We start from the raw sequence: 109,591 nt of genomic DNA, 5'->3' as shown, positions 1-109,591 counted from the left end.
CGCGGCTGCAGTTCGGCGAGGAAGGTCTCGGCATCCCGCTCACCACGCAGGAACTCGACCGCCAGTTCGCCCCGTGAGTGAAGCCCTTGGGCCTGATGCGGGTCGCGGATATTGGTCAGGGCGGCGAAGCGGCCCTTGCGATTCACCCCCAGCCAGGTGCCGCCGGCCTGCAGATCGCGGCCGGCGAACAGGCCGGGCATGTCCGACCATTCGCCGAGTGGCAGGCTGCTGCGGGCATAGAATTCGTCGCGGTTGGCGGCCAGTACCAGCGGCAGGGCGTGGTCAGGGCGCCAGGCGAAGACGATCAGGCACATGGGGGCTCCAGATCCGGCGGGCGTGAGCGCAGTCTAGCAACAAAGCTCCGACAGCCCGCGTCTGGCTGGAGGGCGGCCGGGGCATCCGCTACCATGCCGCTTCGCATTGGGAGACTGCATGGAATTCCTGCTCTACTTGCTGTTGGGCGCCGCGGCCGGCGTGTTGGCCGGGCTGTTCGGCGTCGGCGGCGGCATCATCATCGTGCCGGTGCTGGTGTTCAGCTTCACCGCCCAGGGTATCGACCCGGCGGTGCTGACCCATCTGGCCGTGGGCACCTCGTTGGCGACCATCGTCTTCACCTCGATCAATTCGGTGCTGGAGCACCAGCGCAAGGGCGCGGTGCTGTGGCCGATATTCGCCTGGATGACTCTCGGTATTCTCCTCGGCGCGGGCCTCGGTTCGCTCACCGCTGCGGCGATCAACGGCCCGTTGCTGCAGAAGATCATCGGCGTGTTCGCCATCGTCATCGCCATCCAGATGGGCCTGGAGCTGAAACCCAGGGCCAGCCGCGCTGTCCCAGGCAGGCTGGGGCTGACGGCCGCTGGCGGGCTGATCGGCTGGGCCTCGGCGATCTTCGGTATCGGCGGCGGCTCGCTGACCGTGCCGTTCCTGACCTGGCGCAGTGTGTCGATGCAGCAGGCGGTGGCCACGTCATCGGCCTGCGGCCTGCCCATCGCCGTGGCCAGCGCCCTGAGTTTCATGGTGATCGGTTGGCAGGAGCCTGGGTTGCCGTCGTGGAGCGTCGGTTTCGTCTACCTGCCGGCCATGGCCGGTATTGCCATCACCAGTATGTTCTTCGCCCGTTTCGGCGCGCGTCTGGCGCACAAACTGTCGCCACGCCTGCTCAAGCGCCTGTTTGCCCTGCTACTGCTGGTAGTGGGCGTGAATTTCCTGATCTGAGGAGTTTTGAATGCTGCCTTATCCGCAGATAAACCCGGTCGCGTTGGACCTTGGCGTGATCCAGATTCATTGGTATGGCCTGATGTACCTGGTGGGCATCGGTGGCGCCTGGTGGCTGGCCTCGCGGCGTCTGGCCCAGTTCGATGCCAGTTGGAGCAAGGAGAAGCTCTCCGACCTGGTGTTCTGGGTGGCGATGGGCGTGATCCTCGGCGGGCGCCTGGGCTATGTGCTGTTCTACGATCTCTCCGCCTATATCGCCGAGCCGCTGAAGATCCTGCGGGTGTGGGAAGGCGGCATGTCCTTCCACGGCGGCTTGATCGGCGTGATGCTGGCCACCTGGTGGTTCGGCCGGCGCAACGGCAAGCGCTTCTTCGAGCTGATGGACTTTATCGCGCCGCTGGTGCCGATCGGCCTGGGCGCCGGGCGCATCGGCAACTTCATCAACGCCGAGCTGTGGGGCAAGGCTACCGATGTGCCTTGGGCCATGGTCTTCCCCACCGACCCGCAGCAGCTGGCTCGCCACCCTTCGCAGCTGTACCAGTTCGCCCTGGAAGGCGTGGCCCTGTTCCTGATCCTCTGGGCCTACTCGCGCAAGCCGCGCCCGACCATGGCGGTGTCCGGCCTGTTCGCCGCCTGCTACGGGGTGTTCCGCTTTATCGTCGAGTTCGTCCGCGTGCCGGATGCCCAGCTCGGTTACCTGGCCTTCGGCTGGCTAACCATGGGCCAGGTGCTGTGCGTGCCGATGATCCTCGGCGGCATTGGCCTGATGGTCTGGGCCTACCGCCGCCAGGCGGCGGCCTGAAACCGGCCCGACTTGGTTAGAATTCGCGTTTTGCCCGGGCGCCACGGCGCCCGTGACCCTTCAGCGGAGCTGAGATGAAACAGTACCTCGACCTGATGCGCCTGGTGCGCGAGACCGGCACCTTCAAGAGCGACCGCACCGGCACCGGCACCTACTCGGTGTTCGGCCACCAGATGCGCTTCAACCTGGCCGACGGCTTCCCGCTGGTGACCACCAAGAAGTGCCACCTGAAGTCGATCATTCACGAGCTGCTGTGGTTCCTCCAGGGCGACACCAACATCAAGTACCTGAAGGACAACGGTGTGCGCATCTGGGACGAGTGGGCCGACGAGAACGGCGACCTCGGCCCGGTGTACGGCTACCAGTGGCGCAGCTGGCCGGCGCCGAACGGCGAGTCGATCGACCAGATCAGCAAGCTGATCGCGATGATCAAGACCAACCCGGACTCGCGCCGCCTGATCGTCTCCGCCTGGAACCCGGCGCTGGTCGACCAGATGGCCCTGCCGCCGTGCCACACCCTGTTCCAGTTCTACGTCGCCGAGGGCCGCCTGAGCTGCCAGCTGTACCAGCGCTCGGCCGACATCTTCCTCGGCGTGCCGTTCAACATCGCCAGCTACGCCCTGCTGACCCTGATGATCGCCCAGGTCTGCGACCTCGAACCGGGCGACTTCGTCTGGACCGGCGGCGACTGCCATCTGTACGCCAACCACATCGAGCAGGCCGACCTGCAGTTGACCCGCGAGCCGCTGCCGCTGCCGACCATGCGCCTCAACCCGGAAGTGAAGGACCTGTTCGCCTTCACGTTCGAGGACTTCGAGCTGCAAAACTACCAGGCCCACCCGCACATTCCTGCGCCGGTCGCGGTGTAGGCCTCAGCGGCGGCGTCTGGCCGCCGGCTAACCGGCCAGCCCGGCCGCCAGGTGGTCGATCAGCACCCGCAGCTTCGGTGGCAGGTGGCGGTTGGACGGGTACAGTGCCCAGGCCGTGCCGTGGTAGGCGCCGGTGTAGCGCCAGTCGCCGAGCACCTGCAGCAGCCGGCCATCGGCCAGCGCCTCGGCGGCGGTGAAGCTGGGCAGGCAGGCGATGCCCAGGTGATTGAGCGCGCCGTTGAGGCGCACTTCGCTGTGGTTGCTGGCGAAGCGGCCGCGCACGGCCACCGTGCATTGTTCGCCGGCCTTGGCGAAGTGCCAGCGTTGGTCGTCGGCGCGCTCGTCCAGGTACAGGCAGGCATGCCGCACCAGCTCCTGCGGGTGTTGCGGCGTACCCTGGTCGGCCAGGTATTGCGGCGTGGCGCACAGCACATGCTCGACCTGGCACAAGGGCCGGCCGGCCATCAGCTCCGGCGGCTGCTCGGTGATGCGGATGATCAGGTCGAAGCCCTCGGCGACCGGGTCTGGGCTGCGGTCGCTGAGGTTCAGGCTGACATCCACTTCCGGATATTTCGCCAAAAAATCCGCCATCAGCGGCGCGACCAGGTACTTGCCGAAGGCCTTGGGCACCGACAGGCGCACCTGGCCACGGGCCGCGCTCATCAGTCGTTCGCCCACCGCCACAGCCGCCTCGGCGGCGCCGAGCATCTCCCGGCAGCGCTCGAACACCTCGCTACCGGCTTCGGTCAGGCGCAGGCGGCGGGTCGTGCGCTCCAGCAGGCGCAGGCCCAGCGCCGCCTCCAGTTGAGCGAGCTGGCGACTCAGCGCCGAGCCGCTGGTGTTTAGCTGGCGCGCCGCGGCGGAGAAACTGCCGCACTCCACCACGCGGACGAAGCTGGCCATCAGTGGCAGCAGGTTATTCATGCTCATAGGGAACGAGTCTCGTGCTGGATGAGCTGATTATCGCGATGAGGTTGGCAATGGACAATCGCCGCATTCCCATCGCGAGCCGCCGCCATGACCAGCCTGATCGCCACCCATCGTTCCCGCCTGCTGCATGGCAGCGACCTGCTCCTGCTGCTGGTGGCGCTGGTGTGGGGCACCAGCTACGGCGTGGCCAAGCAGGCGCTGCTGTTTTACCCGGTGCTGGGCTTCCTCGCCGTGCGCTTCTGCATCACCTTCCTGCTGCTGGCGCCGCAGCTGCGCGGCGAAGGCCGTCGCGCCTGGGCGCCCGGCCTGCCGTTGGGCGTGGCGCTGCTGGCGATCTTCCTCTGCGAGACCTACGGCGTGCAGCTGACCACCGCGAGCAATGCCGCCTTCCTGATCAGCCTGTGCGTGGTGCTGACGCCCTTCGTTGAGTGGCTGATGCTCGGCCAGCGCCCGGATGCACGCCTGCTGCCGGCGGTGGCGCTGTCGCTGCTCGGCACCTGGCTGCTCAGCGGCGGCGTCGACCTCGATTTCGGCCTGGGTGACGGCCTGATGCTGGCTGCGGCGCTGCTGCGCGCCTTCCAGGTGTGCCTGACCCGCCGCCTCACCGCCGACCGCGAGGTGCCGCCGCTGGCGCTGACCGCCGTGCAGTCCGCGGTGATCGGCTTCGGTTGCCTGCTGCTCGGCGCGCTGCTGTTGCCCGATGGTCTGCCGCCGCTGCCCAGCGCTCCGGCATTCTGGGTCGGCAGCCTGTACCTGGTGTTGTTCGCCACCCTGTTCGCCTTCTACGTGCAGAACTGGGCACTGAGCCGCAGCAGCCCGACCCGGGTCAGCCTGCTGATGGGCAGCGAGCCATTGTTCGGCGCGCTGTTCGCGGTGCTCTGGCTGAGCGAGGAGCTGAGCCTGCAGGCCTGGGTCGGCGGGCTGCTGATCGTCGCCGCCACGCTGTGGACCAGCCTGTCACGGCGCTGACAACTCGCGGCCCAGTGCCGCGACCTGTTCGCGCCGCTCCGCCTGCTCCAGCCTGGCGCCCGGATTGAGCGACGACCACTCGGGATGGGCGCGGGCTTTGCGTAGGGCTTCGGGCAGCTTGGCCTCATGCCAGCTGTCGTCATGCGGTGCGGCGAGCTGGATGGCACTGGTCGCGGCATGGCCACGTGCAGCCAGTGCCACCAGCAACTGGCGCTGGCGCAGGGCGAGCAGGCGCAGCACATTGTCGTCCACCGTCAGCTCGCGTTGACCCTTGAGCTTGCCGAGCAGGCGATGGCCATAGTTGCGTGCGGTCTGCAGACCGCCGCCGGCCAGTGCGCCAACCAGCGCGGCGGCGCCGAGGGTGATGCCGCCGACCAGCAGGTCGATGCCGACCCCGGTGGCAGCGCCGGCGGCCATGCCACCGCCGACCTTCACGCCCAGTTGGCGCAGGGTTTCCGGGTTGAACAGATCGTCGCCCCAGCGCCCGTCAGTAAGTGGCAGATCGTTGGTGCGGGCGTCGTCCGCGCGGAAGGCGTACAGGCGCAGCAGGGCCTCGACGCACCGTTGTTCGCGCTGGCGTACGGCCTGGTGCAGGGCGGCGATCTCGCTCTGTTCGATCTGCGGCTGGCTGGCCACGCTGCGGCGGCAGGCGGCGCAGTCGATCAGCAGTTCGGCGATCAGCCGCGCGCCGGTCTGGCGGCGGGCCTCGGCCTGGCTCTCGTGGTCGGCGATCAGGCGGTTCAGTTGCGGACGCGCCGCCTCGATCAACAGCGCCAGGCTCTCGTACAGGCGCCGTTCGCCGTCCAGCGGCGGCGCCACGGTGTCGAAGGCCACCCGTGCGTGCAGGCCGAGGCGGGCCAGGGCGTCGCGCCACTCGGCCTCGCGGCGCTGTTCGCTGGCGCTGAAGTTGAGCACCGGCAGTAGCGGCTTGCCGCAGCCGGCGAGTACCGCCAGTTCATCCTTGTACTTGGCCAGCACCGGTTCGCGGGCGTCGATCACGTAGAGGCCGGCATCACTGGCCAGCAGCTGGCGCAGCACCTTGGCCTCCTGCTCGAAACGTTGGCGCGCTTCGGCGCCGTCGAGGAAGCGTGCGGTGCGCGCCGGGCCGTCGAGGCGCTCGCCGGGGCGCTCCAGCTGCTCCAGATGGTCGAGCAGGGCGATGGCGTCCTCCAGGCCGGGGGTGTCGTACAGCTCCAGTAGCGGTTCGCCGGCCACCAGCAGACGGGCGCCCTCGACATGCCGGGTGGTGCTGGGCCGGTGCGATACCTCGCCGAAGCTGACATCGCGCAGCAGGGTGCGTAGCAGCGAGGTTTTGCCGACATTGGTGTGGCCGACCACGGCCAGCTTGAGGGGCTTAGTCATGGCCGCTCTCCAGCCAGGCCAGTGGGGAGCTGTCGCTGCAGGCTAGCTCAAGGCGCTGCAACGCCTCGTGCCAGTCGCCCAGGCGCTGGCCATCGAGCGCCTCACCTGGTGGCGGCGGCAACAGCCAGATGCGCGTGGCGGCGGCCGTACGCGACAGCTCGCCGAGTAGGGCCAGGGTGCCGCGGTCCGGCGAGCGGCGCGGGTCGACGGCCACCGCCAGGCGCGCCGGCGGGAAGCGGGTCAGCTGGTCGAGCAGGTGGCGGCGCTGTTCGCGGCTGTCGAGCACGCCGGCATCGGCCACGGCCTTGGGCAGGGCGGGCGGCCAGGGGCGGCTGTCGTCCAGCTCCACCGCGACCAGCAAGGCGCCGTCGGTAGCCAGGTCGGTGCTGCCTGCCTGGGACTGGTGCAACGCTCCCGGTGCCCTATCGACGATCCCCAGGTGTTCGCTGGGCGGCTGCAGCCGTTCGGCCAGCAGCCGATAGCTGCTCTGCTGTAGATCCAGTTCCAGACGTGCCACCCCGTGGCGCCAGCAACCCAGGCACAGCAGCAGAAGCAGGGCGCGCGGCAGCAGGCCGAATACCAGCAGCACGCCGAGCAGCCAGCCGGCCCAGGCGTGGCGAGCGGCCTCGTCGCTCAGTGCCGCCGCGCCGCTGGCACGAATGGTCTCGACATCGGGCAGCGGGAAGCCGAGCAGGCTGGGCAGTGTGCCGAGCAGGTGGGTGAGGGCGACGAAGGTGTCGGCCGAGAGCAGGGTGGTTTCCCAGACGAAGCCATAGCGCTGGGTACTGAGCAGCAGGATCAGCATCAGTAGCGCGGCCAGCAGGATGACCAGCCACAGACCATGGACCAGGGCACCGAACAGCCAGCGGTTGAGGCGCCGGCGCTGCAGCAGCAGGATCAATGCCGGCCCGAGCTGGGCGGCTGCGGCGTCGCGCGCCAGCGTCTCGCTGAGCCACAGCCACAGGCGACCGAGCGCGGCCTGGTGCTCGCCGCTGAACGCCAGGCCGAGCAGCCAGGCGCCGAGGGTCAGCAGGTGCAGGCCGAGCAGGCTGCCTAGGGCCCAGTACAGGTTCACCGGGCGGCTGCCGTCGCCCAGCGCCGCCAGGGCCAGGCCGGCGCCGCTGAGCAGGGCCGCCACCAGCAGCGCGAGCAGCGCCAGGCGCGCGCCCTGCAGCCAGTGCTGCAGGGCCTGGTGCTGACCGTCGCGCTCGGCGAGGAACAGGGCGCGGGCTTCGATGCGCTTGCCCAGGTCGCGGTCGGCCTGGCGTGCCAGGCGGTTGGCCTCGGCGTCTTCCAGGGGGCCGGCGTGCTCTTCGCGCAGGCGGATGGCTTCGCACAGCCAGAGCCGTTGCAGGTGCGTGCGGGGATGCTCAGGTCGGTCGGTCACGCGGCATTCCGTTTGCGGGCTGAAGGGCAAGCATAACCGCTCCCTCAAGCATCGGAAAAATCCCGGTTGTGAGCGGGTATTGGCTGCGGCTAGGCTGCAGCAAAGCAATAACAAGAGTGTTGCCATGAAGCTGCCCTCCATTGTCTGGGCCAATCAGGATTCGCCGTATCTGCTGCAGTACCGCGACGGTTTTCGCCTGTTGCGTTTCAGCGATGGCCTGGAGCCGAGTTTTCGCCGCTATCACGGCGAGGTGTTCCTGGGGCGCATGCGCTGGGGGCTGCTGATCGCAGCGCTGCTATTCCTGCTGTTTGCCGGCCTGGACGCGCTCAGCCTGCCGGAGTCGGTACGCCGGCAAACCCTGTTCATCCGCCTCGGGCTGATCGTGCCGATGCTGCTACTGGCCTGGCTGGCAACCTTCAGCCGGCTGTTGCGCGGCTCGCTGCAACTGATCAGTGGGGCCTGCTCGCTGTCCTGCGGCCTGGGTATCGTCGGCATCATCTGGGTGGCGCGGGTGCATGAGTTCCCGTTGCCCTATGAGGGCATCATCCTGGCCACGGTGTTCTTCTACTTTCTCACCGGTTTGCGCCTGCTGGCGGCTGCGCTGTGCGGCTGGCTGACCTTCCTCGGCTATCTGCTGGTCGAAGTGAGCACCGGTTTGCCCGGCGCTGTGCTGCTGTACAACCTGTTCTTTCTGGCGACGGCGAACGTGATCGGTTCGGTCGGCGGCTACTTCCTCGAATACGCCGCGCGGCAGAACTTCCTGGCCCAGGGCTTGCTGCAGGAGGTGGCAGAGAAGGACGCGTTGACGGGCCTGTTCAATCGCCGGGCGTTTGCCGAACGGGCCGAGGCGGCCTGGCGCCAGGCCCAGCGCGATCAACAACCGGTGGCGGTGGCGATGCTCGATGTGGATTTCTTCAAACGCTTCAACGACCTCTACGGCCATGCTGCCGGCGACGAGGCGTTGCGCGCGGTGGCGCAGGTGCTCGGCCGCTATGCCCGTCGCCCGCTGGACGTGGTGGCACGCTACGGCGGCGAAGAGTTCGTCGGCTTCTGGTACGGGCTGGGCGAGGCCGACATCCAGCAGATCCTGGAGGAGGCGCGTGGCGAGGTGGAGCGGCTCGGCGTGGCTCATGCCCGGTCTGACGTGGCGCAGGTTCTGACCCTCAGCATCGGCCTGGCCTGGCAGCTACCGCAGGCGCACCAGAGCCTGGCCGACGCCCTGCGCCTGGCGGATGTGGCGCTGTACCTGGCCAAGGAGCAGGGGCGCAACCGGCTGGTCGGCAAGCGGCCGGGCAGTAGCCAAGTGGCCTGAAGGCTGGCCAGCCGGTATCCTCGCTGCCATGGAAACGACACTGCCCCTCTGCCTGATCGCCGCCCTCGCCGAAAACCGCGTGATTGGCCGCGACAACCAACTGCCCTGGCACCTGCCGGCGGATCTCAAGCACTTCAAGGCCAAGACCCTCGGCAAGCCGATCATCATGGGCCGCAAGACCTGGGACTCGCTCGGCCGGCCTCTGCCGGGTCGGCTCAACCTGGTTGTCAGCCGCCAGGCCGGGTTGCAACTGGAAGGCGCCGAGGTCTTCCCGAGCCTGGATGCCGCCATCGCCCGCGCCGATGAGTGGGCGCGGGCAGAGGGTGTCGACGAGCTAATGCTGATCGGCGGCGCCCAGCTCTACCAGCAAGGCCTGGCTCAGGCGAAACGCCTGTACCTGACCCGCGTGGCGCTGCAGCCGGAAGGCGATGCCTGGTTCCCGGCCTTCGCCGAGGACGACTGGCTGCGCAGCGAGCGTGAAGAGCACGCCGCCGTCGAGAACAGCCCCGCCTATTGCTTCGAGACCTGGCAGCGTCGCTAGGGCTTTCTCCAGCGTTATTGATCGAGGTCGCCTTCGTTCGAAGGCGACGCTCTATGCTTGCGTCTTCTCCCGACAGGTTTCGCCCATGACTGACAACACCGCCGAGCCCGCGCAGACGGAAACGGTCGCCGCCATCTTCGTTCGCCACCCGCTGTGGGAGGATGCCCTGGCGCTGCTGTTCGGCACTGCGTTGGTGGCTCTCGGGATCGCCTTCTACAGCCACGCCGGGCTGCTCACCGGCGGCACCGTGGGCATCGCCTTTCTGGCCAAGTACCTGGCCGGTTGGTCCTTCGGCCTGGTGTTCTGCCTGGTCAACCTGCCGTTCTACCTGCTCGGTATCTGGCGCCTGGGCTGGGGCTTCACCCTGCGCACCGGCTGCGCGGTGCTGCTGGTGTCGCTGCTGGCCGAACTAACGCCGGGCTGGGTGGCCTTCACCCACCTCAACGTGCTCTACGCCGCGCTGTTCGGCGGCGCGGCTATGGGCCTCGGGCTGCTCATGCTGTTCCGCCACAAGGCCAGCCTGGGCGGGGTGAACATCCTCGCCCTGTTCCTCCAGGAGCGCTTCGGCTTGCGTGCTGGCGCAGTGCAGATGGGCATCGATGCCGTCATCGTCCTCGGCGCGATCTTCGTGGTCACGCCGGACAAGGTGGTCCTGTCGGTGCTTGGTGCGGTGGTGCTCAACCTGGTGCTGGCGCTCAATCACCGCAGTGATCGCTACGTCGGGGTGAGCTGACCCGGCTGGGGCTGCAGCTCGACCAGCTCGGCGCGCGGCTCGCCGTCCTCGATATGCAGCAGGCCGACGCAGATCGGCAACTTGAAGCGCCGCGGCCCGGCGCTGCCAGGGTTAACCCACAGGCGCCCGTCGCGCTGCTCGATCAGCGGCTTGTGCGAATGCCCGGTGATCACCACCCGCACGCTCTCTGGTAGCTGCGCCGGTACATGCGCCAGCTCATGCACCAGATACAGGCCGAAACCACCCAGCTGTAGCTCTACCTGCTGCGGCAGTCCGGCGGCCCAATCCAGCCCCTCGTCGTTGTTGCCGCGCACCACGCATAGCGGGGCGATCTGGCGCAATGCGTCGAGAATCTCCGGCTTGCCGATATCACCGGCATGCAGGATGTGCGCGCAACCGGCCAGCGCCGCCAACGCTTCGGGGCGCAGCAGACCGTGGGTATCGCTGATCAGGCCGATGCGCATAGCGTCCTCCACAAATGAGAAAGCCCGGCACTGGGCCGGGCTTTCTAGGCTAACGCAGGGCTCAGCCGAGCAGCGACTTGTCGCGCACCGCACCCTTGTCGGCGCTGGTGGCCAGCAGGGCGTAGGCCTTGAGGGCGGTGGTCACCTTGCGCGCACGCGGGGCGACCGGCTTCCAGCCTTTCTTGTCCTGCTCGGCGCGGCGCACAGCCAGCTCTTCATCGCTCACCAGCAGGTTGATGCTGCGGTTGGGGATGTCGATCAGCACCTTGTCGCCGTCGCGTACCAGGCCGATGGCGCCGCCGGCGGCGGCTTCCGGCGAGGCGTGGCCGATGGACAGGCCCGAGGTGCCGCCGGAGAAGCGGCCGTCGGTGAGCAGGGCGCACTGCTTGCCCAGGCCCTTGGACTTCAGGTAACTGGTCGGGTAGAGCATTTCCTGCATGCCCGGACCGCCTTTCGGGCCTTCGTAGCGAATGATCACGATATCGCCAGGCTTCACTTCGTCGGCGAGGATGCCCTTCACGGCGCTGTCCTGGCTTTCGAAGATCTTGGCGTTGCCTTCGAACACGTGGATCGACTCGTCGACGCCGGCAGTCTTCACCACGCAGCCGTCGAGGGCGATGTTGCCGTACAGCACGGCCAGGCCGCCCTCCTGCGAGTAGGCGTGCTCGACCGAGCGAATGCAGCCGTTTTCACGGTCGTCGTCCAGGGTGTCCCAGCGGGTGCTCTGGCTGAAGGCGGTCTGGGTCGGGATGCCGGCCGGGCCTGCCTTGAAGAAGGTGTGCACCTTCTCGTCTTTGGTCTGGGTGATGTCCCACTCGGCGATGGCGTCGGCCATGCTCGGGCTGTGCACGGTCGGCACGTCGGTGTGCAGCAGGCCGCCACGGGCCAGCTCGCCGAGGATGGAGAAGATGCCGCCGGCGCGGTGCACGTCTTCCATGTGGTACTTCTGGATGTTCGGCGCGACCTTGCACAGCTGCGGCACCTTGCGCGACAGGCGGTCGATGTCGCGCAGGTCGAAGGCCAGCTCGGCCTCCTGGGCGGCGGCCAGCAGGTGCAGGATGGTGTTGGTCGAGCCGCCCATGGCGATGTCCAGGGTCATGGCGTTCTCGAACGCCTTGAAGCTGGCGACATTGCGCGGCAGTACCGACTCGTCGCCCTCGCCGTAGTAGCGCTGGCACAGCTCGACGGCCAGGCGGCCGGCGCGCAGGAACAGCTGCTCGCGGTCGCTGTGGGTGGCCAGGGTCGAACCGTTGCCCGGCAGGGACAGGCCGAGGGCTTCGGTCAGGCAGTTCATCGAGTTGGCGGTGAACATGCCGGAGCAGCTGCCGCAGGTCGGGCAGGCGCTGCGCTCGTACTCGGCGACTTTCTCGTCGGAGCAGGAGTCGTCGGCGGCGACGACCATGGCGTCGACCAGGTCCAGGCCGTGGTTGGCCAGCTTGGTCTTGCCGGCTTCCATCGGCCCGCCGGAGACGAACACCACTGGGATGTTCAGGCGCAGGGCGGCCATCAGCATGCCGGGGGTGATTTTGTCGCAGTTGGAGATGCAGACGATGGCGTCGGCGCAGTGGGCGTTGACCATGTACTCCACGGAGTCGGCGATGATCTCGCGGCTCGGCAGCGAATAGAGCATGCCGTCGTGGCCCATGGCGATGCCGTCGTCGACGGCGATGGTGTTGAACTCCTTGGCCACGCCGCCGTGCTTCTCGATCTCGCGGGCGACCAGCTGGCCGAGGTCCTTCAGGTGCACGTGGCCGGGCACGAATTGGGTGAAGGAGTTGGCGATGGCGATGATCGGTTTCTTGAAGTCTTCGTCCTTCATCCCGGTGGCGCGCCACAGGGCGCGGGCGCCGGCCATGTTGCGGCCGTGGGTGGAGGTCTTCGAGCGATAGTCAGGCATGACGGTTCCTGCGGCTGAATCAGGTGATGTGCGTATGGTGAGCGTCGACTGGACCGGATGCAAACGGCAGATGGCCGTACGTTCGGATGGGGCCGCAGGACGAAACGGGGTCGCCGCTCGTTCGGCCCGGGCTCACGGGCCCGCCGGGGGATGGTTGGCGAGGAATGGCTCGATTCTACGCCGCCCGCCGCTGTCTGGGAAAGGCTGGCGCTGCGCGGGCGGTCAGGTGATATGCCTTCAGTCAGCCTCCAGGGCTCGTGCTTTGGTGCGGTACCGCCGGTCGGCTTTCACCATTCGGGCGATTGTTGGGGTGACTGGATGGTCACGTAGGGTGCATGCCGGCGTGCCAGGGTGGGCGCGCCGAACGCCAGCGTGTTTCAGGGATGAGTGCAGTGCAGCCTAGTCCGATGACGTGGGTCGGGAGGGCCGTGGCGACTCCTGATCAACAACAAGAACAATGAGGACACCCTGCAATGCTCAACCGCAAATTTGGCCTCGCGGCCGCCCTTGCCTTCGCGTCCAGCTCTGCTATCGCAGCGCTGCCGGATACGCCCGGTACGCCGTTCCCGGCGGTTTCCAGCTTCGACAACAGTGGCCCCTATGCCACGACCAACCAGAGCGAAGGCCCCGGCTGTCGCATCTATCGTCCCAGCAACCTGGGGCAGAATGGTGTGCGCCATCCGATCATCCTGTGGGGTAACGGCACCGGTGCCACGCCTGCGACCTACGGGGCTTTGCTGACGCACTGGGCCAGCCATGGTTTTGTGGTGGCGGCTGCAGATACTTCCGATGCCGGTACCGGCCAGGAAATGCTCGCCTGCCTGACCTACCTGGTGCAGGCCAACAGCAGCAGCTACGGCACCTATGCCGGCAAGCTCAACGCCGGTCGTGTCGGTACTTCGGGTCACTCCCAAGGTGGCGGCGGTTCGATCATGGCGGGCCAGGACGACCGCGTGCGTACCACGGCACCGATTCAGCCCTACACCTTGGGTCTGGGCCACAACAGTGCCTCGCAGAGCAGGCAGAAAGGGCCGATGTTCCTTATGTCGGGAGGTGGCGATACGCTGGCCATTCCCTACCTGAATGCCCAGCCGGTATACAACCGCATCAATCAGCCGATCTTCTGGGGTGAGCGCCGCTACGTCAGCCACTTCGAGCCGGTGGGTGACGGTGGCGCCTACCGTGGGCCTTCCACGGCCTGGTTCCGCTACCAGCTGATGAATGACGCGAACGCCAGCAGCACCTTCAACGGCACTTTCTGTCGCCTGTGTACCAGCACGCTCTGGTCCGTGAAGCGCAAGGGCTTCTGACGGGGTTATGCCTGGGCCCCGTCCGCTGGTGCGAGCGGGGCTTTTCATTATCATCGGGAGATCACGTAGGCGCGGCTTTAGCCGCGATGGGGCATTGCAAAAGCATCGCGGCTAAAGCCGCTCCCACGGATCAGTGCCTGGACTCAGCTGTTGGGCAGCAGGCGCACAGTCAGGCTCTTGATGTAGCGGGTCTCGGCGATGGCCGGGTGCACCGGGTGGTCCGGGCCCTGGGCGCCACGCTCGAGCAGCTGGATATTGCGGTCGAGGTGTCGGGCGCTGGTCAGCAGAATGTTCTGCAGGTGGTCTTCTTCCAGGTGCATGGAGCAGCTGGCACTGACCAGGATGCCGTCCTTGTTGAGCATGCGCATGGCGGTTTCGTTGAGGCGGCGGTAGGCGGCCTCGCCGTTCTTGATGTCCTTCTTGCGTTTGATGAAGGCGGGCGGGTCAGCCACGATCACGTCGAAGCGCTCCTCGGCGCCTTTCAGTTCTCTCAGCGCGGCGAATACGTCGCCTTCCACACAGGTGACTTTCTCGGCAACACCGTTAAGGGTGGCGTTGCGCTCGACACCATCGAGGGCGAAGCCGGAGGCATCCACGCAGAACACTTCGCTGGCGCCAAAGGCCGCGGCCTGTACGCCCCAGCCGCCGATGTAGCTGAACAGGTCGAGCACGCGCTTGCCCTTCACATAGGGCGCCAGGCGCGCGCGGTTCATGCGGTGATCGTAGAACCAGCCGGTCTTCTGGCCTTCCAGTACCGGGGCCTGGAATTGCACGCCATTCTCTTCCAGGTCCACCCACTCCGGCACCACGCCGAAGGCGGTATCGACGTAGCGCTCCAGGCCTTCGGCGTCACGGGCGCTGGAGTCGTTCTTGAACAGGATGCCGCGTGGCTTGAGCACCTGCACCAGGGCCTCGATCACGGCGTCCTTGGCGCGCTCCATGGCAGCGGAAGCCAGTTGCACCACCAGGTGATCGCCGAAGCGGTCGACCACCAGGCCCGGCAGCAGGTCGGAATCGCCGTACACCAGGCGGTAGAAGGGCTTGTCGAACAGGCGTTCGCGCAGGCTCAGGGCGACGTTGAGGCGGTGTACCAGCAGGGACTTGTCCAGCACGTGCTTGGTGTCGCGCGACAGCAGGCGGGCGCAGATCAGGTTGTTCGGGCTCATCGCCACGATGCCCAGCGACTTGCCGCCAGCGGCTTCGAGAATGGCCTGGTCGCCCGGCTGGAACAGGTTCAGCGGGGTGGCGGCGACATCGATCTCGTTGCTGTAGACCCAAAGGTGACCCGCGCGCAGGCGGCGATCGGCGTTGGCTTTGAGGCGCAGGCTGGGCAGGGACATGGGGCTACTCCGGCAAAAAGAGCGGAAGTATAGCCGTTCACGAGAGGGCGCGGCGTTTACAAAAGTTGGCTGCAGAGTCGAGATTGCTTTGGCTAAACTGTGACCCATCTCCTATTCCTCTCTCGTTGCCGCAGTCATGGCTCAAGAACTCTCCGCCGAACAGATCCGCCAGGTGCTGCAGGGCATCAGCGTGCCGCCTCAACCGCAGATCATGGTCGACCTGCAGATGGAGCAGTTCCTGCCCAACCCGGACCTGAAGACCATCGCCAAGCTGATCAGCCAGGACCCCGGTCTGTCCGGCGCGTTGCTGAAGATCGTCAACTCGCCGCACTTCGGCCTGGCCAACCGCATCGCCTCGATCCAGCAGGCGGTCAACCTGCTCGGTTGCGACACGGTGATCAACCTGATCAATGCCCAGTCGATCAAGGGTGAGCTGACCGACGAAGCCATCGTCACCCTCAACCGCTTCTGGGATACCGCCCAGGACGTGGCCAACACCTGCCTGACCCTAGCCAAGCGCATCGGCTACCAGTCGCCGGACGAGGCCTACACCCTGGGCCTGTTCCACAACTGCGGCATCCCGCTGATGCTCAAGCGCTTCCCCAACTACATGACGGTGCTGGAAGAGGCCTACTACAACGCCGGCAGCGAGCGCCGCGTGGTGGACACCGAGAACCGCCTGCTCAATACCAACCACGCGGTGGTCGGCTACTTCACCGCCAAGTCGTGGAACCTGCCGCTGCACCTGTGCGAGGCGATTGCCAACCACCACAACGCGTTGTCCTTCTTCGAGGAAGAAGGCGGCCGCGACGCCCAGCTGAAGACGCTGATGGCCATCCTCAAGATGGCTGAGCACATCTGCTCCAGCTACAAAGTGCTGGGCAACCAGGAAGACGATCACGAGTGGGCCAGCATCCAGCAGCTGGTGCTGGAGTACGTGGGGCTGTCCGAGTACGACTTCGAGAACCTGCGCGAAAGCATCCGCGAGCTGGGCGTGGCCTGATTTCCTGCTCGCCAGCTTCCTGCTAGGGTGGCGGCTGCTCCGTAGTGCCCCGAGTTTTCCATGCCTGAACTACCCGAAGTCGAAACCACCCGTCGTGGCATCGCTCCTCATCTTGAAGGCCAGCGCGTCAGCCGTGTGCTGGTGCGCGAGCGCCGCCTGCGCTGGCCGATTCCCGAAGACCTCGACGTGCGCCTGTCCGGCCAGCGCATCGAGTGTGTTGAGCGGCGCGCCAAGTACCTGCTGATCAAGGCCGAAAGCGGCACGCTGATCGGCCATCTGGGCATGTCCGGCAACCTGCGCCTGGTGCCGGTGGGTACACCCGCGGCCAAGCATGAGCATGTCGATATCGAACTGGAGTCGGGGCTGGCGCTGCGCTACACCGACCCGCGGCGCTTCGGTGCGCTGTTGTGGAGCGATGATCCGCTCAACCATGAACTGCTGCTCAAGCTGGGCCCGGAGCCACTCACCGACCTGTTCGATGGCGAGCGCCTGTACCAGCTGTCACGCGGTCGCAGCATGGCGGTTAAGCCGTTCATCATGGATAACGCGGTGGTCGTGGGTGTGGGCAACATCTACGCCACGGAAGCCCTGTTCTCCGCCGGTATCGACCCGCGGCGCGCCGCCGGCTCCATTTCCCGTGCGCGTTATATGGCGCTGGCGCTGGAGATCAAGCGCATCCTGGCTCATGCCATCGAGCGTGGCGGCACGACCCTTCGCGATTTCATCGGCGGCGACGGCCAGCCCGGCTATTTCCAGCAGGAGCTGTTCGCCTACGGTCGTGGCGGCCAGTTCTGCAAGGTGTGCGGCAGCACGCTACGTGAGGTGAAGCTGGGCCAGCGCGCCAGCGTGTACTGCCCGAAATGCCAGCGTTGAACGCAGTCAGAATAACGGCCGAGAACAATAACAAGAGGTAATAGATGTCCGGCAACTACCTGCCGCCCAATCCGTTCGCTGCGTGGTTGGGGCGAACCGTACTGCGCCTTCTGGGGTGGCGCATCGAAGGTGAACTGCCCAGGCTCGACAAGTTCGTTGCCATCGGTGCTCACCACACCTCCAACTGGGACTTCGTGATTTTCATCGCCCTAAAGTTCGTGCTGCGCCTGAATGCGCGCTGGTTCGGCAAGCACAGCATCTTCCGCTGGCCGTTCGCCGGACTGATGCGCAGCTGGGGCGGCATCCCTATCCAGCGCCATTTGAGTCTGAACATGGTGGAGCAGGCGATTCAGGGCTTTCGCGACAACCCTGAATTCATTCTGGTGCTGTCGCCGGAGGGCACGCGCAAGAAGGTGGAACGTTGGAAGATGGGCTTCTATCACATCGCCGTGGGGGCCGGTGTACCCATCGTGCCGGGGGCGCTGGACTTTGCCAATCGGCGGGTGGTCATTGGTTCTCCGTTTTATCCCAGCGGGGATGCGGAAGCAGATCTGCGTGCCCTGTTGGCATTTTTCCGGCCCTTTGTTCCGAAGAAGCCGCAGTTCGCATTCCACGGCGATTGACGGCGTTCACGCTGACAATTGCGTAGGCGCTGTTATAGTTAGCCGTACGCTCTGCCATAACTACACATAATGAAGGACTGCGCCATGAACCTGTTTCGCACCACCGCCGCTGTCTTGGCTCTGACCACTGGCCTGCTGGCACTGCCGGCGCAGGCGGACGTGGCTCAGCAGAATGTCAGTGGTGATCCGACCTACACCGTCGAAGCCCCACCGGCCTATGCCATGGTCGGTGACCTGGTTATCGCCCGCCCGCTGCTGATCGCCGGCACCATCATCGGCGCCGGTGTATTCCTCGTCAGCCTGCCGTTCACCGCATTGGGTGGCAACGTCAAGGAAGCCGGCGAAGCGCTGGTGGTCGAGCCGGGCATGGCCGCTTTCGTGCGTTGCCTGGGCTGCACCGAGAGCGGCTACAAGAAGGACTGATTCTTCTCCCCGCATGTAACCAAGAAGCCGGCCTAGTGACCGGCTTCTTGGTTTTCGGCCGGCCAGAAATCGGCGCGGCCAACGCCTCGTGGATCGCTGGCGGCTTCGACCTGGCCGTTCTGCTTGCGCCATAGCAGTACCTGCTGGTTGCCATAGCGGCGGTTGACCTGGCTTAGCGTGTGCCCGCGCATCTCCAGGCTGGCGCGTTGGCCAGCGCTGAAGGCGCCGGGTTCGTACTCGATGACATCCGGCAGGTACTGGTGGTGGTAACGCGGTGTAGCCGGCCACTGTTGTACCGGCTTGCCGTCCAGGTAATCGAGCACGGCCAGCAGCACCATGCTGGGGATGCGGCTGCCTCCGGGGGTGCCAAAGGAGGCCAGTTCCGCTTCGCTTTCGATGAAGGTCGGGCTCATGCTCGACAGCGGGCGTTTTCCGCCGGCGATGGCATTGGCCTGGCTGCCAGTCAGGCCGTAGACGTTGCTGCCATTGGGGTCGGCAGCGAAGTCGTCCATCTCGTTGTTGAGCAGGACGCCGGTGCCCGGCACAGTGAAGGCGGCGCCGAAGGGCAGGTTGATCGACAGGGTGGCGGTCACGGCGTTGCCCTGGGTATCGATCACGGTGAAGTGGGTGGTGTGGTCCCCCTCACGCCAGGCAGGTGCCGGCGGCAGGCTGCTGCTGGGTGTGGCGGATTGCAGCTCAATGCCCTTGGCAAGGCCGCGCAGGTAATGGCTGTCGAGCAACTGAGCCAGCGGGTTGCGCACCTGGTCGGGATCGCCTAGCAGGCCGCGATCGCGGTAGGCGCGGCGCAGCACTTCACTCACGTAGTGGCTGCGTTGCACGTCGCCGGCCTTCTGCCAGGGCAGTTGCTGGAGCATGGCCAGGCTTTGGGCGATGGCCACGCCGCCGGCCGAGGGCGGTGGCGCGCTGATCAGCTCGCGACCGTCGGCGAGTGAAAAGCGCAGCGGTTGGCGCTCGACCACGCGGTATTCACGCAAGTCGCGCTCGCTCCAGATGCCGCCGGCGGCACGCACGCCTGCCAGCAGCCGACGTGCCGTTTCGCCGCCATAGAAACCGCTATGGCCGTTGTCCGCCAGGCGTTGCAGAGTACGTTCCAGTTCGGGCTGGCGGAGCAGGCCGTGCAACGGCGGCAGACGGCCTTGGTCGAGAAAGATGCGCGCGGTTTCACCATCCTTCTGCATAGCTTCGAGGCGCCATTCGGCTCGTTCGCGATAGATCGGGTCGATGCCCACGCCGTCACGGGCCAGGCGCATTGCCGGGGTCAGTGAGTAGGCCAGGGGCAACTGGCCGTAGCGCTCGGCGAGCAGGGCCAGGGCGGCGGGCAGACCGGGTATGGCCGCTGCCAGTGGGCCGTTCAGCGACAGCTCGCGTTGCACCTGGCCGTTACGCCGATACAGGTCCGGGCCGGCACTCAGCGGCGCCCGCTCGCGGGCGTCGAGGAAGCGATAGACGGGTTTCTCACCCGCCTGGCGCAGCAGGAAAAAGCCTCCACCGCCCAGCCCAGAGCCATAGGGCTCGGCGACGGCGAGGGCTGCGGCAATCGCGACAGCGGCATCGAAGGCGTTGCCGCCCTGGGCCAGGGTTTCCAGACCGGCAACGGTGGCAGTCGGGTGTGCGCTGGCAACGGCGGCCCGGTTGGGCTTACCGTCGGTTGCCTGCACCAGGCTCGTGCAGAGCAGCAGGCAGAAGAGAAGAGCAGTTCTGAGCATGCGTTCGATCAATCCGCGGGCTGGGAACAACAGCCTAGCGGAGATCGTGCGGGAGTGGGGAATCAGGCTTTGCCGGTGATGATCAGGTACTTCTGCATCAGCTCGTCCTTGCTCTCGACGTTGGCCTCGTCGAGGGGGATGCAGTCCACCGGACAGACCTGCTGGCATTGCGGTTCGTCGTAGTGGCCGACGCATTCGGTACACAGGTTGGGGTCGATCACGTAGATCTCCTCACCCTGGGAAATGGCGCCGTTGGGGCACTCGGGCTCGCAGACGTCGCAGTTGATGCAGTCGTCGGTGATTTTCAGGGACATCGGGCAACTCCAGCCATGCGTTTGGGCATGGCGTTTTCAGGCATTCAGTGGTGCGAATTGTGCCGGATTGGCGAGCCCGGTGTCATGCGCAGATCAGCGCTGGAACCGCTCGGACAGTGCCTGGGCCACGGTCGGATGAACGAATTTGGTGATGTCGCCACCGAGGGCGGCGATCTCGCGCACCAGGGTCGAGGAGATGAAGGAGTACTTCTCCGACGGGGTGAGGAACATGCTCTCAACGTCCGGCGCCAGCTGGCGATTCATGTTGGCCAGCTGGAACTCGTACTCGAAGTCCGATACCGCGCGCAGGCCGCGCAGGAGGATGTTGGCGTTCTGTTCCTTGACGAAGTGCGCGAGCAGGGTGGAGAAGCCGACGATCTCGACGTTGGGCAGGTGTTTGGTGACTTCGCGCACGAGCTCGACGCGTTGTTCCAGGGGGAACAGCGGGTTCTTCTTCGGGCTGGCGGCGACCGCGATGATCACGGTGTCGAATAGGCGCGAGGCGCGCTCGATCAGGTCGCCGTGACCTTTGGTGATCGGGTCGAAGGTGCCCGGGTACAACACTCGATTCATCGTCTCGTCCTGCTCGGAGCGGTAAGAGTCGCGGATGGTAGCGCAGCGCTTTGCTCAGGGAAAAGCCTCAGGCCGTGCGCAGGTGCAGGGGTAGGGCCAGTAGCAGGCAGGCCAGGGCCACCCAGTCGGCCACCACCACTCGGCGTAAAGCCTCGTTGTAGAGCGGCGCGCTCCAGGCCAGCAGGAGGAAGCTGACAACGCTGATCAGGCCGCCAAGCAGGGCCAGGCCGCGCAGGCCGGGAACGAAGGCGGCCGCCACCAGCAGCGTGCCGAGCAGGCCGAAGAGCACCGCACGGTGGCGCATGAGAATCTGCAGGTTGGGCTCATCGAGCGCCAGGCCGTAGAGCGCGTTGAGCCGATCGCCGCCAAGCACGCCGATCAGCGGCAGCAGGTGAATGATGCCGGCCACCAGCAGCAGGGCGCCGATCAGCTTGCTCATGCCTTGAGGCGCTCGGCCAGCAACGTGGCGAGTTTCGCGGTCAGGCCGTAGATCGACAGCTGCGGGTTGGCGCCGATGCTGGTGGGGAACAGCGAGCCGTCATGGATCGAGAGGTTCTCCAGCTGGTGGTGGCGACCCAGGCTGTCGGTGACTGCCATTTTCGGATCTTCGCCCATGGCGCAGCCGCCCATCACGTGGGCACTGCCCAGGCGGGTCTGGAACAGGCGCAGATCGAGATTGTCGATCAGCGTCTTGGCTTCACCCAGGCTCTTCACGTAGCCAGCGGCTGCATGCAGTGGCATGACGGCCTTGGCCCCGGCGGCGAACTGGATCTCGGCCATGCTGTGGAAGGCGCGGCGGATGCCGTCCCAGCTGTAGTCGGTCATGCGGTAGTCGAGTACCGGCGTGCCGTCGCCACGTAGCTCAACCGTGCCTTCGGCGCTGTCTGGGTGGAAGCCATCGCGCATCAGTGCCAGCAGTACGTTGGTGTGCGGCAGCTGGGCCATGCGTTGGGCATTGTCCTGACCGATGCCGCCGAGCAGGGTGGAGGTCAGTGCCGGCTGCAGCGGCGGCACTTCCAGCTTGTAGGACATGCGCCCGGTGGTGCCGTCGTCCCACTGGAACTGGTCGGAATACACCGACTGCGGGGCGCCGTAGAACGGGTTGATGACCTGCTCGAACTGCGCCGCGGAGAAGTTCACCACATGCAGGAAGGTGCGCTTGCCGGCCCGCTGGTGTGGGTCAGGCGCCTCGGAGCGCATCAGTAGCGCTGGGCTGTTGATGCCGCCGCCAGCCAGTACGTAGTGTCTTGCCTTGACCATGATGCGCCGGCCGTTGGGCGCTACGCAGCGCGCGTCCATGCCTACGCATTCCAGGCCGCTGATGCGCTCGCCGTCGTGGATCAGACGTTCGGCGCGGGCCAGATAGAGCAGGGCGCCGCCCTTGTCCAGGGTGGCGGGAATGGTGGTGACCAGCATCGACTGCTTGGCGTTGGTCGGGCAGCCCATGCCGCAGTAGCCCAGGTTCCAGCAGCCGCGCACGTTGCGCGGGATGATGTGCCAGGCGTAGCCGAGCTTTTCGCAGCCGTCCTTGATCACCTGATTGTTGGGGTTGGGTGGAATGGCCCAGGGCGTGACGCCCAGGCGCTGCTCCATCTGCTCGAACCAGGGGGCCATTTCGGCCGGGCTGTGGCCTTTGACGTTATGGGCCTCGGCCCAGTGCTGCAGGGTCGGCTCCGGGGTGCGGAAGCTGGAGGTCCAGTTGACCAGGGTGGTGCCGCCGACGGCACGGCCCTGCAGGATGATGATGGCGCCATCCTTGCTCATGCGCCCGACGCCTTCCTGGTACAGCTGCGGATAGGCGTCGGCTTCCTGCATCTTGAAGTCGCTGCTGGTCTTCAGCGGGCCTTCTTCGATCAGCAGCACCTTGTAGCCGGCAGCGCTGAGGATCTCCGCGGTGGTGCCGCCGCCAGCGCCGCTACCGATGATAGCGACATCGGCTTCCAGTAGCAGGTCCTGCTCCAGACTGGAGCCGTCATAGGTGATCCAGCCTCGGGCCAGGCCTTCGCGGAAACTGTCGGGTACAGGCATCTTCGGTCTCTCTTTCTAGTTCTTGTAGGTATGGCGGCAGTCAGACCGTGGGTGGGCCGGGGTAACCGCAGTGAGCCCAGGATTGCGGCCGGGCGTACCAGGACATCAGCACCATCTTGACCAGCGATTCGTGGCCCATGCGCAGCAGTTCCAGCGAACTGTGTTCCCAGCGGTCGAGGAACTGGCGTATTTCGGCGGCGCTGGCGTTGTCCCAGTTGCGCCAGATGCCCGTCAGCGGGCCTCGGGTGGCGCCCATGGCCAGCACGTCGAACAGTTGCTGGGTGAGCTTGAGCAGCTCCGGCGAGACATGGTCGAGGCTCTGGTCGATGCCCAGCAGGGTGGCATCCACCGCCGCCGGCATATTGCCGCTGGTCACGGCGCCGTCGAGCAGCACCGGAATCAGTGCGCGCAGAAAAACCAGGTCGCTCTCGCGCAGGATGGCGAAGCCGCTGGCGGCCGCCGGTGACGAGCAGCCGCTGAGGCTGGCAGCCAGGCCGGCGGTGCCGAGCAGGGCACCGCCGAGCAGACCGACCTTGAGCAGGCCGCGTCGCGACAGCGACACGGTGTTGGTGGGGGTATCGGTCATTGTTGTTATGGCCCCGTGAGCTAATCAGCGAAGGAAGAGTTTCTGGATCAACTTCTGCAGCGGCTTGCCGTAAGGAGGGTAGATCAAACGCGCGCCGTTGAATCGCTGCTTGATCAGCACCGCCTTGGCTTTGCTGAAGGTGAGGAAGCCCTCGTGGCCATGGTAATGGCCCATGCCGGAGGGGCCGACGCCGCCGAACGGCATGTCGTCCTGGGCCACGTGCAGCATGGTGTCGTTGATGCACACGCCGCCGGAGTGGGTCTCGACCAGCACGCGCTCCTGCTCGGCCTTGTCGTAGCCGAAGTAGTACAGCGCCAGCGGGCGCGGGCGATCGTTGATGTAGTCGAAAGCCTGCTCGATGCCGCTGTACGGCACCACCGGCAGCAGCGGGCCGAAGATCTCGTCCTGCATCACCTTCATTTCATCGTTGGTGTTCAGTAGCAGGCACTGGGCCATGCGCCGCTCCTGATCCTTGTCGAACAGGCGGATGACCTGCGCGCCCTTGCTCTCGGCGTCGCTGATATAGCCCTTGAGGCGGCTGAGCTGGCGCTCGTTGATCACGGCGGTGTAGTCCGGGTTGTTTTCCAGCTTGGGGTAGAAGCGCTGCACCACCTGGCGGTAGGTGTTTACGAACTCCTCGACGCGGCCCTCCGGCACCAGCACATAGTCCGGCGCCACGCAGGTCTGCCCGGCGTTCATGGTCTTGCCGAAGGCGATGCGCTCGGCGGCGTCGAGCATCGGCACGTCGGCGGAGACGATGGCCGGCGACTTGCCGCCCAGCTCCAGGGTGACCGGCACCAGGTTGTCCGCGGCGGCGCGCATCACGTGCTTGCCGATGCTGGTGGCGCCGGTGAACAGCAGGTGGTCGAAGGGCAGGCGGGAGAAGGCCTGGCCGACCTCGGCCTCGCCCAGCACCACGGCGACCAGATCCTCGGGGAAGGCCTTGGCCAGGATGTCCTTGACCAGTTGCGAGGTCACCGGGGTGGCCTCGCTCATCTTGATCATCACCCGGTTGCCGGCGGACAGCGCGCCGATCAGCGGGCCGAAGGCGAGGAACAGCGGGTAGTTCCACGGCGAGATCACCCCGATCACCCCCAGCGGCTGGTAGATCACCTTGGCCTTGGCCGGCTGGAAGGACATGTCGACCGAGCGCTTCGACGGCTTCATCCACTTCTTCAGGCGCTTGCTGGCGTAGTGGATGCCGTTCAGGCTGGCCATGATCTCGGCCAGCATGGTCTCGCTCTCGGCACGGTTGCTGAAGTCGGCGTGCAGGGCGGCGATCAGCGCGTCCTTCTCCTGGTGGATCAGCTCGCGCAGGGTCTTCAGCCAGGCCAGGCGCTGCTCGGCGCTGGGCATGGGGTTGGCGCGGAAGGCGGCGCGCTGGGCGGCCAGCATGGGCTCCAGGGCGTCGATCTGCTGTTGGTTCTGCTGAAGGTAGGCAACATCGGCGACCATGGCGGGCGTCCTCGTGGGCGGCAGTTAAGGTGGCTACAATTTTTAGAGCAATTACTCTAAAGTGTCAAACAGCCTCTTCACCGGTCGTCAGACAGACTGCTTCCCTGTAACTTTTGCGCGAACGCCGCAACGAACCGAACCATGGCCCCGAAGAACAAGACCCGCGACCGCATCGTCGAAGCCAGCCTGGAGCTGTTCAACGCTCAGGGCGAGCGCAGCGTGACCACCAACCATATCGCCGCCCATCTGGGCATGTCGCCGGGCAACCTGTACTACCACTTCCGCAACAAGCAGGCGATCATCGCCGAGCTGTTCGCCCAGTATGAAAGCCGCGTCGACGCCTTCCTGCGGCGTCCCGAGGGGCGCGCGCTGACGGTGGAGGACAAGACCTTCTATTTGCAGGCACTGCTGGCGGCCATGTGGCATTACCGCTTCCTGCATCGCGACCTGGAACACCTGCTGGAAACCGATGCCGAGCTGGCCGAGCGCTACCGCGCCTTCGCCCGCCGTTGCCTGCAGGGGGCGAGAGGTATCTATCAAGGATTTGCCGAGGTCGGCATCCTGATCATGAACGATCAGCAGATCGAAGCGCTGACGCTCAACAGCTGGATCATCCTGACCTCCTGGGTACGTTTTCTCTGCACCATGCGTAGTGATTCCACGGATCTCACGGAGGAGATGATGCGGCGTGGCATTTTCCAGGTGCTGGCGCTGGAGAGTGGCTATGTCGGGGAGTCGGCGCGGGTTGAAGTAGAGGGCCTGTTGCAGCGTTTGCATGTGCCGATAGAAACCATGCTGCGCGGTTGATGAAAATGGCGGTCTATTGACTCAGGCGTCCTGGTGGGCAATCGGGGTATGCTAGTTTTATACCGGCATGGAGGCACCGTCTGCCTCGCCACGTTTGAGTTGTAACCATGCAGACTTCTTCGCCCCGAGTCGCCGTGCTGGGCACTGCTTTTTCTCAGTTCCCCGGCCTGGACGCAGAGCGCTATATCGATCTGCCCAGTCTTCTGGCGGCTTCTTCATACGACATCCTGTTGATCGATCTGCCTGGTGTCATGGCAGGTCAGCAGTTGCGCAGCTTGCGCATGGAAAGGGCATATCGTTTTGTGCCCATCTACTGCTGCCAGGACCAGGATGCCTGGTGTGAGGCGCTCGGGGACGGGCCGCCACCGGCGGACCTTGGGGCAATCACGCCACTATGGCGCCTCTGGCGCGAGCGCTTTCACCTGTTCAATCGGGGCGCCGCGCCCGAGCGCTTTGAAGCGCGCGTTCTGGCCTGGCTGTGGCTGCGCTCGCGCGGTGACGTTCATGCGGTACGGGATGCCGGCATCGCCCAACACTATCGCTACCCGCTGCTGGAGGCGCTGGCCGATGGCGAGGCGATCAATGACTTTTCCTGGCTGCAGTTGATGCTGCAGCAGGGCTGGTTGGAAGAGGGGGCGCTGATTGATCGTTTGCGGCTGTGTACCGCATGTGGCTCGGGGCGTTTGAACTATGTCGACGTGTGCCCCGAGTGCCAGGCTTTGGATATTTCCCGGCAACCCTCGTTGCACTGCTTTACCTGTGGCCATGTCGGGGCCCAGGAGCACTTCCTCAAAGATGGCCTGTTGCTGTGCCCCAACTGCCTGAGCCGTCTGCGCCATATCGGCAGTGACTACGATCGGCCCTTGGAGAACTATCGTTGCCGCAGCTGCCAGGCATTCTTCGTCGATGCCGCGGTAGAGGCACGTTGCCTGGATTGCGGTGAGCACCATGAGCCGGACAAGCTGCGCGTGCGCGAAGTGCGCCATTTCCGCCTGGCCGAAGCCGGGCGCCTGAGGTGTCGGCAGGGGTTCGACGGCGGCGCGGAGAGCCGGGAGCAGTTTGGCAGCCTTGATCTGCTTTCGCGACGTAGCTTCCACGAGTTGCTGGAGTGGCAGCTGCAACTGGTTCGCCGGCACAAGAGGCCGCCGTTCTCTCTGCTGGGGTTGCGCTTCGTCAATCTGCTGGAAACCCTTGAGCGTCTTGGCGAGATGCGCGGCCATGCCTTGATCGATGGCCTGGTCGAGCGACTGCATGAAGCGGTACGGGAAACGGATCGCTGCTGCCGCTTGAGCGAGGAGACGCTGTGGCTGCTGATGCCGCATACCGATGCAGCCGGTTTGGCGGTGGTCAAGAGTCGCTTGGCCAAAGGGGCCGAGCGTGTCTCGAGCGAAACCGAAGCACGTATCGAGGTGCAGCAGGTCGGTTTCTGTGCGCCGGACGACTTGCTGGATCAGGAAGACGCCGCCCTGCTTCTGGCCCGCCTGGGCGGCATGCTGATCTGAGGCCATGGAAGCTATCCTTCAGCAATGGATGCTACTGGCCGCCGAGCTCGACAAGGGCGACGGCCTGGTGCGCATGTTGGTCAGCCTGATGCCCGCCTTCCTGCTGCTGGAGGTCCCCCTCAACATGCTGGTGCTGCTGGGGGTGCTGCGCTGGTTTGTGCGCAAGCCCTTTGAACTGCCGCAGGACAATACCTACCGGCCTCGGGTGTCCTGCATCATCACCTGCTACAGCGAAGGGCTGGATGTGCAGAGCACCCTGCGCAGCCTGTGCGAGCAGACCTACGAGGGCGACATCGAGATGATTCCGGTGGTCGATGGCGCCGCCGTGAACCAGCCGACCATGCAGGCGGTACGTGATTTTCAGGTTGACCGCGTGCTGTACCCGCGCCGTCTGTTGCGGCCGATTGCCAAGTGGCAACGCGGCGGTCGTGTCTCATCATTGAACTCCGGCCTGGCCCACTGCACCGGGGAGATCATCATGGCGCTGGACGGCGATACCTCGTTCGACAACGACATGGTCACCCACATCGTTCGTCATTTCGCCGACCCGCGAGTGCCGGCCGTGGCCGGCAGCCTGCGCGTACGTAACTGGACGTCCTCACTGACCACTGCCATGCAGGCGCTGGAGTACCTGCTGTCGATCCACATGGCGAAGATCGGCCTCAGCGAGTGGAACCTGGTGAACAACGTTTCCGGGGCCTTCGGTGCTTTCCGGCGCAGCTTTCTCGACAAGATCGGTGGCTGGGATACCCATACCGCCGAGGATCTCGACATTACCTTGCGGATCAAGAACTACTTCGGGCGCCAGCCGCTGCGCATCCCTTTCGAGCCGCGCGCCATTGGCCACACCGACGCGCCGACTACTTTCAAGCAGTTCCTCATGCAGCGCCTGCGCTGGGATGGCGACCTGTACTTTCTGTACATCCGCAAGCACCGGCACAGCTTCAATCCGCGCCTGCTTGGCTGGCCCAATTTTCTGATGACCCTGGTCAGCGGCTTCTTCTTCCAGTTGGTACTGCCCTTCATCATTTTCGGTTATCTGGTGGCGGGCCTGTTCGTTCTGCCGCTGACCCACTACCTGGCTTTGAGCGGGGTCATCTACCTGATCTACCTGGGCGTGACCTTGCTGATGTACCTGGCCATGCTGGCCATGGTGTCCGAGCGCCCACGCCAGGATGTCAGATTGCTGCCTGTGGTGTTCCTGTTCCCGCTGTTCATGCTGGTGATGCGCTGCTGGAGTGCGGTGGCAATGCTCAACGAGGCGCTGCGGCGCGGCCACGAGGAAACCAGCATGGCCCCTTGGTGGGTTCTCAAGAAGGCGAAGAGGTTCTAGATGTTGCGCTCCCTATCCCTGGTCGGCCTGATGCTGGCCGCAGGCCTGGTGCAGGCTGAGCCGCTACCGCTTCAGGCGTTGCTGGCCGGGCTGGATGATGGTGCGGTGGGCCGGGCTGGTCGGGCCGAGCAGGATGCTCTGCAGGCCCAGCGCGAGCAGCGTGAGGCCGAGGCCGGTTGGCAGTGGTACACCACGGCGGGTACAGGTCGCTATCGCGAGTTGGTCACCGACAGCGTACGTGATGACTACTATGGGCGTGACCTGGCACTGGGGCTGCGCCACCCGTTGTTGGGCAGCCTGCGCCGGCAGGTACAGGCGGTCGAGGCCGTCGAACTTGAGCAGCAGCGCCAGCAAGCCCGCCACCTCCTGCGCAGGGCTGAGCAGCGTCTTGCCCTGCGCAGCGCCTATGCCGATTGGTGGCGTGCAGAGCAGGAGCAGCGCTGGTGCGCTGAGCTGTTGCCCGCCGCGCATGATGCCCGGCTGCGCCTTGAAAAACGTCGCAGCGAGGGGTGGCTGCTGGCCTCCGAAGCGCGCCTGCAGCAAGGACAGTGGCAAACGCTGGAGCGTCGCTGTCGGCGAGTGACCGAGCTGGTCGAAGAGACGCGTGCTGCCGTGGCCGGTATCGCCGGCCAGTCCATCGGCGCCCGGCAACAGGCCGAGGCCGAGCCATTGGCCGCCGATGTCCGGCCTCTTGTGGCCTGGCAGCAGGCATTGGAGCGTCATCCACGCCTTCGTGAACGGCGCGGCGAGCTGCGTCAGGCCGAGCGTGATCGCCACTCTCCCTGGTATGCCGGGCTGGATTCCAGTTTCACTCTGGCGCAGAGCTACGAAGATCGTAGCGGGGCGGCCAAGCATGGCGACGGCCTGGTTGCCAGTATCACGCTGTCCGCGCCTCTCGATCTGCTGGGATACGGCGCGGCCGGTGATCGTGAGGCCGAGGCTCGTCATCGGGCTGCGTTGGCGCGGCTGGAGGCTGAGCGTGAACAGCTGGTGCTGGGGCTGAGCCAGGCCCTGCGTGCCCAGCGTACGGCGATGGACGAGCTGGCTGGTGCCCGTGAGGAGCTGGCAGCGGCGAAACAGGCATACCGCGAGCAACGTCTGCGGCGTGATGCCGAGCTTGAACGGGGCGTGCAGAATGAGCTGGCTGCTGCGCTGGGGCAGTATGGCGCTGGGCTGAGATTGATTGCCGCCTGGCACGCCGCCTGGTTGCGCGAGGCGGCACTGCGCCTGTTTGCCGAGGATGATGCCGCTCTGGCCGGGTTGCTGGGTGAGTACCGCGAGCGCTGGGACACAGCCATGGCCAGCGAGGGCGAATGGCGTCAGGGCGTTTATGTGTGGGACAGCCGTCGCCTGCTGCGCGCGTCCAGCCGGCGCGCGGAGCTGCGTGAACTGCGCCGCGCCGGTATGCAGCGCCTCTATATCGGCCTGTCTGCCGCCCAGGTGAAAGAGATGCCTGTTCTGCGTCAGCGCCTGCAGACGACCCTTGAGGAAGCCCATGCCCAGGGTCTGCAGGTCGGTTTGCTATTGGGCGATCCGGCCTGGATACAGCCGGCTGGGCGGCAAGGCCTGCTCGATCTGCTTGGTGAGTTGCAGGGCTTGCCGTTCGACGCCCTGCACCTGGATCTGGAGGTTGAGCAGTTGGGTTGGCCGGTGCCGGATAGCCGCCTGCGCGATTGGCTCGACACCCTGACGGCAGTGGCCAGCCTCAACCCCTGGCCGCTGGAGCTGTCCAGCCACCACCGTTGGTTCGCCGAACCGCAGCCCGGGCAGACCTGCGTGCCTTGTGCCTTGCCGCAGCGTGGCGTGCAGCAGGTCAGCCTGATGATCTACACGCGCAACGCCCAGCGCAGTGCCGAGTTGACCGAGCAGATCGCCCAGCGCTGGCCCGCTTTACGCTTCCGTCTGGCCCAGAGTGTCGAGCCACAGCTGGCGGCTGAGGAAACCTGGGCCGGTGTGGCTCCTGGGCAGTTGCAGCAACAGGTGGAGCGCTGGCGTGTGCGCCTGCAGCCGCTGAGGGTGACCGGCATCGATTGGCAGGACTGGACCCATTACCCACATTGAGTCTTTCATGAAGATCCGTTTCAGCAGTTCCAAGGAAGAAAAACCCACCCAGGACCAGGGCCTGCAAGTGCTGTATGCGCCAGGCAAGCGGCTGGCTTTCAAGCTGCGCTGGTATCTGATCCTGCTCGCGGTGACCAGCCCCTTGCTGTGGTTGGCTGGCCGTGCGCTGCTCAGCATCTGGTTGATTGAGGCACCAGCCCAGCTGCTGCTGCCCGGCAGTGAGTTGCGCGCGCGTGAGCCGGGCCAGGTGCAGCAAATCCTGGTCAAACCCGGGGAGCGCGTAGCGGCTGGGCAGGCGTTGATACAAATGGACAACCCTGAGTGGCGAGCTCGTTTGGCGCTGCTGGGCACGCCGGATGAGCCGGCGGAGTTGCCGGCTGACGATGCGCTGGAGGTGCGTGAGCGTGCCACGTTGCAACGCCTGTTGGGCAGCGCCGAGCAGCGCTTGAGCCAGCTTTCCGCGTTGCAGGCTGCCGGAGCCGCGACCCGTGGCGAGGTGCAGGCGGCGCGTGATGAGCGTGATCGTCGCCAGCGTGATCTGCTGCAGTTTGATCGTCAGCAGCGCAGGGTTTCCGTGCCGGATCTTGGCGCACAGCAACGTCAGCTGGAGCGTGTCTGGCTGGAAGGACGTCTGCAGGGGCTGACGCTGGTTGCGCCGGTGACAGGCGTGGTCAGCGAAGTGCTGGTGGCGGAGGGCGAGAATGTCGGGCCGGGCACCTTGCTGCTGCGACAGCATCGTCTGGATGATGTGCAGCTGTGGATCTATCTGGAGCCGCGTGATGCCGGCTACGCAGTGCCCGGCCAGCCATTGCGCATCCGTATGCCCGACGGCAGCTTTCTGCCCGCGCAGGTGGTGCGGCGGGCGGAAGACAGCATTGCCATACCGGCCGAGTTACAGCCGGCGTTCAGCGCACCCAATCGCCGCCTGAAGGTACTGGCACGGATTCAGGGTGATCTGCCGGAGCTGTGGCGTATCGACCGTCTTGGTTTGACGGCGCGCTTCCCTCACCGATGGCCCTGGGTGGGTGCCTGGCTTGATTAGCGGCTGGTGCTGAGCCAGTTGGGGATGCGCCGCTCCAGGTAGTAGTCCGGCAGGCGCGGCGAACCACCAATGAAGCCGACGTGGCCGCCGCGCGCGTGCAGCTCCAGGCGGGTGCTGGCCGAGAGTTCGTGGGCCTGGGGCACGCTGTGCGGGAAGACGAAGGGGTCGTCGCTGGACTGGATGATCAGCGTGCGGGTGCGGATCTGCTCCAGGTAGTAGCGGCTGGAGGCGCGGCGGTAGTAGTCGTCGGCATCGGTGTAGCCGTGCAGCGGCGCGGTGAAGCGGCCGTCGAAGTCCCAGAAGGTGCGCATGCCGTCCAGCGGGCCGAGGGCCTGCAGGGCTGCCAGGCGCTCGTGATGGCCCTCGTCGGTGAAGCGCTGCTGCTTGTCGCGCACGTAGGCCACCAGCTCGCGCATGAAGTGCGCCTGATAGACCTTGGAGAAACCGCGGTCGATGCGCTCGGCGCAGTGATCCAGACGAAACGGCACCGACACCGCCACCGCGCCCTGCAGTCCCGAGTTCCTGCCGCTTTCGCCTAGGTACTTGAGCAGCACGTTGCCGCCCAGCGAATAACCTACCGCATACAGCGGCGCCAGCGGCCGCTGCGCCTGCAGGTGCTGAATCACGCTGACCACATCTTCGCTGACGCCGGAGTGATAGCCGCGCGGCAGCAGGTTGGGCTCGCCGGAGCAGCCGCGCCAGTTCAGCGCCACACTGGCCCAGCCCTGTGCCGCCAGCTGCTGCTGCAGGCCGAGCACGTAGTGCGAGCTGGAGGAGCCGGTCAACCCGTGCAGCACCAGCACCAGCGGGGCGCCGGCCTCGTGCGGGCCGTACCAGTCGAGATCAAGGAAGTCGCCATCTTCCAGCCACAGGCGTTCGCGCTGGCGCTGCAGCTGGGGCGGCGTGCGGCATAGCGAGCCCCACAGGGTCTGCAGGTGCGGGCTGGGTAGCCACCAGGCGGGTTGGAAGTCGGGGGTCATGGCGGTTTCTGTAACGGCGCAAAGCGTCAGGCTAGAGCCTGGCGCAATAAAGCGGAAGCACCATTGGCCGGGCGAATGCGCTTCAACGGCGGCTATTGCGCAGGGCGGCCAGTAGATACAGCGCCGCCCGCGAGATTGGGGCGGGCCGCGTATTCATCTACGCCGTGCGTTGCCACAGCGAGTAGTACACCTGGCCGGCCTTCTGCTCGCGGTGCAGGCGCCAGTTGCCGGGCAGGCCCAGGGCCGAGGGCGCGGCCTCGCTCTCGGTGTAGATCCAGGCGTCCTGGGCCAGCCAGCCCTTTTCTTCCAGCAGCTCGCAGGCCGGGCGCAGCAGGTCCTGGCCGAAGGGGGGATCGAGGAAGATCAGGTCGTAGGGCGTGGCGGCCTGGTTTTCCAGGTACTGCAGGGCGTTGGTCTGCAGCAGCTGGCCGTTCTCGCATTTCAGCGTGGTCAGGGTCTGGCGCAGTGCAGCGAGCGCGTTGCCGTTGCTGTCCAGGGCCAGGGCGCGGCTGGCACCCCGCGACAGAGCTTCGAGGAACAGCGCGCCGCTGCCGGTGAAACAGTCCAGCACCTGGGCGCCCGGTACGTAGGGCGCCAGCCAGTTGAACAGGGTTTCGCGCACCCGGTTAGGCGTCGGGCGCAGGCCGTGGGCCATGGGGAAGTAGAACTGACGGCTGCGCCATTCGCCGCCGATGATGCGCAACTGGCCGTTGTCGGCCGCAGGGGCGGTTTTCTTGCTGGGTTTACGCATCAGTGCTCCGGGACGCCGCTGGGTTGTGCGGCGGGTTTGTCGGTGGGCGGCGGCAGGGGTTTCTGCTCGACCGTGGGGCCGGCGGTGACGATCACCAGTTTGTCGGCGCTCAGGTGTCGGTTCATGGCGGCCTTGACCTGCTCGACGCTCAAGCCCTGCACCTCGGTCATGAAATCGTCGAGGTAGGTCAGTGGCAGGTCATAGAAGCCCATGGCGCCAAGCTGGCCAACAATATCGGCATTGCTGGCGGTGCTCAGGGGGAAGCTGCCGAGCATTTCGCGCTTGGCGTCTTCCAGCTCCTTCGCGGTCGGGCCTGTGGCCAGGTAGTCGCGCAGGATGCCCTGCACCAGTTCGAGCGTGCCTTCGCTGAGTTCGGCGCGGGTCTGCAAGTTGATCATGAACGGGCCGCGTGCCTGCATGGCGCTGAAGCCTGAGTAGACGCCGTAGGTCAGGCCGCGCTTCTCGCGCACTTCTTCCATCAGGCGGGTGCCGAAGCCGCCGCCGCCGAGGATCTGATTGCCGATGGACAGCGCGGCGTAATCCGGCTCGCGGCGGTCGACACCGAGCTGGGCCAGCATCAGGTGGGTTTGGTTGGAGGGGAACTCGATGTGGCTAAGACCGGCTTTGGGCTCCTGCGGTTGGCCGATCACCGGCAGCGCCGGGCCTTTGGGCAGGGCGGCGGAGACGGAGGCGGCGATGCTTTCGGCTTCGGCGCGCGACAGGTCGCCGACCAGGGCGATCACCACATTGCCGGCGGCGTAGGCGCGCTGGTGGAAGGCACGCAGTTGCTCGGTGGTGATGGCCGGGATCGACTGTGCGGTGCCTTCGCTGGGGTGGGCGTAGGGGTGCTCGCCATACAGGCGCTCGAACAGCTGCAGTCCGGCCAGTTTGCCGGGGTTCTGCTTCTGGTACTCGAAGCCGGCCAGCAGCTGGTTCTTGATGCGTGCCAGGGCATCTTCCGGGAAGGTGGGTTGGCCGATCACCTGCTCGAACAGCCTGAGTGCTGGCTCGCGTTGTTCCTGGGCGCTGAGGCTGCGCAGGCTGGCGATGGCCATGTCGCGATAGGCGCCGTTGCCGAAGTTGGCGCCCAGACCCTCGAAGCCCTCGGCGATGGCGGTGACGTCCTTGCCGAGTACACCTTCGTTGAGCATGGCGTTGGTCAGGGTGGCCAGGCCGGGCGTGCCCTCATCCTGGCTGCTGCCGGCGGCGAAGGTCAGGCGCAGGTCGAACATCGGCAGCTGGCGGGCTTCGACGAACAGCACCTTGGCGCCTTCGGCGGTCTGCCAGCGCTGGATTTCCAGGGTGCGCTTGCTCGGCGGCTGATCGTTGAGGTTGGCCAGGGACTCCAGCTGAGTCGTGGGCGGGTTGGCGGTGGCCGGCGCCTCGGCCGGGCGACTGGCGATCAGGCTCAGGCCGCCGACCAGGCCAATCACGCCGAGGCCGAGCAGGCCATAGCGCATGCGGTTGCGCTCGCTCATGGCTGTTTTCCTTCGGCAGTGGTGGATTCGGGGAGGATGTGGGCGACGGACAGGCGCGAGCGGGTGAAAAAGTTCTGCGCGGCCTTCTGGATGTCGGCCGGGGTCACGGCCTCCAGGGCGGCGAGATCCTCATCCATCAGCTTCCAGGACAGGCCGACGGTTTCCAGCTCGCCGATGGTGGTGGCCTGGCTGGTGATTGAATCACGCCCGTAGACCAGCCCGGCGATCACCTGGGCGCGTACGCGGGCCAGTTCCTCGGGGCTGGGCGGGTTCTGTTTGAGGTCATCCAGCTGGCGCCAGAGCCCGGCCTCGACCTGCTCCAGGGTCTTGCCCTTTTGCACATTGGGCGTGGCAGAGAGCATGAACAGGCTGTCACCACGGACGAAGGCGTCGTACCAGGCGGAAGCGCCGGAGACCAGCTCCTCGCCGCGCTCCAGGCGTGCCGGCAGGCGTGCGCTGTAGCCACCGTCGAGCAGCGCGGAGGCCAGGCGCAGGGCATGCACCTGGCGTGCATCGGTGGCGCTGGCCAGGCCGGGTACGTTGAAGCCCATCAGCAGGCTGGGTAGCTGGGTTTTGACGTGCAGGGTCATGCGTCGCTCGCCGGGCTCGGCCAGCTCCAGCGGTGCCTTGGCGGCCGGCACGGCGCGGCGCGGAATGGCGCCGAAGTACTTTTCAGCCAGACCCCGCACCTCGTCCTTAGTGACGTCGCCGACCACCACCAGGGTGGCGTTGTTGGGTGCATACCAGGCCTGGTACCAGGCGCGCAGTTCCTCGACCTGCATGCGATCGAGGTCTGCTCGCCAGCCGATGGTGGGCGTACGGTAGCCGCTGGCCGGGTAGGCCATGGCCTTGAAGCGCTCGTAGGCCAGCGCGGTCGGCTTGTCGTCGGTGCGCAGGCGGCGTTCTTCCTTGATGACCTCGATCTCGCGGGCGAATTCGTCGGGCGGAAGTGCAAGGCTGGCCAGGCGGTCGGCCTCCAGCTCCAGGGCCACGGCCAGGCGGTCGCGTGACAGCACCTGGTAATAGGCGGTGTAGTCGTCGCTGGTGAAGGCGTTTTCCTCGGCGCCGAGTTCGCGCAGGATGCGCGAGGCCTCGCCGGGGCCGAGCTTGCGGCTGCCCTTGAACATCATGTGTTCGAGGGCGTGGGACAGGCCGGTCTGGCCGGGTGTCTCGTAGCTGGAACCGACCTTGTACCAGAGCTGCGAGACCACCACGGGGGCGCGGTGATCCTCGCGGACGATGACCTTGAGGCCGTTGTCCAGCTGGAATTCGTGAGTGGCCTGTGGCTCGGCGGCCAGCGCAGCCAGTGGCGCGTGCAAGGCAATCAGCAGCAGGCCGGCGCAGCGGCGGGCAAGTGATGTCATAGGGAGTCGTGACCTGTCGGGCGGCCCGGGCGGTCGTACCGCCAGCGGGTGAAGAGGTGCTAGCATACCGCATCCTTTTTCGGGTCGGCGCGGCTCGCCGTGCGGCTCCCCTGAGATGCCCAAGACTCATGTTTGGTTCCAACGACGACAAGCCATCGGCGGAGAACGCCGGCGAGAAGAAATCCCTGTTCGGCTGGCTGCGCAAGAAGCCGCAGGATACCCCGAGCAATCCCGAGCAAGCTGCGCCTGCCAGCCCCGAGCCGGTTGCGCCGCCACCTGAGGCTCACGCGCCTGTTGCCGAGCCGAGCGCGCCCGCCGCCCAGGCACCCGTCAGCGCCGAGCCGGTGCCGCCGGTGCCCGAGAGCCCCCCTGTTCAGCCGATAGCGCCAGCGCTGCCAGTCGTCGAGGTGCAAGCTGCGCCTGAGGCAGTGGCTCCGCCGCTAGTTGAACCTGCGCCGGCTCCGCTGCAGGCCGCTGACGCGGTGGAGGTCAAGCCGGCCTTCTCGCGTTTTCGCATCAATGCCGGCAGCGAAGTCACCCACCCGGTGCTCGAGCAGCCGGTGCCCGTCGAGATCACACCGGCGGCGCCGGTCGAAACTGCGCCGGTGCAGGTCGAACAGAGCAAGCCCGGTGACAATCAGGGCGGCTGGTTCGCCCGCCTCAAACAGGGTTTGTCGAAGACCAGCGCCAGCCTGGGCGAGGGCATGGCCAGCCTGTTCCTCGGCAAGAAGGCCATCGATGACGACCTGCTCGAAGAGCTGGAAACCCGTCTGCTGATGGCCGACGTCGGCGTCGAAGCCACCACTGCCATCATCGGTAGCCTGACCAAGCGCGTGGCACGCAAGGAATTGGCCGACAGCGGCGCGCTGTACAAGGCGCTACAGGAAGAGTTGGCCGGCCTGCTCAAGCCGGTCGAGCAGCCGCTGCAGATCAGCGCCGAGAAACAGCCCTACGTGATCCTGGTGGTCGGCGTGAACGGCGTCGGCAAGACCACCACCATCGGCAAGCTGGCCAAGAAGCTGCAGGGCGAGGGCAAGAAGGTCATGCTCGCCGCCGGCGATACCTTCCGTGCCGCCGCCGTCGAGCAGCTGCAGGTATGGGGAGAGCGCAACCAGATCGCGGTGATCGCCCAGCACACCGGCGCCGATTCCGCCTCGGTGATCTTCGACGCCGTGCAGGCGGCCAAGGCCCGTGGCGTGGATGTGCTGATCGCCGACACCGCCGGGCGTCTGCACACCAAAGACAACCTGATGGAGGAGCTGAAGAAGGTGCGCCGGGTGATCGGCAAGCTGGACGAGACGGCGCCGCACGAAGTGCTGCTGGTGCTGGACGCCGGCACCGGGCAGAACGCCATCAACCAGACCAAGCAGTTCCACCAGGCCGTGGCCCTCACCGGCCTGGCTCTGACCAAGCTGGACGGCACCGCCAAGGGTGGGGTGATCTTCGCCCTGGCCAAGCAGTTCGGCCTGCCGATCCGCTACATCGGGGTGGGCGAGGGCATCGATGATTTGCGCAGTTTCGTCGCCGAGGACTTCGTCCAGGCGCTGTTCGCGGAAAGGGAGCGTGCATGATTCGTTTCGAGCAAGTCGGCAAGCGTTATTCCAACGGCCATGTCGGCCTGCACGAGCTGAGCTTTCGCGTGCAGCGTGGCGAGTTCCTCTTCGTGACCGGCCACTCCGGCGCGGGTAAGTCCACCCTGCTGCGCCTGCTGCTGGCGATGGAGCGGCCGACCAGCGGCAAGCTGCTGCTGGCCGGGCAGGATCTGAGCCAGATCACCACCGCACAGATCCCCTTCCTGCGCCGACAGATCGGCGTGGTGTTCCAGAACCACCAGTTGCTGTTCGATCGCTCGGTGTTCGACAACGTCGCCCTGCCGCTACAGATCCTCGGCCTGTCCAAGCCGGATATCGCCAAGCGTGTCAGTGCGGCGCTGGAGCGCGTGTCGCTGTCCGACAAGGCCGAGCAGTTCCCGGCCGACCTCTCCACTGGTCAGCAGCAGCGCGTCGGCATCGCCCGCGCCGTGGTGCACCGCCCGGCGCTGCTGCTGGCGGACGAGCCGACTGGTAACCTCGACCCTCGCCTGGCCGCCGAGATCATGGGCGTGTTCGAGGACATCAACCGTCTCGGCACCACCGTGCTGATCGCCAGCCACGACCTGGCGTTGATCGCACGCATGCGCCATCGCATGCTGACCCTGCAACGTGGCCGCCTGATCGGCGACGGGGAGGCCGCATGAGCGAGACTCAGCGCAATATCAAGGCCGCCGAGCGCGTTGGTGCGGTTCAGGCCAAGGCCGACAAGCCGATCAAGCAGGGGCCGGATTTCTCCACCCTGTTCGCCGCCTGGGTCGAAAGTCATCGCGCCAGCCTGGTCGACAGCCTTAGCCGCCTGGTGCGCCAGCCCATCGGCAGCTTCTTCACCTGCCTGGTGATGGCTGTGGCCCTGTCCCTGCCCATGGGCCTGGCCCTGCTGCTGGACAATGTTGAGCGCCTCGGTGGCTCCTGGCAGAAGGCGGCGCAGATTTCCCTGTATCTCAAGGTCGAAGGCGGCGACGACGCCGGCCTGCAACTGCGCGATGAGGTCGCCGCCATGGCTGACGTGGCCGAGGCCGAGTTCATCGGTCGCGAAGCCGGCCTGGCCGAGTTCGAGCAGCAGTCCGGCCTGGGCCAGGCGCTGCGCGAGCTACCGGACAACCCGCTGCCCGCCGTGGTGGTGGTGACGCCCAAGGAAATCGACAAGACCCGCCTGGAAGCCCTGCGCCAGACGCTTAGCGAGCTGCCGGGCGTCGACCAGGCGCAGCTCGACCTGCAGTGGGTGGAGCGCTTGACCGCCATCCTCGGTCTGGGCGACCGCTTCGTCTTCGGGCTCACGCTGCTGCTGGTCATGGCCCTGCTGCTGGTGATCGGCAATACCATTCGTCTGCATATCGAGAACCGTCGCAGCGAGATCGAGGTGATCAAGCTGGTGGGCGGCACCGACGGCTATGTGCGCCGCCCCTTCCTTTATATGGGCGCGCTCTACGGTATCGGCGCCGGCCTGCTGGCCTGGGGCCTGCTGGCCTTCGGCCTGGATTGGCTGAATGCGGCGGTGGTGCGTCTGGCCGGCCTCTATGGCAGTGACTTCGCCCTGGCCGGCGTGCCGGCTGCCGATGGTCTGTCGCTGCTGTTGGGCGCGCTGTTCCTTGGCTATATTGGCGCCTGGCTGGCCGTGGCGCGGCACCTGAGTGAACTGGCGCCACGGTAACAGTTGATGTTTTTTGTCGTAAGCGGAGCATCTGTAACGGAACTTTTGCCCGGGTTCCCTGCTCTGAAAGTGCAGTGCTAGACTGCGCCAGTTTTGTAATACCGGAGGTTTTTGATGACCACTTCCCTGCAACCTGTGCATGCCCTCGTCCCAGGCGCCAACCTGGAGGCCTATGTGCATGCGGTGAACAGCATCCCGCTGCTGACCGTCGAGCAGGAGCGTGAGCTGGCCGAGAGTCTCTACTACGAGCAAGACCTGGAAGCCGCCCGCCAGATGGTGCTGGCCCACCTGCGTTTCGTTGTCCACATCGCCCGCAGCTATGCCGGCTACGGCCTGGCCCAGGCCGACCTGATCCAGGAAGGCAACGTCGGCCTGATGAAGGCGGTCAAGCGCTTCAACCCGGAAATGGGCGTGCGCCTGGTGTCTTTCGCCGTGCACTGGATCAAGGCCGAGATTCACGAGTTCATCCTGCGCAACTGGCGCATCGTCAAGGTCGCCACCACCAAGGCGCAGCGCAAGCTGTTCTTCAACCTGCGCAGCCAGAAGAAGCGTCTGGCCTGGTTGAACAACGATGAAGTGCATGCCGTGGCCGAGAGCCTGGGAGTCGAACCGCGTGAAGTGCGCGAGATGGAGAGCCGCCTGACGGGCCATGACATGGCCTTCGACCCGGCTGCCGATGCCGACGACGACACTGCCTACCAGTCCCCGGCGCACTATCTGGAAGACCATCGCTACGACCCGGCCCGCCAGCTGGAAGACGCCGACTGGAGCGACAGCGCCAATGCCAGTCTGCACGAGGCGCTGGAAAGCCTGGACGAGCGCAGCCGCGACATCCTCTACCAGCGCTGGCTGGCCGAGGAGAAGGCGACCCTGCATGACCTGGCTGCCAAGTACAACGTCTCCGCCGAGCGTATCCGCCAGCTGGAGAAAAACGCCATGAACAAGCTGAAAGGCTCGATTCAGGCGTAACGCGCATCACCTCGAAAAGCCGCACTCTGGTGCGGCTTTTTTCTGCCTGGAGCTTTCTCATGAGCCGTCGCCCGCCTGCCTTGTTGTTCACCGTCGTGGCCCTGGCCAGCTGCCTGCTGGGCTATTGGTGGCTGGTGCCGGACGAAGAGCAGGGCCAGCCCCTGGCTGAATTGCAGCAGTGGGAAACCGAACTCTTTCGCCCACAGTTCGATGAGCGCCTGACGGTTACCCAGTTGAACCAGTTTCTGCCCAGGGCTGAGCTGTGGCTGCAGCCGCGCATGGATGGCCCCCATCTGCTGCTGCGTGGCGAGCGAGAGGGCTGGCGCGTGGAGGGTGAGCTGGCGCTAAGCGATACCCAGCGTGCCAGCCTGGCCGAGGTCAGCGGCGTACGGCCCAATGATCCGGAGCAGCCGCAGTCGGCGGAGATGCTGGCGCAGCTGGCCGGACAGCGTGTCGAGGCGCTCAACCTGTCGCCGCGGCATACCGTCATGGCCACGGCACTGAGCGCCAGCCTGGGGGAGGCGCGCCTGCGTCTGCAATTGTCCGAGGGCGAGGCCTGGGTCTATCCCCAGCAGGGCCTGACCGCACATATCCGCGATGAGCGCGTGCAACTGCTGCGCATCGTGCCCAAGCGTCTGCTGCAGCGCTGACGACCCTAATGCCAAACTCCTGATGGTAATCAGGGTTTCGCTAACCAGTCAGGCCACCACTGTGGCGCTGTCAGTGCTGAGGACAACTGGTCGAGGTAGTGGCTGCCGCCCAGCTGGTAGCTCTGCCGGCGAATCCAGGCGGCACGGCGCTGCACATGGGGGCCTGGGCGGCTGGCGCTCCAGGCGCGCGGGTTGGGCAGTACCGCGGCCAGCAGGCTGGCCTGTTGGCGCGACAGATAGGGCGCTCCCACGTTGAAGTGATGGCGCGCGGCCGCTTCGGCACCGAAGATACCGTCACCCCATTCCACGCTGTTGAGGTAGACCTCGAGAATCCGCTGCTTCGGCCAGAGCAGCTCGATCAGTCCGGTGAACCAGGCTTCCAGCGCCTTGCGTGGCCAGCTGCGACCGGACCAGAGGAACAGATTCTTGGCTACCTGCTGGCTGATGGTGCTGGCACCGCGCAGGCTGCCGCCCTCGGCATTGTGGGCGAGGGCCTGGCGGATCGCAGCGATATCGAAGCCCCAGTGTTCGGCGAACTTCTGATCCTCGCCGGCGATCACGGCGATCTTCAGGTCGTCCGGCAGTTCGCTCCAGGGGCGCCAGCTGCGCTGCAGGTCGATGGGTTGGTTGTCGAGCCACGACTGGATCTTGCGCTCGACCATCAGTGCCGTGCCCGGCGGGTCGATCCAGCGCAGGGCCAGCACCAGCAGGGCGCTGCCCGCGGCGAGCCACAGCAGCAGTTTGGTCAGGCGACGGAGCAGATTGCGCAACATGGCTTGGCCCGGTTCGAGTGAGCGGCCATTATAGCGGCCGCGTTGGAATCGATCGGGACTGGATCATGTTGCGTGCCTTTATGCTGTTGGCGGCTGTTTTCGGGTTCACCGGTGTTGCCCTGGGCGCCTTTGCTGCCCATGGGCTCAAGGGGCTGCTGAGCGCCGAGTACCTGGCGGTGTTTCAGACCGGTGTGCATTACCAGATGCTGCACGCGCTGGCCCTGCTGGGTGTGGCCGCACTGGCCGAGCGTTTGCCTGCTCGCCTGGCGAAGGCTGCCGGCAGCCTGTTCGTAGCCGGTATCCTGCTGTTCTCCGGTAGCCTGTATGCCTTGACCCTGAGCGGCCTCGGCCAGCTGGGCATGATCACGCCGCTGGGCGGTGTGTGCTTGCTCGCCGGCTGGCTGTGCCTGGGGCTGTCCGCCTGGCGGGCGCGTTGAGGTTGGCGGCGGACAAATGGCGGGCGCGTGGCTTGGTCGCTGCCCGTGATCGGGCTAGAATGCCGACCCTTTTTCAGAATCTGACCGACCAGCCATGCTCATCCAGTTGAACGGCCAATCCTATGAGCTGCCCGACGGCGCCACCGTCGCGGACCTGCTCGTGCGCCTCGACGCTGTCGGCAAGCGGGTGGCGGTCGAACTCAATCTGGACATCGTGCCGCGCAGCCAGCACGGCACTACCGTTCTGCACGAGGGCGACCAGTTGGAAGTCGTCCACGCCATCGGCGGCGGCTAGTCGCCCGAGGATCTGCCATGAGCGCCATCATCGACAAGCCTTTCACCCTGGCCGGTCGTACCTATGAGTCACGTCTGCTGGTCGGTACCGGCAAGTACAGGGATCTCGAAGAGACCCGCCTGGCCATCGAGGCCTCGGGGGCCGAGATCGTCACCGTGGCGGTGCGCCGGACCAATATCGGGCAGAACAAGGATGAGCCGAACCTGCTCGACGTGATCTCGCCGGACAAATACACCATCCTGCCCAACACCGCCGGCTGCTATGACGCCACCGAGGCGGTGCGCACCTGCCGCCTGGCCCGCGAGCTGCTCGACGGCCACAAGCTGGTCAAGCTGGAAGTGCTGGCCGACCAGAAGACCCTGTTCCCCAACGTGATCGAGACCCTCAAGGCCGCCGAAGTGCTGGTCAAGGAAGGTTTCGACGTCATGGTCTACACCAGCGATGACCCCATCATCGCCCGCCAACTGGCCGAGATGGGCTGCATCGCGGTGATGCCGCTGGCCGGCCTGATCGGCACCGGTCTGGGCATCTGCAACCCTTACAACCTGCGCATCATCCTCGAAGAGGCCACCGTGCCGGTGCTGGTCGATGCCGGCGTGGGTACCGCGTCCGACGCCACCATCGCCATGGAACTGGGCTGCGAGGCGGTGCTGATGAACAGCGCCATTGCCCATGCGCAGAACCCGATTCTGATGGGCGCGGCGATGAAGCACGCGATCATCGCCGGGCGCATGGCCTACCTGGCCGGGCGCATGCCGAAGAAGTTGTACGCCAGCGCGTCGTCGCCGCTGGACGGTTTGATCAAGTAAGAGCCTGTTTATGACCCGCTGCGCGTCGGCCATGCGTCGTTAAAAGCACGCTCGGAATGCTCATTTACTCTTTGTAAACTCCGTTTCCTCGCCTGCTTTTGCCTAACCTGGCTCTAGCTCGCGAATCCTAAAAAGGCTCTAAGAGAATCTTATGAGTGACATCATCGAGCCGGCAGACGAAGGCGCTGCCGAGCGGCCGCTGCGCGGCATCAAGAGTTTCGTCATGCGCTCCGGGCGCATGACCGAGGGTCAGCAGCGTGGCCTTGACCAGGGCTGGCCAAAGTATGGGCTGGAGCTGGCCGACGGTCTGCGCGACTTCGACCAGGTATTCGGCCGTAGTGCGCCGCGCACCTTCGAGATCGGTTTCGGTATGGGCCACGCCACCCTGGAAATGGCCGCCGCCGCACCGGAGCAGGACTTCATCGGCGTGGAAGTGCACAAGCCGGGCGTCGGTGCCCTGCTCAACGGCATGCTTACGCAGAACCTGAGCAACATCCGCGTGTACAGCTGCGATGCCCTGGAAGTGCTGCGCGACTGCGTGGCCGACGCCAGCCTCGACCGCGTCCTGCTGTTCTTCCCCGATCCCTGGCACAAGGCGCGTCATCACAAGCGCCGTATTGTCCAGCTGAGCTTCGCCGAGCTGGTACGCAGCAAGCTCAAGGTCGGCGGCATCCTGCACATGGCGACCGATTGGCAGCCATATGCGGAACATATGTTGGAAGTCATGTCGGCGGCGCCCGGTTACCATAACGTTGCCGGTGCAGCAGGCTATGTCGAGCGCCCCAGCGAGCGTCCGGTAACCAAGTTCGAGAAGCGCGGCGAGCGCCTCGGTCACGGTGTGTGGGACCTCAAGTTCCAACGTAGCGAATGATCATCCAGGCCCTGCAGGATGCGGGGCTATATGACCGGGACCACCCGGCGCCAGGACGGCCTCTGCCTCACCACCAACGGCAATCTGCAGGCACGACCTACACTTGGTCGTACGAATAAGAGCAGCGGCGCCATGGCGCGCCGCGAGGAGAACGCTGTGCTGAGAACAATTGCAGTCCTGTCGCTGGCAGCCACTGTGTCACTGCCCGCGCATGCCCGCGTCGATGCCACCCAGGCCGCGCGCCTGGGGCAGGATCTGATGCCGCTGGGCGGTGAGCGCGCCGGCAATGCGGCGGGCACCATTCCGCCATGGGAGGGAGGCGTTTCCACGCCGCCGGCCAACTACCAGCCCGGCATGCACCACCCGGACCCCTTTGCCGCCGATGCCGAGCTGTATCGCGTCGACAAGACCAATATGGCCCAGTACAAGGCGCTGCTGACGCCCGGCTACCAGAAGCTGCTGGAGCGCAATCCGGACTACTACCTGCGCGTATACCCGACTCGCCGCAGTGCCGCTTCGCCGCAGCGCATCTACGACGCCACGCGCTTCAACGCTACCAATGCCACGCTGATCTCCGGCGGCAACGGTATCGAGGGCGCCGCCGCCGGCGTGCCGTTCCCGATTCCGCAGAACGGCCAGGAAGCCATCTGGAACCACATCACCCGCTACCGTGGCGAGCAGCTGCGCATGGAGACCAACCAGGCGGTGGTGCTCAATGGCGGCAGCTACGTGCTGCTCAAGCGTGACCGCGACATCATGTTCGTCTACGGCCGCGAAGGCATGACCCCCGGTGACCTGGACAACACTCTGTTCTACTACAAGTACGTGATCACTGCGCCGAGCAAGCTGGCCGGTTCCGCCCTGGTGGTGCAGGAAACCCTCGATCAGGTGCTGGCAATCCGCAAGGCCTGGCGTTTCAGCCGTGGCGAGCGTCGCGTGCGGCGTCTGCCGATGCTGGCCTATGACGCCATGCAGCCGGACACCAGCGGTATGGCGACCGCCGACGTGGTGGATACCTACAACGGCGCACCGGATCGTTACGAGTGGACGCTGCAGGGCAAGCAGGAAATGCTCGTGCCCTACAACAGCTATGCCGTACACCAGAAGGGCATTCCCTACGACACCATCCTGCAGAAGGCCCATATCAACCCCGAGCTGATGCGTCACGAGCTGCACCGCGTCTGGGTGGTTGAGGCAGACCTGCGTACGGGCTTCAGCCATCCCTATGCCAAGCGCCGCTTCTATCTCGACGAAGACAGCTGGCAGATCCTGGCTGTCGATCTGTATGACAAGCAAGGCGAGCTGATTGGTATGCAGGAAGCTCATCCGATCAGCTATTACGACGTGCCGGTGTTCGCCAGCACCCTGGAAACCATCTACGACTTCAAGGGCAGCCGCTACTTCGTCGATGGCCTGGACAATAACGAGAAGATGTACGACTACAACGTGCAGCTGAAGAAGAGCGACTTCACCGCCGCCGCCCTGCGCAGTGGTGGTATCTGAGTCTGTGAGGGCTCGGTAAAACACAAGGCCCGCATCAGCGGGCCTTGTCGTTTGTGCATCAGCGGTGTTTTTTGTGCCACTTGTCCTTCTTGTGGCCCAGTGCACGGCCTGGATGGCCATCATGACCATGGTAGTGACCGCCATCGCGATAGCGGCGGTCATCGCGGTCGTCATCGTCGTCGCCATAGGCATTACCGAGTGCGCCACCTGCACCGCCACCGACTGCCGCGCCGATCAGGCCGCCAGTACTACCTCCTACCTTGCTGCCGATAACTTGGCCACCGGCTGCCCCAAGGCCACCGCCGATAGCGGCTTCAGTGCGACTGCCCTTATCCGCGCCAACCGCGCTACCCGCTGCCCCGCCGACACCGGCACCAATGGCTGCACCGGTACTACCGCCTACCTGCTCACCGACCACCGTGCCGAGTACGCCACCCAGTGCGCCGCCAACACCGGCAGACGTATTGCCCGCCAGGGTAGTGGCGCTGGCCAGGGAAAGAGAAAGCAAAAGCAGGTATTTCATGAAGGCAGTCCAAGTCAGGAAGATGGTGCGGATGCTGCCAGCGCCACGGGCGGCGGCAAGTGCGGCATGCACGCGCTGCGAGGTGGATCACGAGTTGTGCAAAAAATGGCGCAGCCAGGGAACTGTCCAGCGCGTGTGCAATAGCGTCAGGCCTTGCCAGCGGTGAGCTCGGTGGCCAGCAGGCGGTAATCCTCTACGGCGGCGAACTCTTCGGTGTGCTTGGCCTGGCCACGGCTGTCCGGCTGGCGTACGGCCAGCAGATTGGCCACGCCATAGCGCCCGGCGCTGCGTAGGATGGGCAGGCTGTCGTCGATGAACAGGCTGCGCGCCGGGTCGAAGGGGAAGTCCTGTTGCAGGGCGAACCAGAATTGCTGGTCTTCCTTGGGGAAGCCGTAGTCGTGGGAGCTGATCAGTCTGTCGAAATAGGGTGCCAGTTCGACTTTCTCCAGCTTCAGCGACAGCGAATCGCGGTGGGCGTTGGTGATCAGCACCACGCGCTTGCCGGCGGCACGCAGGGCCTGCAGGAAGACGTCCGCGTCCGGACGCAGTGCGATCAGGTGGGCGACTTCACGCTTGAGGTCGCGTACCGACAGCTTCAGTTCGCGGCTCCAGAAATCGGTGCAGTACCAGGGCAGGGTGCCGGCATGCTGGCGGAACAGCGGCAGCAGTTCCGCTTCGGCCAGTGCGCGGCTGACGCCATGCAGTTCGGCATAGCGCTGGGGCAGGTGCTCCAGCCAGAAGTGGTTGTCGAAGTGCAGGTCGAGCAGGGTGCCGTCCATGTCGAGCAGAACGGTATCGATATCGGCCCAGGGCAACAGAGGCATGGTGAGATCCGGCAGTGGCGCAGCGTTACAAGATCACGCTCGGCAGATGAGGTTTGCCGGGTATGATACCTGCTCGAATCAAGGAGCGAGTGATGCGTGAGAAACCCCAGGTGCTGGCCCGCGAAATCGTCGCCAGCAGCCGCCTGTTCCGCGTCGAGGAGCTGCAGCTGCGCTTCTCCAACGGTGTGGAACGCACCTACGAGCGCCTGGTTGGCAAGGGCTCCGGCTACGGCGCGGTGATGGTGGTGGCGATGCTCGATGCCGAGCATGCGGTGCTGGTCGAGGAGTACTGCGCCGGCACCGACGATTACCAGATTTCGCTGCCCAAGGGCCTGGTCGAGCCGGGCGAGGACGTGCTCCTGGCGGCCAATCGCGAGCTCAAGGAGGAGGCCGGCTTCGGCGCCGAGCGCCTGGAGCTGCTGGCCGAACTGAGCCTGTCGCCCGGCTACATGAGCCAGAAGATCCAGGTGGTGTTGGCCCGTGACCTCTACGAGGAACGCCTGCCGGGCGACGAGCCGGAGCCGATGCGGGTGGACAAGGTCAGCCTGCGCGAAATCAGCGCCCTGCTGCAGCACCCGCAATTCACCGAGGGCCGTGCCCTTGCCGCGCTTTATCTGGTCCGCGATCTGCTGACCCAACGTGGAGAATTCAAGTGAGTCATCCCTATCTGCCGGCGCTGATCGAACTGGTTCAGCGTGCCGGCCAGGCCACCCTGCCGCACTGGCGCAACGACGTGGCGGTAGCCGAAAAGGCCGACGCCTCTCCCGTGACGGCCGCCGATCTGGCCGCCCATGAGATTCTCGCCGCGGGCCTGCGCGAGCTGGCGCCCGAGGTGCCGGTGTTGTCCGAGGAAGACAGCGTCATCCCGCTGAGCGAGCGCGCGCAATGGCAACGCTGGTGGCTGGTCGACCCGCTGGACGGTACCAAGGAGTTCATTGCCGGCAGCGAGGAGTTCACCGTCAATGTCGCCCTGATCGAGCGCGGTCGCGTGGTGCTGGGCGTGGTCGGCATCCCGGCCACAGGGTGCTGCTATTTTGGTGGTGCCGGCCTGGGCGCCTGGCGTCAGGAGGCCGGTGGTGAGGCCCAGGCCATCAGTGTGCGCCTGGCGCCTGCCGAGGCCTTTACCCTGGTGGCCAGCAAGCGCCACTCCAGCCCGGCCCAGGAACGTTTGCTGGCAGGTCTGTCCGAACGTTTCGGCGACTTGCAGCTGGCCAATATCGGCAGCTCGCTGAAGTTCTGCCTGCTGGCCGAAGGCAATGCCGATTGCTATCCGCGTCTGGCGCCCACTTCGCAGTGGGATACTGCAGCGGCCCAGGGCGTTCTGGAAGGCGCCGGTGGCGAAGTGCTCGATCTCAAGGGTGAGGCGCTGACCTACGAGGCGCGCGAGAGTTACCTCAACCCGTCCTTCCTCGGCTTGCCACAGGCAGCGGCCTGGCGCGCCGAGCTGATCCAGCTGGCCCGTGCGCTGGATTGATGGCCTCAGGGTGTTTCGTCGGCTGGGTAGAGCACCGCGAAACCCGGCGATGAAGCAAGGGCCTCATCTCCACCTGTATGACTCATCGCTGGGTTACGCCGCAGGCGGTTAACCAACCTACGCGGCTTACAGCATATCGCTGTAGCGCTCGTCCTTCTTGTAGCGCAGAGGCTGGGCGAAGCCCGGCACCTGGATGCCCTCGGCGCTGAAGTGCAACTGCTGATCGTCGATCAGGTCGTGGCCAAAGTTGTAGAGGATGTCGAACTGGCCGCGCAGGGCCTGCTGGTCGTACCGCGCGGCGCTGGCGCGGGTGGCCTCGCGCTTGTCCAGCCAGGCGCTATAGGCGGCCTCGCCATGGCGCTTGCGCAGCATGCGCTCGGCCACTTGCGGGGCCAGCACCACGCCGGTGGCGTTGTTGCCGCCGAAGCCCTTGGAGTTGATAAAGCAGACTTCCATCTCGCTCATCTGGCGATCTCGCGTGTCCAGGCTCAAGTGCTGGCAATGGACGTCATCGGCGACCTTGTCGATGGTCTTCAATCCGGGCAACAGACCGTGGCGGAAGGTGCCGAGCGCAGCGATCACCTGATCACCACTGGCGGTGGCCAGCGAGTGGCCGAGGAAGGCCTTGACCGCGGTGATTGGCCAATTGTCGATGCCGAAGGCGGCGGCGACCCGATCCAGCAGTTCGGATTCGGTGACCCGGTTGGCCGGGGTGCTGGAGCCGTGGGCATGCACGAAGCTGCGCGTGCGCACCGCGTCGATGCCGACCAGCTGGGCGGCGCTGGCCACGGCCTTGGCCAGGGTCAGGTAGTTGCCCGGGCCGGGCGCGGAGATGGACTTCTTGAAACCGTCGGCGTTGATGAACACATCCGGCACGGCACCGTGGATATCCGCGCCTAGTTGCAGGGCCAGTTCGTCGTCCATCAGCACCAGGTACTGGCATGATTCGGAAAGGGTAAAGCCGCAGTTGTCGCCGAACGGCCGACTGGCGCGACGGAAGTCCACCTCGTCGCGGCCTTCGAGCTTGCGCAGGCCCTCTTCGGTGGCCAGTGCGCCCATGGCGCCGTAGCCGTCGATGATCTCCTGGGTGATCGGCGCCTCGGCGTTGCCGACCAGGGCGACGCGGGCCTTGCCGCTGGCGATCTGCTCGATGGCCTTCTGCAGGTTGTAGAGGAAGGTCGCGCAGGCGCCGGTGACGCTGCCGGTGCTGCCGACGCTGCCCAGTACGTAGGCGTTGATGAAATCTGCCGGCATGGTGTTGAGGCCCAGCGGGCATTGTTTGGCGGTGACCCGGCCGCCCTTCAGGCGCGACTGCAGCATGCCGCCGAAACCGTATTCGTCGAGCTGGCTCATGATGCTGCCGGAGAACACGGCGACTTCATCGGGTTGCACCTGGTCCTGGATGGTTTGCCAGTCCAGGCCGGTGGAGCGCAGGGCGTCAGTGGCACCGACCACCGCCAGCTGCAGGCCGCGCGGGTGGAAGTGCGAGTTGTACAGGGCGCCGGGCTCGAAGCCGGCGGGCAGCTGGCCGGCGGACTTCACCGGCAGTGCGCGGTAGCTGTCGACCTTGAATTCGCAGGCTTCGGTGAGGGTCACCAGCACCTGCTGCTCGCCCAGTTGCTCGACGTTCCAGCTGGCCGGCAATGGCTCCGGCAGGTGCTTGCGCAGGGTGGTGAACTGCGCGCCGCTGGCGCTGAGGTTCTTCTGCCAATGGGCGGCATCGACGTCCAGCAGACGCTTGTCGATACGCCGTACCAGAGTGCCGTCGAGGATTTCGCCGGAGAAGCGGCTTTCGATCTCGGCCAGGCTCAGGGTGTTGCCCGCCTGATCGCGGTACTGACCGTCGACCACCTGCACCAGCTGCATCATCACGGCCAGGCCGGCCAGGGTCTCCTGGCGACTGGTACTGTCCAGGGACTCCTGAACGATACGGCGGAAACCATGGTGGAACGAGCTTCTGCCGGCGGCGTTGTAGCCGCCGAAGCCGACGATGACGGGAAGACGAGACATCACACAGAACTCCTTCGATCGCTCCGGGCCTGGAAGAGGCGTGCCGTCATTGCCGGGTAATGGAGCAATAACCGCTATAGCCAGGCGGCAGCTGCCGGGTGGCGACTCAAAATGAATCGGAATGACTGAGTGACGCAGTTCGTGACCGCAAGGTCACTCCGCGTTGTGACATCGGCAGAAGGAGTTGAGGCGTCCGTGCCTCCGCGCTTAGCGATAGCTCAGGCCTGGCTCGGCGGTACTGACGCGGGTGCCAGAGGTGCCCTGGACGATGGCCTCGATATTGGCCAGCGAGCCGATTACGGCGACTTTCCCGGTGTTGCGGGCGAACTCGCAGGCGGCCATGACCTTGGGGCCCATGGAGCCGGCGGCGAAGCCGAGGCGCTCCAGTTCGTCCGGATGGGCCTGGGCGATGGCCTTTTGGGTCGGCTTGCTCCAGTCGATGTAGGCGGCATCCACATCGGTGGCGATCACCAGCAGGTCGCAGGCCAGCTGTTCGGCCAGCAGTGCCGAGCACAGATCCTTGTCGATCACCGCTTCGACACCCTGCAGCTTGCCGTCCTCATACATCGTGGGGATGCCGCCACCACCGGCGCAGATCACCACACTGCCTTTTTCCAGCAGCCATTTGATCGGGCGGATCTCGAAGATGCGCTGTGGCCGGGGGCTGGCCACCACGCGACGGAACTTGTCGCCGTCCGGGGCGATGCTCCAGCCCTTCTCGGCGGCCAGGCGCTCGGCTTCTTCCTTCGGGTAGACCGGGCCGATCGGCTTGGTCGGCGTCTTGAAGGCCGGGTCGGCACTGTCGACCTCGACCTGGGTGAGGATGGTGGCGAAAGGCACCTCGAACGGCAGCAGGTTGCCCAGTTCCTGCTCGATCATGTAGCCGATCATGCCTTCGGTCTCGGCACCGAGCACGTCCAGCGGGTAGGGGTTGGCCGCGTCGTAGGCCGCGCCCTGCAGAGCCAGCAGGCCCACCTGCGGACCATTACCGTGGGCGATCACCAGTTCGTTGCCTGGCGCCACTTTGGCGATCTGCTCGCAGGCAATGCGTACGTTGGCGCGCTGGTTGTCTGCGGTCATGGCCTCGCCACGGCGCAGTAGGGCGTTGCCGCCCAGGGCGATGACTAGTCGCATGTTGGTTCTCCTTGAGATGTGGCCCTGCCCCCTTCAGGAGAGGGTGCTGTCCATGTGTGGCCCGGATGAAATCCGGGAGTTCTGTAGGGCTTGCCGCCCCGAATTTCATCCGGGCTACGTTCTGATTAGCGAACGCCCCCTCTTCCATTTATTAGGGGCACGCCTAGTAGAGAGGGCAGGGCAGGCCGCTCTGAGCGACCCTCTCCCCTGGCCCCTCTCCCGCGAGCGGGCGAGGGGAGGCAAGCGCGTGGCCTTGGGGTCAAACGTCAGCGAGCGTGGAGACCAGAATCGCCTTGATGGTATGCATGCGGTTCTCCGCCTGTTCGAAGGCGATGCAGTAGGGTGACTCGAACACGTCCTCGGTGACTTCGATACCGTTCTTCAGGTGCGGGTACTGTTCGGCGATCTGCTTGCCGACCTTGGTTTCGCTGTTGTGGAAGGCCGGCAGGCAGTGCATGAACTTGGCGCGCGGGTTGCCGGTGGCCTTCATCACGTCCATGTTGACCTGATAGGGCAGGAGTTCCTGGATACGCTCACCCCAGGCTTCGACCGGCTCGCCCATGGACACCCAGACATCGGTGTGGACGAAGTCGACGCCCTTGACCGCTTCCTTGACGTCTTCGGTGAGGGTGATGCGCGCACCACTTTCTTCTGCAAATTTCTTGCATGCAGCCACATGCTCATCGGTTGGCCACAGGGTCTTGGGCGCGGCGATGCGCACGTCCATACCGAGTTTGGCGCCGATCAGCAGCAGCGAGTTGCCCATGTTGTTGCGGGCGTCACCCAGGTAGGCGTAGCTGATGTCGTGCAACGGCTTGTCGCTGTGCTCGCGCATGGTCAGCACATCGGCCAGCATCTGGGTCGGGTGGTATTCGTCGGTCAGGCCGTTGAACACCGGCACGCCGGCATAGCTGGCCAGCTCCTCGACGATTTCCTGCTTGAAGCCGCGGTACTCGATGGCGTCGTACATGCGCCCGAGCACGCGGGCGGTGTCCTTCATCGACTCCTTGTGGCCGATCTGCGAGGAGCCCGGGTCGATGTAGGTGACGTTGGCGCCCTGGTCATAGGCGGCGACTTCGAAGGCGCAGCGGGTACGGGTGGAGGTCTTCTCGAAGATCAGTGCGATGTTTTTGCGCAGCAGGTGCGGCTGTTCGGTGCCGGTGTACTTGGCGCGCTTGAGGTCGCGCGAGAGGTCGAGCAGGTAGCGCAGCTCGCGGGTGCTGTGATGCATCAGGCTGAGCAGGTTGCGGTTGTGCATGTTGAAAGCCATGACGAAATTCCTCTTGAGAAAAGCGTTAGCGCCGGTACTGCTTAAGCCCGGCGTGGACGGCGGCCCTGGTGCGGGCCGCTGTGGGTGGCATCAATAGTCGATGGGGTCGCGGATGATCGGGCAGGTCATGCAATGGCCACCGCCGCGGCCGCGGCCCAATTCGCTGGCGCTGATGGTGACCACTTCGATACCGGCCTTGCGCAGCAGGGTGTTGGTGTAGGTGTTGCGGTCATAGCCGACCACCACGCCGGGCTCCAGGCAGACCACGTTGTTGCCGTCGTCCCACTGTTCGCGCTCGGCTTCGAAGCTATCGCCGCCGGTTTCCACTACGCGCAGTTTCTTCAGGTTGAGTGATTCGGCGACCACGTCGATGAACGACTTGTCTTCACGGCGCACGTCGATGCCGCCTGGCTTGCTCTCGTCCGGGCGAAGCACGAAGGGCACGATGTTGTAGGCCACGTCGGGGAAGACTGTGACCAGGTCGCGGTCGCAGAAGCTGAACACGGTGTCCAGGTGCATGGCCGCGCGCGATTTGCCGAGGCCGGCGACCACCACCCGCTCCGCCGCGCCCTTGTCGAACAGGGCCTTGGCCACCTGACCGATCGCCTGGTGCGAGCTGCGCTCGCCCATGCCGATCAGCACGGTGCCGTTGCCGATTGGCATCACATCGCCGCCTTCAAGGGTGGCGGCGCCGTGGTCCTTGTCCGGGTCGCCGTACCAGATCTGGAAGTCTTCATGGATGAAGTCCGGGTGGTACTTGTAGATGGCACTGGCCAGCAGGGTTTCCTGGCGCCGAGCCGGCCAGTACATGGGGTTGAGGGTGACGCCGCCATAGATCCAGCAGGTGGTGTCACGGGTGAACTGGGTATTGGGCAGCGGCGGGAAGAGGAAGCTGGATTCGCCCAGGTAGGCGGCGAACATCTTGGCTTCCTCGGAGGCCTTGTATTTGATCAGGTCCGCGCCGGACACGCCGCCAATCAGGAACTCGGCGATCTTGCGCGGCTCCAGGCTTTCGATAAAGGCACGTACCTCGCCCTGCAGGCCGAGGCCGACGCTGTTGGGGGTGATCTTGCGGTCGAGGATCCACTTCAGGGCCTCGGGGTTCTGCACCGTTTCTTCGAGCAGATTGTGCATCTCCACCACCTCGACGCCGCGCTCGCGCATCTTGGTCATGAAGTCGAAGTGGTCGCGCTTGGCCTGGGAGACCCAGATCACGTCGTCGAACAGCAGTTCATCGCAGTTGTTGGGGGTCAGGCGCAGGTGCGCCAGGCCCGGCGAGCACACCATGACCTTGTGCAGTTTGCCGGCCTCGGAATGGACGCCTAGGGCTTTCTTGGACATGTCGAACTCCTTCTCGGATTAGAGGCTGAGGAAGCCGTCATACAGGCCATAGGCGGCGATGGCGGCGCCGATCAGGACAACGGCGAAGATGAGCTTCTCGATGTTGGTGAACACGGGTTGGCCCAGTTCGCGCTTGGCCTTGGCGAACAGGATGACGCCCGGTGCATAGAGCAGGGCGGACAGCAGCAGGTACTGCACGCCGGCGGCATACACCAGCCAGATGGCGTAGAGGGACGAGACTAGGGCGATCAGCAGGTCCTTGTTGCGTTCGCCGCTACCGCTCTCGTAAGTTTCGCCGCGCCAGGCCAGCAACAGGGCGTAGGCGCTGGACCAGAAGTAAGGCACCAGGATCATCGAGGTGGCCAGGTACAGCAGGCTCAGGTAGGTCGAGCTGTTGAACAGGGTGATGATGAGGAACAGCTGGATCAGCCCGTTGGTCAGCCACAGGGCGTTGGCCGGCACCTGGTTGGCGTTCTCCTTGCGCAGGAACTCCGGCATGGTGTGGTCCTTGGCCGAGGAGAAGATGATCTCCGCGCAGAGCAGGGTCCACGACAGCAGCGCCCCGGCCAGCGACACCAGCAGGCCGATGGAGATCAGCTGGGCGCCCCAGGGGCCGACCACCTGCTCCAGCACGCCGGCCATGGAGGGGTTCTTCAGCCCCGCCAGCTCGGCCTGGGCCATGATGCCCTGGCTCAGCACGTTGACCAGCACCAGCAGCAGGAGCACGGCGACGAAGCCGATCACTGTGGCCTTGCCCACGTCGCTGCGTTTCTCGGCGCGGGCGGAGAAGATGCTGGCGCCCTCGATGCCGATGAACACCCAGACGGTGACCAGCATCATGTTGCGCACCTGATCCATCACAGTGCCTAGGTCGCTGTTGCCGGCGGCCCAGAAGTCGGTGGTGAACACATCGAACTGGAAGGCGATGGCGGCGATCACGATGAACAGCGCCAGCGGCACCATCTTGGCGATGGTTGTCACGGTATTGATGAAGGCCGCTTCCTTGATCCCGCGCAGCACCAGGAAGTGCAGCAGCCACAGCAGGATCGAGGCGCAGATGATCGCCGGCAGGGTGTTGCCCTCGCCGAACACCGGGAAGAAGTAGCCGAGGGTGGAGAACAGCAGCACCATGTAGCTGACGTTGCCGATCCAGGCGCTGATCCAGTAGCCCCAGGCCGAGGAGAAGCCCATGTAGTCGCCGAAACCGGCCTTGGCATAGGCGTAGACACCGCCGTCGAGCTCGGGCTTGCGGTTGGCCAGGGTCTGGAACACGAAGGCCAGGGTCAGCATGCCGACGCCAGTGATCAGCCAGCCGATCAGGGTGGCGCCGGCACCAGCGCTGGCAGCGATGTTCTGCGGCAGGGAGAAGATTCCGCCGCCGACCATGGAACCGATGACCAGGGCAATTAACGCACCCAACTTGAGTTTGTTTGCTGAGTCAGACATCCAACACCTCCAGTGTGCGGAGCAGAGTGGCAACTATTGGGCGCGCTATTGGCAAAAGAGGTGTTGACTTCGGTCAATAGTCGGTCAGCCATTGCCGTCGCTAATGTCTCGTACTACGGCTGGCACAGAATTGCACGGGAGCGCCGAGATAGATGGCCGTGGCAGCACCTTCAGGAGGTGCCTTGAGGAAAAGCTAGTTCAGTATTTATCGCTCGCAAGTTTCAGTTGTGAGGCGATTATTCGTGTTGGCAATTTGCAGATTTATAACTTCGCGATAAATGAAAAGTTATTTAACGCGAATAGAAATATAGATCGCCTCTTCAGGCGATGGCGGCGGGCGCTGGTCTTAGGCTGAGATAGGGGCGTTAGCTGGCCAGTGGCCTGACTCAGTCCTGTTCTTCGCCGCCCCAGGCCAGGCCATGCTTGCGCAGCTTGTCGTGCAGGGTCTTGCGCGGCAGGCCCAGGGCCTCGGCCAGGCTACGCAGGGAGCCATGCTCTTTGGCCATTTCGGCGCTAATCAGCGCGCGCTCGTAGGCGTCGACCTGCTCGCCGAGGCTCTGCCCGGAGTGCTGGCTAGACAGCGGGCCAGGCTGTTGCAGGCCGAGCTCCAGGCCCATCGCGAAGCGTTCGGCCGCGTTCTGCAACTCGCGCACATTACCGGGCCAGTCGTGGCTCAGCAGTTGTGCGCGCTGCCCCGGCTGCAGGCTGCGTGGTGGCAATCCATGGCGCTGGCTGGCGGCCTCGGCCAGGTGCTGGAACAGCAGGAGGATGTCTTCGCCGCGTTCGCGCAGTGGTGGAATACGCAGCGGCGCGACGTTGAGGCGGTAGTACAGGTCGGCGCGGAAGCGGCCCTGGTCGGCGGCGATGCGCAGGTCTTCCTTGGTGGCGGCGATTACCCGGATATCCAGGGGGATCAGCTGGTTGCCGCCGAGCCGTTCGACCACACGTTCCTGCAGCAGGCGCAGCAGCTTGACCTGGATATCCGGGCTCATGCTCTCGATCTCGTCGAGGAACAGGGTGCCGCCGTTGGCGAACTCGAACTTGCCGATGCGGCGCTTCTGCGCGCCGGTAAAGGCGCCAGCCTCGTGACCGAACAGCTCACTCTCGACCACGGACTCGGCCAACGCGCCGGCGTTGATGGCGACGAAGGGGCCATGCTTGCGCGCCGACAGGTCGTGCAGGGCGCGCGCGACCACCTCCTTGCCGGCGCCGGTTTCGCCGAGGATCAGCACGTCGGTGTGGATCGCCGCGAGCGCACCCACCTGTTCGCGCAGGCGCTGCATGGGCGCGCATTGTCCCAGCAGGCGCGCGCCCAGTTCCTGGCGATCCGCCAGAGCCAGACGCAGACTGCGGTTGTCCAGTACCAGGCGGCGCAGTTCCAGGGCGCGGCGCACGCTGTCGAGCAGAGCCTCACTGGCAAAGGGCTTTTCCAGGAAGTCGTAGGCGCCGGCGCGCATGGCCTGTACCGCCAGCGGCACATCGCCGTGGCCGGTGATCAGCAGTACGGGCAGTTCCGGATCGCGTTCGCGCAACTGCGCCAGCAGTTGCAGGCCGTCGATGCCGGGCATGCGGATATCGCTGACCACCACCCCGGGCCAATCGGCAGGGATGCGCTGGGGCAGGTCACGGGCATCGGCGAGGACCTGCACCTGCAGGCCGGCCAGATCGAGGGTCTGCGCCAGGGCCTGGCGCAGGTGCTCGTCATCGTCGATCAGCAGGACCTGAGTGCGGGCGTCGATGGCCGTCATGAAAACTCCTCGGGCGGTTGCAGGTTGGCAGCGGGTTCGGCGCGGCGCAGTTGCAGGGTGACCAGCGCGCCGCCCTCGGGATGGTTGGCCAGCAGCAGCTCGCCACCCAGGGCACGCATCAGGGTATCGCAGATGGCCAGACCGAGGCCGAGGCCCTGGGTGCTGGTCTTGGTGGTGAAGAAGGGTTCGCGGGCGTGCGCCAGGGCCTGGTCCGAGAAGCCCGGACCATTGTCGCGCAGCAGCAGCCGAACCCCGTCGGGTGTGGTTTCGCTGCTCAACCAGAGTTTGCGTGGCGGCGCTTTCTCGGCGAGGGCGTCCAGGGCATTGGCCAGCAGGTTGCCGAGCACCTGGCGCAGGCGCGTCTCCCCGGCCTGCACCCACAGGGTGGCGTCCGGCAGATCGCGGATCAGCTCGACGTCCAGCGCCCGGCGGCGTTTGGATAACAGCGCCAGGGCATCGTCCAGTGCCGGCTGCAGGGCTACGCTCTCCGGCGCGTGGCGGTCGCGCCGGGCAAAGGCACGTAGGTGGGCGATGATCGAGGCCATGCGCTCGGTCAGTTGGCTGATTTGTTTGAGGTTGCCGCGGGCATCGTCCATGCGCTGGTGGTCGAGCAGCACCCCGGCGTTGTCGGCATAGCTGCGGATCGCCGCCAGCGGTTGGTTCAACTCGTGGCTGATGCTGGCGCTCATGGTGCCCAGGGCGCTGAGTTTGCCGGCCTGCACCAGTTCGTCCTGGGTCCGTACCAGCTCCTGCTGAGCCTGTTCGCGCTCCAGTACTTCGTCCTTCAGCCGGCTGTTGAGGTTCTCCAGCTCGCGGGTGCGTTCCAGCACACGGATTTCCAGCTCGCGTTTGGCACGGGCATCCAGGGCGATGCGCTCCAGGTAATGACGCCGGCGCTGCAGCAGCAGGCCGAGCAGGGCGAGCAGGGCGAGCAGGCTGGCGCCGCCGATGGCCACCACGTTCTGCACCGGACGGTCGACCTGGTTACGCGGCGCGAGGATGCTCACCGTCCAGCCCGTCTCGACCAGCTCGCGGCTCTGTTGCAGCCAGGTCTTCCAGTCGATTTGCGCCAGTTGCGGTTGCAGGTTGGGGTAGGGTTGGTCGGCGGCGATCTGGCGCAGCTCCATCCGGCTCAGCGGTCGACTGGCATGGAAACGCCAGGCCGGTTCGGAGGTGAGGATGATCACGCCATTCTCGTCGGTCACCAGCAGCTGCTCGGGCGTACGGCCCCACAGGCGCTCGGTGTAGTCGAGGTCGACCTTGACCACCAGCACGCCGAGCAGGCGTTCGCCCTCACGTACGGCCGAGGCATAGAAGTAGCCGCGCTTGCCTGAGGTGGTGCCAAGGCCGAAGAAGCGCCCCAACTGGCCCTGGATGGCCATCTGGAAATACGGGCGGAAGCTGAAGTTACGGCCGACGAAGCTGTCCGCCTGGTCGTGGTTGGACGCCGCGCGGGTGACCCCGTCGGTATCCATCAGATAGATCACGTCAGCGCCGGTCTGCTCGCGCACCCGCCTTAGCAGCGCGTTGGCGCGCTGCAGCGCTGCCGGGCTGTCCGGCGTCAGCAAGATGCCGCGCAGATCCGGCAGGTCGCCGAGGATAGGCGGCAACACCTCGAAACGGCGCAGGGTGCCGAGCAGGTTGGCCACGTAGAGGTCGAGAGTCTGGCGATTCTGCTCGGCCAGCTCACTGCGGTAGTAGCGCTCGGCCAACTGCTGCAAGGGCCAGAGCAGCGGCGCGAGCAGCAGGGCCAGCAGCGCCAGACTGCGCCAGCGGGGGCGGTGTAGGGGGTGGTTAGCTGTCATGTCGCAATGCGCCTGGAGAACAGGCGCATTATGCATGTGTGATTGCTGCTAAATGCTGTATACAGGTCTAAGGGGTGTCCTTCGAGAGTGTGTGTTATTCCAAAAAAGCACATGAGTCGAAGCATACACTGTTGAATCTCTATGGCCGATGTGAATGCAGAGCTAATTCTATCTAGCTGAGTTCGCATAATTTCTGCGTCGAAACGTGCTTCATATCCCGGAAGTCAACGCTCACTCTTGGCAAGCAACCGGTGACGTGCGGAAGAGAAATCCTTGTTTTCAGGTTTTATTGGTTTTCTCGGTGAAAAAAATCTAGCACTCAGAGGTTACTACTACCGAATAAGTAATTACTCAGTCTATATCGGCATTACATTCGCAGGTTTAATATCTGCTGGCCACTCAGGAGAAACCTGTAAACGCAGAAATCCGGGTAATCCCGGATTTCTGTATGGGCTTAAAGCTTAGTTGTTGAGCTTTTTGCTCGAACGACATTTGCTGTTAATCATAGATATGCGTTTGAGTACCCTAGCAAACCTCTACGGTAAAATTGTTTTCGTAGGCGATAAGGCAAAATATTCTTTCAATGGCATGAGGCAAAGTGCCATCCACAAGGCCTTGTTCGCCGTCAAAATCACACGACTTGAACTTGTTTAAACTGATGAGTGCTGCCGGACGAAACCAGAACATAGAGCCTGCAGGGAATTTATCATATCTAAATTTAATATTTTGAATGCCACAAGCCTTTTGAACTACCTCATGATCGAAAGTCATGTTTCGATCAGTGTGCTCTGTTAGATAGCTTTCTGGAATGATCATCCCAAGATTCTGATTCTCTTCAAAGCGATGAACTATTTTAGAAGTAGCTTCTTTGTCGCCGATTAGTGCCTCAAGAAGATCGCCGCGAATATCATCGCCGTCATTCCGATATACGCTTTTTTTCGTATGAATCTTGCAGACTGCGGTGTAGTTTAGGGTGCTAATAAAGTTGATAATTTTTGTTAGCGGAAATATGTCGCGCCCACGATTCTCATGATACTCGACGAGGGCCCGAGGAAAATCGGCGGAAACAATATCAATGCCTGCCTTGTCAGTAGTTGTAACAAAAAGATCGAACCCTATGGACTCTAATGACTTCAAGTGGCTCTTAATTTCTGGCCAAAGCTCTAAATAATGCAAGTGGAGAATCACAGCATAGTCGCTGGTCTTCTCGAAATTTTTCCTGGTAGGGCCTGTCTCATAGCTATCGTCGAAGTTGGAAATGACATCATAAGTTGCCTGCAGATAGCCGTACCCATATCTTCTATCAGGCTCCAGATGCGTCCCTTCTGCCCATTCATTCCAAGCGTTAACGAAAACCAGCTTCTCAGCTAGCGAATATTTTTCATTGCGATAGACATTACTGCAGAGAGCAGCAAGCCATTGCTTATAACGTAACAGGCTGAATCCATGGAATATATGACTGTTATTCTGCTTGCGTGCTGTATTGTCCCAAGAAAGCATAGAAGTCCTAAATAGCTTGTATTCTGGCTCTTCTTCCCGGATGGCCATGGTTACTACTTGATCATAGCTAAATATAGCCCCCTCAAATTCAGGGTTAGTGATCTGAAGTTGAGAGCTTATTTCATGGCTTTTTACAGTGTGGGGTGGGAACTCAACCGCTGCATCAAAACCAAATTCTTCTGGGCCCTTGATGCCAAAGCTTTGAGCGCAGATCAAGTAAAGGTCTGTGAACCCGTGCTTCATAGCTTCTTCTCGCCATAAAGCTGATGTTTTTAAGATATTTGGAATAATGCTTGCGCGATAGATGATGAGTACAGGTTTGCCATCAATCTTTATATATCGCGGGTCGTTAAAGTATTTAATCAGGTGTCTAATGAACGCGATAGAGTCTTCGTCGCTGTGGTTTTGAGCTATGAGAACATCATTTTCTTGCCCATCCCAGCGACGTGTCCAATTTTCGTTTGCCCAAGTGAGACAGAAGGGCATGTCGACTTTAGGATTTTTTAGCATCATCTCAAGCGGCGTATCCATAAGTATCTCGCCGCCAAACCAATAAAAGTAGTAACTGAACCCGTAGATACCATATTGCTTTGCTAACAAAGCCTGTTCTTCCATTACGGAAGGAATGCGGAGGTCGTAATAGCCATTGTGAATAGGGCAATGGGGCTGATAATGACCTATATAGTTGCGCTCCGCCTTACCTACATTAGACCACTCCGTAAATCCTTTCCCCCACCATTTATCATTTTCAGGGAAGGGGTGGAATTGGGGTAGATAGAAGGCAATCAGCTTAACTGCAGGATTGGTTGTTGGGTTGTTTTTAAAATCTGTATAAGCCTCTTTCGTGTCGTCGAAGTGTATTTTAGGTATGTCATACACAGGTGCTTCTAGTTTGGGTAATGGTCTTTTAAGATATTTTCTTATAATGTTTTTCTGGGCTTCAGGTATTGGAAGCTTGTGCCAGAGTCTATTTATAAGAGGGGGGGCGATTTTTTTATTCATGGTTGGCTGTCTCGCAAGACTTCTTCTCACATAGCGTAGCGGTTTTGTTATCCGCCAAGAACGACTGTTTTTAATGGTGAGATTTTCATTTAAGAGGTTATTGTATGAATTGACTAAGCAAATATGTTTGCTGTTGATTTCTTCAAATTTACTTTCTATTTCTTTATTTTTATTTTGGCTGGCGTTTAGTTCTGATAGGAGGTTTTTTTGCGATTCGACTAGGCACTTGTTCTCAGTGCTAATTTCTTCGAGTTTGTGTTCCGTTTCTTTGGTTTTATTATGGCTGGCGCTCAACTCTGAACTGATTAAGTCTATTTTGATATTTTTTTCATTTAATAGTTTTAAGTCTGGCAGGTAGCCAAATTGTTGGCTGTCGCATGGGGTTCTAGAGTCGTACCCGAAATAATAGATTTCAATGTGATCTTGTATTCTTGAAGGGAAGTGATCTTCCTGTGACTTGTCTTTTAAAAAAACACAAACAAAATCATTCCACATCCCTTCGCCTTCTTCTGGACCTATTTTATCGCCGACGAAAGACTCAAGGAGCGTTGTGTTGTAATGATGGTGCTGGGCCCATTTGGCTAAGGCATGCCCCGAGTCTGGATAAAAGCGCCAGCTATCGACTGGGTATCTATGAACCATACCATTGCTTGGGGTGTTTAAATACATAATCCCCCTTGGCTTGAGGATGCGAATGCATTCCAAGTAAAGTAACCAGAAAAATTCTGAGTGCTCAAACACAGAACTGCAAACGATTACATCGACAGCCTCATTATCAAAGGGGAGCTTGTAAGGATCGGTCAATACAACGTCAACTCCGTTGCCTTCTACGAAGTCGACTCCAATATAGGAGGCATCTTTAGGGCTGAGCTCTCGGAGCGAGCCATTAACATTTTGGGCGCCAATGTCTACGATAACTTTTCCACTAAAATCGGCTGGGCAATATGTCTCAAAAAAGCATTTTCCATAAAACATCGCTGATTTATGCACGATAAAACCTCAGGGCATCCTATTTAAAGTAACGCCATATGGCATTTGTGTGATCATTAAAGTGGTTCGCTTTTGAATGGCGGTTTCATGAGCGCGAGATGTGAGATTATTTCCTTGCTATCAAAACAATTGCTGCTGGGTACTCGAATACATAAACTTCACATGAAGAAAAACCAGCTTTTATTGGGGTTAGCCAAGCATCAGCACCAAATTCGGTATGGACCAACTGGTCGTTAGCTAGAACTCCAGATTGTCCATGGTAGCTAGGTGGAAGTCCGGATCTGGAGCGAGTAAATCGATCAACTATAATTGGGACTGTGAAAATACATGCGCCATTTTCTTTTAGCACTCTACGGCATTCTGACAATCCCCGCTTAGGGTTTGGTACATGCTCAAGTGTGTCTGAGTGAATCACTAGATCAAAGCTCCCAGATGGAATGTCCAAGTTCTCCATATCGAACTCAGGGTATTCTATTAAGCGATGCGCCTGGCTCTTATTGAGAAAGCTAGTTAAGTTTCCGGCGCGATTAATTTCTAGGATGCTTACTCTGGAGGTATTTTTGCAGAATTCGTCTAGTGTGCCAGTGAAGGAAAATTCCTTCTTAATGGCTGATGCTAGTCCCATGGATCGTAGATTGTTATGGCAACTTGAACAGTGAAACCCTTGCTGTCTATTTATATAGTTTACTTCGTGTTCGCAAAGTTGCCATGAGCTAACGAGTTCAGGCCATAGTACTTCATGGCTAAGGAAAGTATTGTTGCCGCAGACCGGGCATTCACTCAATGTGTGCTGTGTCATTGGCTGTCCTCAATGAAATTTTCTCAAATGGCACGCCGACTAGACCCCAGCGAACCCGACTGGAAGAGACGTTTAGTATTAATGCATCGTGTAACCAGTGATGCTGAACGTTAGCGTTTAACGTTCCGTCTGCTAGTGAGACCATGACTGCGTACTGGCCATTTGGGAGCATAGGTAAGCGAAATACAAACTCACTTTCAAAAGTTAAGCCTGCGTTGACTGGGCTAGGATTGAGATCAGTGAAGGGTAGCGTGTTCTCTCCAAATAAATCCTGACCCAGTCTATCTCTGACTAAGAAACCCAAGATGGGACTGTCCAAATCTTGAAGTGCTTTCGCAGTAATGACCAAGCGAACAGTCTCACCTCCACGGAAAACATCGGTAGACTGATCTTTTAGATTTTCAATACGGACAGAAATTATTTCAGCTGCGCCCGTTCTCCAGCCATTAGATTCATTTAAATGGTTGCTGATACGCATTTGACTATCGTAGTCGATGAGTGGGGCCTCACGTGGCTCGTCTACAGATTTTGTGCTCTCAGTAAAGGCATGATCTTTTGTAAGCGGTTCTGCGGTGTCTATTGTTTTTAGCTGTGCTTCTTGGCCATACACTTCTTGTAGTGTGTATTGAAGATAGTTATCAGCTACAATTTTAGAGTCGCTCGCTTGCCGAAGCTCTCCACGGTGAAGCCAGATAGCATGGTCACATAAATTAAGCACTGAGCTCATATCATGGCTTACAAAAATTAGAGTGCCGTGCTCTTTGAACTTTCGCAGAAACCGCATGCACTTCTGCGTGAACACCGCATCGCCTACAGCCAATGCTTCATCAATTACTAAAATTTCAGCATCTACGTGTGCAATAACAGCAAATGATAGGCGGACGTACATGCCGCTAGAATAGGTCTTGACTGGTTGATCTATAAAATCGCCTATGTCGGCAAAGGCAGCAATATCGCTGAATCTCTGGTCAATATCTTCTTTGCTTAAGCCTAGTACTGCGCCGTTCATATATACGTTTTCACGGCCAGTAAACTCGGGATTGAAACCTGATCCTAATTCAAGCAGCGCGGCAATACGACCATGGGTCTGGATGCCTCCAGCAGTCGGGCTGAGTGTTCCGCAGATGATTTGCAAAAGTGTCGACTTACCGCTGCCATTGCGACCAATGATGCCGACGGTTTCACCTTTCTTTACTTCAAAAGAAACATCTTTTAGGGCCCAGAACTCCCGAAAATATTGCTTTGACGGCTGACCAATGGCGCGCTGTATGCGCGGTAGGACGAATTGCTTGAGCCTGTCACGCGGTTGATCGTAGATTTGGTAGCACTTGCTAAGACTTTCGACCTTTATGGAGATTTCAGAGGACATCCGCGAAGCCCTTTCGTGTCTTTTGAAACCAGGCGAAGCCCAACCATGCTATGACTGAGGTGATAAGCAAGTAAACGCCTAGCATTGCAAAGTCTGGCGCTTTACCCCAAAAGAGTAAATCGCGTGCTTGTTCAATGATGGGAGTCAGGGGGTTCATGAATAACAAGTATCGATAGTTTTCAGGAACCGCCGATGCAGGATAGAAAATCGGTGAGAGGAACATTAATGCAGTTGTGACAAGGCTGATAAATTGCCCCACATCCCGCAGATAGACCCCCAGCGAGGCGAGTGCCCAACTCAATCCCATGATAAAAAGACCGAAAGGTAAGATTATCAGGGGAAGATAAAGCAGCGTGACATGCGGAGGGCCGAAGAAAATCATATATGCGATTAGCCAGGCACTAAGGCTCACCAGGCCATGAAAGAGCGCTGCACCTAAAGTTACCCATGGTAGGATTTCAAGTGGAAATACGACTTTTTTTACATAGTTTGTATTGCCTACGATGAGGCTGGGGGCTCGATTTATGCATTCTGCAAATATATTGAAAATCAGTAGGCCCGCGAAGAGCAGTAATGCATATTCAGTCTTGGATACGCTTCCTGCACTCCAGCGCGCTTGAAATATCACACTAAAAACAAGCGTGTATACCATCAACATAAACATTGGATTGAAGAAGGACCAAAATAGACCCATCATGGATCCGCGATAGCGTCCCAGTACTTCACGTTTAATTGATGCGTTGATAAGACTGCGATTCCGCCAAAGACTAGCTGTAATCTCACGTGGGGTGGCAGGAAAATTTAGCATTAGTAAAAAATCTCAGCCTGGGGCAGGGTCTTGGCACTTGCGTCCTTTTCGGAAAGTATTATATCCCCATCAAATTCCCAATTAATGCTAAGTTTCGGGTCGTTCCACAGCAGGCTGCGCTCATATTCAGGCGCGTAATAGTCGGTGGTCTTGTAGAGAAACTCTGCTGTTTCAGACAGCACTACGAAACCATGAGCAAAACCTTCCGGTACCCATAACTGGTTTTTGTTCTCTGCACTTAACTTTGCACCTACCCACTGCCCAAAGGTTGGTGAGCTTTTGCGTAAATCCACAGCTACGTCAAAAACTTCGCCTACGACAACTCTTACTAGTTTTCCCTGCGGCTGTTTGATTTGGTAGTGCAACCCTCGCAAAACACCTTTCGATGAGCGCGAATGGTTGTCCTGAACAAACTGTACTTTTTGTCCTACCAGTTCTTCAAATTGGCGATGATTGAAGCTTTCAAAGAAAAAGCCACGCTCATCACCAAAAATTTTGGGTTCGAGCAGGATTACCTCTGGAATTGCAAGGCGTTTCGCTTTCATTAGTAAATAGTCTCGTTGAGCAAGCGCTTGAGATATTGACCGTAGCCATTCTTGGCCAGTGGCTCAGCGAGATTTACTAGTTGCTCAGCGGTGATCCACTGCTGGCGATAAGCGATTTCCTCTGGGCAAGCCACTTTCAGGCCCTGGCGGTTCTCCAGGGTGGCAATAAATTGTCCAGCTTCCAGCAGTGATTCATGTGTGCCGGTGTCTAGCCATGCGTAGCCTCGGCCCATGATTTCCACGCTGAGTCGGCCTTGCTCAAGATACAGGCGATTGAGATCGGTGATTTCGAGTTCTCCACGCGGAGACGGCTTGAGATCTTTGGCTAGCTCCACTACTTGATTGTCGTAGAAGTAGAGGCCTGTAACTGCATAGTTTGATTTTGGTTGCTGTGGCTTTTCTTCTAGGGAAAGCACTTTCCCGTTGTTGTCAAAATCTGCTACGCCGTACCGCTCAGGATCATGCACGTGGTAGGCGAATACGCTGGCGCCATCTTCCCGAGCTGCGGCATTGGCTAACAGGTGATGGAAGTCATGGCCGTAGAAGATGTTGTCGCCGAGTACTAGGGCTGATGGCGAGTCGCCGATGAAGTCTTTACCGATGATAAATGCTTGGGCTAGGCCATCTGGCGATGGCTGCACGGCGTACTGAAGGTTCAGGCCCCATTGGCTGCCATCGCTGAGAAGTTGCTCGAAACGTGGCGTGTCTTGCGGAGTCGAGATGATCAGAATGTCGCGAATGCCCGCGAGCATCAGGGTGCTCAGCGGGTAATAGATCATGGGTTTGTCGTAGACCGGCAGCAGCTGCTTGGAGATTGCCAGGGTTGCGGGGTGCAGGCGAGTGCCGGAGCCGCCGGCGAGAATGATTCCTTTGCGTTTCATACGGTTCCTAATTCGACAAGTTCTTTGATCATGCGTTGTACATGGTGCTGCCATGAGGGCAGTACGAGCCCAAAAGTCTGCTGTAGTTTTTCATTTGCAAGGCGGGAGTTGGCTGGCCGCCTGGCGGGTGTTGGATATTCGCTGGTGGGGATGGGCGCGACGCGCTCGGGAGTGGTACTCAGCTTTGCCTCTAGGCGCATGGCTTCGGCGATTACGAACTGGGCATATTGATGCCAGCTGGTTTCACCGCCTGCAACTAGGTGATAGGTGCCCGAGCAGCGCTCTCGGAGAGTCGAGCTGTCAATCAATTTGCCCAAGGCTAATGCGGTTACATCAGCAATCAATTCGGCGCTCGTGGGGGCACCTATCTGGTCGGCGATGACCCGCAGCTCGTCTCGCTCTTTGGCCAGGCGAAGCATGGTCTTGGCGAAGTTGCTGCCGCGTGTGGCGTAAACCCAGCTGGTCCGAAAAATCAGATGGTGGCAGCCGCTCTTGCGGATAGCCTGCTCTCCTTCCAGTTTGGTTTGGCCGTAGATGCTTAGCGGGTCAGTGGCGTCGTCTTCCTTAAAAGGCTGGTCCCCGGCGCCGTTAAACACATAGTCGGTGGAGTAATGTACCAGCCAAGCGTTGGTTGCAAAGGCGGCGCTAGCCAAGGCATCAACGGCTTCTGCGTTGATGCGGCGGGCGTTGGCAATGTCACTTTCAGCTTTGTCCACGGCGGTGTAGGCACCGGCATTGACGATGATGTTGGGCCGTTCGTCATCGACTAATCGGGTAAGGCTTTCCAGGTCGCCCAGATCAGCGCGTTGGCGGTCACAAGTTACTAGAGCTCCCAGCGGTGCAAGTGCTCGCTGTAACTCCCAGCCGACTTGGCCATTAGCGCCGAGAAGGAGAATCTTGTTCATGAGTACTGCTGACCGACCCAGTCGCGGTAGGCGCCGCTGGTGACGTTCTCTACCCAGGTTTGGTTGTCCAGATACCAGCGCACGGTTTTGCGGATGCCCGTTTCAAAGGTCTCCGCCGGCCTCCAGCCCAATTCACGCTCAAGGCGAGTTGCGTCGATGGCGTAGCGGCGGTCGTGACCTGGGCGGTCGCGCACGAAGGTGATCTGGTCGCGATAGCTCTTGCCGTCGTCTCGAGGTTTTTCTTGGTCGAGGATGTCGCAGAGCGTATGCACCACGTCGATGTTGGCTTTTTCGTTCCAGCCGCCGACGTTGTAGGTTTCCCCCAACTGCCCTGCTTCCAGTACTCGGCGAATGGCGGTGCAGTGGTCTTTCACATACAGCCAGTCGCGGATTTGTTGGCCATCACCATAGATAGGCAGGTCTTTGCCCGCCAACGCGTTGTGGATAACCAGTGGGATCAGCTTTTCCGGGAAATGGTACGGGCCGTAATTGTTGGAGCAGTTGGTGGTTAGCACCGGCAGCCCATAGGTGTGATGGTAGGCGCGTACCAAGTGGTCGGAAGCGGCCTTGGAAGCCGAGTACGGACTGTTGGGCTCGTACTTGTTGTCTTCCCGGAACGCAGGGTCCGTGGGCTCAAGCGACCCGTAGACCTCGTCTGTTGATACGTGCAGGAAGCGGAAGAGAGTTTTGTCCGCTTCTCCCAGCGAGCTCCAATAGGCGCGTACGGCCTCCAGCAGGCGGAACGTGCCGACAATATTGGTTTGGATAAAGTCTTCCGGCCCGTGGATGGAGCGATCTACATGAGATTCCGCTGCGAAGTTCAGGATGGCGCGAGGGTGATGTTGGCGTAGAAGGTCGGCTACCAATTCGGCATCGCCGATGTCGCCCTGTACGAAGTGGTGGCGCGGATCTTTTTCCAGGCTAGCCAGGTTCTGGCGATTGCCGGCATAGGTCAGTTTATCGAGGCTTACGACGGTTTCATCGTTCTGTGCAAGCCAGTCTAGAACGAAGTTGGCGCCGATAAAGCCGGCGCTGCCTGTGACGAGAATGGTCATGAGTTCATATCCTATGAAGTACTGCTGCTGCGATCAGGCCTATTGTGCCCGGAAGCGTTTGACGATGAACGGCCGAGCGATGAATGAGCTTGAGCCTGCGGATCAGGGAAGCCTGTCGGCCCTGCTCGAACAAGCCGAGCGTTGCTTGGTTTGGGGGGGATAGCTGACTTTTAAAGAAAGAGAGTGCCCGCAGGTTGTCGTCTGTCCAGGCGCGAAAGGTGCCTTTGAACATTTTTCCCACCCGAATCAGACGGTCTCGCGGGCTGGAGTTCGCCCCCACTATATTTTTGCCGTGTTGGCGGTAACTGATGGTTGGGGTGGATGTGTAGAAAACATGGCCGCCACAGCCCGTTACCAGTATGTAGGTCCACCAGTCGTGGGACACGATGTGGGTGTCAGGTGGTGTCTGGCTTAGCAGCAGGCGGGTAGCTTGGTTGAACAGCATGGTATTGCCGCCGGCGATGCTCTGTACCAGCGCGTTTTCAAAGCATGGCGGCTTCTTGAACAGGGGGGAGAGGCCAATGGGCCGGTCGTGCTCGTCGATAAGCTGGGTGCGCGAGCAAGAAAGAGCAGGGATGTTCGGTGGCAGAGCGCGCAGTTGTCGAAGGCCTACTTCTAGGCGCTCAGGGTGCCAAAGATCATCTTGGTCGCAAAAAGCGAAGTAGGGTGCTCGAATTGAGTCTCTACGCAGAAGACTCATAAAGTTCTTGGCGAAGCCTTGCTGCGGCCCAGGAAGAATCACTAGGCGTTCACTGCCTAAACGTTGGCGATAATTTTCAAGGATATCGAGAGTGGAGTCGCTGGAGCCGTCGTCTGATGCGTAGATAGTCCAGTCTTGATGGCTCTGAGCCAGGAGCGAGTCGAGCTGGCGGGCCAGAAAGCTGGCACCGTTGTAGGTCGACAGCAGGATGGCGACGTGTTCGGCTGAGTTTGTGGCCTGTGCCGATGAAAAGGAAGAGCGGTTCAAGCCATTGTCTCCATTGGATCCATCCAATTTGCGCTGCATTCGTGCCAGCGCCGCACTAAATTTTCCAAGCACACTGGCAGGCTTGCTAATGGGAGGAGAAGGGCATCATGCGAATGCTGCATTGGCTGGAAAACGATTTCGTAAAATTCTTTGGAAAGACTGACTATGCAGCAGAAAACCAAGAAGTAGTAACTTGCATGGCTTATGTAGTCAATTGGTCGTTCGGTTAGGGCCCAGCATTGGTAGGTAGGCAAGAATTTTGCTAGTAAAAAAAAGCCCGCGAACACGTCGCGGGCTTTTGTATGGTGCCGGCACCAGGAATCGAACCCGGGACCTACTGATTACAAGTCAGTTGCTCTACCAGCTGAGCTATACCGGCGAAGGCGCGCATTATAACCATTGGACGGGCAGAGTAAACCCATAGCGGAGCAGAAGACACGGCGCTTGGGTATTAGTAGGCCAATGTTTATGCACAATCTAGAGCCACTTTCCCGGTCGCAGGTTGATTTCTGTGTAGGATCTCGCTGTTTTTCCTAAGAATCTGTTTTCTATGGCTATTTTATTTCTGGTTAGAAAGCGCGCAGTCGGCTAGGTGCCAGCTGGTATAGGCGCTGCAGCCGCTTGTGCAGACTTTGCGCACAGAGTTATCCACAGTTTCTGTGGGCGAGTGTCAGGGGCGTTCAGCTAGCATCAGCAGGTTGCGTGGAGTCAGGCTGTGGGGGCAGAAGGTGCCAAGACGCGTTTCGTAGCCCTGTTCTTGTAGGTACAGGGCGCGGTCGAGTAGCAGCCAGAGCTCCAAGGGGCGGCGGAACAGGTTGCGCAGCAGTTCGAGGTTGCGTACCTCGGCGAGGCGCTGCCAGCCGCGCTGCTCCAGATCGGACCAATCCGGCTTGCCATTTATGGCGAAACCCTTGAGTTGAACCAGGTCGTGGCAGTAGCTGGCGAAGTCCTTGTTCAGCCAGCTGACTGGCAGGGAGGGTGTGGGCAGGTAGTCGTCACTGCCGCGCTGCTCTCGTTGCAGCAGGTCGAAGGCGAGGCGGCGGGCCATCGACTGGTCGCGTTGCAGGCGTTGGCGGCGGCCGGCGGTGACGGTTTCACTGAGTGGCAGGCCCAGGTCGTCTCGGGACAAGTGCAGTGTGGATTGCCTGGCGGGTTGGGAGAGGGGCTGGTAGTCCGCTGCGGCTACGCGGTTGTAGCAGCAGGGGGCAACGGCAAGCTGCAGGCAGCCGGCGGCGCTGGCCAGTTGCAGCAGGCGTACGTGCAGGTCGCCGCAGGCGTGCAGGGCTACCGGGGTGTGCTCTGCGCTGAGGCTTTCTATGGCATTGTCGGCCAGCACATCTTGCTGCAGGTGTTGGGCATCTATTTGTGCGCGAGCGCTGAGTCGTTGCCCGGCGGCGACCAGGGCTGGGTCATATTCCAGGCAGGTCAGTGTGCCGCCTCGGTGGGCTAGAAGGCGGCCAAGATGGCCTTTGCCGGCGCACCAGTCCAGCCAGTGCTGCGGGGTCTGATCGAAGCTCAAGTGACTGGAGAAGGCTTCGATTTGCTGCCACTTACGTCCCGGTACATCGACGCTTAGGCGGGGGCTGGGCGAGGGCAGTGCTTGCTTCGGTAGCTCTCCGACATCGCTCAGCGCCTGCGCGGCGCGGGCCAGTGCGGGAAATGGTGCGGGGGCATCGAGCAGGTGCGGTTGGTTATGGCTGGCTTCGGCCTGTTCCAGGCTGCGGCTGCGTAGCCAAAGCGCCAGCTCGGGGTGATTCTGTTCCCAGGGCAGGCTCAGGTGTGTGAAGGGCTTGGGGCGCCACAGTTGCTGATGGGCGATGAGGAAGTCGTCCAGTGCCGTGAAGCGCTCAAGCAGGGTGGCGTTGGTGAGGATCATGGCGGTAGATCGCGCCCTCTCGGGAGAGAGGGCTATCTCATTAGCGGCCCTGGCAGGCGTCGACCCGCAGCTTGCGCTCGAGCAGACGGAAAGCGCGTACCAGCACGAAGGCGATGACCAAGTAGAACACCCCAGCAGCGAAGAAGATCTCCACCGGCAGGTAGGTGCGGGCGATGATGGTGCGCGACATGCCGGTCAGTTCCAGCAGGGTCACGGTGCTGGCCAGGGCGCTGGCCTTGAGCATCAGGATCACTTCGTTGCTGTAGGCCGGCAGGCCGATGCGCGCCGCGCGTGGCAGGATGATGTAGATCATCGCCTGGGCGCGCGACATGCCCAGCGCGCGTGCGGCTTCGACCTCGCCGGGCGGCACGGCCTGGATGGCGCCGCGCAGGATCTCGGCAATATAGGCTGCCGTGTGCATGGTCATGGTGATGACGGTGCACCAGTACGGATCACGCAGGTAGGGCCACAGCGGCCCTTGGCGTACGGCGTCGAACTGGGCCAGTCCGTAGTAGACCAAAAACAGCTGCACCAGCAGCGGAGTGCCACGGAAGAAGAAGATGTAGCCGTAGGGCAGGGCGCGTACATACCAGTGTTTGGAAGCGCGGGCGATGCCCATGGGGAGGGCGAGGATCAGCCCGGCGACGACGGCGACGGCCACCAGCTCGACCGTCAGGGCAGCGCCTTCGAGCAGCTTGGGCAGGTACTTGTAGATGACTTCCCAGTTCATCAGGCGCTCCGGACGAAGCCGCGGCTGGCGCGCTTCTCAAGCAAATGCATGCCGATCATGGCGATAACGGTCAGGCCAAGATAGATGAAGGCGGCAGCTAGATAGAAGGTGAAGGGTTCCTTGCTGGCAGTCACGGCGATCTGCGAGCGGCGCATGATCTCTTCCAGGCCGATGACCGAGACCAGGGCGGTGTCCTTCATCAGAATCATGAACAGGTTACCCAGGCCGGGCAGGGCGATGCGCCACATCTGCGGCAGGATCAGCTTCCAGAGGATGCGGCCTTTGGACATGCCGAGGGCCATGCCGGCTTCGCGGTGGCCTTTGGGGATGGCCAGGATGGCGCCGCGAAATACTTCGGTCGCATAGGCGCCGAAACACAGGCCGAGGGCGATGGTGCCGGCGGCGAAGGGGTTCAGTTCCAGGCTGCCGACGCCGAGGAACTCACCGAGCGCGGCCAGGCCCTGGACGGTGCCGAAATAGATCAGCAGTACCCAGAGCAGCTCGGGTACGCCGCGCACGATGGTGGAATAGGTGCCGCCAAGCCATTGCAGTGGCTTGTACGGAGAGGTCTTGGCCAGGGCGCCGAGCAGTCCGAGCACCAGGCCGAGGCACAGGGCGGACAGGGCCAGCTGGATGGTCACCAGCGTGCCGGCGGCGAGGGCGGGGCCGAAGCCGTGTAGGTCTAGGGTCATCTGAGGGCTACTGCAGAAGGACTGGCGCCGCCCAGGAGGGCGGCGCTAGCCGGTTGCATCAGTAGATGCTGAACGGGAAGTACTTGTCGTTGATCTTCTTGTAGGTGCCGTCTTCGACGATGCCTTTCAGGGCGGTGTTCAGCTTCTCGCGCAGCGGATCACCCTTGCGTACGGCGATGGCGATCTTGTCGTTGTCGAATACCGGGTCACCCTTGAACTCGAAGTCCTTGCCGGCGTCGCTCTTCAGCCATTCCCAGTTGACGAACTTGTCGGCCAGTACGCCGTCCAGACGGCCGGAGGACAGGTCGAGGTAGGCGTTTTCCTGGGTGTCGTAAAGCTTGATCTCGACGGTGTCGGCCAGGTTGTCTTCCAGCCAGGTGCCGGCGATGGTGGCGCGCTGGGCGCCGATCACCTTGCCTTTCAGGCTGGCTTTGTCGGCCTTCAGGTCGCTGCTTTTCGGGGCGATGAACTGCAGTTTGTTGGTGTAGTAGGGATCGGTGAAGTCGACGGCCTGCTTGCGCTCTTCGGTGATCGACATGGAGGCGGCCAGGAAGTCGAATTTCTTGGCGTTCAGGGCCGGGATGATGCCGTCCCAGTCGGACGTGACCACTTCGCACTCGGCGCCCATCTTGGCGCACAGGGCCTGGGCGATCTCGACGTCGAAGCCGCCGACCTGACCGCTGGCGTCGATCAGGTTGAAGGGCGGGTAGGCGCCTTCGGTGCCGATCTTCAGTTTGTCAGCGGCTACCGCCTGGGCGCCGAAGGCCAGGGTAGCGGCCGCGGCCAGCAGGATCTTCTTATAGTTGTGCATGCGTGATTGCTCCGTTTTTCAGTGATTGCTGGACATGAATTGTTTACAGCGAGCCGATTGCGGGTTGGTGAAGACCTGTTCGGGCGGACCCTGCTCTTCAACCAGGCCCTGATGGAGGAACACTACTTCGCTGGAGACCTGACGGGCGAAATTCATCTCGTGGGTGACCAGCAGCATGGTGCGACCTTCCTCGGCCAGCGCGCGGATCACATTAAGCACTTCCTGTACCATTTCCGGGTCGAGGGCCGAAGTCGGCTCGTCGAACAGGATCACCTTGGGTTGCATGGCCAGGGTGCGGGCAATGGCGGCGCGCTGCTGCTGGCCGCCGGAAAGCTGGTTGGGGTAGACGTGGCGCTTGTCGGCGATGCCGACCTTGGCCAGCAGCGCCTCGGCCACCTCGGTGGCCTCGGCCTTGCTCTGGCCGAGCACGCGGCGCGGTGCCTCGATGATGTTGTCGAGCACGCTCATGTGCGGCCACAGATTGAAATTCTGGAAAACGAAGCCGATCTCGCTGCGCAGGCGATTGATCTGCTTGTTGTCGGCGGCGATCAGCTCGCCGTTCTTTGCTGCTTTCAGCTTGAGCTCTTCGCCAGCGACCAGGATCTGACCCTGGTGCGGGTTCTCCAGCAGGTTGATGCAGCGCAAGAAGGTGGACTTGCCGGAGCCGGACGAGCCGAGGATGGAGATCACGTCGCCGTCGCGGGCGGTCAGCGAGATGCCCTTGAGCACTTCGAGGTCGCCGTAGCGTTTGTGCAGGTTGCGGATTTCCAGCGCGGGCGTTGCCTCGGCCATGGGGGTTCCTCTTCTTATACGGATGCGCTCCGGCGGCTGGGGTCTTCCTGACGTGCCGGTGAACCTAGCATAGCGCCAGCATCAGAGCCAAGCCGGTGGCGGCCTGTGCATGGCACTGTCGGTGCTGGTTGTCGCATCGTGACAGTTGCGTGTCGCGCACGTACACAAAGGCTGCGTATGGCACGAAAGACGGACAAAGAAAAACCCCGAGGAATCGCTTCACTCGGGGTTCTCGGTATTAGTGGTGCCCAGGGACGGAATCGAACCGCCGACACGGGGATTTTCAATCCCCTGCTCTACCGACTGAGCTACCTGGGCAACGGGGCGCTATTAAACGGATTTGGCTGGGTAGTGTCAAGCAAGGGAATGAAAAAAATTTCAGTACAAACGGGAGGTTACGGAATTTCAGCGGCAGCCGGTGTTTGGCTGCCGGGTTCGAGGGGCTGGTTGCGACTGCCGCAGGGCGGTCGCGGCCAAGGCCCCTCCTACAAGTGCTTAGGCGCTTGGTGGTACGTAGCCGTCGGCCTGGGCGTAGTCCTGGCCGGAGAAGAACTTGTCCATCTCGGTCTGCAGGAACTTGCGATCCTCGGCGTTCATCATGTTCAGCCGGCGTTCGTTGATCAGCATGGTCTGGTGCGCCTGCCATTCTTCCCAGGCCTTCTTCGATACATTGTCGTAGATGTCCTGGCCCTTGGCGCCTGGATAGGGCGGGCGGTCGAGGCCAGGCAGTTCCTCGTTGTATTTGCGGCAGTGGACGGTACGGCTCATGAGGCTTCTCCTGCATTCAGTTCTTGCGCGGCTCGTTTAAGGAGCTTCTTCACCGGGGCGGCCAGGCCCAGGCGCGGCGGGCTGGCGAGGTTATACCAGAGCCAGTCGCCCTCGGCCACGGCGGCTCCCGGCTGTTCCACGCGCACCAGCCAAGGCTCGATGGCCAGTTGAAAGTGGCTGAACGTATGGGTCAGGCCGGCCAGTGCATGACGTTCGCCAAGCTGCAGGGCGTGCTGGCTGGCCAGGTTGTCGAGCGCGCCGAGGTCGTCCAGTTCCGGCAGGCTCCACAGGCCGCCCCACAGGCCGCTGGAGGGGCGGCGGTAGAGCAGGATGGCGCCTTCGGCATTGGCCAGCAGCGGCATCAGCGTGCGTTTCTGCGGCAGCGCCTTGCGCGGCTTGGGCTCGGGGAAGTCCGTCTCGCGGCCGAGTAGGTGGGCGCGGCAGCCTTCGCGCACCGGGCACAGCAGGCAGCTGGGCTTGCTGCGAGTACAGAGGGTGGCGCCGAGATCCATCATCGCCTGGGTGTAGTGGTTCACCCGTTCATGGGGAGTCAGTTGTTCGGCCAGTTGCCACAGCTGCTCAGCGACCTTGGGTTCGCCGGGATAGCCGTGCTGGGCCTTGTAGCGGGCCAGCACGCGCTTGACGTTGCCGTCGAGGATCGGTGCGCGGAGGCCCATGCTCAGGCTGGCGATGGCGCCGGCGGTGGAGCGGCCGATGCCGGGCAGTTCGGCGAGCTGCTCGACCGAGCGGGGGAATTCTCCGCCGTGCTGCTCGACCACCGTCTTCGCCGCCTTGTGCAGGTTGCGCGCGCGGGTGTAGTAGCCGAGGCCGGTCCACAGGTGTAGCACTTCATCCTCGGGCGCTTCGGCCAGAGCCTGTACGCTTGGCAGGGCCTCCATGAAGCGGTCGAAGTAGCCGAGCACGGTGCTGACCTGGGTCTGCTGCAGCATGATCTCGGAGACCCACACGCGGTACGGGGTGATGCCCTGTTGCCAGGGCAGGTCCTTGCGCCCGTGCTGGTCATACCAGGCCAGCACGGCGCCGTTGAATTGCTCGGGGGTCATCGGTTGAACAGGCCCTTGAGCGCGTCCTTGAGTTCCGGGCTGACCTTGTCGCCGAGCTTCTCTTCGATCTTCTCGCTGAGTTTGTCGCCGGCCAGTTTGGCGGCTACCTTGGTCAGGCCTTCCTTGTCCACGCGGCAGGCCTTGGCGCCCAGCTCCAGTAGGCCGCGGCAGCGTAGCGGCCATTCGAGACCGACATAGCGCTCGTTGACCTGGCAGGCCGGGTCCGGCATGGCGCGCTTGTCGCCTTCGATGACGATGCCGACGCGGTAGTCCATGCCCAGTACGCGCAGGTCGACGTCGCCGTGACCGTTGAGGGTCAGGCCGGGAATGCGCGCCTTGAGGTCGGGGTTGCTGGCGACGCCATTGGTGAAGTTCAGGCTGCCGCGCAGCTCCTCGAAGGGGGTGTCCTTGCCGCGTGGCTCGCCGGACAGTGACTTGCGGTTGAGGGTGGCGATGCCCTGGCACAGCTGCTGCTCCAGGTTGGCGTCGACCAGTACGCCATCGCTCAGGCTGAAGTTGGCCTTGCCGTTCAGCGCGTCGACCCAGGCCTTCTGACTGTTGCCCTGGGTGCGCACGTCGGCGCTGAGATCAAGCTTGCCGCGCAGCGGCGCTTTCTCGCCCTGGGCTTCGATCAGTTTTTCCACGGGGATGCGCTTGAGCTGCTTGCGTGCGGTGAGCAGTGGCACGGCCGGGCGCGCATCGAGTTGCGAGGTGGCGTTGAACTCGCCGCCGTACAGCTCGCCACGCAGCTCCTGCAGGCTGAGCAGGCCGCCCTTGGCGGTGGCCTTGAGGCTGGCATTCTCCAGCGGCAGCTTGTCGATGGTCAGCTGGCCGAGGCCGAGATCGGCCTGTACGTCGAGCTTGCGCAGGGTATCCAGCGGCAGCATGGGCGCGCTGCTCCAGGCCTGCTGGGTCGGTGCGTCCGGCAGCGGCGTGCTGCCACTCTTGCCGGCGGCGGCGACGGTCTGCTTAACCTCGTTCTTGCGTGCGGCACCTGCGCTGGCGTCCTTGTCTTCCGGCGGCAGGTAGCGGTCGAGGTCAAGCTTGTCGCCCTTGAGCTGTACGCGCAGGGCCTGCTTGCTCAGGTCGGTGACGGCCAGCTTGCCGCTGAAGCTGCTGTCGTCGAGCTTCAGGGCGAGGTCGTCGAGGCTGATGCTGTTCGGTGTGCCGCCCAGGCGAGTGGACAGCTCGAAGCGGCTCAGGGTGCTCTGGTCACGCATCGCTGGCAGGGCTACGCCGAGGCCGTCGAGAAACTCGCGCAGGTTGAACTGGGCGACGGACAGGCTGCCTTCGAGCTTGGCGGTCTTGTCCAGGTCGCGCAGTTTGAGCTCGCCGAGGGCGCGCAGCTGGTTGGCGGACAGCTTGATGCCGGTCCATTCGGCCACCTGTGCCGATTGGTCGAGCAGCAGCTGGCCCTGGCTGGAGAAGGTCAGGGTCTTGCCGTTGAGCGGCTCGCCGGAGGCCTCGCCGGCCAGCTTGATGTCCTGCAGCTGGTAGCGTTTCAGCGCGCGGTCGAAGCGCAGCAGGCCTTCCAGCTCGGTCTTGGCGCGCACTACCGGCTGGTTGCTGCCGAGGAAGGCGAGCAGTTTGATCGGGATATCGGCGCTCTCGCGGATGGCGCCGGTGCTCAGCTCGATGCCTTCGGCGCTGAACTGCTGGCCACTCTGCTCGTCGTGGTAGTCGACGCGCGAGTTGCTCACGGTGAGGCTGTCGATATCCAGCTTGAGCGGCTGGCCGCTTTCGTCGGTGGTTTGCGCGACCGGCTCGTCAGGCTGGGCGGGCGCCTTCGACTCGGCGCCGTTGCCGGGTTGCTCGCTCTGGCGGCCGACGCCTTCCCAGTTGCCGCGACCCTGTTTGTCGCGCTGCAGGGTCAGGTCGAGGCCATCGACGCGGATGTCGCTCATCTGCACTTCCTTGCGCAGCAGCGGCAGAGCGCGCACGGACAGGCCGATCAGGCGCAGGTCGGCGAAGGGTTTGTCCGGGGTGTCGGCGCTGGCCAGAGTGGCGTCGGTCAGCTCCAGGCCGAGCCAGGGAAACAGGCTCCAGCCGATGTCGCCCTTGAGCTGCAGTTCGAGATTGGCCTTGTCGCGGGCCAGTTGCTGGATCTCGTCCTTGTAGTCGTTGGGGTCGAACAGATGGGTCAGGGCGAAGCCGAGACCGATGATGATCAGCAACAGGCCGAGTAGTAGCAGACCCAGGATCTTGCCGAAGGCTTTCATGGACCAGTCCTTGTGTGGGGTTCTTTTATGACCGGCGGGAGTATAACGCCGTCGCCGGTGGCGCGACGGTGAGCCGCAGGGTGGTGGCAGGGGTTTGGATAACGCTGTCCGCGAGCGGTTCCCCTGGGTTTGGCATCCGGGGCAGGCAGGCCTGGCGGCTGCGGCCATCCGCAGCCGGTCATTTGGGTTTAGGCTGGCGGCATAACAACGAGATTCGCCGAGGTTGCAATGAATGTGGTGGTGATGGCCGTGCCGCTGTACATCCTGCTGATTCTGCTGGAGCTCGCCTACGAGCGCTGGAGTGGGCGCCACACCTACCGCCTGGCCGATGCCACGACCAGTATCGACACCGCTGTGCTGCGCGTGCTGCTGGAAGGGCCGCTGCGCCTGCTACTGGTGATTCCCTACGCCTGGCTGTACGAGCATGCACGGTTGTGGACGCTGGACCCTGCGTCGCCCTGGACTTGGCTGCTCGGCTTCATTGCGGTGGATTTCTGCTTCTACTGGGCCCATCGCAGCCTGCACAGCGTCAACCTGTTGTGGGGTGCGCACCAGCCGCATCACTCCAGCGAGGACTTCAACCTGTCCACCGCCTTGCGCAAAGGCGCCTTCCAGACCGCTTTCGACTGGCCCTTCTACCTGCCGCTGGCGCTGTTCGGTCTGCCGCTGCCGCTGTTCTTGGTACTGCTCGGCGTGCAGCTGGTCTACCAGTTCTGGATTCACTCGCAGCATATCGGCCGTCTGGGCGTGCTGGAGTGGTTCATGGTCACGCCGAGCAATCACCGCGTGCACCATGGGCAGAACGACTACTGCATCGACAGGAATCACGGCGGCGTATTCATCATCTGGGATCGCCTGTTCGGCACCTTCGCCGACGAGGCTGGGCCGGTGCGTTATGGCGTGACCACGCCGGTGCGCACCTTCGATCCGTTGCGCCTGCAGTTTTCCTGGTGGCGTCTGCTGTGGGACGACGCGATGGCTGCGCGCTCATGGTGGGACAAGCTTCGTCTGTGGTGGATGCCGACCGGCTGGCGCCCGGCCGATGTGGCGGATCGGCCCTGGCCGCAGATGGGGGCGGAAATCTTTGACCGTTCCTGTCCGCTCGCCATCAAGTGCTATGCCTTCGCCCAGTTTTTGCTGATCAACGGTCTGGCTCTGGGTTATCTGGCTGCAGTCAGGCAGGTTGACCTGTGGTGGCCGCTGTTCGGCCTGGCGCCGTTGATCGTACTGGGCTGTGTCAGCCTTGGCCGCTTGTTCGAGGGGCAGATAGGCATGTGGCGCCTGGAGGCGGGGCGGTTGCTGTTGCTGGCCGTGCTGGCGCTGGCTTGGGGCTCGTGGCTGGCGCCGGGGCAGTGGCTGCTGGGCGTGACCCTGGCCGGCCTGTGTCTCGCCAGCCTGCTATGGCTGACTTGGCTGGCGGCGCGCCCGCGGTTGGCTCAGGCCTAGGTAATCGACAGTTTGTTCTGACCAATCGCCCCGATAGCCCGCGCGCCGACCACCGCCGGTAGCCGCGCAAGCCCCGCCCCGCCTATAATGTCGGCCTTTTTCCGTCAGTAGCCTGTGGAGCTGGAGATGGCCGAACGTACGGCATCCGTCGAGCGCAACACCCTGGAGACCCAGATCAAGGTCTCGATCAACCTGGATGGCACCGGCAAGGCCAAGTTCGATATTGGCGTGCCGTTCCTCGAGCACATGCTCGACCAGATCGCCCGTCATGGCCTGATTGACCTGGATATCTACTGCAAGGGCGACCTGCACATTGACGATCACCACACCGTGGAAGACGTCGGCATCACCCTCGGCCAGGCTTTTGCCAAGGCCGTCGGTGACAAGAAGGGCATGACCCGTTACGGCCACTCCTACGTCCCGCTGGACGAGGCGCTGTCGCGCGTGGTGATCGACTTCTCCGGTCGCCCCGGCCTGCAGATGCACGTGCCGTTCACCCGTGCGGTGGTCGGTGGTTTCGACGTCGACCTGTTCCAGGAATTCTTCCAGGGCTTCGTCAACCATGCCCAGGTCAGCCTGCACATCGACAACCTGCGTGGGCACAACACCCACCACCAGATCGAGACCGTGTTCAAGGCCTTCGGCCGTGCCCTGCGCATGGCCGTCGAGCTGGATCCGCGCATGGCCGGGCAGATGCCGTCGACCAAGGGCACCCTGTAAATGCAGACCGTTGCTGTCATTGATTACGGCATGGGCAACCTGCACTCGGTGGCCAAGGCGCTGGAGCATGTCGGCGCCGGTCGCGTGCTGGTGACCAGCGATGCCAACGTGATCCGCGAGGCCGACCGCGTGGTGTTCCCCGGCGTTGGCGCGATCCGCGACTGCATGGCCGAGATCAAGCGCCTGGGCTTCGATGCCCTGGTGCGCGAGGTCAGCCAGGATCGTCCGTTCCTCGGCATCTGCGTCGGCATGCAGGCGCTGCTGGAGCGCAGCGAGGAGAACGGCGGCGTCGATTGCATCGGCCTGTTCCCCGGCCAGGTGCGTTTCTTCGGCAAGGATCTGCATGAAGACGGCGAGCATCTGAAGGTGCCGCACATGGGCTGGAACGAAGTGCAGCAGAGCCTCGACCACCCGCTGTGGCACGAGATTCCGGACATGGGCCGTTTCTACTTCGTGCACAGCTACTACATCGAGGCCGCCAACCCAGCCCAGGTGGTCGGTCGCGGCCACTACGGCAAGGACTTCGCCGCAGCGCTGGCCGAGGGCTCGAAGTTCGCCGTGCAGTTCCACCCGGAGAAGAGCCATAGCCACGGCCTGCAGCTGCTGCAGAATTTCGTTGGCTGGGATGGCCGCCTCTAACCGCTTTCGTTTTGTTCCGGGCCCAGTGCGAGGCCCGGTCTGAGGACTCGCTGAAATGCTGATTATCCCCGCTATCGATCTGAAGGACGGCGCCTGCGTGCGCCTGCGGCAGGGCCGTATGGAAGACTCCACGGTGTTCTCCGATGACCCAGTAAGCATGGCCGCCAAGTGGGTTGAGGGCGGTTGCCGCCGTCTGCACCTGGTCGACCTCAATGGCGCCTTCGAAGGCCAGCCGGTCAACGGCGAAGTGGTCACCGCCATCGCCAAGCGTTACCCGAACCTGCCGATCCAGATCGGCGGCGGCATCCGCACCCTGGACACCATCGAGCATTACGTACGCGCCGGCGTCAGTTACGTGATCATCGGCACCAAGGCGGTGAAAGAGCCGGAATTCGTCACCGAGGCGTGCAAGGCCTTCCCGGGCAAGGTGATCGTCGGCCTGGATGCCAAAGACGGCTTCGTCGCCACCGACGGCTGGGCTGAGGTGTCCAGCGTGCAGGCCACCGATCTGGCCAAGCGTTTCGAGGCCGACGGCGTCTCCGCCATCGTTTATACCGACATCGCCAAAGACGGCATGATGCAGGGCTGCAACGTCGAGGCCACCGCGGCCCTGGCCGCCGCCAGCAAGATCCCGGTGATCGCCTCCGGCGGTATCCACAACCTCGGCGATGTCGAGAAACTGCTGCTGGCCCGTTCGCCCGGCATCATCGGCGCCATCACCGGCCGTGCCATCTACGAAGGCACGCTGGATGTGGCCGAAGCGCAGACCTTCTGCGACAACTTCAAAGGTTAAGAGTGCTCTGAAGCCTCGCTAAGCGAGCGAGCCGCTTCAGATGCAAGGCGCGTGGCGCGCAGCGACGAGGCAGTACATGAGTACGGCGAGGAGCGAGCACCACGCAACGCCGCAGATGTGCGGCGCAGCTGGTTAGAGAGGGTTTCAGCATGGCGCTGGCGAAACGCATCATTCCTTGCCTGGACGTGGACAACGGCCGCGTGGTCAAGGGCGTCAAGTTCGAGAACATCCGCGATGCCGGCGATCCCGTCGAAATTGCCCGCCGCTACGACGAGCAGGGTGCGGACGAGATTACCTTCCTCGACATCACTGCCAGCGTCGACGGCCGCGACACCACCCTGCACACGGTGGAGCGCATGGCCAGTCAGGTGTTCATCCCGCTCACCGTCGGTGGTGGCGTGCGCACCGTGCAGGACATCCGCAACCTGCTCAACGCCGGTGCCGACAAGGTGTCGATCAACACTGCTGCGGTGTTCACCCCGGAGTTCGTCGGTGAGGCCGCCGACCGCTTCGGCTCGCAGTGCATTGTGGTCGCCATCGACGCCAAGAAGGTCGCCCCTGGGCGCTGGGAAATCTTCACCCACGGTGGGCGCAAGCCGACCGGCCTGGATGCGGTTGAGTGGGCGAAGAAGATGGAAGGCCTGGGCGCCGGCGAGATCCTGCTGACCAGCATGGATCAGGACGGCGTAAAGAGCGGCTACGACCTCGGCGTAACCCGCGCCATCAGCGAGGCCGTGGGCATTCCGGTGATCGCCTCAGGCGGTGTCGGTAACCTCGAGCACCTGGCCGCCGGCATCATCGACGGCAAGGCCGATGCGGTGCTGGCCGCGAGCATCTTCCACTTCGGCGAATACAGCGTGCCGGAGGCCAAGGCCTACCTGGCCAGTCGCGGCATCGTGGTGCGCTGACCTGCCGGCAATGGCTGTCGCGCATCAGTATTGATGCGTCGCGCCGCGTGGTTCGCTTCTTGCGTGTTTATTACGGCAAATCGATTGTCTGGCTAGCTGCCGGGCAGTCGCTGTGACCTGGCTCACGGCGAGCAGGTGCCTGCGTGGCACTATGCGCGCTCATCCGACCGCCCGCAGAGGCGGCGTAGCAGGAAACTGTCCAACCTAAACACCACTTGGAGCTGTACTGCGATGTTGAAGTATCTGCGCAAGACGCTGTTCCTTGGTCTGTTCTGCCTGGCTGGCGGGGCACAGGCCGAGCTACCCGAAGATTACAAAGTGATCCTGCTGACGGAGAATTTCCCGCCGTTCAACATGGCCATCGACGAGAAGAACTTCGCCCGCGATGAAAATATCGATGGCATCAGTGCCGACCTGGTGCGCGAAGTGTTCAAGCGTGCCGGTGTCGGTTACACCCTCAGCCTGCGTTTTCCCTGGGACCGTATCTACCGCCTGACCCTGGACAAGCCCAACTATGGCCTGTTCTCCACCACCTACACCGAAGAGCGCAAGCCGCTGTTCAAGTGGGTCGGGCCGCTGGCCAAGAGCGAGTGGGTTCTGCTGGCCGCGCCTGATAGCAACATCCAGGTGAACAGCCTGGAAGAAGCGCGCCAGTACACCATCGGCGCCTACAAGAACGACGCCGTCAGCCAGCATCTGGAAAGCCAGGGGATGACCCCGATCAACTCCCTGCGTGACCAGGAGAACGTGGCCAAGCTGATGAGTGGCAAGATCGACCTGTGGGCCACCACCGACCCGGTCGGCCGCTACATCGCCCGTCAGGAAGGGGCCAGTGGCCTGAAAGTCGTGCTGCGCTTCAATGCCGCCGAACTGTACCTGGCGCTGAACAAGGAAACGCCCGACGAAGTGGTGCAGCGCCTACAGCAGGCACTGGATGCACTGCGCAGCGAAGGCTACGTCGACGAGATCACCAACAGTTACCTCTGACTCGCGTTGGCTATTCTCCTCAGACACGTCCGTGCGGCGCTTCGTGCTACCCTGCGCGCCCCACGGACGGCAAGCCGTTGCGTCGTGGCCTGACTTTCAAGGAACTCCATATGCTGTTGAAGCGACTGACTACGCTGCTGCTGGGTACCGGCCTGCTGTTTAGCGCCGCGGCCCATGCCGAACTGCCTGACGACTACAAGGTCGTGCTGCAAACCGAGAACTTCCCGCCCTACAACATGGCCACCAACGGCAAGAACTTCGCTCGCGAGGAAAATCTTGCCGGTATTGCCGTGGACATCGTGCGCGAGACCTTCAAGGCGGCGGGCATTCCCTACACCATGACCCTGCGCTTTCCTTGGGCGCGGGTCTACAAGATGGCCCTGGAAACGCCGAACAACGGCGCCTTCGTCATGGCCAAGCTGCCGGAGCGGGAAAAGCTGTTCAAGTGGGTCGGCCCCATCGGCCCGGACGACTGGGTGATGCTGGCACGTGCCGACAGCACCATCAATCTGATCAGCCTGGAGCAGGCCAAGTCCTACCGGGTTGGCGCCTACAAGGGCGATGCCATTGAGGAACACCTGCTCAAGTCGGGGCTGGAGCCGATCAGTTCACTGCGCGACCAGGAAAACGCGCACAAGCTGGCCGAAGGCAAGATCGACCTGTGGGCCACCGGCGATCCTGCCGGTCGCTACCTGGCCAAGCAGGAAGGCATAACCGGCCTGAAGACCGTCTTGCGCTTCGACAGCGCCGAGCTGTTCCTGGCACTCAACCCGGAAACACCGGACGAAGTGGTCGAGCGCCTGCAGAAGGCACTCGATGGCCTGCGTGCCAGCGGCGAAGTGGACAAGATCTTCCAGAAATACGTCGACTAAAACCGTCGGCCATGAAAAAGCCCGGGCATGCCCGGGCTTTTTCGTTGTGACGGAAAGTCAGTTGCTGCGGGTGACGTTCAGTCCCTTGAGCAGGTTGAGCGCCTGGTTCAGCTGGTAGTCGTCATCCTGCGGGCGTGGTTCCTGCTTTTTCTTGCTGCCGCTTGGCTTGTCCGCGCCGCCATTGCCATTGCCCAGGTGACCGGCCAGGTCAGCCTCCTTGACCGTCTCGTCGCCCTGCTCGCGGGTCACCTTGGCACGGTTGACCTCGATGTCCGGGGCAATGCCCTGGGCCTGGATCGAGCGGCCGTCGGGCGTGAAGTACAGGGCGGTAGTCAGCTTCAGGGCGCGATCGTTGTTCAGCGGCAGTACGGTCTGTACCGAGCCCTTGCCGAAGCTGTCGGTGCCCATCAGCACGCCGCGCTTGTGGTCCTGCAGGGCGCCGGCGACGATCTCGGAGGCCGAGGCGCTGCCGCCGTTGATCAGCACCACCAGCGGCACACCTTCGCTGGCGTCGGCCGGGTCGGCATTGAAGCGCAGCTCGGAGTTGGCGATACGGCCCTCGGTGTAGACGATCAGGCCCTTCTTGAGGAAGTGGTCGGCCACTTCCACCGCGGCCTGCAAGACGCCGCCCGGGTTGTTGCGCAGGTCCAGCACCAGGCCGCTGAGCTTCTTGCCGTTGTCCTTGCGCAGTTTGGCCAGCGCCTTGCCGACTTCCTCGCCGGTGTTGACCTGGAACTGGCTGATGCGGATCAGGCCGTAGCCCTCGTCAAGCAGCTGGCTCTTCACACTCTTGACCTTGATCACCGCGCGGGTCAGCACCACGTCGAACGGTCGTCCGCCCTCGCGCACCAGGGTCAGGGTGATCTTGCTGCCGGCCTTGCCGCGCATCTTGTCCACCGCTTCCATCAGCGACAGACCCTTGGTCGGTTGACCGTCGATCTTGACGATCAAATCGCCCGGCTGGATGCCGGCCTTGGAGGCCGGTGTGTCGTCGATCGGCGAAACCACCTTGACGAAACCGTCCTCGGTGCCGACTTCGATGCCCAGGCCGCCGAACTCGCCGCTGGTGCTTTCCTGCAGCTCGGCGAAGGCTTCCGGCTCCAGGTAGGCAGAGTGCGGGTCGAGGTTGCTGAGCATGCCCTTGATGGCGTTCTCCAGCAGGGTCTTGTCGTCGACCGGCTCGACATAGGCCGATTTGATGCGGTCCATCACCTCGGCGAAGGTACGCAGCTCATCCAATGGCAGCGGCGCCTTGCCGCTGGCAGTCGGGGCTTCGACCGCTTCGTTGGCTGCCATGGCCGGGCCGCCGAACAGCAGGCCGATGGCCAGGGCGAGGGGGGTGAGGCGACGGAATTGCTGCATGTGAACTCCCAAAAATGATCAAGCGCCGACAGCTATCCGGCTGTCATCCCTGCGCGCGGCACCATTGCGCCGGGTCGCTGGGGCGGCCCTGCTGGCGGATGGCGAAATACAGCGCCGGGGTGTCCTGGCCACCGCTGGTGCCGACCGTGGCGATGGCCTCGCCGGCCTTGACGATGTCGCCGGCATCCTTGAGCAGACTCTGATTATGGCCGTACAGGCTCAAATAGCCGTTACCGTGGTCGAGAATGACCAGAAGCCCGGCGCCACGCAACCAGTCCGCGAACACCACGCGCCCGCCGTGTACCGCATGTACCTGGCTGCCGGCGCGGGCACCAATCAGCACGCCATCCCATTTGGCGCGGGCATCGCCATCGCGGGGGCTGCCGAAGCGGGCGACCAGGCGACCATCGACCGGCCAGGGCAGTTTGCCCTTGGCCTTGGCAAAGGGGCCGCCGAAGTTACCGCCCGCGCTGGACACGCTCGGTCCCAGGGGCAGCGGCTTGCTGCCCGGGTTGCGTGGCTGCTGGGCTTCGAGGGCCGCCAGGCGGCGAGCTTCCTCGGCCTCGCGTGCCTGGCGGGCGAGGGTTTCCTCGATGGTCTTGAGAACACGGGCCAGTTCGAGCTGTTCCTGCTCTTTGGCCTTGAGCTTGCGGTCGCCGGCGCCGTATTCCTTGTTCAGCTTGGCCAGGGCCTGCTGGCGCTCTTTACGCACGGTGGCGAGCTTTTCCCGGCGCTGATCCAGCTCGCTCTTCTGTGCCTGCAGTTGAGCCTGCTGGCTGCCGATCTCGGCCTCGATATTGGCCAACTGACGCAGGGTTTCGTTGAAGGCTTCGAGCTGTTCCAGGCGAGCTTTGCCCAGGTAGTCGTAGTAGGTGAGGGTGCGTGAGAACTGTTCCGGCTGCTGCTGGTTGAGCAGCAGGCGCAGCGGTTCCTGCTGACCGCTCTGGTAGGCCGCGCGGGCCTGAATGGCGATCAGTCGCTGCTGCTCAAGGCGCGACTGCTGGAGTTTTTTTTTCTCCTGATCGAGGCGCTTGAGCTCTTCCTCGCTTTTCTGCAGTTCGCCTTCGAGGCTTTTGACCTCTTTCTGCAACTGGCCCATCTCGGTTTCGCTGCGCTGCAGTTCTTTCTGCACGCTGGATTTCTCGCGCTGCAGCTTCTCCAGCATTTTTTTCAGCTCGGCGACGTCGGCGCGAGCCGCGTCGAGCTGCTTCTGGGTCTCGGCCTTCTGGTCGGCGAAGGTCGGCACGGTCAGGCTGGCGAGCAGTACAAGGGCGAGGGCGCGGAGCATGCTGATGTGGCACCGGGTGCGGAGGGACGGCCTAGTATGCCCGTGGCGCGGGGCAAAAAAAACGCCCGCCGGTGGTGGCCGGCGAGCGTTTCACGGATTGCGCCGATTTACTGCAGCTGGACGATGGTCTTGCCGGTCATTTCCGCCGGTACCGGCATGCCCATCAGAGTCAGCAGGGTCGGCGCCACGTCGGCCAGCACGCCGCCCTGGCGAATGGTCGCCGGGCGCTTGCCGACATAGATGAAGGGCACCGGTTCGCAGGTGTGCGCGGTGTGCGCCTGGCCGGTGCATTCGTCTTCCATCTGCTCGACGTTGCCGTGGTCGGCGGTGATCAGCGCCTCGCCGCCGACCTTGTCCAGCGCCTCGACGATGCGGCCGACGCAGCTGTCCAGGGTTTCCACGGCGGCGACGGCGGCTTCGAACACGCCGGTGTGGCCGACCATGTCGCCGTTGGCGTAGTTGACGATGATCACGTCATAGCGCTGGTGTTCGATGGCGTCGACGATCCTGTCGGTGACTTCCGGCGCGCTCATTTCCGGCTTGAGGTCGTAGGTGGCGACGTTTGGCGACGGAATCAGGATGCGCTCTTCGCCGGCGAAGGGCTCTTCGCGGCCGCCGGAGAAGAAGAAGGTGACGTGTGCGTACTTCTCGGTCTCGGCGATGCGCAGCTGGGTCTTGCCGTTGTTGGCCAGGTACTCACCGAGCACGTTGGTCAGCGCTTCCGGCTTGAACGCGCTGGGCGCCGGGATGCTCGCCGCGTACTGGGTGAGCATGACGAAGCCGGCCAGTTGCGGGGCGCGTTTGCGGGCGAATTCCTTGAAATCGGCCTCGACGAAGGCGCGGCTCAGCTCGCGGGCGCGGTCGGCGCGGAAGTTCATGAACACCACGGCGTCGCCGTCTTCCACCTTGACCGGCTCGCCAATGGTAGTGGCCTTGACGAACTCGTCGCTCTCGCCGCGCGCGTAGGCAGCTGCCAGACCTTCCACGGCACTGGCGGCGTTGAACTCGCCCTGGCCGTCGACGATCAGGTTATAGGCCTGCTCGACACGGTCCCAGCGGTTGTCGCGGTCCATGGCGAAGTAGCGGCCGGTGAGGCTGGCGATGCGGCCCTTGCCCAGCTTGGCGAAGGTGGCGTCGAGCAACTCGATGGACGGCTGGGCGCTCTTCGGCGGGGTGTCGCGGCCGTCGAGGAAGGCATGCAGGTAGATCTTCTCGGCGCCGCGCTGGGCGGCCAGTTCGGCCATGGCGACCAGGTGATCCTGGTGGCTGTGCACGCCGCCGTCGGAGAGCAGGCCAAGGATATGCACGGCCTTGCCGGCGCCGACGGCCTTGTCCACGGCCCGGGTGATCTCGGCATTGTCGAAGAACTCGCCGTCGCGGATCGCCTTGGTCACCCGGGTGAAGTCCTGGTACACCACGCGGCCGGCGCCGAGGTTCATGTGGCCGACTTCCGAGTTGCCCATCTGCCCGTCCGGCAGGCCCACATCCATGCCGCTGCCGGAGATCAGACCGTGCGGGAAGGTGGCGCGCAGGCGGTCGTAGACCGGCGTGTTGGCCGCGTGGATGGCGTTGTACTCGGGGTTGTCGCTGTGGCCGAAGCCATCGAGGATGATCAGAACCAGGGGTTTGGGCGTGGCGCTCATGCAGGCTCGCTCGCTGTGGTGATCAAAAAAGGTCGCGCATTTTACGGCCATAAGCCCGCGGCGTCACCGCCGGGCGGGGCTTGGCCGACCTGTGGGGCTGTGTATACTGGCCGCCATTTTAAGGCTTTGGAACCCCGCGATGTTGGCCCACCTGATTGAATTTGCCACTAACCACTATGCATTGGTCGGCACTTTTGCCGTGTTGCTGGTGCTGCTGATCGTCACCGAACTGCGCAAGGGTGGCAAAAGCCTGTCCAGCCGCGAGCTGACCGCGCTGGTCAATGCCGACCAGGGCCTGGTGCTGGATGTCCGCAGCAACAAGGACTTCGCCGCCGGCCATATCGTCGATGCATTGAATATCCCTCACGAGAAACTCAGCAGCCGCATGTCCGAGCTCGAGAAGCACAAGGCCAAGACCATCATCGTGGTCGATGCCCTGGGCCAGCATGCCGGTGGCGTCGCCCGCGACCTGCAGAAGGTCGGTTTCACCGCGGCCAAGCTCGGCGGCGGCATTGCCACCTGGCGCGGTGACAACCTGCCTGTGGTCAAGTGACATGGCTGAAGTGGTCGTCTACTCCAGCGCCTGGTGCCCCTACTGCATCCGTGCCAAGCAACTGCTGAGCAGCAAGGGCGTGGTCTTTCGCGAGATCATCGTCGACGGCCAGCCGGATGTGCGCGCCGAGATGACGCGCAAGGCCGGGCGCACTTCGGTGCCGCAGATCTGGATCGGTGCCACCCATGTCGGTGGCTGCGACGACCTCTATGCCCTGCAGCGCGCCGGCAAGCTCGACGTCCTGCTGCAATCCTGAATCCTTTCAGAAACCCGTAAATAAGAAGATCCGCCATGACCGAACAAGCAAACAACGGTGCCGCCCAGGCCGAACAAGGCGCACAATTCTCCCTGCAGCGCATCTACGTGAAGGATCTGTCCTTCGAAGCGCCGAAGAGCCCGGAAATCTTCCGCCAGGAGTGGGCACCGAGCGTGGCGCTGGATCTGAACACCAAGCAGAAGTCGCTGGAAGGCGACTTCCACGAAGTGGTGCTGACCCTGTCGGTGACCGTGAAGACCGGTGAGGAAATCGCCTTCATCGCCGAAGTGCAGCAGGCCGGTATCTTCCTGATCAAGGGCCTGGATGCTGCTTCCATGAGCCACACCCTCGGCGCCTTCTGCCCGAACATCCTGTTCCCCTACGCCCGCGAAGCGCTGGACAGCCTGGTGACCCGTGGCTCCTTCCCGGCGCTGATGCTGTCTCCGGTGAACTTCGACGCCCTGTACGCCCAGGAGCTGCAGCGTCAGCAGGCCCCCGCCCAGGCCTGATCGACCTATATGAGAAAGCCGCCTGCGGGCGGCTTTTTCGTTTCAGGAACCGGCGAAATCCAGCTGCCGCCAGGCTTCGTAGACCACCACCGCGACGGCGTTGGACAGGTTCAGGCTGCGGCTCTCGGGGCGCATCGGCATGCGCAGGCGCTGCGCGTCGGGCACGCTCTCGCGCACGTCCACCGGCAGGCCGCGGCTTTCCGGGCCAAACAGCAGCATATCGCCGGCCTGATAGTGCATTTGGGCGTAGCTGTGCGTGGCCTTGGTGGTGAAGGCCAGCAGGCGCGTGGGCTTGACGCTTTGCAGGCAGTCGTCCAGCGTGGCATGGCGCTGCAGCGTGGCGTATTCGTGATAGTCCAGGCCGGCGCGGCGCAGGCGCTTGTCGTCCAGTTCAAAGCCCAGTGGCTCGATCAGGTGAAGCTGGCAGCCGGTATTGGCGCACAGGCGGATGATGTTGCCGGTATTCGGCGGGATTTCCGGCTGGAACAGGACAACGTGGAACATGGCGTGGGCTCGGTCATGATCGGGCGCGACATTCTAAACTGCCGCAGCTTCGCTCAGGCGCTGCGAGGCGGAATTTGATGGAGGCTTGGCCTTGAGCTTGCCCGACAACCTGACTGACGACTCTGACGGCGACGCGCAGCGTGTGGCCCTTGCCCGGCGCGAGCGCATCGAGCGCCTGCGCCGAGGCTCGGTCTGGTTCATGGCGGTGATGCTGCTGGCCATGCTGATCGGGCTGATGATCGGCCGGGTGGTGCGCGATCAGATTCCCTGGGGCGGGGTGATGCCGCCACGTGAAGCCGCCAGCCGCCCGTCCGTACTCGCCGTGCAACCTGTGCTCGATGCGCATGGCCTGACGCTCAGGCTGCAGCTGGCGCAACCGGTTCGCTATCAGCGCAGCGAGCAGGGCGGCGCGGTGATTCTTCGCCTGGAAGACGTGGCGTTGAACCTGGCTACCCAGGCCGGGCGGGTACAGCGTGGTGGGCGCAGCCTGGCCTGGCGGGTGGAAGCCCTGGGCAGTGATGTGCAGATCCTGCTGGTCGGTCTCGGTGCGGAGTTGCGGGTGAGCGAGGATCTGCAGTCGGCTGGCGAGCACTGGCAACTGGAGGTCGATGTAGCACTGCCAGAGTGAATGGCGATCTGTCTGGATGAACAGGATCGGTGCGCAATGCACCAGAACAGTTCGTGCGTGGCCTGGATATTTCTTGCTGTTGGCGCTGTGTGTGGCTCAGCAGGATCAGGGCTTCGCCGGCGAAGCCCCCGTTTTCATGGGGTAGACAGCAAAAAGGCCGCCCATTCGGGCGGCCTTTTTGGCTCGGGTGTAAAAGAGGGGATTCCCCGGCCTGCCTGTACCAAGGCCCCCAAAACTGGAGTTATCTGATACTAAGCAGAAGGTGTGCCAGTTTTATTACGGTGACCGGGTATTTAAGTGTTCGAGCTTGGATGGCTGCCGAGTGTGCGTCCGCGGCCACTGCGTTTGGCCTGGTACAGCCCGATGTCGGCCTGGTGCAGCAGGTTTTCCAGTTCATCCACCGGGCCATGGTAAATACCGGCGCTGAAGCCCAGGGGCGGGGCGCCGTTGGCGTACTTGAGCGCTGCGCAGTGTCGGCGCAGCGTCTCCAGCTCGCGGGTCAGCGTGGCGCCGTCGAGCGTACTGATCAGGGCAAACTCCTCGCCCCCCAAGCGCCCCAGCAGGGTGTCCGGAAAGGCTTTACGCAGGGCGCGGGCGAACTGCACCAGCGCGGCGTCGCCGCTGGCATGGCCGTGCTCGTCGTTGATGCGCTTGAAGTGGTCGAGGTCGATCATCGCGACGCTGATGTCGCGCCCGGCTTTCTTGGTCTGGCGCAGCAGTTCCAGGCCCTGTTCGTAAAAGGCTCTGCGGTTGTACAGGCCGGTCAGCGCATCGAACAGCGCAGCCTGTTTCAATGCGCGCAGCATGTCGCGGCGCTCCAGGCTGAACATTACCCGGCAGTTCAGTTCCTCGGGGCAGAACGGCTTGCGCAGGAAGTCGTCGGCACCATGCTTGATGAACATGGCGCTGAGCGAGCCCTTGGCGTCGGCCGAGAGGCCGAGAATGATCAGCTCGTTGCGCTTCATCTTCTGCCGCAGCAGCTTGACCAGCTCGAAGCCGCTAATGCCGGGCATGCTGTGGTCGACCAGCAGCAAGTCGATGTCCGGCTGCTCGCGCAGGATGCGCAACGCCTCTTCACCGTCGCAGGCGTCGATGATCTGGTACAGGTGTGGCGTCAGCACGCGGCGGATGAAGTGGCGGGTGGCCTCGGAATCCTCGGCCACCAGAATCTTCACGTGGCTGTTGCTCTCCAGCCGGTGCAGCAGGCGGAAGGCGTATTCGTAGGAGTGCTGGCTTTCTTTCAGCACATAGTCGACGACACCTTTAAGCAGCAGCTCGTCGCGGCGGTGCTCGTCATAGGAGCCGCTGAGCACGATGCACGGCAGGTTGAACTGCATCACCAGATCGACGATCTCGCCACGCGGTGCATCCGGCAGGTTGAGGTCGACGATGGCGGCGAAGAACAGTGCCGAGGAGGTTTCCAGCAGGACCTGGGCCTCGCCCAGGCTGGCGCAAAACAGGGGTTGCAGGTCCGGCTCCTGACGGAACAGGTGCTCGAGAATTTTCAGCACCAGTGGGCTGTCTTCCACCACCAGGATATTGCGCATCGCCATCTGTCCTTTTAGAGCATCCGTACCTTGACTGGGCGGCCCTTGATCTTGCCGCTGGCCAGACGTTGCAGGGCCTGTTTGGCGATGCTGCGGTCCACGGCGACATAGGCCTGGTAGTCGAAGATGGCGATCTTCCCGACCTTGTCGCCGGGAATGCCGGCATCGCCGGTCAGCGCACCAAGGATGTCGCCGGGGCGCAGCTTGTCCTTGCGCCCGGCGCTCAGGCACAGGCTGTGCATCGGCGGTAGCAGCGCTTCGCCCTTGTCCTTCAGCTCGCCGAGCAGCTGCCAGGTCAGCGGGCTGCCCTGTTCGTCCTCGATGGCCTGGGCGCGATAGGCCTCGCTCGGCGCCACCAGGCTCAGCGCCAGGCCCTTCTCGCCGGCACGACCACTGCGACCGATGCGGTGGATATGCACCTGCGGGTCGCGGGCCAACTCGACGTTGATCACCAGCTCCAGACCGGCGACATCCAGACCGCGTGCGGCCACATCGGTGGCCACCAGCACACTGAGGCTGCGGTTGGCGAACAGGGTCAGCACCTGGTCGCGGTCGCGTTGTTCCAGATCGCCGTGCAGGGCGGCGGCGGAGATCTTCTCGGCTTCCAGGCGCGCGGCCAACTCGTCGCACTGCTGGCGAGTGGCGCAAAAAGCGACCGCCGGCTGCTTGCGGAAGTGACGCAGCAGGCGAATTACCGCCTCTTCGCGCTGTTTGGGGTCGATTTCGTAGAAACGCTGCTCGATCTGCTCATCGTCGTGTACGGCGTCCACCTGCACCCGCTCTGGCTCGCGCAGGAAGCGTGCGGCCAACTGGCCGATGCCATCCGGGTAAGTGGCAGAAAACAGCAGGGTCTGTCGGCGCGCCGGGGTCTGCTCGATGACTTCGGCGATGCTGTCGAAGAAGCCCATGTCGAGCATGCGGTCGGCTTCGTCCAGCACAAGGGTGGAGAGGCCGTCGAGCTTCAGCGTGCCCTTGCGCAGATGTTCCTGGATGCGCCCCGGGGTGCCGACGATGATGTGCGCGCCGTGTTCCAGCGAGCCGATCTGCGGGCCCAGCGGCACGCCGCCGCAGAGGGTGAGGATCTTGATGTTGTCGGCGGCGCGGGCAAGGCGGCGCAGTTCCTTGGCTACCTGGTCGGCCAGCTCCCGGGTCGGGCACAGCACCAGCGCCTGGCAGCCGAAGAAGCGCGGATTCAGCGGATGCAGCAGGCCGATGCCGAAGGCGGCGGTCTTGCCGCTGCCGGTCTTGGCCTGGGCGATCAGGTCGCGGCCCTTGAGAATCAGCGGCAGGCTGGCGGCCTGGATCGGCGTCATTTCGGCATAACCGAGAGCGGCGAGGTTGTCGCGCATGGCGGCGGACAGCGGCAGGGTGGCGAAGGAGCTGGTCACGGGGCGCACCTGGGCGGAAGGGGCTGGCATTGTAACAGGCTGACGCCCACCCGCTGCGGGCTTACAGCTGCTGTTTGAGCTCGCTGATCAGGTGATCCTTGTCCTGCCAGAGCCGGGTCACCCAAGCCTGTACGTACTGGCGGAATTCGGCGTCGTTCTCATAGTCGCCGGCCCACAGGGCTGGGTCCAGCTCGCGGCTGCGAATGTCCATGATCACGCGCGGCACCTGGCCGCTGATCAGCGCCCAGAAGCCTGGAGGGCGGTCACCGGGGTAGACCAGGGTCACGTCCAGCAGGGCATCGAGTTGCGGTCCCAGCGCCGCCAGGGTGAAGGCAACGCCACCGGCCTTGGGCTTGAGCAGGTGCTGGTAGGGCGAGCCCTGCTGCGCCTGCTTGGTCGGCGTGCAGCGGGTGCCTTCCAGGTAGTTGACCACGGTGACGTTGAGATCCTTGAAGCGCTCGCAGGCGCGCTTGGTGATCTCCAGGTCCTTGCCAGCCATTTGCGGGTTCTTCGCCAGATAGGCTTTGGAGTAGCGCTTCATGAAGGGGTAATCGAGCGCCCAGAAGGCCAGGCCGAGGAAGGGCACCCAGATCAGCTCCTGCTTGAGGAAGAACTTGAAGTAGGGGGTCTTGCGGTTGAAGGCCTGCACCAGTGCCGGGATATCGACCCAGGACTGGTGGTTGCTGACCACCAGGTAGGAACGGTCGCGGCGCAGGCCTTCGCCGCCGCGAATGTCCCAGACGGTGGGGGTGAAAATGGCAAAGATCAGCTTGTCGATCTCCGCCCAGGTTTCCGCCACCCACATCACCCCGCGGGAGAACAGGGCGCGCAGCCGTCGGTTGGGCGCGGCCAGCTTGAGCAGGGCGATCAGCAGCAACGGGCCGATCAGCAGCAGGGTATTGAGTAGCAGTAGGACGATGACGCAGAGCGCGGTAAGCAGTCGACGCATGACAGGTTCCCTTTGTTCAGGCGCGCCCATGATACCCATCGGATCGTCTACCGCGAACGGTAGGACTCACCTAGACTCAGCCTTGATGGCACTATGCCTTTGGCTGGCGCAGGGGGTCCTCGCCAGGCTGGTGCCTTGACTGATTGGCCATCCACTGTGCTTAAACGCATTGCTGTCGCCGAGCTGTGCCTCGGCATGTATATCCACGAGTTTTGCGGTTCATGGATGGACCACCCGTTCTGGAGGGGACGTTTCCTGCTCAAGACCGAGCAGGATCTGCGGCGTATTCGCGACAGCGATATCAGCGAAGTCTGGATCGATGTTAGCAAGGGCCTGGATGTCGCCCCGGGGCAGCTCAGCCAGACGGTCGAGGAAGTCGAGGCCGAGACCGAGGCACGTCTGCTGGAGGTCGCCACGGCGGCGCCTTTGCCGGCCCGCGCCAGCCTGGAGGACGAACTGCAGCGTGCGGTGCGCCTGTGCGCACGCTCCAAGCAGGCGGTGGTCGCCATGTTCAGCAACGCGCGCATGGGTCATGCGGTGGAGTTGGAGCATGCCCGTGAATTGGTCGAGGAAATCTCCGATTCGGTCATGCGTCACCCCAACGCGCTGATCAGCCTGGCGCGGCTGAAGAGCAGCGACGAATACACCTATATGCACTCGGTGGCGGTGTGCGCCCTGATGATTGCGCTGGCCCGCCAGCTCGGCCTGAGCGAGGAGCAGGTGCGCGAAGCCGGGGTTGCCGGCTTGCTGCATGACATCGGCAAGATGGCAGTGCCCGACAGCATCCTCAACAAACCGGGCAAGCTCACCGATGCCGAGTTCGGCACCATGCGCAGTCACCCGCAGGCCGGCACGCGCATGCTGATCGACTGTCGCCAGGTCAGTGCCCTGGTCATCGATGTGTGCCTGCACCACCACGAGAAGTTCGACGGCAGCGGCTACCCGCACCGCCTGGCTGGTGAGCAGATTAGCCAGTTTGCCCGTATGGGTGCGGTGTGCGACGTCTATGACGCCATTACCTCGGATCGCCCCTACAAGAAGGGCTGGGACCCGGCCGAGTCGATCCGCAAGATGGCCGAATGGAAAGGCCATTTCGACCCGATGATCTTCCAGGCCTTCGTCAAATCGGTGGGGATCTACCCGGTGGGCGCGCTGGTACGCCTGGAAAGTGGTCGTTTGGGCGTGGTGATCGAACAACACGAAAAATCGCTGCTCACGCCCAGGGTCAAGGTGTTCTTTTCGGCACGCTCGAAGATGCCGATCCCCCAGGAGGTGATCGACCTGAGCAAACTGGCCGGGCGCGACAAGATTGTCGGGCGCGAGTCAGCCGAAGAGTGGGGGTTCAAGAGCATCGAGGCGCTCTGGTCGGGGCAGGCCATGGGCAAGGGCTCGCTGTTCGACTGAGGCGGTTGACGGCGTCGGCGCCGCTGCGGCACCGTGCCTGCATCGCCACGCCGAGCGCACGGACGCCATGCCGCATATCCTCATAGTCGAAGACGAAGCCGCCATCGCCGATACCCTGGTCTACGCCCTGCAGGCCGAGGGTTTCACCACCACCTGGCTGCAACTGGCCGAAGCGGCGCTGGAGCTGCAGCAGCGCAGCCCGGCCGATCTGTTGATTCTCGATGTCGGCCTGCCGGATATCAGCGGCTTCGAGGCCTGCAAGCGCCTGCGGCGGTTCTCCGAGGTGCCGGTGATCTTCCTCACCGCCCGCGATGCCGAGATCGACCGGGTGGTGGGCCTGGAAATTGGCGCCGATGATTACGTGATCAAGCCGTTCAGCCCGCGTGAAGTGGCCGCGCGGGTGCGCGCCATCCTCAAGCGCTTGTTGCCCCGTGGCGAGAACGCGGCGAGCGCGATCAGCCACAGCGGGCCGTTCCAGCTGGACGCCGAGCGGGTGCGTATCGACTACCACGGCCAGCCGCTGGCCCTGACCCGCCACGAGTTCCGCCTGTTGCAGACCCTGCTCGGCCAGCCCGAGCGGGTGTTTTCCCGCGAACAGCTGCTCGACGCCCTGGGTGTGCCGGCCGAGGCCGGCTACGAGCGCAATATCGACAGCCACATCAAGAGCCTGCGCGCCAAGTTGCGCCAGGTGGCGGCGGACGCCGAGGCCATCCAGACCCACCGTGGTCTGGGCTATAGCTTGAGATTGGTCTGATGCCGCTGGGTATCCGCATCTTCCTGGTCTACTTCCTGTTCGTCGGCCTGGCCGGCTGGTTCGTGCTTAGCACGGTGATGGACGAAATCCGCCCCGGCGTGCGCCAGAGCACCGAGGAAACCCTGGTGGATACGGCCAACCTGCTGGCCGAGATCCTGCGTGACGAGGTCAAGAGCGGCCGCCTGGCCCAGGGCCGCCTGCCCGAGCTGCTGGAGTCTTACGGTCGGCGTCAGCCGCAGGCGCAGATCTGGGGCGTGCACAAGCAGGCGGTGAATCACCGTATCTATGTCACCGATGCCCAGGGCATCGTCCTGCTCGACTCCAGCGGCGTGGCGGTGGGCCAGGACTATTCGCGCTGGAACGATGTGTACCTGACCCTGCGCGGTGAATACGGCGCCCGCTCGACCCGCGAAGACCCGGCCGACGAGGACAGCTCGGTGATGTACGTGGCGGCACCGATCAAGGATGGCGAGACGATCATCGGCGTGGTCTCGGTGGCCAAGCCGAACCAGTCACTGCAGCCCTATATCGAGCGCTCGCAGCGACGCCTGGCCTGGCTGGGTGTGGGCCTGATCGGCCTCGGCCTGCTGATCGGCGGGTTGTTGTCCTGGTGGCTCAGTGGCTCGCTGCGCAAGCTCACCCGCTATGCCGGCGCGGTCAGCCGTGGCGAGCGTGCCGAGCTGCCGGCGCTGCGCGGTGGCGAATTGAAGCAGTTGGCCGAGGCGGTGCAGAAGATGCGCACCGAGCTGGAGGGCAAGGCCTATGTCGAGCAGTACGTTCATACCCTGACTCACGAGCTGAAGAGCCCGCTGGCGGCTATTCGTGGCGCCGCCGAGCTGCTGGAAGAGGAGATGCCGGCCGAGCAGCGCCGGCGTTTCGTGGCCAATATCGCCGGCGAGGGCGAGCGCCTGCAGCAGCTGATCGAGCGCCTGCTCAATCTGGCCCAGGTCGAGCAGCGCCAGGGCCTGGAAGAGCGGGTGGCGGTGAATCTGCGCGAGCTGGTCGAGAGTCTGCTGCAAGGGCAGGCGGCGCGTATTCAGGCCGCAGGGCTGCGGGTCGAGGTTGCGCTGGACGCCAGCGTGCGGGTGCTGGGTGAGCGCTTTCTGCTGCGCCAGGCACTGGCCAATCTGCTGGACAACGCCCTGGACTTCACCCCGCCCGCCGGCGTGCTACGTTTCTCGGCTTCCGCCTCGGGCGAGCAGTGGGTGCTGTGTCTGTTCAATCAGGGGCCGGCTATCCCCGACTATGCGCTGGCGCGCCTGACCGAGCGTTTCTATTCGCTGCCGCGCCCTGGCAGTGGGCGCAAGAGCACCGGGTTGGGGCTGAATTTCGTGCAGGAGGTGGCGGCACTGCATGGCGGCGAGCTGCGCATTGGCAATGTCGCCGGGGGCGTCGAGGTGAGTCTGAGCCTGCCGCGCGTCTAGGTGTTCTGGCGCGCAGGTTGCTACAGCTTGTTTCGCGTTGTCCGCAGGGCGGCACACTCTGCTAAAACTGAGGGATATCCAACCTGGGAGACAGAACAACAATGAAGACGGTCGCCGAACTGCTGCGCAACAAAAACAATGCCTATATCCACAGCGTGGCGCCGGATGCCTCGGTGCTCGATGTGGTCAAGCAGCTGGCGGAGAAGCGCGTCGGTGCGCTGGTGGTCATGGCCGGTGGGCGCATGGTGGGCATCGTTAGCGAGCGTGACTATGTGCGCAAACTGGCCGAAATGGAGAGCGCCGCCTTCGATGCCAAGGTCAGCGACATCATGACCGCTGAAGTGATCACCGTGGGCCCGCGCGACAGCGTGCAGCACTGTCTGCAGTTGATGACCGACCGCCGCTTGCGCCATTTGCCGGTGCTGGCCGAGGGCGAGCTGATCGGCCTGCTGTCGATCGGTGACCTGGTCAAGCAGACCATCGACGATCAGGCCAGCCTGATCCAGCAACTGGAGCAGTACATTCGCGGCGAAGTGGGTTAGTTGCCGAGCGCTCGTAGGCTGGGGAGAGCGTAGCGAAACCCAGCCTGACTCGCTGCCGGGTTTCGCTACGCTCTCCCCAGCCTACCCGCTTCCAACAATCTCCACAGACTCTCCACATTTTCCCCACGGCGCCGCCACTGGCGCCGTCGAGACTCTCCCTCGGAGCAACCCAAGGAGAGTCCCGATGAACCGCAATCTGCTGATCAAGCTTGGCGCCATAGGCCTGCTGATCATTCTGTTGATGATCCCCATCCTCATGATCGACGGCATGGTCGAGGAGCGTCAGTCCCTGCGTGACGAGGTGCTGCGCGATATTGCGCGCAGTTCCAGCCATAGCCAGACCATTACCGGCCCGCTGCTGGTGGTGCCGTACCGCAAGACCGAGCGCAACTGGAAAACCCACGTCAACACGGGCGAACGCTACCTGGAGGAAAGCGAACGTTCCGGCCGCCTGTACTTCCTGCCCGAGTACTTTGCCCTGGGCGGCACGGTCAGCACCGAGCTGCGCGCGCGCGGCATCTACCAGGCGCGCCTGTTCCACAGCAACAGCCGGCTCTCCGGGCACTTCGAGGTGCCGGCCAACTTCGGCATCCGCGAGGATGTCGGCGACTACCGTTTCGGCGAGCCCTTCGTCAGCGTGGGGATCAGCGATATCCGCGGCATCAAGAACAACCTGGTGCTGGAGCAGGGCGGGCGCAAGCTGGCGTTCCAGCCGGGTAGCGCCACCCACCTGCTCGGCGCCGGCGTGCACGCCCCGCTGCCGCTGGCCGTGGCCGACATTCACCAGGGCCGGCGCCTGGACTTCGCCTTCGACCTGCTGCTGCAGGGCACCGGCGAGCTGAATATCGTACCGGTGGGCCGCGAGACGCTGGTCGATCTGGAAGCCGACTGGCCGCACCCGAGTTTTATCGGTGCTTACCTGCCCAGCGAACGCGAGATAACCGGCAAAGGCTTCACGGCGCGCTGGCAGACCAGCTTCTTCGCCACCAACCTGGAGGAAGTGCTCAATGGCTGCAGCGCGGGTGAACAGTGCCGCAGCCTGCAGAGCCGCTACTTCGGGGTGAGCTTCGTCGACCCGGTGGACCAGTACCTGAAGAGCGATCGGGCGCTGAAGTACGCGTTGCTGTTCATCGTCCTCACCTTCGCCGGCTTCTTCCTCTTCGAAGTGCTCAGACGCCTGGCCGTGCACCCGGTGCAGTACGGTCTGGTCGGCTTGTCGCTGGCGATGTTCTACCTGCTGCTGCTGTCGCTGGCCGAGCACATGGCCTTTGCCCAGGCCTATTTGCTGGCGGCATCCGCCTGCGTGCTGCTGATTGGCTTCTACGTCAGCCATGTCTTGCACAGTTGGCTGCGTGGCGCCGGTTTTACCCTGGCCCTGGCCGCGCTCTACGGCATGCTCTACGCCCTGCTCAACGCCGAGGACTACGCCCTGCTGATGGGCTCGCTACTGGTGTTCGGCCTGCTCAGCGTGGTGATGGTGCTGACCCGCAAACTCGACTGGTACGGCCTGAGCAAGCCGGCCGCCGTCTGACCCAATACGGGCGCGGCGCGACCGCGCCCAGCAAGGAGATCGTCATGTTGCGTTTTTTCATGCAGTTTTCTGCCTGTTTCGCCCTGGGGCTGGTGGTGTCCGGGCTGATCCTGATCGGGCTGATGTTCTTCGGTCAGTTCGACCTGATCCATGGCCTCAACGTTACCGGCAAGCCACTGGCCTGGCTGGCCCTGGAAGTGCTGCCGGATGGTTTTTGGGAGCGGTTGACCGGCCTGACCGATGCCGCCGGCAACCCCCACGTGCGTTCCTTCCTGGCGCTCTGTGCCGCGCTCGGTCAGGTCGGCCTGTTGCTGGCGCTGGGCTTTATGCGCCTGTGGTACCGCTCATGAGCGGGCATGTGGGATTGCGCGAGGAGGCGCGCGCCGGGCACCTGTTGGCCCGGCGTATCGCGGGGTTGTTCGCGCAGGCCCGGCAGGGGGCGCCTGGGCAGTCAGGACGAGCCCCCGCCGAAGCTCGCCGTGCAGCGTCGCCTGGCCCTTAGGGCAGCGTCGTCCCTGCTGCTCAGGCGTCGTTCGGTGCGACTGCAAGTGCCGATTCGCCGCGCACCGAGCGCCTTCGCGAAACGGTGCAAAGCGACTACTACCAATGTCTAGCTGTCGGCTTGCCGGGACCTGCTGCTAGTTTGAAGCTGCAGCAGAATAACAATAACCGGAGGCGTCTATGACTTCTGAAAAAGCAAATGCCGCGGCCTACTGGAAGGCCAACGTGCGGCTCATCACCTGGAGCCTGATCGTCTGGGCACTGGTTTCCTACGGATTCGCCATGATTCTGCGCCCGATGGTCGCGGGAATCTCCGTTGGTGGTTCCGACCTCGGATTCTGGTTCGCGCAGCAAGGCTCCATCCTCGTCTTCATCGGGCTCATTTTTCACTACGCGTGGAGACTGAACAAACTCGATAAAGAATATGGCGTCGAGGAGTAAGTGGTCATGAGCCAATTTGTCATCAACATGTTGTTCGTGGGGGCGTCCTTTGCGCTCTACATCGGCATCGCCATCTGGGCGCGTGCCGGCTCCACCAAGGAGTTCTACGTCGCTGGCGGTGGTGTGCATCCGGTCACCAACGGCATGGCGACCGCCGCTGACTGGATGTCCGCTGCCTCCTTCATCTCCATGGCGGGCCTGATCGCCGCCGGTGGTTATGCCAACTCTACTTTCCTCATGGGCTGGACCGGTGGCTACGTGCTGCTGGCGATGCTGCTGGCACCCTACCTGCGCAAGTTCGGCAAGTTCACCGTGCCGGATTTCATCGGTGACCGCTTCTACAGCCGTGGTGCACGTCTGACGGCGGTGATCTGCCTGGTGATCATCTCCGTGACCTACGTGATCGGCCAGATGGCCGGTGCCGGCGTTGCTTTCTCGCGTTTCCTCGAAGTGGATAACTCCACCGGTATCTGGATCGCCGCAGCGGTGGTATTCGCCTACGCCGTATTCGGCGGCATGAAGGGCATCACCTACACCCAGGTCGCTCAGTACGTGGTGCTGATCGTGGCCTACACCATCCCGGCCATCTTCATCTCCCTGCAGCTGACCGGTAACCCGATTCCGCCGCTGGGCCTGTTCGGTGACCACGTCGAGTCCGGCGTGCCGCTGCTGCAGAAACTCGATGAAGTGGTGCGTGAACTGGGCTTCGCGGCCTACACCGCCGACACCACCAACAAGCTGAACATGGTGCTGTTCACCATGTCGCTGATGATTGGTACTGCCGGCTTGCCGCACGTGATCATCCGCTTCTTCACCGTGCCGAAAGTGGCCGATGCCCGCTGGTCCGCTGGCTGGACCCTGATCTTTATCGCCCTGCTCTACCTCACCGCTCCGGCCGTTGCCTCGATGGCGCGTCTGAACCTGGTGACCACCATCTATCCGGAAGGCGCATCTGCTCCGGCGCTGTCCTATGACGAGCGTCCGCAGTGGGTCAAGAACTGGGAACAGACCGGCCTGATCAAGTGGGAAGACAAGAACAGCGACGGTCGCATCCAGATGTACAACGATGCTGCCCCGGCCTTCACCGCGACCGCTCAGGAGCGTGGCTGGAGTGGTAACGAACTGACCGTGAACAACGACATCCTGGTTCTGGCCAACCCGGAGATCGCCAACCTGCCGGGTTGGGTGGTCGGCCTGATCGCGGCGGGCGCCATTGCGGCGGCACTGTCGACGGCGGCGGGATTGTTGCTGGCGATTTCTTCGGCGATCAGTCATGACCTGATCAAGACCTTGATCAACCCGAAGATCAGCGAGAAGAACGAGATGCGGGCGGCGCGGATCTCCATGGCCTGCGCGATTATGCTGGCGACCTATCTGGGTCTGAATCCACCCGGGTTCGCCGCGCAGGTGGTGGCGCTGGCCTTCGGTATCGCCGCGGCAACCCTGTTCCCGGTGCTGATGATGGGGATCTTCTCCACGCGCATGAACGACAAGGGTGCGATCTGCGGCATGGTCGCCGGCCTGGTGGTCACCCTGCTGTACATCTTCACCTACCTGGGCTGGTTCTTCATTCCGGAGACCAACATGCTGCCCAACACCCCGGACCAGTGGTTCATGGGTATCTCCCCGGCTTCCTTCGGTACCGTCGGCGCCCTGATCAACTTCGCCGTGGCCTACGGCGTATCGATGGTCACCGCCGCACCGCCGCAGGAAATCCAGGAGCTGGTGGAAAGCGTACGTACTCCCAAAGGTGCTGGTGCCGCGCTGAGCCACTAAGCATAATCCGGGCCTGACGCCATCTGTCGATGGTCCAGGGTCTGACAGGCGGGCCTCCACTGGAGGCCCGTCTTTTTTCGGGAACAACCCTATGTTGTGGACTTTGCTTGCCATCGTGGTGGCAGGGCTCGGCGCTGCCGGTATTGCTCTGCTGCTGCGCAAACTGACGCGTAACAAACTGCCGAAGTGGATCGTGCCGCTGTTCGGTGGTCTGGGGATGCTGGGCTATCAGGTGTTCTACGAGTATTCCTGGTTCGAGCATCAGCAGGCCCGCCAGCCCAAGGAGTCGGTCGTGGTCGCGACCGAAGCGGGTCACGTGTTCTGGCGCCCGTGGAGCTACTTCGTGCCGATGGTCACCGCCTTTACCGTGCTCGATAGCACGAGCGTGGCGAAGCGCGAGCTGGACGGCCGGATGGTGGCCGAATTCATGCTCTACCGTTTCGAGAAGCAGCATATCGATCACGTTGCGCACCAGGCACATCTGCTCAACTGCGACAGCGCCGAACTGCTGCCGCTGAATGCACAGAAGCAGCCGCAGCTCGATCAGCTCAAGCGCATCGCTAAGGACGATACGCTCTATCGCCGGGTCTGCCGTTAGGCGGCAGACACGCGCCGTCCACAGGCCACTGGCCGCACTGTGGCCTGATCAACACGCGCCTCACGGCGCGTGCCGGGAGGCCTTGGCTTTGCCTTGCAGGCTCATGCCTACAGGCCGCCGTCGCCCAGACCAATCCGCGGCAGGCTACCGCGAATAGGCGCGCAGGGCGTGACCGTCACTCATGCAGGCTCAGCCTTGGGCCAGGCGTGTTACCCAGGCTGCATAGGTGTCGATGAATTTCTGCAGGAAGCCTTTGACGCCGTCATCCAGCGTGCCGTCCTCAGCAAAGAACTTGCCCGCACCGCCCAGGTAGGATTCGGGCTGTTGCAGCATGTGCACATCGAGAAACACCATGCACTGGCGCAGATGATGGTTGGCGCCAAAGCCGCCGATGGCGCCCGGGGAGGCGCTGAGCACGGCACCGGGTTTGCCGCCGAAATGGCTCTGCCCGTAGGGGCGCGAGCCGACATCGATGGCGTTCTTCATCGGTGCGGGGATCGAGCGGTTGTATTCCGGGGTGACGAACAGCAGGGCGTCGGCAGCCTTGAGCTGCCCGCGAAAACGCAGGTAGGCCTCGGGATAGGGCTCGACGTCGGTGTCTTCGTTGTACAGCGGCAGATCGCCGATCTCGACGATCTCCAGTTGCAGCGAGGGCGGTGCCAGCTCGGACAGGGCCATGGCCAGTTTGCGGTTGATCGAGGCCTGGCGCAGGCTGCCGACCAGAACGGCGACCTTGTAGATCTTGCTCATGGAGATCTCCTTGGGTTGAAAAGTCGAATGGCAACTATAGACCGCGTTTGTCGGCTGCCGGCTTGACCTGTCGGCAGGTTGAGCAGAACGTGATCAGGCGCCGGCCGTACCTCTGACGGTCATCGGTTGCGCGCAGGCTTAACCGACAAGAACAAATCCGAAGCCTTTCCTGACTGCTGACAATCCCGGCGGCTTACGTCGCCTCATCACTGTTGAGGAAATTTTCATGGATACGTTCAACCCGCGTTACCAGCTCGAAGCGGAAGAGGCCGTGGGCAAGCGTCAGCGCGCCTCCCTGCACCACGCCGAAATCCTGCAAACCCTGGACGCCCTGGAGCACCTGGCCAGCCGCCTGCGTAAAAGTCGCTGCCGTATCGACGTCGGAGTTAGACGAAGGAGGCCCGCAGATTCTATTGCGGTGCCCGCTGTCCCGCGCCCGGCTGGCGGGCGCGGGGCTAGCGGCGGATGTATGAACGGCTACAGCCGCGATGAAGTCGGCCGCTCCGAGGAATCAGTCCGCAGCCGCGTTCAGTACCAGCGCGGGCACCAGGCTGTCGTGATCCTGCTGGTGGAGTATCTGCTGCAACTGCTCGGCTGCCGGCGACAGGCTGTGCCCGGCGCGGCTGACGATGCCGTAGGCCGAGCTGGCTACGCCTGGCACCTCGGACGGCTGCAGCAGCGCCAGGCGCCCGGCCTGTACGTCCTGGGCGATCACGTCCCAGGGCGCCATGCTCAGCACATCGCTGCTCGACACCAGTTCCTTGAGCACCATGAAGTTGTCGCACTGGATGCTCAGCAGGTCGCCGCCGCCTACGCGCTCCAGGTGGTGGCTGATGGCTTGTGGCAGTTGCGTGCCGGCCAGGCCATAGCTGCGCAGGTCGCTCACCTGCAGCGTGCGCTGCAGCCGGTGCAAGGGATGACCAGGGCGACAGAACAGCACGCCGGGAAAACGACGTAGCGGCTCGATGCGCAGCTGGGCGTCTGCGTTGAGTTCGCGGATATCGGCGACGAACAGTTCGATCTCCTCATTGAGCAGACGCCGGTGCAGCTGCTGCCAGTTCTCGGTCAACAGTTGCACGCGCACCTGTGGATAGCGCTGGCTGAACTGCCCCAGCGCCAGCGGGACCAGGCGTGCGGCGGGATAGGGGCCGGCGCCCAGGCGCAACTCGCCGCTGCCGAGGTTGCCCAGCTGGCTCACTGCGTTGCTCAGCGCCCGGCTGCCGGCCAGCAGGCGCCGGGCATGCTCCAGCACCAGCTGGCCGTGGGCGGTAAGGCTGATGCCGCGGCTGTGGCGGTCGACCAGCTGGCAGCCGAGGCTGCTTTCCAGCGCCTGGATGCTGCGACTCAGGGCCGGTTGGCTGAGGTGTACGGCCTCGGCGGCGCGGGCGAAGTGGCCGTGTTCGGCGAGGGCGACGAAGTGACGGAGCTGGCGAAGATCGTTCATGCGCTCAGTGCATTGCCTTTTCGATTGAAATGCATTGGAAGTATCAAGGCTCTTTTGCCAATCTGCCAGCACACCAAGAACAAGAGTCCTGCCATGACCTCTCTCAGTCGCTTCAGCGGCCTGCTGCTGGCCGCCGCATTGCCCTTCACCGCCCAGGCCGAGTTGCCGGCCGAGCGCATCGAACCGTCGATCAACGCCGAGCTGGCCGCACACACCAAGCTGTTCAGCCAGAAGGTCTACAAGATCGCCGACAACGTCTACTCGGCGGTGGGCTGGCAGCTCGGCAACGTGGCCATGATCGAGGCGCCGGAAGGGCTGATCATCGTCGACACCGGCGAGTCGGTCAGCGAGTCGCGCAAGATCATGGCCGAGTTCCGCAAGATCTCCGACAAGCCGGTCAAGGCAGTGGTCTACACCCACTTCCACCCGGACCATATCAACGGTGTGCAGGCCTTCGTCAGCCGCGAGCAGGTGGAGCAGGGCGAGGTGCAGATCTACGCCCACGAGAGCCTGCTGGCCAACGTGGTCGCCCAGGGCGCGCTGGTCGGGCCGATCCTCGGCGTGCGTTCGGCCTACAGCTTCGGCTCCTTCCTGGAGGCGGCAGATACGAAGGACATGAACGCCGGCATCGGCCCGCTGGTGGTGCCCGAGCCGTCCTCCTTCATCGCCCCGACCATCACCTTCAAGGACAAACTGGACACCACCATCGCCGGCCTGCCGGTGCAGTTCCTCCATGCGCCCAGCGAGGCCCCGGACGAGATCGTCCTGTTCCTGCCGCAGAACCGCGTGCTGATCAGCGCCGAGGTCGACCAGGGCCCGACCCTGCCGAACATCCACACCCTGCGCGGCACCAAGTTCCGCGACCCGGTGCAGTGGGTGGCCAGCCTGGACAAGCTGCGTGAGTTTCGCGCCGACTACATGGTGCCGCTGCACGGCCAGCCGGTGAGCGGTGCGGACAAGGTCGAGGAAGTGCTGCGCATGACCCGCGACGGCATCGCCTATATCCACGACCAGAGCGTGCGCTGGATGAACAAGGGCCTGACTCCGGACGAGCTGGTGGAAAAGGTCAAGCTGCCGCCGCATCTGGCCGGCTACACCCCCTACCTGCGCGAGTACTACGGCACGGTGAAACACAGCGTGCGGCAGATCTACAACGGCTATCTGGGCTGGTTCCATGGTGATCCGGTGGATCTCGACCCAACCCCGCCGCGCGAAAAAGCGGAGCGTCTGCTCGCCCTGATGGGCGGCCGCGACAAGGTGCTGCTGGCCGCTGGCGAGGCTTACCTGAAAGGCGACTACCAGTGGGCCGCCGAGCTTTCCGGCTACGCCATCCGCGTGGACAACGAGGACACGCTGGCTCGCGACATCAAGGCCCGTGCCTTTCGCAAGCTCGGCTACGCCAGCATGAACATCAACTGGCGCAACTGGTACCTGATGAGCGCCATGGAGCTGGAAGGCAAGCTCGATGCCGAGAGCATCCGCGACCGCGCCGTGGCCATGCGCGCTGTGCTGCTGTCGCCGGACATGGTGCGCAACTTCACCCCGCAGATATTCCTGCAGAACTGGATCACCCGCATCGATCCGGAAAAGGCCGGTGACGTCGAGCTGACCCTGGGCTTCGAGTTCCCCGATATCGACGAGCAATGGGCCCTGGAGATCCGCCGCGGCGTGGTGCAGCTGCACCAGGGCATTCCCGCAGGCACCCCGCTCAAGCTGACCATGGACAAGCGCTTCATGGAGACCCTGCTGACCGGCGAGGGCGGCCTGCTCAAGGGCGCGCTGCTGGGCGACGTGAAGGTCGATGGCAACCTGCTGGATATCAAGACCTTCCTCGCCTGCTTCGACTTCAGCGACGAACCGTTCGGCCTGACCGTGCGCTGAACTCGCCCCGCAGGGGTAGAGCGATGAAGCGGCGCGTGGTCAGGTACCTCGATCTGGAATTCACCGAGGTGGCGATGCACGACCATGCCCCGCTGGCTCATGACACCCAGACCGACCCGTCCGGCTGCATAATCTGGCTTAGAGCCGCAGCGCCGGTGCGAGCGGCTCAACGCGCCACTGGCGCACAAAGTTGGTATCGGCGGCGGCCGCGAATACCCGCGATCGCATGTTCTCTACAGGTTAAGGAAGTAATTCATGCTCACAATCGCCAAAGGCGTGCTGGCGCTCTACTGGCTGCTGGCCCTGGTCAACCTGTTCCTGCCCTTCGCCGGCCCGTACATGAACTGGATCGCCCTGGCGTTGCTGGTCGTGCACCTGCTCGAGATTGTCCTGCTGCACAACCGCCTGCAACGCCAGGCCGAGCCCTGGAAGGATCGTCTGCTGGTACTGCTGTTCGGCGTGCTGCATGTACGGGGCATGCGCAACGCCTGAATGCCGGGGGGCACTGAGGTGGGTGGTCTACGAACCCGCGTGGCGGCGTGCTAAGTTGTCCCTTAGTGGCAGTCTGCCGTCATGCACTGGTTCCCGTAGTACGTTATGA

The 109,591-nt window shown here is 63.3% G+C and carries 106 protein-coding genes and 2 tRNA genes (2 of these 108 cut by a window edge); 52 read left to right on the top strand and 56 right to left on the bottom strand.

All coding sequences use genetic code 11. The features are described 5' to 3' along the window. Positions 1-314 carry the 5' end (the start) of an NRDE family protein gene (locus P7A97_RS09470; protein WP_277689686.1) on the bottom strand. It extends 448 nt beyond the left edge of the window, so the window shows 314 of its 762 coding nt (coding positions 1-314); the start codon lies at positions 312-314; its stop codon lies beyond the left edge, outside the window. Between the two features lie 118 nt (positions 315-432). Here P7A97_RS09470 and P7A97_RS09465 point away from each other — a divergent pair, with 118 nt between their 5' ends. The 3 genes from P7A97_RS09465 (at position 433) to P7A97_RS09455 (ending at position 2,886) form a co-directional block, all read left to right on the top strand. Continuing rightward, complete coding sequence (locus tag P7A97_RS09465; protein WP_277689685.1) at positions 433-1,215, top strand: sulfite exporter TauE/SafE family protein; 783 nt, start codon at positions 433-435, stop codon at positions 1,213-1,215. Positions 1,216-1,225: 10 nt separating this feature from the next. Then, entirely contained in the window at positions 1,226-2,017 is a 792-nt protein-coding gene (gene lgt / locus P7A97_RS09460) for a prolipoprotein diacylglyceryl transferase (protein WP_277689684.1), read from the top strand. A 74-nt stretch (positions 2,018-2,091) separates the two neighbouring features. After that, positions 2,092-2,886, top strand: coding sequence for a thymidylate synthase (locus P7A97_RS09455; protein ID WP_277689683.1), 795 nt, complete (start codon positions 2,092-2,094; stop codon positions 2,884-2,886). Between the two features lie 27 nt (positions 2,887-2,913). Here P7A97_RS09455 and P7A97_RS09450 read toward each other — a convergent pair whose 3' ends face one another. Continuing rightward, on the bottom strand, positions 2,914-3,816 hold the full coding sequence (locus P7A97_RS09450; protein WP_277689682.1) for a LysR family transcriptional regulator: 903 nt from the start codon (positions 3,814-3,816) through the stop codon (positions 2,914-2,916). A gap of 87 nt (positions 3,817-3,903) precedes the next feature. Here P7A97_RS09450 and P7A97_RS09445 point away from each other — a divergent pair, with 87 nt between their 5' ends. After that, entirely contained in the window at positions 3,904-4,785 is an 882-nt protein-coding gene (locus P7A97_RS09445; RefSeq protein WP_277689681.1) for an EamA family transporter, read from the top strand. On the opposite strand, the gene P7A97_RS09440 is transcribed toward P7A97_RS09445, so the two are convergent. Both P7A97_RS09440 and P7A97_RS09435 read right to left on the bottom strand, forming a co-directional pair. Then, on the bottom strand, positions 4,774-6,147 hold the full coding sequence (locus P7A97_RS09440; protein WP_277689680.1) for a GTPase/DUF3482 domain-containing protein: 1,374 nt from the start codon (positions 6,145-6,147) through the stop codon (positions 4,774-4,776). The genes P7A97_RS09445 and P7A97_RS09440 overlap by 12 nt on opposite strands. Further along, positions 6,140-7,534 carry a DUF2868 domain-containing protein gene (locus P7A97_RS09435; RefSeq protein ID WP_277689679.1) on the bottom strand — a complete coding sequence of 465 codons (1,395 nt, stop codon included), beginning with the start codon at positions 7,532-7,534 and terminating at the stop codon, positions 6,140-6,142. The genes P7A97_RS09440 and P7A97_RS09435 overlap by 8 nt, the downstream gene beginning before the upstream one ends. A gap of 124 nt (positions 7,535-7,658) precedes the next feature. On the opposite strand from P7A97_RS09435, the gene P7A97_RS09430 reads away from it, so the two are divergent. From P7A97_RS09430 to P7A97_RS09420, 3 genes are all read left to right on the top strand, one after another. Then, complete coding sequence (locus tag P7A97_RS09430) at positions 7,659-8,846, top strand: GGDEF domain-containing protein (protein WP_277689678.1); 1,188 nt, start codon at positions 7,659-7,661, stop codon at positions 8,844-8,846. A gap of 28 nt (positions 8,847-8,874) precedes the next feature. Continuing rightward, complete coding sequence (locus P7A97_RS09425) at positions 8,875-9,387, top strand: dihydrofolate reductase (RefSeq protein ID WP_277689677.1); 513 nt, start codon at positions 8,875-8,877, stop codon at positions 9,385-9,387. An 85-nt stretch (positions 9,388-9,472) separates the two neighbouring features. Then, positions 9,473-10,120 carry a YitT family protein gene (locus P7A97_RS09420; protein WP_277689676.1) on the top strand — a complete coding sequence of 216 codons (648 nt, stop codon included), beginning with the start codon at positions 9,473-9,475 and terminating at the stop codon, positions 10,118-10,120. Here the strand turns inward: P7A97_RS09420 and P7A97_RS09415 are convergent. Further along, positions 10,102-10,584 carry a metallophosphoesterase family protein gene (locus P7A97_RS09415; RefSeq protein ID WP_277689675.1) on the bottom strand — a complete coding sequence of 161 codons (483 nt, stop codon included), beginning with the start codon at positions 10,582-10,584 and terminating at the stop codon, positions 10,102-10,104. The genes P7A97_RS09420 and P7A97_RS09415 overlap by 19 nt on opposite strands. A 61-nt stretch (positions 10,585-10,645) precedes the next feature. Continuing rightward, entirely contained in the window at positions 10,646-12,481 is a 1,836-nt protein-coding gene (gene ilvD, locus P7A97_RS09410) for a dihydroxy-acid dehydratase (RefSeq protein WP_277689674.1), read from the bottom strand. 473 nt (positions 12,482-12,954) lie between these two features. On the opposite strand from ilvD, the gene P7A97_RS09405 reads away from it, so the two are divergent. After that, complete coding sequence (locus tag P7A97_RS09405) at positions 12,955-13,791, top strand: alpha/beta hydrolase (protein ID WP_277689673.1); 837 nt, start codon at positions 12,955-12,957, stop codon at positions 13,789-13,791. Positions 13,792-13,934: 143 nt separating this feature from the next. On the opposite strand, the gene P7A97_RS09400 is transcribed toward P7A97_RS09405, so the two are convergent. Continuing rightward, positions 13,935-15,131 (bottom strand): class I SAM-dependent rRNA methyltransferase, encoded by a 1,197-nt coding sequence (locus tag P7A97_RS09400; protein WP_277689672.1) that lies wholly within the window; start codon positions 15,129-15,131, stop codon positions 13,935-13,937. A gap of 190 nt (positions 15,132-15,321) precedes the next feature. On the opposite strand from P7A97_RS09400, the gene P7A97_RS09395 reads away from it, so the two are divergent. The 4 genes from P7A97_RS09395 to P7A97_RS09380 all read left to right on the top strand — a co-directional run bounded on the left by P7A97_RS09395 (position 15,322) and on the right by P7A97_RS09380 (position 18,053). Further along, complete coding sequence (locus P7A97_RS09395) at positions 15,322-16,134, top strand: HDOD domain-containing protein (protein WP_277689759.1); 813 nt, start codon at positions 15,322-15,324, stop codon at positions 16,132-16,134. 60 nt (positions 16,135-16,194) lie between these two features. Further along, positions 16,195-17,007, top strand: coding sequence for a bifunctional DNA-formamidopyrimidine glycosylase/DNA-(apurinic or apyrimidinic site) lyase (mutM, locus tag P7A97_RS09390; protein ID WP_277689671.1), 813 nt, complete (start codon positions 16,195-16,197; stop codon positions 17,005-17,007). Between the two features lie 44 nt (positions 17,008-17,051). Then, a complete protein-coding gene (locus P7A97_RS09385) occupies positions 17,052-17,630 on the top strand; it encodes a lysophospholipid acyltransferase family protein (RefSeq protein WP_277689670.1) in 579 nt (192 codons plus the stop codon). An 84-nt stretch (positions 17,631-17,714) separates the two neighbouring features. Further along, positions 17,715-18,053: a multidrug transporter gene (locus tag P7A97_RS09380; RefSeq protein ID WP_277689669.1), complete on the top strand. Its 339-nt coding sequence runs from the start codon at positions 17,715-17,717 to the stop codon at positions 18,051-18,053. A 32-nt stretch (positions 18,054-18,085) separates the two neighbouring features. On the opposite strand, the gene ggt is transcribed toward P7A97_RS09380, so the two are convergent. From ggt to P7A97_RS09345, 7 genes are all read right to left on the bottom strand, one after another. Continuing rightward, positions 18,086-19,780, bottom strand: a complete 1,695-nt coding sequence (ggt, locus tag P7A97_RS09375) for a gamma-glutamyltransferase (protein ID WP_277689668.1) — start codon at positions 19,778-19,780, stop codon at positions 18,086-18,088. Between the two features lie 62 nt (positions 19,781-19,842). Further along, positions 19,843-20,094: a YfhL family 4Fe-4S dicluster ferredoxin gene (locus tag P7A97_RS09370; RefSeq protein WP_068827545.1), complete on the bottom strand. Its 252-nt coding sequence runs from the start codon at positions 20,092-20,094 to the stop codon at positions 19,843-19,845. 93 nt (positions 20,095-20,187) lie between these two features. Then, positions 20,188-20,667, bottom strand: a complete 480-nt coding sequence (coaD, locus tag P7A97_RS09365) for a pantetheine-phosphate adenylyltransferase (protein WP_277689667.1) — start codon at positions 20,665-20,667, stop codon at positions 20,188-20,190. Between the two features lie 67 nt (positions 20,668-20,734). After that, positions 20,735-21,106 carry a phosphopantetheine adenylyltransferase gene (locus P7A97_RS09360; RefSeq protein WP_277689666.1) on the bottom strand — a complete coding sequence of 124 codons (372 nt, stop codon included), beginning with the start codon at positions 21,104-21,106 and terminating at the stop codon, positions 20,735-20,737. Continuing rightward, a complete protein-coding gene (locus tag P7A97_RS09355; protein WP_277689665.1) occupies positions 21,103-22,695 on the bottom strand; it encodes a GMC family oxidoreductase in 1,593 nt (530 codons plus the stop codon). Before P7A97_RS09355 ends, P7A97_RS09360 begins: the two co-directional genes overlap by 4 nt. Positions 22,696-22,735: 40 nt before the next feature. Next, positions 22,736-23,281, bottom strand: coding sequence for a twin-arginine translocation pathway signal protein (locus P7A97_RS09350; RefSeq protein ID WP_277689664.1), 546 nt, complete (start codon positions 23,279-23,281; stop codon positions 22,736-22,738). Between the two features lie 24 nt (positions 23,282-23,305). Next, positions 23,306-24,736: a coniferyl aldehyde dehydrogenase gene (locus P7A97_RS09345; RefSeq protein ID WP_277689663.1), complete on the bottom strand. Its 1,431-nt coding sequence runs from the start codon at positions 24,734-24,736 to the stop codon at positions 23,306-23,308. Between the two features lie 141 nt (positions 24,737-24,877). Between P7A97_RS09345 and P7A97_RS09340 the strand changes: the two genes are divergently transcribed. The 5 genes from P7A97_RS09340 to P7A97_RS09320 all read left to right on the top strand — a co-directional run bounded on the left by P7A97_RS09340 (position 24,878) and on the right by P7A97_RS09320 (position 31,481). Further along, positions 24,878-25,543, top strand: a complete 666-nt coding sequence (locus tag P7A97_RS09340) for a TetR/AcrR family transcriptional regulator (RefSeq protein ID WP_277689662.1) — start codon at positions 24,878-24,880, stop codon at positions 25,541-25,543. Between the two features lie 107 nt (positions 25,544-25,650). Then, complete coding sequence (locus P7A97_RS09335; RefSeq protein WP_277689661.1) at positions 25,651-27,045, top strand: diguanylate cyclase; 1,395 nt, start codon at positions 25,651-25,653, stop codon at positions 27,043-27,045. A gap of 4 nt (positions 27,046-27,049) precedes the next feature. Beyond that, complete coding sequence (locus tag P7A97_RS09330) at positions 27,050-28,378, top strand: glycosyltransferase (protein WP_277689660.1); 1,329 nt, start codon at positions 27,050-27,052, stop codon at positions 28,376-28,378. Next, complete coding sequence (locus tag P7A97_RS09325) at positions 28,379-30,439, top strand: TolC family protein (RefSeq protein ID WP_277689659.1); 2,061 nt, start codon at positions 28,379-28,381, stop codon at positions 30,437-30,439. A 7-nt stretch (positions 30,440-30,446) separates the two neighbouring features. Then, positions 30,447-31,481 (top strand): HlyD family efflux transporter periplasmic adaptor subunit, encoded by a 1,035-nt coding sequence (locus P7A97_RS09320; protein ID WP_277689658.1) that lies wholly within the window; start codon positions 30,447-30,449, stop codon positions 31,479-31,481. Here the strand turns inward: P7A97_RS09320 and P7A97_RS09315 are convergent. The 4 genes from P7A97_RS09315 to P7A97_RS09300 all read right to left on the bottom strand — a co-directional run bounded on the left by P7A97_RS09315 (position 31,478) and on the right by P7A97_RS09300 (position 36,054). Beyond that, the gene (locus P7A97_RS09315) at positions 31,478-32,461 is read right to left on the bottom strand and encodes a hydrolase (RefSeq protein ID WP_277689657.1); all 984 of its coding nucleotides are present in this window, start codon (positions 32,459-32,461) and stop codon (positions 31,478-31,480) included. The two genes, P7A97_RS09320 and P7A97_RS09315, sit on opposite strands and share 4 nt — an antisense overlap. 157 nt (positions 32,462-32,618) lie before the next feature. Further along, positions 32,619-33,212, bottom strand: a complete 594-nt coding sequence (gene rsmD, locus P7A97_RS09310) for a 16S rRNA (guanine(966)-N(2))-methyltransferase RsmD (RefSeq protein ID WP_277689656.1) — start codon at positions 33,210-33,212, stop codon at positions 32,619-32,621. After that, on the bottom strand, positions 33,212-34,690 hold the full coding sequence (locus P7A97_RS09305) for a pitrilysin family protein (RefSeq protein ID WP_277689655.1): 1,479 nt from the start codon (positions 34,688-34,690) through the stop codon (positions 33,212-33,214). The genes rsmD and P7A97_RS09305 overlap by 1 nt, the downstream gene beginning before the upstream one ends. After that, positions 34,687-36,054, bottom strand: coding sequence for a pitrilysin family protein (locus P7A97_RS09300; RefSeq protein ID WP_277689654.1), 1,368 nt, complete (start codon positions 36,052-36,054; stop codon positions 34,687-34,689). Before P7A97_RS09300 ends, P7A97_RS09305 begins: the two co-directional genes overlap by 4 nt. A 128-nt stretch (positions 36,055-36,182) precedes the next feature. Between P7A97_RS09300 and ftsY the strand changes: the two genes are divergently transcribed. From ftsY to P7A97_RS09275, 5 genes are all read left to right on the top strand, one after another. Beyond that, on the top strand, positions 36,183-37,625 hold the full coding sequence (gene ftsY / locus P7A97_RS09295) for a signal recognition particle-docking protein FtsY (RefSeq protein ID WP_277689653.1): 1,443 nt from the start codon (positions 36,183-36,185) through the stop codon (positions 37,623-37,625). Continuing rightward, entirely contained in the window at positions 37,622-38,290 is a 669-nt protein-coding gene (ftsE, locus tag P7A97_RS09290) for a cell division ATP-binding protein FtsE (RefSeq protein ID WP_277689652.1), read from the top strand. The genes ftsY and ftsE overlap by 4 nt, the downstream gene beginning before the upstream one ends. Then, a complete protein-coding gene (ftsX, locus tag P7A97_RS09285) occupies positions 38,287-39,297 on the top strand; it encodes a permease-like cell division protein FtsX (RefSeq protein ID WP_277689651.1) in 1,011 nt (336 codons plus the stop codon). The genes ftsE and ftsX overlap by 4 nt, the downstream gene beginning before the upstream one ends. Before the next feature lie 114 nt (positions 39,298-39,411). Then, on the top strand, positions 39,412-40,266 hold the full coding sequence (gene rpoH / locus P7A97_RS09280) for an RNA polymerase sigma factor RpoH (protein ID WP_277689650.1): 855 nt from the start codon (positions 39,412-39,414) through the stop codon (positions 40,264-40,266). Positions 40,267-40,325: 59 nt separating this feature from the next. Next, the gene (locus P7A97_RS09275; protein ID WP_277689649.1) at positions 40,326-40,916 is read left to right on the top strand and encodes a hypothetical protein; all 591 of its coding nucleotides are present in this window, start codon (positions 40,326-40,328) and stop codon (positions 40,914-40,916) included. Between the two features lie 29 nt (positions 40,917-40,945). Here P7A97_RS09275 and mtgA read toward each other — a convergent pair whose 3' ends face one another. Beyond that, positions 40,946-41,689, bottom strand: a complete 744-nt coding sequence (mtgA, locus tag P7A97_RS09270) for a monofunctional biosynthetic peptidoglycan transglycosylase (RefSeq protein WP_277689648.1) — start codon at positions 41,687-41,689, stop codon at positions 40,946-40,948. A gap of 65 nt (positions 41,690-41,754) precedes the next feature. Between mtgA and P7A97_RS09265 the strand changes: the two genes are divergently transcribed. From P7A97_RS09265 to P7A97_RS09245, 5 genes are all read left to right on the top strand, one after another. Further along, on the top strand, positions 41,755-42,126 hold the full coding sequence (locus tag P7A97_RS09265; protein WP_277689647.1) for a DUF423 domain-containing protein: 372 nt from the start codon (positions 41,755-41,757) through the stop codon (positions 42,124-42,126). A 94-nt stretch (positions 42,127-42,220) separates the two neighbouring features. Next, positions 42,221-42,421, top strand: a complete 201-nt coding sequence (gene thiS / locus P7A97_RS09260; RefSeq protein WP_277689646.1) for a sulfur carrier protein ThiS — start codon at positions 42,221-42,223, stop codon at positions 42,419-42,421. A 17-nt stretch (positions 42,422-42,438) separates the two neighbouring features. Continuing rightward, complete coding sequence (locus P7A97_RS09255) at positions 42,439-43,230, top strand: thiazole synthase (protein ID WP_277689645.1); 792 nt, start codon at positions 42,439-42,441, stop codon at positions 43,228-43,230. 199 nt (positions 43,231-43,429) lie between these two features. Then, positions 43,430-44,101 carry a tRNA (guanosine(46)-N7)-methyltransferase TrmB gene (trmB, locus tag P7A97_RS09250; protein ID WP_277689758.1) on the top strand — a complete coding sequence of 224 codons (672 nt, stop codon included), beginning with the start codon at positions 43,430-43,432 and terminating at the stop codon, positions 44,099-44,101. A gap of 156 nt (positions 44,102-44,257) precedes the next feature. Beyond that, the gene (locus tag P7A97_RS09245; protein ID WP_277689757.1) at positions 44,258-45,604 is read left to right on the top strand and encodes a DUF1329 domain-containing protein; all 1,347 of its coding nucleotides are present in this window, start codon (positions 44,258-44,260) and stop codon (positions 45,602-45,604) included. Positions 45,605-45,662: 58 nt separating this feature from the next. Here P7A97_RS09245 and P7A97_RS09240 read toward each other — a convergent pair whose 3' ends face one another. Next, positions 45,663-46,127, bottom strand: a complete 465-nt coding sequence (locus P7A97_RS09240; RefSeq protein WP_277689644.1) for a hypothetical protein — start codon at positions 46,125-46,127, stop codon at positions 45,663-45,665. 146 nt (positions 46,128-46,273) lie between these two features. Next, positions 46,274-46,951, bottom strand: a complete 678-nt coding sequence (gene yrfG / locus P7A97_RS09235; RefSeq protein ID WP_277689643.1) for a GMP/IMP nucleotidase — start codon at positions 46,949-46,951, stop codon at positions 46,274-46,276. 92 nt (positions 46,952-47,043) lie between these two features. On the opposite strand from yrfG, the gene nudE reads away from it, so the two are divergent. Continuing rightward, positions 47,044-47,607 carry an ADP compounds hydrolase NudE gene (nudE, locus tag P7A97_RS09230; RefSeq protein WP_277689642.1) on the top strand — a complete coding sequence of 188 codons (564 nt, stop codon included), beginning with the start codon at positions 47,044-47,046 and terminating at the stop codon, positions 47,605-47,607. Further along, the gene (cysQ, locus tag P7A97_RS09225; RefSeq protein WP_277689641.1) at positions 47,604-48,425 is read left to right on the top strand and encodes a 3'(2'),5'-bisphosphate nucleotidase CysQ; all 822 of its coding nucleotides are present in this window, start codon (positions 47,604-47,606) and stop codon (positions 48,423-48,425) included. The genes nudE and cysQ overlap by 4 nt, the downstream gene beginning before the upstream one ends. Positions 48,426-48,551: 126 nt before the next feature. On the opposite strand, the gene P7A97_RS09220 is transcribed toward cysQ, so the two are convergent. The 25 genes from P7A97_RS09220 to P7A97_RS09100 all read right to left on the bottom strand — a co-directional run bounded on the left by P7A97_RS09220 (position 48,552) and on the right by P7A97_RS09100 (position 78,952). After that, positions 48,552-50,435: a beta-ketoacyl synthase gene (locus P7A97_RS09220; RefSeq protein WP_277689640.1), complete on the bottom strand. Its 1,884-nt coding sequence runs from the start codon at positions 50,433-50,435 to the stop codon at positions 48,552-48,554. A gap of 207 nt (positions 50,436-50,642) precedes the next feature. Continuing rightward, complete coding sequence (gene arcC, locus P7A97_RS09215; RefSeq protein WP_277689639.1) at positions 50,643-51,569, bottom strand: carbamate kinase; 927 nt, start codon at positions 51,567-51,569, stop codon at positions 50,643-50,645. Between the two features lie 259 nt (positions 51,570-51,828). After that, positions 51,829-52,839 (bottom strand): ornithine carbamoyltransferase, encoded by a 1,011-nt coding sequence (locus P7A97_RS09210; RefSeq protein WP_277689638.1) that lies wholly within the window; start codon positions 52,837-52,839, stop codon positions 51,829-51,831. Positions 52,840-52,929: 90 nt separating this feature from the next. Continuing rightward, positions 52,930-54,180, bottom strand: coding sequence for an arginine deiminase (arcA, locus tag P7A97_RS09205; RefSeq protein WP_277689637.1), 1,251 nt, complete (start codon positions 54,178-54,180; stop codon positions 52,930-52,932). An 18-nt stretch (positions 54,181-54,198) separates the two neighbouring features. Next, on the bottom strand, positions 54,199-55,626 hold the full coding sequence (gene arcD / locus P7A97_RS09200; RefSeq protein WP_277689636.1) for an arginine-ornithine antiporter: 1,428 nt from the start codon (positions 55,624-55,626) through the stop codon (positions 54,199-54,201). 386 nt (positions 55,627-56,012) lie between these two features. Next, entirely contained in the window at positions 56,013-57,374 is a 1,362-nt protein-coding gene (locus P7A97_RS09195; RefSeq protein WP_277689635.1) for a sigma-54 dependent transcriptional regulator, read from the bottom strand. Next, positions 57,371-59,179, bottom strand: coding sequence for an ATP-binding protein (locus P7A97_RS09190; protein WP_277689634.1), 1,809 nt, complete (start codon positions 59,177-59,179; stop codon positions 57,371-57,373). Before P7A97_RS09190 ends, P7A97_RS09195 begins: the two co-directional genes overlap by 4 nt. A 525-nt stretch (positions 59,180-59,704) precedes the next feature. Next, the gene (locus tag P7A97_RS09185; protein WP_277689633.1) at positions 59,705-62,671 is read right to left on the bottom strand and encodes a glycoside hydrolase family 99-like domain-containing protein; all 2,967 of its coding nucleotides are present in this window, start codon (positions 62,669-62,671) and stop codon (positions 59,705-59,707) included. A gap of 776 nt (positions 62,672-63,447) precedes the next feature. Continuing rightward, complete coding sequence (locus P7A97_RS09180; RefSeq protein ID WP_277689632.1) at positions 63,448-64,839, bottom strand: ABC transporter ATP-binding protein; 1,392 nt, start codon at positions 64,837-64,839, stop codon at positions 63,448-63,450. Further along, on the bottom strand, positions 64,829-65,647 hold the full coding sequence (locus P7A97_RS09175; RefSeq protein ID WP_277689631.1) for an ABC transporter permease: 819 nt from the start codon (positions 65,645-65,647) through the stop codon (positions 64,829-64,831). Before P7A97_RS09175 ends, P7A97_RS09180 begins: the two co-directional genes overlap by 11 nt. Then, positions 65,647-66,192, bottom strand: coding sequence for a dTDP-4-dehydrorhamnose 3,5-epimerase (rfbC, locus tag P7A97_RS09170; protein WP_277689630.1), 546 nt, complete (start codon positions 66,190-66,192; stop codon positions 65,647-65,649). Before rfbC ends, P7A97_RS09175 begins: the two co-directional genes overlap by 1 nt. Next, entirely contained in the window at positions 66,192-67,073 is an 882-nt protein-coding gene (rfbA, locus tag P7A97_RS09165; RefSeq protein WP_277689629.1) for a glucose-1-phosphate thymidylyltransferase RfbA, read from the bottom strand. Before rfbA ends, rfbC begins: the two co-directional genes overlap by 1 nt. After that, entirely contained in the window at positions 67,070-67,978 is a 909-nt protein-coding gene (rfbD, locus tag P7A97_RS09160) for a dTDP-4-dehydrorhamnose reductase (protein ID WP_277689628.1), read from the bottom strand. Before rfbD ends, rfbA begins: the two co-directional genes overlap by 4 nt. Next, positions 67,975-69,033 (bottom strand): dTDP-glucose 4,6-dehydratase, encoded by a 1,059-nt coding sequence (gene rfbB, locus P7A97_RS09155; protein ID WP_277689627.1) that lies wholly within the window; start codon positions 69,031-69,033, stop codon positions 67,975-67,977. Before rfbB ends, rfbD begins: the two co-directional genes overlap by 4 nt. Before the next feature lie 4 nt (positions 69,034-69,037). Next, positions 69,038-70,000 carry a glycosyltransferase family 2 protein gene (locus P7A97_RS09150; protein WP_277689626.1) on the bottom strand — a complete coding sequence of 321 codons (963 nt, stop codon included), beginning with the start codon at positions 69,998-70,000 and terminating at the stop codon, positions 69,038-69,040. Positions 70,001-70,303: 303 nt separating this feature from the next. After that, positions 70,304-70,379: transfer RNA gene (locus P7A97_RS09145), tRNA-Thr, on the bottom strand. 291 nt (positions 70,380-70,670) lie between these two features. Further along, complete coding sequence (locus P7A97_RS09140) at positions 70,671-71,876, bottom strand: methyltransferase (RefSeq protein ID WP_277689625.1); 1,206 nt, start codon at positions 71,874-71,876, stop codon at positions 70,671-70,673. A gap of 40 nt (positions 71,877-71,916) precedes the next feature. Continuing rightward, positions 71,917-72,606 carry an ABC transporter permease gene (locus P7A97_RS09135; RefSeq protein ID WP_277689624.1) on the bottom strand — a complete coding sequence of 230 codons (690 nt, stop codon included), beginning with the start codon at positions 72,604-72,606 and terminating at the stop codon, positions 71,917-71,919. Then, complete coding sequence (locus tag P7A97_RS09130; protein WP_277689623.1) at positions 72,606-73,298, bottom strand: ABC transporter permease; 693 nt, start codon at positions 73,296-73,298, stop codon at positions 72,606-72,608. Before P7A97_RS09130 ends, P7A97_RS09135 begins: the two co-directional genes overlap by 1 nt. A 58-nt stretch (positions 73,299-73,356) precedes the next feature. Next, on the bottom strand, positions 73,357-74,109 hold the full coding sequence (locus P7A97_RS09125) for an ABC transporter substrate-binding protein (RefSeq protein ID WP_277689622.1): 753 nt from the start codon (positions 74,107-74,109) through the stop codon (positions 73,357-73,359). A gap of 18 nt (positions 74,110-74,127) precedes the next feature. Next, the gene (locus P7A97_RS09120; RefSeq protein ID WP_277689621.1) at positions 74,128-74,901 is read right to left on the bottom strand and encodes an ABC transporter ATP-binding protein; all 774 of its coding nucleotides are present in this window, start codon (positions 74,899-74,901) and stop codon (positions 74,128-74,130) included. 242 nt (positions 74,902-75,143) lie between these two features. Continuing rightward, positions 75,144-75,219 (bottom strand) — tRNA-Phe (locus P7A97_RS09115). Positions 75,220-75,396: 177 nt separating this feature from the next. Continuing rightward, entirely contained in the window at positions 75,397-75,669 is a 273-nt protein-coding gene (locus tag P7A97_RS09110) for an oxidative damage protection protein (protein ID WP_277689620.1), read from the bottom strand. Then, positions 75,666-76,733, bottom strand: a complete 1,068-nt coding sequence (gene mutY / locus P7A97_RS09105) for an A/G-specific adenine glycosylase (protein WP_277689619.1) — start codon at positions 76,731-76,733, stop codon at positions 75,666-75,668. Before mutY ends, P7A97_RS09110 begins: the two co-directional genes overlap by 4 nt. Next, on the bottom strand, positions 76,730-78,952 hold the full coding sequence (locus P7A97_RS09100; RefSeq protein ID WP_277689618.1) for an AsmA family protein: 2,223 nt from the start codon (positions 78,950-78,952) through the stop codon (positions 76,730-76,732). The genes mutY and P7A97_RS09100 overlap by 4 nt, the downstream gene beginning before the upstream one ends. A gap of 228 nt (positions 78,953-79,180) precedes the next feature. Here P7A97_RS09100 and P7A97_RS09095 point away from each other — a divergent pair, with 228 nt between their 5' ends. From P7A97_RS09095 to P7A97_RS09065, 7 genes are all read left to right on the top strand, one after another. Continuing rightward, positions 79,181-80,398, top strand: coding sequence for a sterol desaturase family protein (locus tag P7A97_RS09095; protein WP_277689617.1), 1,218 nt, complete (start codon positions 79,181-79,183; stop codon positions 80,396-80,398). A 126-nt stretch (positions 80,399-80,524) separates the two neighbouring features. Further along, positions 80,525-81,118 carry an imidazoleglycerol-phosphate dehydratase HisB gene (gene hisB, locus P7A97_RS09090; protein ID WP_159970776.1) on the top strand — a complete coding sequence of 198 codons (594 nt, stop codon included), beginning with the start codon at positions 80,525-80,527 and terminating at the stop codon, positions 81,116-81,118. Beyond that, the gene (hisH, locus tag P7A97_RS09085) at positions 81,119-81,757 is read left to right on the top strand and encodes an imidazole glycerol phosphate synthase subunit HisH (protein ID WP_277689616.1); all 639 of its coding nucleotides are present in this window, start codon (positions 81,119-81,121) and stop codon (positions 81,755-81,757) included. A gap of 55 nt (positions 81,758-81,812) precedes the next feature. Continuing rightward, entirely contained in the window at positions 81,813-82,550 is a 738-nt protein-coding gene (gene hisA, locus P7A97_RS09080; RefSeq protein ID WP_277689615.1) for a 1-(5-phosphoribosyl)-5-[(5-phosphoribosylamino)methylideneamino]imidazole-4-carboxamide isomerase, read from the top strand. A 149-nt stretch (positions 82,551-82,699) separates the two neighbouring features. Further along, positions 82,700-83,458, top strand: a complete 759-nt coding sequence (gene hisF, locus P7A97_RS09075; protein ID WP_277689614.1) for an imidazole glycerol phosphate synthase subunit HisF — start codon at positions 82,700-82,702, stop codon at positions 83,456-83,458. 231 nt (positions 83,459-83,689) lie between these two features. After that, positions 83,690-84,445 carry an ABC transporter substrate-binding protein gene (locus P7A97_RS09070; RefSeq protein WP_277689613.1) on the top strand — a complete coding sequence of 252 codons (756 nt, stop codon included), beginning with the start codon at positions 83,690-83,692 and terminating at the stop codon, positions 84,443-84,445. Positions 84,446-84,555: 110 nt separating this feature from the next. After that, positions 84,556-85,317, top strand: coding sequence for a transporter substrate-binding domain-containing protein (locus tag P7A97_RS09065; RefSeq protein ID WP_277689612.1), 762 nt, complete (start codon positions 84,556-84,558; stop codon positions 85,315-85,317). Positions 85,318-85,374: 57 nt separating this feature from the next. Here the strand turns inward: P7A97_RS09065 and P7A97_RS09060 are convergent, their stop codons facing one another. The 3 genes from P7A97_RS09060 to gpmI form a co-directional block, all read right to left on the bottom strand. Continuing rightward, complete coding sequence (locus tag P7A97_RS09060; protein WP_277689611.1) at positions 85,375-86,679, bottom strand: S41 family peptidase; 1,305 nt, start codon at positions 86,677-86,679, stop codon at positions 85,375-85,377. Between the two features lie 43 nt (positions 86,680-86,722). Further along, positions 86,723-87,967 (bottom strand): murein hydrolase activator EnvC, encoded by a 1,245-nt coding sequence (locus tag P7A97_RS09055; protein WP_277689610.1) that lies wholly within the window; start codon positions 87,965-87,967, stop codon positions 86,723-86,725. A gap of 107 nt (positions 87,968-88,074) precedes the next feature. Continuing rightward, on the bottom strand, positions 88,075-89,610 hold the full coding sequence (gpmI, locus tag P7A97_RS09050; protein ID WP_277689609.1) for a 2,3-bisphosphoglycerate-independent phosphoglycerate mutase: 1,536 nt from the start codon (positions 89,608-89,610) through the stop codon (positions 88,075-88,077). 139 nt (positions 89,611-89,749) lie between these two features. On the opposite strand from gpmI, the gene P7A97_RS09045 reads away from it, so the two are divergent. The 3 genes from P7A97_RS09045 to secB are packed head-to-tail and all read left to right on the top strand — an operon-like array spanning position 89,750 to position 90,928. Next, positions 89,750-90,163, top strand: coding sequence for a rhodanese-like domain-containing protein (locus P7A97_RS09045; RefSeq protein ID WP_277689608.1), 414 nt, complete (start codon positions 89,750-89,752; stop codon positions 90,161-90,163). A gap of 1 nt (position 90,164) precedes the next feature. Further along, positions 90,165-90,419, top strand: a complete 255-nt coding sequence (gene grxC / locus P7A97_RS09040) for a glutaredoxin 3 (protein WP_277689607.1) — start codon at positions 90,165-90,167, stop codon at positions 90,417-90,419. A gap of 35 nt (positions 90,420-90,454) precedes the next feature. Next, complete coding sequence (secB, locus tag P7A97_RS09035; RefSeq protein ID WP_277689606.1) at positions 90,455-90,928, top strand: protein-export chaperone SecB; 474 nt, start codon at positions 90,455-90,457, stop codon at positions 90,926-90,928. A 42-nt stretch (positions 90,929-90,970) separates the two neighbouring features. Here secB and trmL read toward each other — a convergent pair whose 3' ends face one another. Continuing rightward, positions 90,971-91,432: a tRNA (uridine(34)/cytosine(34)/5-carboxymethylaminomethyluridine(34)-2'-O)-methyltransferase TrmL gene (trmL, locus tag P7A97_RS09030; RefSeq protein ID WP_277689605.1), complete on the bottom strand. Its 462-nt coding sequence runs from the start codon at positions 91,430-91,432 to the stop codon at positions 90,971-90,973. A gap of 91 nt (positions 91,433-91,523) precedes the next feature. On the opposite strand from trmL, the gene P7A97_RS09025 reads away from it, so the two are divergent. Further along, positions 91,524-92,060 (top strand): hypothetical protein, encoded by a 537-nt coding sequence (locus tag P7A97_RS09025; protein WP_277689604.1) that lies wholly within the window; start codon positions 91,524-91,526, stop codon positions 92,058-92,060. Between the two features lie 293 nt (positions 92,061-92,353). Here P7A97_RS09025 and P7A97_RS09020 read toward each other — a convergent pair whose 3' ends face one another. Genes P7A97_RS09020 through P7A97_RS09010 form a run of 3 tightly spaced genes read right to left on the bottom strand, consistent with a single transcriptional unit; the run spans position 92,354 to position 95,944 of the window. Beyond that, a complete protein-coding gene (locus tag P7A97_RS09020; protein ID WP_277689603.1) occupies positions 92,354-93,607 on the bottom strand; it encodes a diguanylate cyclase in 1,254 nt (417 codons plus the stop codon). A gap of 14 nt (positions 93,608-93,621) precedes the next feature. Further along, a complete protein-coding gene (gene dbpA, locus P7A97_RS09015) occupies positions 93,622-95,025 on the bottom strand; it encodes an ATP-dependent RNA helicase DbpA (RefSeq protein ID WP_277689602.1) in 1,404 nt (467 codons plus the stop codon). A 31-nt stretch (positions 95,026-95,056) separates the two neighbouring features. Continuing rightward, positions 95,057-95,944, bottom strand: a complete 888-nt coding sequence (locus P7A97_RS09010; RefSeq protein ID WP_277689601.1) for an acyltransferase — start codon at positions 95,942-95,944, stop codon at positions 95,057-95,059. 156 nt (positions 95,945-96,100) lie between these two features. On the opposite strand from P7A97_RS09010, the gene P7A97_RS09005 reads away from it, so the two are divergent. From P7A97_RS09005 to P7A97_RS08965, 9 genes are all read left to right on the top strand, one after another. Beyond that, positions 96,101-97,348 (top strand): HD-GYP domain-containing protein, encoded by a 1,248-nt coding sequence (locus tag P7A97_RS09005; RefSeq protein ID WP_277689756.1) that lies wholly within the window; start codon positions 96,101-96,103, stop codon positions 97,346-97,348. Between the two features lie 67 nt (positions 97,349-97,415). Beyond that, a complete protein-coding gene (gene creB / locus P7A97_RS09000; protein WP_277689600.1) occupies positions 97,416-98,102 on the top strand; it encodes a two-component system response regulator CreB in 687 nt (228 codons plus the stop codon). Then, complete coding sequence (creC, locus tag P7A97_RS08995; RefSeq protein WP_277689599.1) at positions 98,102-99,526, top strand: two-component system sensor histidine kinase CreC; 1,425 nt, start codon at positions 98,102-98,104, stop codon at positions 99,524-99,526. The genes creB and creC overlap by 1 nt, the downstream gene beginning before the upstream one ends. A 101-nt stretch (positions 99,527-99,627) precedes the next feature. Then, positions 99,628-100,068, top strand: a complete 441-nt coding sequence (locus P7A97_RS08990; protein WP_277689598.1) for a CBS domain-containing protein — start codon at positions 99,628-99,630, stop codon at positions 100,066-100,068. Positions 100,069-100,252: 184 nt separating this feature from the next. Beyond that, positions 100,253-101,599, top strand: coding sequence for a cell envelope integrity protein CreD (gene creD, locus P7A97_RS08985; RefSeq protein ID WP_277689597.1), 1,347 nt, complete (start codon positions 100,253-100,255; stop codon positions 101,597-101,599). 47 nt (positions 101,600-101,646) lie between these two features. Continuing rightward, a complete protein-coding gene (locus P7A97_RS08980; protein ID WP_277689755.1) occupies positions 101,647-101,949 on the top strand; it encodes a hypothetical protein in 303 nt (100 codons plus the stop codon). A gap of 331 nt (positions 101,950-102,280) precedes the next feature. Then, positions 102,281-102,541, top strand: a complete 261-nt coding sequence (locus tag P7A97_RS08975) for a DUF4212 domain-containing protein (protein ID WP_277689596.1) — start codon at positions 102,281-102,283, stop codon at positions 102,539-102,541. A 6-nt stretch (positions 102,542-102,547) separates the two neighbouring features. Beyond that, positions 102,548-104,317, top strand: a complete 1,770-nt coding sequence (locus P7A97_RS08970; protein ID WP_277689595.1) for a sodium:solute symporter family protein — start codon at positions 102,548-102,550, stop codon at positions 104,315-104,317. A gap of 91 nt (positions 104,318-104,408) precedes the next feature. Beyond that, positions 104,409-104,915, top strand: coding sequence for a hypothetical protein (locus P7A97_RS08965; RefSeq protein WP_277689594.1), 507 nt, complete (start codon positions 104,409-104,411; stop codon positions 104,913-104,915). 189 nt (positions 104,916-105,104) lie between these two features. Here P7A97_RS08965 and P7A97_RS08960 read toward each other — a convergent pair whose 3' ends face one another. The 3 genes from P7A97_RS08960 to P7A97_RS08950 all read right to left on the bottom strand — a co-directional run bounded on the left by P7A97_RS08960 (position 105,105) and on the right by P7A97_RS08950 (position 107,109). Then, positions 105,105-105,665 (bottom strand): NADPH-dependent FMN reductase, encoded by a 561-nt coding sequence (locus tag P7A97_RS08960; protein WP_277689593.1) that lies wholly within the window; start codon positions 105,663-105,665, stop codon positions 105,105-105,107. Positions 105,666-105,858: 193 nt separating this feature from the next. Beyond that, positions 105,859-106,005 carry a hypothetical protein gene (locus tag P7A97_RS08955; protein ID WP_277689592.1) on the bottom strand — a complete coding sequence of 49 codons (147 nt, stop codon included), beginning with the start codon at positions 106,003-106,005 and terminating at the stop codon, positions 105,859-105,861. A 171-nt stretch (positions 106,006-106,176) separates the two neighbouring features. After that, positions 106,177-107,109 carry a LysR family transcriptional regulator gene (locus tag P7A97_RS08950; protein WP_277689591.1) on the bottom strand — a complete coding sequence of 311 codons (933 nt, stop codon included), beginning with the start codon at positions 107,107-107,109 and terminating at the stop codon, positions 106,177-106,179. A 93-nt stretch (positions 107,110-107,202) separates the two neighbouring features. On the opposite strand from P7A97_RS08950, the gene P7A97_RS08945 reads away from it, so the two are divergent. From P7A97_RS08945 to P7A97_RS08935, 3 genes are all read left to right on the top strand, one after another. Then, positions 107,203-108,990, top strand: coding sequence for an alkyl sulfatase dimerization domain-containing protein (locus tag P7A97_RS08945; RefSeq protein ID WP_277689590.1), 1,788 nt, complete (start codon positions 107,203-107,205; stop codon positions 108,988-108,990). Positions 108,991-109,245: 255 nt separating this feature from the next. Further along, positions 109,246-109,482 (top strand): DUF1145 domain-containing protein, encoded by a 237-nt coding sequence (locus P7A97_RS08940; RefSeq protein WP_277689589.1) that lies wholly within the window; start codon positions 109,246-109,248, stop codon positions 109,480-109,482. Positions 109,483-109,587: 105 nt separating this feature from the next. Further along, a protein-coding gene (locus tag P7A97_RS08935) for a GGDEF domain-containing protein (RefSeq protein ID WP_277689588.1) crosses the window boundary here: on the top strand, positions 109,588-109,591 show its beginning. It continues 1,271 nt past the right edge of the window; 4 of the gene's 1,275 nt are visible here — the first part of the coding sequence; its start codon is at positions 109,588-109,590; its stop codon lies off the right edge, out of view.

The organism is Pseudomonas sp. GOM6 (assembly GCF_029537485.1).
In the GTDB taxonomy this organism is placed as follows: domain Bacteria; phylum Pseudomonadota; class Gammaproteobacteria; order Pseudomonadales; family Pseudomonadaceae; genus Aquipseudomonas.
This window is presented reverse-complemented; position numbering and strand designations above follow the sequence as displayed.

What these genes read in the sequence shown, in the direction of transcription:
- P7A97_RS09320 (WP_277689658.1), top strand. Translation starts at nt 30,447, where the DNA reads ATGAAGATCCGTTTCAGCAGTTCCAAGGAAGAAAAACCCACCCAGGAC.
- dbpA (WP_277689602.1), bottom strand. Translation starts at nt 95,025, where the DNA reads ATGCCAGCCCCTTCCGCCCAGGTGCGCCCCGTGACCAGCTCCTTCGCC.
- P7A97_RS09065 (WP_277689612.1), top strand. Translation starts at nt 84,556, where the DNA reads ATGCTGTTGAAGCGACTGACTACGCTGCTGCTGGGTACCGGCCTGCTG.
- P7A97_RS09385 (WP_277689670.1), top strand. Translation starts at nt 17,052, where the DNA reads ATGTCCGGCAACTACCTGCCGCCCAATCCGTTCGCTGCGTGGTTGGGG.
- creC (WP_277689599.1), top strand. Translation starts at nt 98,102, where the DNA reads ATGCCGCTGGGTATCCGCATCTTCCTGGTCTACTTCCTGTTCGTCGGC.
- P7A97_RS08940 (WP_277689589.1), top strand. Translation starts at nt 109,246, where the DNA reads ATGCTCACAATCGCCAAAGGCGTGCTGGCGCTCTACTGGCTGCTGGCC.
- nudE (WP_277689642.1), top strand. Translation starts at nt 47,044, where the DNA reads ATGCGTGAGAAACCCCAGGTGCTGGCCCGCGAAATCGTCGCCAGCAGC.
- P7A97_RS09125 (WP_277689622.1), bottom strand. Translation starts at nt 74,109, where the DNA reads ATGCACAACTATAAGAAGATCCTGCTGGCCGCGGCCGCTACCCTGGCC.
- P7A97_RS09195 (WP_277689635.1), bottom strand. Translation starts at nt 57,374, where the DNA reads ATGACGGCCATCGACGCCCGCACTCAGGTCCTGCTGATCGACGATGAC.
- gpmI (WP_277689609.1), bottom strand. Translation starts at nt 89,610, where the DNA reads ATGAGCGCCACGCCCAAACCCCTGGTTCTGATCATCCTCGATGGCTTC.
- P7A97_RS09220 (WP_277689640.1), bottom strand. Translation starts at nt 50,435, where the DNA reads ATGTCTCGTCTTCCCGTCATCGTCGGCTTCGGCGGCTACAACGCCGCC.
- P7A97_RS09010 (WP_277689601.1), bottom strand. Translation starts at nt 95,944, where the DNA reads ATGCGTCGACTGCTTACCGCGCTCTGCGTCATCGTCCTACTGCTACTC.
- P7A97_RS09045 (WP_277689608.1), top strand. Translation starts at nt 89,750, where the DNA reads ATGTTGGCCCACCTGATTGAATTTGCCACTAACCACTATGCATTGGTC.
- P7A97_RS09425 (WP_277689677.1), top strand. Translation starts at nt 8,875, where the DNA reads ATGGAAACGACACTGCCCCTCTGCCTGATCGCCGCCCTCGCCGAAAAC.
- lgt (WP_277689684.1), top strand. Translation starts at nt 1,226, where the DNA reads ATGCTGCCTTATCCGCAGATAAACCCGGTCGCGTTGGACCTTGGCGTG.
- P7A97_RS09175 (WP_277689631.1), bottom strand. Translation starts at nt 65,647, where the DNA reads ATGCTAAATTTTCCTGCCACCCCACGTGAGATTACAGCTAGTCTTTGG.
- P7A97_RS09350 (WP_277689664.1), bottom strand. Translation starts at nt 23,281, where the DNA reads ATGACCGATACCCCCACCAACACCGTGTCGCTGTCGCGACGCGGCCTG.
- P7A97_RS09135 (WP_277689624.1), bottom strand. Translation starts at nt 72,606, where the DNA reads ATGAACTGGGAAGTCATCTACAAGTACCTGCCCAAGCTGCTCGAAGGC.
- P7A97_RS09255 (WP_277689645.1), top strand. Translation starts at nt 42,439, where the DNA reads ATGAGCGCCATCATCGACAAGCCTTTCACCCTGGCCGGTCGTACCTAT.
- P7A97_RS09055 (WP_277689610.1), bottom strand. Translation starts at nt 87,967, where the DNA reads ATGCTCCGCGCCCTCGCCCTTGTACTGCTCGCCAGCCTGACCGTGCCG.
- hisA (WP_277689615.1), top strand. Translation starts at nt 81,813, where the DNA reads ATGCTGATTATCCCCGCTATCGATCTGAAGGACGGCGCCTGCGTGCGC.
- P7A97_RS08975 (WP_277689596.1), top strand. Translation starts at nt 102,281, where the DNA reads ATGACTTCTGAAAAAGCAAATGCCGCGGCCTACTGGAAGGCCAACGTG.
- creD (WP_277689597.1), top strand. Translation starts at nt 100,253, where the DNA reads ATGAACCGCAATCTGCTGATCAAGCTTGGCGCCATAGGCCTGCTGATC.
- ftsX (WP_277689651.1), top strand. Translation starts at nt 38,287, where the DNA reads ATGAGCGAGACTCAGCGCAATATCAAGGCCGCCGAGCGCGTTGGTGCG.
- creB (WP_277689600.1), top strand. Translation starts at nt 97,416, where the DNA reads ATGCCGCATATCCTCATAGTCGAAGACGAAGCCGCCATCGCCGATACC.
- P7A97_RS09430 (WP_277689678.1), top strand. Translation starts at nt 7,659, where the DNA reads ATGAAGCTGCCCTCCATTGTCTGGGCCAATCAGGATTCGCCGTATCTG.
- P7A97_RS09275 (WP_277689649.1), top strand. Translation starts at nt 40,326, where the DNA reads ATGAGCCGTCGCCCGCCTGCCTTGTTGTTCACCGTCGTGGCCCTGGCC.
- P7A97_RS09070 (WP_277689613.1), top strand. Translation starts at nt 83,690, where the DNA reads ATGTTGAAGTATCTGCGCAAGACGCTGTTCCTTGGTCTGTTCTGCCTG.
- rfbD (WP_277689628.1), bottom strand. Translation starts at nt 67,978, where the DNA reads ATGAACAAGATTCTCCTTCTCGGCGCTAATGGCCAAGTCGGCTGGGAG.
- P7A97_RS09330 (WP_277689660.1), top strand. Translation starts at nt 27,050, where the DNA reads ATGGAAGCTATCCTTCAGCAATGGATGCTACTGGCCGCCGAGCTCGAC.
- P7A97_RS09140 (WP_277689625.1), bottom strand. Translation starts at nt 71,876, where the DNA reads ATGATCCTCACCAACGCCACCCTGCTTGAGCGCTTCACGGCACTGGAC.
- P7A97_RS08965 (WP_277689594.1), top strand. Translation starts at nt 104,409, where the DNA reads ATGTTGTGGACTTTGCTTGCCATCGTGGTGGCAGGGCTCGGCGCTGCC.
- P7A97_RS09380 (WP_277689669.1), top strand. Translation starts at nt 17,715, where the DNA reads ATGAACCTGTTTCGCACCACCGCCGCTGTCTTGGCTCTGACCACTGGC.
- mutM (WP_277689671.1), top strand. Translation starts at nt 16,195, where the DNA reads ATGCCTGAACTACCCGAAGTCGAAACCACCCGTCGTGGCATCGCTCCT.
- P7A97_RS09180 (WP_277689632.1), bottom strand. Translation starts at nt 64,839, where the DNA reads ATGTCCTCTGAAATCTCCATAAAGGTCGAAAGTCTTAGCAAGTGCTAC.
- P7A97_RS09020 (WP_277689603.1), bottom strand. Translation starts at nt 93,607, where the DNA reads ATGCGCAATATCCTGGTGGTGGAAGACAGCCCACTGGTGCTGAAAATT.
- P7A97_RS09405 (WP_277689673.1), top strand. Translation starts at nt 12,955, where the DNA reads ATGCTCAACCGCAAATTTGGCCTCGCGGCCGCCCTTGCCTTCGCGTCC.
- P7A97_RS09060 (WP_277689611.1), bottom strand. Translation starts at nt 86,679, where the DNA reads ATGCAGCAATTCCGTCGCCTCACCCCCCTCGCCCTGGCCATCGGCCTG.
- hisH (WP_277689616.1), top strand. Translation starts at nt 81,119, where the DNA reads ATGCAGACCGTTGCTGTCATTGATTACGGCATGGGCAACCTGCACTCG.
- P7A97_RS08990 (WP_277689598.1), top strand. Translation starts at nt 99,628, where the DNA reads ATGAAGACGGTCGCCGAACTGCTGCGCAACAAAAACAATGCCTATATC.
- P7A97_RS08970 (WP_277689595.1), top strand. Translation starts at nt 102,548, where the DNA reads ATGAGCCAATTTGTCATCAACATGTTGTTCGTGGGGGCGTCCTTTGCG.
- P7A97_RS08945 (WP_277689590.1), top strand. Translation starts at nt 107,203, where the DNA reads ATGACCTCTCTCAGTCGCTTCAGCGGCCTGCTGCTGGCCGCCGCATTG.
- trmL (WP_277689605.1), bottom strand. Translation starts at nt 91,432, where the DNA reads ATGTTCCACGTTGTCCTGTTCCAGCCGGAAATCCCGCCGAATACCGGC.
- arcC (WP_277689639.1), bottom strand. Translation starts at nt 51,569, where the DNA reads ATGCGACTAGTCATCGCCCTGGGCGGCAACGCCCTACTGCGCCGTGGC.
- P7A97_RS09240 (WP_277689644.1), bottom strand. Translation starts at nt 46,127, where the DNA reads ATGAAATACCTGCTTTTGCTTTCTCTTTCCCTGGCCAGCGCCACTACC.
- P7A97_RS09100 (WP_277689618.1), bottom strand. Translation starts at nt 78,952, where the DNA reads ATGAAAGCCTTCGGCAAGATCCTGGGTCTGCTACTACTCGGCCTGTTG.
- P7A97_RS09130 (WP_277689623.1), bottom strand. Translation starts at nt 73,298, where the DNA reads ATGACCCTAGACCTACACGGCTTCGGCCCCGCCCTCGCCGCCGGCACG.
- P7A97_RS09360 (WP_277689666.1), bottom strand. Translation starts at nt 21,106, where the DNA reads ATGAGCAAGCTGATCGGCGCCCTGCTGCTGGTGGCCGGCATCATTCAC.
- P7A97_RS09110 (WP_277689620.1), bottom strand. Translation starts at nt 75,669, where the DNA reads ATGAGCCGTACCGTCCACTGCCGCAAATACAACGAGGAACTGCCTGGC.
- arcA (WP_277689637.1), bottom strand. Translation starts at nt 54,180, where the DNA reads ATGTCCAAGAAAGCCCTAGGCGTCCATTCCGAGGCCGGCAAACTGCAC.
- ilvD (WP_277689674.1), bottom strand. Translation starts at nt 12,481, where the DNA reads ATGCCTGACTATCGCTCGAAGACCTCCACCCACGGCCGCAACATGGCC.
- P7A97_RS09210 (WP_277689638.1), bottom strand. Translation starts at nt 52,839, where the DNA reads ATGGCTTTCAACATGCACAACCGCAACCTGCTCAGCCTGATGCATCAC.
- P7A97_RS09120 (WP_277689621.1), bottom strand. Translation starts at nt 74,901, where the DNA reads ATGGCCGAGGCAACGCCCGCGCTGGAAATCCGCAACCTGCACAAACGC.
- P7A97_RS09095 (WP_277689617.1), top strand. Translation starts at nt 79,181, where the DNA reads ATGAATGTGGTGGTGATGGCCGTGCCGCTGTACATCCTGCTGATTCTG.
- P7A97_RS09340 (WP_277689662.1), top strand. Translation starts at nt 24,878, where the DNA reads ATGGCCCCGAAGAACAAGACCCGCGACCGCATCGTCGAAGCCAGCCTG.
- ggt (WP_277689668.1), bottom strand. Translation starts at nt 19,780, where the DNA reads ATGCTCAGAACTGCTCTTCTCTTCTGCCTGCTGCTCTGCACGAGCCTG.
- rsmD (WP_277689656.1), bottom strand. Translation starts at nt 33,212, where the DNA reads ATGCGTAAACCCAGCAAGAAAACCGCCCCTGCGGCCGACAACGGCCAG.
- P7A97_RS09190 (WP_277689634.1), bottom strand. Translation starts at nt 59,179, where the DNA reads ATGACAGCTAACCACCCCCTACACCGCCCCCGCTGGCGCAGTCTGGCG.
- ftsY (WP_277689653.1), top strand. Translation starts at nt 36,183, where the DNA reads ATGTTTGGTTCCAACGACGACAAGCCATCGGCGGAGAACGCCGGCGAG.
- P7A97_RS09420 (WP_277689676.1), top strand. Translation starts at nt 9,473, where the DNA reads ATGACTGACAACACCGCCGAGCCCGCGCAGACGGAAACGGTCGCCGCC.
- rfbA (WP_277689629.1), bottom strand. Translation starts at nt 67,073, where the DNA reads ATGAAACGCAAAGGAATCATTCTCGCCGGCGGCTCCGGCACTCGCCTG.
- coaD (WP_277689667.1), bottom strand. Translation starts at nt 20,667, where the DNA reads ATGAATCGAGTGTTGTACCCGGGCACCTTCGACCCGATCACCAAAGGT.
- P7A97_RS09400 (WP_277689672.1), bottom strand. Translation starts at nt 15,131, where the DNA reads ATGTCCCTGCCCAGCCTGCGCCTCAAAGCCAACGCCGATCGCCGCCTG.
- P7A97_RS09450 (WP_277689682.1), bottom strand. Translation starts at nt 3,816, where the DNA reads ATGAGCATGAATAACCTGCTGCCACTGATGGCCAGCTTCGTCCGCGTG.
- P7A97_RS09325 (WP_277689659.1), top strand. Translation starts at nt 28,379, where the DNA reads ATGTTGCGCTCCCTATCCCTGGTCGGCCTGATGCTGGCCGCAGGCCTG.
- grxC (WP_277689607.1), top strand. Translation starts at nt 90,165, where the DNA reads ATGGCTGAAGTGGTCGTCTACTCCAGCGCCTGGTGCCCCTACTGCATC.
- mutY (WP_277689619.1), bottom strand. Translation starts at nt 76,733, where the DNA reads ATGACCCCCGAGCAATTCAACGGCGCCGTGCTGGCCTGGTATGACCAG.
- hisB (WP_159970776.1), top strand. Translation starts at nt 80,525, where the DNA reads ATGGCCGAACGTACGGCATCCGTCGAGCGCAACACCCTGGAGACCCAG.
- P7A97_RS09300 (WP_277689654.1), bottom strand. Translation starts at nt 36,054, where the DNA reads ATGACATCACTTGCCCGCCGCTGCGCCGGCCTGCTGCTGATTGCCTTG.
- arcD (WP_277689636.1), bottom strand. Translation starts at nt 55,626, where the DNA reads ATGTCTGACTCAGCAAACAAACTCAAGTTGGGTGCGTTAATTGCCCTG.
- P7A97_RS09305 (WP_277689655.1), bottom strand. Translation starts at nt 34,690, where the DNA reads ATGAGCGAGCGCAACCGCATGCGCTATGGCCTGCTCGGCCTCGGCGTG.
- rfbC (WP_277689630.1), bottom strand. Translation starts at nt 66,192, where the DNA reads ATGAAAGCGAAACGCCTTGCAATTCCAGAGGTAATCCTGCTCGAACCC.
- P7A97_RS09415 (WP_277689675.1), bottom strand. Translation starts at nt 10,584, where the DNA reads ATGCGCATCGGCCTGATCAGCGATACCCACGGTCTGCTGCGCCCCGAA.
- P7A97_RS08950 (WP_277689591.1), bottom strand. Translation starts at nt 107,109, where the DNA reads ATGAACGATCTTCGCCAGCTCCGTCACTTCGTCGCCCTCGCCGAACAC.
- P7A97_RS09465 (WP_277689685.1), top strand. Translation starts at nt 433, where the DNA reads ATGGAATTCCTGCTCTACTTGCTGTTGGGCGCCGCGGCCGGCGTGTTG.
- secB (WP_277689606.1), top strand. Translation starts at nt 90,455, where the DNA reads ATGACCGAACAAGCAAACAACGGTGCCGCCCAGGCCGAACAAGGCGCA.
- mtgA (WP_277689648.1), bottom strand. Translation starts at nt 41,689, where the DNA reads ATGTTGCGCAATCTGCTCCGTCGCCTGACCAAACTGCTGCTGTGGCTC.
- rpoH (WP_277689650.1), top strand. Translation starts at nt 39,412, where the DNA reads ATGACCACTTCCCTGCAACCTGTGCATGCCCTCGTCCCAGGCGCCAAC.
- P7A97_RS09345 (WP_277689663.1), bottom strand. Translation starts at nt 24,736, where the DNA reads ATGGTCGCCGATGTTGCCTACCTTCAGCAGAACCAACAGCAGATCGAC.
- hisF (WP_277689614.1), top strand. Translation starts at nt 82,700, where the DNA reads ATGGCGCTGGCGAAACGCATCATTCCTTGCCTGGACGTGGACAACGGC.
- P7A97_RS09355 (WP_277689665.1), bottom strand. Translation starts at nt 22,695, where the DNA reads ATGCCTGTACCCGACAGTTTCCGCGAAGGCCTGGCCCGAGGCTGGATC.
- P7A97_RS09315 (WP_277689657.1), bottom strand. Translation starts at nt 32,461, where the DNA reads ATGACCCCCGACTTCCAACCCGCCTGGTGGCTACCCAGCCCGCACCTG.
- rfbB (WP_277689627.1), bottom strand. Translation starts at nt 69,033, where the DNA reads ATGACCATTCTCGTCACAGGCAGCGCCGGCTTTATCGGCGCCAACTTC.
- P7A97_RS09445 (WP_277689681.1), top strand. Translation starts at nt 3,904, where the DNA reads ATGACCAGCCTGATCGCCACCCATCGTTCCCGCCTGCTGCATGGCAGC.
- thiS (WP_277689646.1), top strand. Translation starts at nt 42,221, where the DNA reads ATGCTCATCCAGTTGAACGGCCAATCCTATGAGCTGCCCGACGGCGCC.
- P7A97_RS09265 (WP_277689647.1), top strand. Translation starts at nt 41,755, where the DNA reads ATGTTGCGTGCCTTTATGCTGTTGGCGGCTGTTTTCGGGTTCACCGGT.
- P7A97_RS09370 (WP_068827545.1), bottom strand. Translation starts at nt 20,094, where the DNA reads ATGTCCCTGAAAATCACCGACGACTGCATCAACTGCGACGTCTGCGAG.
- ftsE (WP_277689652.1), top strand. Translation starts at nt 37,622, where the DNA reads ATGATTCGTTTCGAGCAAGTCGGCAAGCGTTATTCCAACGGCCATGTC.
- P7A97_RS08960 (WP_277689593.1), bottom strand. Translation starts at nt 105,665, where the DNA reads ATGAGCAAGATCTACAAGGTCGCCGTTCTGGTCGGCAGCCTGCGCCAG.
- P7A97_RS09455 (WP_277689683.1), top strand. Translation starts at nt 2,092, where the DNA reads ATGAAACAGTACCTCGACCTGATGCGCCTGGTGCGCGAGACCGGCACC.
- yrfG (WP_277689643.1), bottom strand. Translation starts at nt 46,951, where the DNA reads ATGCCTCTGTTGCCCTGGGCCGATATCGATACCGTTCTGCTCGACATG.
- P7A97_RS09335 (WP_277689661.1), top strand. Translation starts at nt 25,651, where the DNA reads ATGCAGACTTCTTCGCCCCGAGTCGCCGTGCTGGGCACTGCTTTTTCT.
- P7A97_RS09440 (WP_277689680.1), bottom strand. Translation starts at nt 6,147, where the DNA reads ATGACTAAGCCCCTCAAGCTGGCCGTGGTCGGCCACACCAATGTCGGC.